Source organism: Micromonospora sp. CNZ309 (assembly GCF_002846525.1).
In genome coordinates this window covers 1101589-1216931 of the sequence record NZ_PJNG01000001.1, presented here as the reverse complement: position 1 = coordinate 1216931, position 115343 = coordinate 1101589, and the positions used below count along the sequence as shown (strand labels likewise).

Sequence of the window (115343 nt, the reverse complement as noted above, 5' to 3'; positions counted from 1 at the left end):
GGACCGGCTGTTCTTCCCGGAGTCGTACGAGGGCTGGGGCTGGAACGGTAGCAACTGGGGCTGGGGCCGCCCGTGCACGCCGATCCTGACCGGCCGCTTCGGCGAGCCCTCGGTGCGACGGCTGGCCGACGGCACCTGGGTGATGTCGTACCTCAACTGCGCCACCGGCTGCATCGTCACGCGCACGGCGGACGGGCCGGACCGGGTCTGGACGGCGGAGAAGGTCCAGGTCACCTCCTGGCAGGAGCCCGGTCTCTACGGCGGCTTCATCCACCCGTGGTCCAGCCGGCGGGCCAACGACCTGCACCTCATGGTCTCGAAGTGGACCAGGACGCCCGACAACCGCAGCACCGCCTACCACGTCAGCCAGTTCGTCGGGTCGGTGTAGCCAGGCGCCGCCCCGGCCGGCCGACGGCGCCGGAAAGATGCCGACAGCATGTTGGTACGATGCCGACATGCAGTCGGTAAAATTGCGCCCCCGGTGGTGGGCATGTTCCTAGCGGTACGCGAACTGCGGTTCGCCAAGGCCCGGTTCGGCCTGATGGGGGCGGTCGTCGCGCTCATCGCGGTGCTGGTGGTGCTGCTGTCCGGGCTCTCCACGGGCCTGGTGAACGACGGCGTGTCGGGGCTCCAGCGCATCCCGGCGACCTCCTTCGCCTTCGCCGACGGGGTGCAGCACGATTCGGCGTTCTCCCGCAGCGTCGTCGACGTCTCCGCGGTCGACTCGTGGAAGGCCCAGCCCCGGGTCGCCGACGCGGCGCCGTTCGGCAACGCGCTGATCAACGCCCGCAGCGACTCGGGCGTGGAGATCGACCTCGCGTTGTTCGGCGTGCCCACCGACTCGTTCCTCTCCCCGCCCGTGGCCGAGGGCACCCGGCTGCACGCCGCCGACGGCATCGTGGTGAGCCGGACCGCGATCGAGGCCGGGCTGCGGGTGGGCGACACGGTCACCGTCGACCGGATCGGCACCCGGCTGACGGTGGTGGGCGCCATGGCCGAGCAGCACACGTTCGGTCACGTCGACGTGGCCTACCTGCCGCTGCGGATCTGGCAGGAGATCAAGGCCGGCGTCCGCCCCGGCGAACCCGTACCGGGCGGCACCTACGACGAGATCACCGCCGTGGCGGTGCGGGCCGCCGACGGCGCCGAGGTCGACCTGGCGGCCGGTGACCGTGCCGCCGGCACCGAGAGCCTGTCCCGCACCCAGTCGTACGGCGCCTCGCCCGGATACACCGCCGAGACGTCGACCCTGCGGCTGATCGAGTGGTTCCTCTACGCCATCTCCGCGCTGGTGGTCGGCGCCTTCTTCACCGTGTGGACCATCCAACGCCGCGCGGAGATCGCCGTGCTGCGGGCCATGGGCGCTCCGACGGGATACCTGCTGCGCGACGGGCTGGCCCAGGCCTTCGCCTTGCTGCTGCTCGCCGTCGGCGCGGGCGTCGCGGTCGGCACCACGGCCGGCAGCCTGGTCGGCAGCGGCATCCCGTTCGCGCTCAGCGCGCCGGCGATCGCGGTGGCCGCCCTCCTCCTGCTCGTCCTCGGCCTGGCCGGAGCGGCCGTGGCCATCGTCCGGATCGCCGCGGTGGATCCGCTGACCGCACTGGGAGCGAACCGATGACCGACACCGGACTGGTCATGCGCGGCGTGAGCCTGCGCTTCGGCGACGGCGACGACACCGTACCGGCCCTGGACGGCGTCGACCTGACCGTCGCCCCCGGGCAGTTCGTCGCGGTCGTCGGCCCCTCGGGGGCCGGCAAGTCCAGCCTGCTCGCGGTGGCCGGCGGGCTGACCGTCCCGACCTCGGGCTCGGTCACCCTCGCCGGGCGGGACATGACCGTGCCGAGCGCGCGGGCGCGGGCTGCCCTGCGCCGGGAGTTCGTCGGCTTCGTGTTCCAGTCCAGCAACCTCATTCCCGCGCTGACCGCCGTGGACCAGCTGCGGTTGCCGGCCCGCTTCGGCGGTCACGGCTCCCGGGCCCGCGAGGCGACGGCCCTGCTCGACGAGGTCGGGATGGCCCACAAGGCGAACCGCCGCCCGCATCAGCTCTCGGGTGGCGAACGGCAACGTGTCGGCATCGCCCGTGCCCTGGTCAACCGGCCGCGACTACTCTTGGTGGACGAGCCGACCGCCGCCCTCGACCGTGCCCGCAGTCACGAGGTGGTGGAGCTGCTGGCCCGCGAGACCAAGGAGAACGACGTCGCCACCGTCATGGTCACCCACGACCACGACGTGCTGCGCCACTGCACGAAGGTGTACGAGATGATCGACGGGCGACTGATGCCCGTGCCGTGACGATGGGGGGGTTCCGTGCCGAAGATCCAGGCGCCCACGGTGGCCGAGCACCGTGCCCGGCAGCGGCGGGCGATCCTGGCGGCGGCGCGGGAGATCCTCGCGGAGAGCGGGGCGCGGGCGCCGAGCCTGGCCGAGGTGGGCAAGCGCACGGGCCTGGCACGCCCCAGCGTCTACCAGTACTTCAAGTCGCGGGAGGACCTGCTCAACGCCGTCATCGCGGACATGTTCCCGGAGTGGTCGGCGTACGTCACGCAGCAGATGGACCGGGCCACCGACCCGGGCGGGCGGGTGCTGGCCTACGTCGAGGCCAACCTGCGCCTCGTCGCCCAGGGGGAGCACGCGGTCATGCGCGGGCTCGCCGCCAGCGTGCCGGGCGCCGTCCTCGCCGAGGAGAGTCGCGTCCTGCACGACCAGCTGCGTACGCCGCTGGTGGCGGCCCTGGCCGAGCACGGCGCGAGCGATCCGGCGGCGGCGGCGGAGCTGGTCCAGGCGGTGGTCTACGCGTCCTCACAGATGATCGAGAACGGCACCCCGGAAGCCGCGGTGCTCGCCCTCACCCGGGAGCTTCTGGGCCCCTACCTACGACAGCAGGGCTGAGCGTCACCGGTGTCCGGCGGCGGCCCGGCGGACCATCCGGCGCGGCTTACCCGCCGACGGCCGGGGTAGTCGTCGCCGGAACTCCGGCTCCGGGGCCGGTGACGTCGAGGGCGTCGAGCAGACCCAGCAGTCCGGCCAGGACGACGGCCTCGTCGCGTTCCAGCGTGATGCTGCGGGTGGCATCGGGGTCCTCGCCGTCGGAGTGGACCAGCTCGCGCCGGCCGCCCGCGTGGTGGGTCACCACCCCGACGCGCACTCCGGCGGCGGTGGTGAACATGCGGCGGGTCCCGATGCCGGGCAGCGGGGTCAGTTCGACGTCCATCGGAAACTCCAGGGGATGCGGGGAGGGGCCGGGACGGTCCGGTCCCGGCGCGGTGGGGCGGCGCGGTGGGGCGGGCGCAGGTCGTGCGGCCGCCCCACCGCCTCAGCCGGTGAGCAGCAGGCGCAGGCCGGCGAGCGTGGCCAGGTGCGGATCGGCGGGCATCGTGACGACCCGGCCGGTCAGGGCCGCCAGTCGGGCGCCGAGTTCGGGGTGCACCGCCCCGCCGCCGGTGATCAGCAGCCGGCGGCGCCCCGGCCACACGGGCCGCGCGCCCAGGCGTCGTACCGCGGCGGCGATCAGCGGCACCTGGTCGAGGGCGTTGGGCACGTCGACGCGCTCGGCGGCCTCGACCGCGCGGTCGGCGATGTGGGCGATCTCGGTGCGCCCCAGTCCGATGTCGACAGCCACCACGTCGTCGCCGTCGAGGTCGGCCCGGCAGGCCAGGGCGGCGGCCAGCGGTTCCTCCACCGTGGCGACGCGCCCGCCGAACGCGTGGCGGACCGCCGCGACGAGGAGGTCCTTCTGCCGCAGCGTGGCGGTGGCCGGCACGCCGACCACGACCGGGGAGACGTCGTCGCCGGGCCGTCCGCTGGCCGCGGCCACCGACCGCAGCAGGTGTACGCAGGCGAAGAAGTCGGTCACCACGCCGTGCCGCACCGGCCACGCCAGTTTCACGTCACCGGTGTCGCGCAGCGCGATGGCGGCCCGCCCGACGGCCTGGGCGCCGGTCGAGTTCCAGGCGACGACGGCGGGTTCGGCGACGACCGTGCCGCACGTCGGCGTCCACAGCCGTACGGTCGAGGTGCCCAGGTCGAGGGCGACGGGATGGCGCAGGCCGAAGCGGGCGTACGCGCCGGGGGCCAGCATGCTCACCACCCCCGTCGTGGGGCGGGCGTGGCCCGGGCTCCGTCGCGGACGGAGCGGGGCAGGATGGATCGGTCGTGGTGCGGGGTGGGCATGGCGCTCCAAGCCACAGGCCCGCGTCGTGGGACGCGGGAAGGCGGACGGGCTTCAGACGGCGAACGTCAGCCCGGGCGGAGCGCGGTCGGCCGACCACGCGGGCACGCAGCCGGGAACGGCCCGTCGCGTACGCCGGAACACGATGCACAGCCCGACGGCCCGCGCCGCGGAGAGGACCATGACCAGCACGGTCAGCATCAGCAGCGCCGGCAGCGAGACCCGCCTGCCGGCGCGGCGGAGGCCGTGCCGATCCTGCATGCGCCCACCATAGCCGGGCGACCTGCCGGCCAGCCACGCCGTCACCCGACGGGCCGCCGTTCAGGCGGCAGGCGGGCGGCAGCAACAGCGGGGCGCCGGTGGGCGGGCGACGGGCGGGGCGGGCCCGTCGCCCCGGCGTACCGGGCCGGTCGGCCCTGCCGACGGTGCCGCGGCCACGCCGAGGATGGGACCGGACGCGCCACCCGATCCTGGAGATGATCAGCATGTGCAACTACTGCGGCTGCCGGGAGTTCCCCCTGATCGGCCGGCTCTCGGCCGAGCACGAGGCGATCGCCAACGCCGCGGGCCGGCTGCGCGACGCGGTACGGGCGGGGGGCGCGGACGCGCCGACGGCGCTCGACGCCCTGCTGGCCCTGCTGATCCCGCACACCGCCACGGAGGAGGAGGGGCTCTTCGTCGAACTGCGGGCGGAGGGCAGCCTGGCCGACGCGGTGGAGAAGCTCTGCGCCGAGCACGAGGACATCCACGGTGTGCTCGGCGCCGTCGATCGCCGCACGCCGGACTGGCCGGCGGTGCTGGCCGCCCTGGACCGGCTGCACCGGCACATCGACAACGAGGAGCACGGCCTCTTCCCGGCCGCGGTGATCGCGCTGCCCATCCCGGCGTGGGACCGGATCACCCCGACGGCCGGCGCCGCGCGGTAGGTCGCGCCGGAAGCCGACACCGGCGCGGCGGGATGCGGACCGGCACGGCGCGGAGAACCGGGACCCGGCCGGAACACCTGATGATCTCGGGACCTTCGGCCCGGTTGCCCGGGGCTGCTGATCGCGACGATGGCTCTGGGCCCCCGCCTCCGGTTGCGCGCCGGCGCATTCGCCGCAAATGTGGGGCTCACGGTGATCTACCGGAGGGATGGGTTTCATGTCACGAGCTACCGAGGGAGCCGGGCGGGCGCTGCTGGCGGTCGGCGGCTTGGTGCGCCGGGCCGAGGTGTCCGCCGACGGCCGGACGCTGCACCAGATCGGCGGCCGGGAGGCGGACGCGTTCTACCGGGACCGCTGGTCCTACGACAAGGTGGTGCGCTCCACGCACGGCGTCAACTGCACCGGCTCGTGCTCCTGGAAGGTGTACGTCAAGGACGGCATCATCACCTGGGAGCAGCAGCAGACCGACTACCCCAGCGTCGGGCCGGACCGGCCGGAGTACGAGCCGCGCGGTTGTCCCCGGGGCGCCGCCTTCTCCTGGTACACCTACTCCCCCACCCGGGTGCGCTACCCGTACGCCCGGGGTGTGCTGGTGCAGATGTACCGCGAGGCCAAGGCCCGCCTCGGTGACCCGGTCGCCGCGTGGGCGGACATCCAGGCCGACCCGGAGCGCCGCCGCCGCTACCAGAAGGCGCGCGGCAAGGGCGGCCTGGTGCGCATCGGCTGGGACGAGGCGCAGGAGATGGTCGCCGCCGCGCATGTGCACACGATCGGCGAGTACGGCCCCGACCGGGTCGCCGGCTTCTCCCCGATCCCGGCGATGTCGATGGTGTCGCACGCCGTCGGCGCCCGGTTCGTGTCGCTGCTCGGCGGGTCGATGCTGTCCTTCTACGACTGGTACGCCGACCTGCCGGTGGCCTCCCCGCAGGTCTTCGGCGACCAGACCGACGTGCCCGAGTCCGGCGACTGGTGGGACGCCTCCTACTTCGTCATGTGGGGTTCCAACGTCCCGGTGACCCGCACCCCCGACGCGCACTGGATGGCCGAGGCGCGCTACCGGGGCCAGAAGGTCGTGGTGGTCAGTCCGGACTTCGCCGACAACGTGAAGTTCGCCGACGAGTGGATGCCCGCCCAGCCGGGCACCGACGGCGCGCTGGCGATGGCGATGGGGCACGTGATCCTCAAGGAGTTCTTCGTCGACCGGCGCACCCCGCGCTTCGTCGACTACGTGCGCCGCTTCACCGACCTGCCGTTCCTGGTGACGCTGGAGCCCGGCGCGGACGGCGCGTACCGGCCGGGCAAGTTCCTGACGGCCGAGGACCTCGGCGAGGGCGGGAAGGAGGCGGCCTTCAAGACGGTGCTCTGGGACTCGGCCACCGACGCGCCCGCCGTGCCGCGCGGCAGCCTCGGGCACCGCTGGGGCGAGCGGGACGGGCAGTGGAACCTCGACCTGGGCGACCTGGAGCCGGCACTGACCTGCCTGGGCGCTGGCGACGCGGTCGAGGTGGAGCTGCCCCGCTTCGACACCGACACTCCGCAGGTGCTGCGCCGGGGCGTGCCGACCCGGCGCATCCGGGGGACGGCCGGGAGCCCCGCCGGCACGGGCGCAGAGATCATCGTGACCAGCGTGTTCGACCTGCTGCTGGCCCAGTACGGGGTGGCCCGCGACGGGCTGCCCGGGCAGTGGCCGGCGGGCTACGACGACGTCGCGTCGCCGTACACGCCGGCGTGGCAGGAGCCGGTCACCGGGGTGCCGGCGGCGCAGGTCGCCCGGATCGCGCGGGAGTTCGCCGACAACGCGGAGCGCTCCGGCGGCCGCTCGATGATCCTGCTCGGCGCCGGCACCAACCACTGGTTCCACTCCGACGCCACCTACCGGGCGATCCTGGCGCTGGTGACCCTCACCGGATGCCAGGGCGTCAACGGCGGCGGCTGGGCGCATTACGTCGGGCAGGAGAAGTGCCGCCCGGCGACCGGCTGGGCGCAGCTCGCGTTCGGCCTGGACTGGGTGCGCCCGCCGCGGCAGATGATCGGCACCGCCTTCTGGTACGTGCACACCGACCAGTGGCGCTACGACACGTACTCCGCCGACGTGGTCTCCTCCCCCGTCGGCACGGGCGCCTTCGCCGGCAAGCACACCATGGACCTGCTGGCCCAGTCGGCGCGCTCGGGCTGGATGCCGTCGATGCCGACGTTCGACCGCAGCCCGCTCGACCTGGCCGACGAGGCCCTGGCCGCCCGCCCCGACGACCCGGGCGGCTGGGTGGCCGAGCAGCTCGGCGAGGGGCGGTTGCGCTTCGCCTGCACCGACCCGGACGCGCCGGAGAACTGGCCGCGCGTGCTCACCGTGTGGCGGGCCAACCTGCTCGGCTCGTCGGCGAAGGGCAACGAGTACTTCCTGCGGCACCTGCTCGGCACGGACGCCAACCTGCGCGCCGACGAGGCCCCGGAGGAGCTGCGGCCGAAGGACGTGACCTGGCGGGAGGAGGCGCCGGAGGGCAAGCTCGACCTGCTGCTGTCACTGGACTTCCGGATGACCTCCACGACGCTCTTCTCCGACGTCGTGCTGCCGGCCGCCACCTGGTACGAGAAGCACGACCTGAGCAGCACCGACATGCATCCCTTCGTGCACGCGTTCACCCCGGCGATCAACCCGCCATGGCAGACCCGCACCGACTTCGACGCCTTCCACGGCATCGCCCGCGCGTTCTCGACGTTGGCGGAGCGGCACCTCGGCGTACGCAAGGATCTCGTCGCGGCGCCGCTGCTGCACGACACCCCGGACGCGATGGCGACCCCGCACGGCCGGGTGCGCGACTGGGCGGCCGAGGGTGAGACGCCGGTGCCCGGCCGGACGATGCCGAAGCTGCTGGTGGTGGAACGCGACTACGGCGCGGTCGCGGACAAGCTGGCGGCGCTCGGTCCGCTGATGGACACCCTCGGCACGTCCGGCAAGGGCGTGGCGGTCGACGTCACGCCGGAGGTCGCGTACCTGCGTCGCAAGAACGGCGAGGTGCGCGGCGGGGTGGCCGACGGGCGGCCGTCGCTGGCGACGGACGTGCACGCTTGCGAGGCGATCCTCGCCCTCTCCGGCACCACCAACGGCCGCGTCGCCACCGCCGGCTTCCGTGACGTGGAGAAGCGCACGGGCGTACGCCTGGCGGACCTGGCCGCCGAGCACGAGGGCAAGCAGATCACCTTCGCCGACACCCAGTCCCGCCCGGTGCCGGTGATCACGAGCCCGGAGTGGTCCGGCAGCGAGCACGGCGGTCGCCGCTACTCGCCGTTCACGATCAACACGGAGCGGCTCAAGCCGTGGCACACGCTGACCGGTCGGCAGCACTTCTTCCTCGACCACGACTGGATGCACGAGGCGGGCGAGGCACTGCCGATCTTCCGCCCGCCGCTGGACATGCACCGCCTCTTCGGCGAGCCGAGGCTCGGCCGCAACGGCGAGCTGGAGATCACCGTCCGGTACCTGACGCCGCACTCGAAGTGGTCGATCCACTCGGAGTACCAGGACAACCTGCTGATGCTGACGCTGTCGCGCGGCGGGCCGACGATGTGGATGAGCGAGGCCGACGCCGCGAAGATCGGCGTACGGGACAACGAGTGGATCGAGGCGGTCAACCGCAACGGCGTGGTGGTCTGCCGGGCCGTGGTCAGCCACAAGATGCCCGAGGGGACGGTCTACATGTACCACGCCCAGGAACGGGTGATCGACGTGCCGAAGGCCGAGGTCAACGGCCGGCGCGGCGGCATCCACAACTCGCTGACCCGGCTGCTGGTAAAGCCCACGCACCTCATCGGCGGGTACGCCCAGTTGTCGTTCGCGTTCAACTACCTCGGGCCCACCGGCAACCAGCGCGACGAGGTCACCGTGATCCGCCGCCGTTCGCAGGAGGTGCAGTACTGATGCGCGTGATGGCCCAGATGGCGATGGTGATGAACCTCGACAAGTGCATCGGCTGCCACACCTGCTCGGTGACGTGCAAGCAGGCGTGGACCAACCGGTCCGGCGTCGAGTACGTCTGGTTCAACAACGTGGAGACCCGGCCCGGCCAGGGCTACCCGCGCACGTACGAGGACCAGCAGCGGTGGCAGGGCGGCTGGGTGCGCACCCGCTCGGGGAAGCTGAAGCCCCGCTCGGGCGGCCGGTTGAAGAAGATGTTCGGCATCTTCGCCAACCCGAAGCTGCCGTCCATGCAGGACTACTACGAGCCGTGGACGTACGACTACGAGCACCTGCTCACCGCGCCGGCGGGGGACGACACCCCCGTCGCCCGGCCGAAGTCCCTGCTCACCGGCCAGGACACGAAGATCACCTGGAGCGCCAACTGGGACGACTCGCTCGCCGGCGGCAACGAGATCGCCGCCGGCGACCCGGTGCTGGCGAAGGTCTCCGACCAGGTGAAGCAGGAGTTCGAGAAGACGTTCATGTTCTTCCTGCCGCGCATCTGCGAGCACTGCCTCAACCCGTCCTGCGCGGCGTCCTGCCCCTCGGGGGCGATCTACAAGCGCGCCGAGGACGGCATCGTGCTGGTCGACCAGGACCGGTGCCGGGGGTGGCGGATGTGCGTCACGGGCTGCCCGTACAAGAAGGTGTACTTCAACCACCGCACCGGCAAGGCCGAGAAGTGCACGTTCTGCTTCCCGCGCATCGAGATCGGCCAGCCGACCATCTGCTCCGAGACCTGCGTGGGCCGCCTGCGCTACCTGGGGCTGATGCTCTACGACGTCGACCGGGTCGCCGAGGCCGCGGCCGTCAAGGACGAGGACGACCTCTACGCCGCGCAGCGTTCGGTCTTCCTCGACCCGCACGACCCGGCCGTGGCCGAGGCCGCGCGGGCCGCCGGCATCCCCGAGGACTGGATCGACGCCGCGCGACGCTCCCCGATCTGGGACCTGATCATGAAGTACGAGGTGGCGTTGCCGCTGCACCCGGAGTACCGGACCATGCCGATGGTCTGGTACATCCCGCCGCTGTCGCCGGTGGCCGACGTGCTGCGCGACACCGGTCACGACGCGGAGGACGCGGGCAACCTCTTCGGCGCGATCGACGCGCTGCGCATCCCGGTGGAGTACCTCGCCGAGCTGTTCAGCGCCGGCGACCCCGCCCCGGTGCGCGCCGTGCTCAACCGGCTCGCGGCGATGCGCTCGTACCAGCGCCGGATCAACCTGGGCGAGGCGCCCGACGAGTCGATCGCCGCCGCCGTGGGCATGACCGGGGAGCAGATGGACGAGATGTACCGGCTGCTGGCCATCGCCAAGTACGAGCAGCGCTACGTCATCCCGACGGCGCACGCCGAGGACGCGCACCGGCTGGAGAAGATCGCCACCGAGTGCAGCCTCGACTACGAGGGCGGCCCGGGCATGGGCGGCGGCGGCCCGTACGGGCAGGGTCCCTTCGGGGAGTCGTCGGGCACGCCGGTGCCGGTGCAGGTGGAGACCTTCCACATGCTGCGCGACCGGCAGACCGCGGACGGTTTCACCGATCCCGGCGACGAGCCGCGCCGGGTGAACCTGCTGAACTGGGACGGCAAGGGCACCCCGAGGGGGCTCTTCCCGCCCCGGCCGCGAGACGCCGAGCAGGACGGGGAGGGACGATGAGCGGGCCCGACTGGCGGGCGGTGGCGGCGCGGGCCGCGTCGCTGCTGCTGCGCTATCCCGACGAGGAGGTCATGGCGGCGCTGCCGGTGCTGCGCGCCGCTCTCGACGAACTTCCGGCGGCGGTCGCCGGGCCGCTGCGCGAGGTGGTCGCGTACCGCGAGGGCACCGGGGCCGGCCAGCTCCGCTCGGCGTACGTCGAGCTGTTCGACTTCCGTCGCCGCTGCTGCCTGCACCTGACGTACTACACCTGCGGGGACACCCGTAAGCGGGGCGAGGCCCTCGTCGGCTTCACCGCCGCGTACAAGCGGGCGGGCCTGGAGGTGGTCGACGGCGAGCTGCCCGACTTCCTGCCCGCGGTGCTCGACCTGTCCGCCGTGGACGACGGCGGGTGGCGGCTGCTGCGCGACAACCGGGTCGGCCTGGACCTGCTGGTGGAGGCGCTGGGCCGGGAGAGGTCGGCGTACCGGCAGGCGGTGGCCGCGGTGCGGGAGATGCTGCCGCCCGCCGGGCCGGCGGAACTCGCCGCCGCCGCCCGGCTGGCCCGCACCGGCCCGCCCGTGGAGCAGGTCGGCCTGGAGCCGTTCGGGCTCGTCGACACCACGACTCTGGGCGGTCGCCGGTGAGCGCCGAAAGCACCGCCACCACGAACGGAGGACGAGACCGATGAACACGCTGCTGTGGGTCGTGTACCCGTACCTGTCCCTGGTGGTGCTGGTCGGTGGGCTGATCTGGCGGCACCGGTACGACAAGTTCGGCTGGACCACCCGTTCCTCGCAGCTCTACGAGAGCACGATCCTGCGGTGGGGCAGCCCGCTGTTCCACTTCGGGGTGCTGATGGTCCTGATCGGACACGTCGGTGGCCTGCTGATCCCCGAGTCGTGGACCGAGGCGGTCGGCATCACCGAGCACGGCTACCACCTGATGGCCGTGTTCATCGGCACGGTGGCCGGCTTCTGCACCCTGATCGGCCTGGGCATCCTCATCGCCCGCCGGCGGCTGACCGGCCCGGTCTTCGCCGCCACCACCCGCAACGACAAGGCCATGTACGTGGTGCTCGCCGGCGTGATCGTGCTCGGCCTCTGGGCGACCGTGCGCGCCAACGTGTCGGGGCCCGGCTACAACTACCGCGAGACGATCTCCCCGTGGTTCCGGTCGCTGTTCTACCTGAGCCCGGACCCGGAGATCATGGCCGGCGTACCGGTGGCCTTCCAGATCCACATCCTGGCGGCGTTCGCCCTCTTCGCGTTCTGGCCCTTCACCCGGCTGGTGCACGCGTTCAGCGCGCCGGTGGGCTACGCCACCCGCCCGTACGTCGTCTACCGCAGCCGCGACGACCGGCCCGGGTTGCGGCCGGGTCGCCCCGGCTGGGAGGGCCCGCCGAAGCTGCCCACCTCGCGCGGGGGCCGCAGCCGCTCGGGCCGGTGACGGCCGAACCAGGACGATTCGACGGAGAGCAGCCATGAGCATCCTCCCTGACGGACAGCCGACGCAGGCGACCTCCACGCCGGGTGCAGCCTCCCCCGGCGCTGGCGGCGGACCAGCGCCGGGCAGATCGGGCGCCACCATCCAGCTCGTCCTGGCCACCCTCGGCTTCCTGGTGAACTTCTGGGGGTGGGCGCTGCTGGGGCCGCTCGGCCCGGGCATCAAGGACCGCCTCGACCTCAGCTTCGCCGCGCAGTCCCTGCTGGTGGCCGTACCGGTGGTGGTCGGGTCGCTGGGCCGCATCCCGGTCGGTGCCCTCACCGACCGCTACGGCGCCCGGGTGGTCTTCCCGCTGGTCACGCTCGCCACGATCGTGCCGGTGCTGACCCTCAGCGTGGTCTCCTCCTATCCGGCGCTGATCGTGACGGGTTTCTTCCTGGGCATCGGCGGCACCGCCTTCGCCGTCGGCGTGCCGCTGGTCTCCGGCTGGTACCCGCCCGCGCGGCGCGGGTTCGCGATCGGCGTGTTCGGCATCGGCATGGGCGGCACGGCGATCGCCAACTTCACCACCGTCCGGCTCGCCGACGCCTACGGCTCCCGGGCACCGTTCCTGCTGGTGGCCGCGATCCTCGCGGGCTACGCGGTGCTGTCGTTCCTGCTGCTGCGCGACGCGCCGGGACGCGTCCGGCCGACCGGGTCGGCGTGGGCGCGCCTCGCCAAGGTGGGTCGGCTGACCGTGACCTGGCAGTTGTGTTTCCTGTACGCGGTCGGCTTCGGCGGGTTCGTGGCCTTCAGCGTGTACCTGCCCGCCTACCTGAGCACCGCCTACGGGCTGGACGCCGCCGACGGCGCGTTGCGCACCGCCGGGTTCGTGGTCCTCGCCGTCCTCGCCCGCCCGCTGGGCGGCTGGCTCTCCGACCGGCTGCACCCGGTGCCCGTCCTGGTCTGGTGCTTCGCGGGGGTGGCCGCGTTCGCGGTGGTGCAGGCCTTCGAGCCCGCCCTGCTGCCCGTGGCGACCGTCGCGCTGCTCGGGATGGCGGTGCTGCTCGGCGCGTCCAGCGGGGCCGTCTTCGCCCTCGTCGGCAGGGTCGCCCCGGCCGATCAGGTGGGCGCGGTCACCGGCCTGGTCGGCGCCGCCGGCGGGCTGGGCGGGTTCGTCCCGCCGCTGGTGATGGGCTGGGTGTACGGCGTGCAGGGGTCGTACGCCATCGGTTTGATGCTGCTCTCCGACGTCGCGCTGGCCGCGGCGGTGTTCACGGCGGTGAAGATGGGCGGCCTGGCCAGGCGCGACGCCTGATCGCCGGTCAACGCCGGCCCGGCACTCTGCTGAGCGTTACGGAAGCACCCCGAAAAATCCGGTCGACGGACACTCGCACCGATCGCATGGAGATCGGCGCGGGTGTCCGTCGCGTTTTCCCGCGCTGCGCTGACCTGGTATCCGGATCGACTCTGCCGGATGATGACCCTCCTTAGCTATCGTTAGTTTTCCGGAAATTCTTGCTCGCCGATGTGATGCGCTGCCATACTCCACATCCACCAGGGTCGATGGTGACGGGCGCGCAGCCCTCGCGGTGCAGCCCCGCCAGCGGCCCCGGTCCGGCACACCCCCACCACCTCGGTCCGCCCACGACGGTGCGGACCGGCCCCGGAAGGAGCAGGAATGATCGAGAGGTGCCACCGGGACACCCGGCCGAGATCGCGCCCCCGCCTGCACGCGGCCCTCGCCGTCGCCGCAGTGGGACTGCTCGCGGCGGCCGGCGCCACGGTCCTGCCCGGCGCGGCGAGCGCCGGGACCACCCTCGGCGCGTCGGCGGCGGAGCGCGGCCGCTACTTCGGCGCCGCCGTCGCCGCCAACAAGCTCAGCGACAACACCTACGTCACGATCCTCAATCGCGAGTTCAACTCGGTGACGCCCGAGAACGAGATGAAGATCGACGCGACCGAGCCGCAGCAGGGGCAGTTCACCTTCGCCAACGCCGACCGGATCGTCAACCACGCCCGCAGCCGGGGGATGAAGGTGCGCGGCCACACCCTGGCCTGGCACTCCCAGCAGCCCGGCTGGATGCAGAACATGTCCGGCAGCGCCCTGCGTTCCGCGATGCTCAACCACGTCACCCAGGTCGCCACCTACTACCGCGGCAAGATCGACTCGTGGGACGTGGTGAACGAGGCGTTCGCCGACGGGTCCAGCGGCGCCCGCCGCGACTCCAACCTCCAGCGCACCGGCAACGACTGGATCGAAGCCGCCTTCCGGGCCGCGCGGGCCGCCGACCCCGGCGCGAAGCTCTGCTACAACGACTACAACACCGACAACTGGACACACGCCAAGACTCAGGCCGTCTACAACATGGTCCGCGACTTCAAGCAGCGTGGCGTGCCGATCGACTGCGTGGGCCTCCAGTCGCACTTCAACAGCGGCTCGCCCTACCCGGGCAACTACCGCACCACCCTGTCCAGCTTCGCCGCCCTCGGCGTCGACGTCCAGATCACCGAACTCGACATCGAAGGCTCCGGCACCACCCAGGCCACCACCTACCGCAACGTCGTCACCGACTGCCTCGCCGTCACCCGCTGCACCGGCATCACCGTCTGGGGCATCCGCGACACCGACTCCTGGCGAGCCAGCGGCACCCCGCTGCTCTTCGACGGCAACGGCAACAAGAAGCCGGCATACGACGCGGTCCTCGCCGCCCTCAACAACGGCACTCCCCCGCCGACCACGGCGCCGCCGACGACCGGCCCGACCACCCCGCCGCCGGGCGGCGGAAACTGCACCGCCACCCTGCGCGACGGCACCCGGTGGGGTGACCGCTTCAACAGCGAGGTGACGGTCAGCGGCGCCACCAACTGGACGGTCGTCGTCGCGGTGACGCCCCCGCAGAAGGTCTCCGCCACCTGGAACGGCACGCCGAGCTGGGACAGCAGCGGAAACGTCATGACCATGCGTTCGAACGGCAGCGGCAACGTCTTCGGGTTCACCACGATGGCCAACGGCAACTGGAGCCGCCCGCAGGTCTACTCCTGCACCGCCTCCTGAGCGCGGCCGCCGGACGGTCCCGGGGCGGCGCCCGCCGCGCCGCCCCGGGAACCGCGGGTCGACTCCGGCCCCGGGCGTCGGGCGTCGGGCGGCCATCGCGCGCGTCGCCGGTGTCGGGGGCCGGGGCGGCCGGCGCCGGAAGGGCGCTGGCGCGGATCTGGGTTACCTGACTAAAGTCAGGCTTCATGGAAGCCGAGCTCATCGCCGCCGTGCGGCGGTTCAACCGGACGGTGACCCAGCGGGTGGGGGCGCTCGACGACGAGTACATGGCGCGCGCCCGCCCCCTCGCGCAGGCCCGGCTGCTGTGGGAGATCGGCCCCGCCGGCGCCGAGGTCGCCGCGCTGCGGTCCCGGCTCGGGCTGGACTCGGGGCACCTCAGCCGCCTCCTGCGCGCCCTGGAGGGCGACGGGCTCGTCACCGTCGGGCCGGCCGAGCAGGCCGGCGGGGACGCCCGGGTGCGGGTCGCCACGCTCACCGACGTCGGCCGCGCCGAGTGGGCGGAACTCGACGCGCGCTCCGACGAGTTCGCCCGGTCGATCCTCGCACCGCTGACCGGGCGGCACCGCGAGCGACTCGTCGCGGCGATGGCCGAGGTGCAGCGGTTGCTCGTCGCGTCGATGGTGCACGTCGGGCCCTGCCCGCCGGGCGACCCGCGGGCACGCGCGTGCGTACGGGCCTACGCCCGGGAGGTGGCGCGGCGCTTCGACGGCGGGTTCGACCCGGCCCGCAGCAACCCGGTCCGCGACGAGGAACTCGTCCCCCCGGCGGGCGTGTTCCTGCTCGCCACGCTCAACGCCGAGCCGGTCGGCTGCGGCGCGGTGAAGCTGCACCCTGGCGCCCCCGCCGAGATCAAGCGGGTCTGGGTGGCGGACTCCGTACGCGGGCTCGGGCTCGGGCGGCGGCTGCTGGGCGAGCTGGAGCGGCACGCCGCCGAGCGGGGCTGGACCGCCGTCCGGCTGGACACCAACCGCAACCTCACCGAGGCGATCGCGATGTACCGGGCGGCCGGCTACCGGGAGATCGAGGCGTACAACGCCGAGCCCTACGCCCACCACTGGTTCGAGAAGCGACTGACACCGTGACGACCCGACCGGCGCTTGCGGGACCCTCGACACTCATGGAGACTTGTCGATGCTTCTGAGCCGGATGTGATCGGGTAGCCGGGCAGCCCTCGATCGGAACCCCGCCCTGTCCGCCGTCTGAGGAGAGGAACAGTTGATGAGAGCCAGACTCCGACTGCTGGGCGCCGCCCTGGCCGCCGCCGCGCTGACCGCGCTGGCGGCGGTGGCGCTCGCCCCGCCGGCGTCCGCCGCGACGCTGACCGAGGTGACGAACTTCGGCCCCAACCCGAGCAACCTGCGCATGTACCTGTACGTGCCGGACGCCGTCGCGCCCCGGCCGGGGCTGCTGGTCGCGGTGCACTACTGCACCGGCACCGGCCCCGCCATGTACTCCGGCACCCAGTACGCGGCCCTGGCCGACCGGTACGGCTACATCGTCGTCTACCCGTCGGTCACCCGCAGCAGCCAGTGCTTCGACGTCTCCTCCCCACAGGCGCTGCGCCGCGACGGCGGCAGCGACCCGGTGGGCATCAAGTCGATGGTCGACCACGTCCGGCAGCGGTACGCCGTCGACCCCGACCGGATCTTCGCCACCGGCATCTCGTCCGGGGCCATGATGACCAACGTCCTGCTCGGGCTCTATCCCGACGTGTTCAGCGCCGGCGCGGCGTTCTCCGGCGTACCCTTCGGCTGCTTCGCCACCACCAACGGCTCCGAGTGGAACAGCGAGTGTGCCAACGGCCAGGTCAGCCGGACCCCTCAGCAGTGGGGAGACCTGGTCCGCAACGCCTACCCGGGATACACCGGGCGACGGCCGCGCATGCAGACGTGGCACGGGACGAACGACGAGGTGCTGCGCTACCCCAACTTCGGCGAGCAGATCAAGCAGTGGACCAACGTGCACGGGCTGAGCCAGACGCCGACGTACACCGACAGCCCGCAGGCCGGCTACACCCGCACCCGCTACGGCGGCAGCGGCGACCGGGCGCCGGTCGAGGCGATCAGCATGCAGGGCGTGTCGCACAACCTGCCGGTCGACGCGGCGCAGGCGATCCGCTTCTTCGGCCTCGACACCACGACTCCGCCTCCCACGACGCCGCCCCCGACGACCCCGCCGCCTAGCACTCCCCCGCCCAGCACTCCCCCGCCGCTGCCGGGCGGCTGCCGGGTCGGCTACACCGTCAACGCGTGGAACGCCGGGCTGACCGCCTCCGTCACCGTCACCAACACCGGCACCGCGACGGTCGACGGCTGGTCGCTGGCCTTCCCGCTGCCCGCCGGGCAGAACATCACCAACGGCTGGAACGCGACGTACGCCCCCACCAGCGGCGCGGTCACCGCCCGCAACGTCTCCTACAACGCCACCATCGCGCCCGGCGCGTCGGTCAGCGTGGGCTTCCAGGCCACCCACACCGGCGACACGGGGCGACCCGCCTCGTTCACCCTCAACGGCGTCACCTGCACGATCGCCTGAACCGGCCGGGGCGGCGCCGACCCCGGCGCCGCCCCGACGGACAGCCGGTGCGCCACCGCAGCCGGATCCCTGTCGTTACCGTCCCGGGATGCGGTGGACGGTGGCCCGACGGAGCCTCGTCGTGCTGGCCGGCTGGTACGCGTTCGCCGTGCCCGCACCGGTTGCGGCGGCGACGGGCCGGGAGCCCGGCGCCGGTCCTGTGGGTCAGCGCAGCGTGGAGCCGGTCAGCGTCGGGTTGCGGGCGCCCAGGAAGAAGATGCCGGGGTACCCGCGCGTCTCGAAGCCGTCGCTCGGGTTGCGGCGCAGGGTGGAGTCCTCGATCCGCATGGTGCCGGTGCGGTCGTTGCTGACGAAGAAGACGGCCCCGCCGCCCTCGTTCGCCTCGTTGCCCTCGATGATCGTGCCGGCGATCCGGACGCTGAACTCGTTGCCGTCGCAGTAGATCGCCCCGCCGCTGCCGCCGCCCGGCGTGCCGGCCCTGGCCGGGTTGGCGCCGGTGCCGACCGCCCGGTTGCCGGTCAGGACGCTGTTCAGCACCACCCAACTGACGCCGATGCTGCTCAACGCGCCGCCGTTGGCGCAGACGCCGCCGTCGAACGTGCTGCCCACCACGTACACGGGTCTGTTCTCGTGCTGGCTGAGCACCCGGATGGCCGCGCCGCCCAGGTCGGGGCCGGTACGGTCGCAGCGGTTGCGCACGAACCGCGAGTTGACCACCTTGAACCGGCCGCCCCGGACGAAGATCGCCCCACCGCCGCCGCCCTCGGTCCGCTCGCCGCTGGAGTTGCCGTCGGCGAAGGTCAGGTTCTGCACGGTGAGCCGCGGGTGGTCCTGGTTGTGGCAGTGCGAGGTGGTCCAGCCCTGCGCGCCGTCGCAGGTGTTCATGTAGAGGATCCGCCGTCGCCCCTGCCCGCTGAGGGTGACCTTGCCGCCGCCGTCCAGCACCACCCTCGGCCCGGTGGCGTTGCGGACCTTGGCGGTGGCCGTCATCGTGATCGTCACCGGGTCCGGCCCGCAGTCGAAGGTGATGACGCCGCCGGCCGCCACCGCCTTCACCACCGCGGCCGAGGTGCAGCTGGCGGCGGTGCCGTCGCCGATCGTCCGCGTCGGCTTCGACGTGTCGACGGTCCGCGCCTCCGCCGGCACGTCCGCGCCGCCCCTCGGGTTGCCGGCCTTCAACGTCCCGGGCTTCCTCGCGGGCCTGGGGGTCGCGCTCGCGGAGGGACGGCCGAGGCCGGAGCGGGCTGTCGGGGCGCTGGCGGGGCTGGTCGCCCCGACGGTGCCGGACGGCGCCGGCGCGGCCACCGGGGCCGACGCCGCGTCGCCGCCGGTCGTGGAGTTTCCGCAGGCGGGCAGGCCCGCCCCGGCGACGGTCAGGGCGAGCAGGGCGACAAGTGGCTTCACACGCACGCCATGATGCTAGGAGTCACGTGGACCGATGAGCGAATCCGTCGCCCGGCTCGACACCCACGCGCACCCACCACGGGCCGCAGAGGCCCATGGTGTCGCGTCTACCGGTTCGCGGGACGAACGACCGGGGTGGGGACGCCGGAGGTCGGGGGAATGCTGACCGGAGGAGCTTCGATCACCTTGCGGTCGAGGCTGACCTGTGCGGTGCCGGTGCCGCCGACCCGGATGTCGTCGTACGCCTTGAGCTGACGGTCCGGGCCGAGATAGAGAACCGACATGGCCATCGGAGTCGGCTCGTCGCCTTCGAGGCCCCGCAGTCCTGCCCCACCGGTGGACCCCTGCACCGCCAGTCGCGTGGTCACCTCACCAGCCGGTGGCAGCACCGTCACCTCCCGGCGGTGGGTGTGCCCGGCCAGCACGACAGGAGCGAGGCCGTTGAGCGCGGGGGCGGACGCCGGGTCGTGCACCAGTGCGATATCCACGGGGGCGTCCAGGGCCCGGATCGTGGTGGCCAGGAGTTCACCGGCGCCCTCGACCGTCGTCGGCGACTCGTCCCAGGGGCCGGAGGCCTCCTCCCGCTTGTCGGGAGTGAAACGGGGATCGGCGATCCCCGCGATCCTCAGCCCCGCGACGACCGTGACGGAGTTGTCGAGCACGACCGCGTTGGGCTGGCTGGCCACGGCGGCAGCGGTGCGGGGTGAGTCGTGGTTGCCGCGGATGTAGACGTAGGGCACGTCGAGCTGACTGATCATGGAGACGTAGGTGGTCTCGGGTTCGCTGCCCCAGTCGGTGATGTCACCAGTGTCGATCACCGCGTCGATGTCGTACTGGTCGACGACGGTCTTGATCACCGGCCAGGCGGCCGGATTGAGGTGCAGGTCCGAGACGTGCAGCAGCCTGGTGGTGTCCGGGGACGCCTGGTAGATCGGCAGGCTGGACACGGTGGCGTACAGCTTGCCGACGTTGCCCACCAGCCGTTGCAGCTGCTCGGCGTAGCGGCCGTAGTCGTCGGCGATCCGCTGGGCGTCACCGATCAACGCGGGGGCGTTGGCCAGCAGTCCCTCGTAGCGCGGCTCCGCCAGCGCCTGCGGTCGCAGCGTCGCGGCGGCGGTGCCGAGGGTGCCGCCGGTGATCAGCAGGGCCAGGCCGCCGGACCAGGCGACCCGGCGGACGGACCGGAAGGTCACGGCGGCGAGCAGCATCGAGGCCAGGACCGCCACCCCGAGCGTACGCAGCCCGAGGCGCACCAGCGCGTCACGGAGGTCCTGCGGTGCGGTCTCCCCGGCACGGGCGAGAGCTGCGGGATCGTTGATCAGCGCCTCGGTCCGTCGTTGGTCCAGCGAGTCGAGGCGGACGGTCAGCTGAGCGGGCCCCTCGTGGCTGTCGAGGAAGAGCGATCCCAGGGGTGGCACGGCGACCTCGGTGCCTCCGTCCGCGGCGAGGCTCACGTGGAACGCGACCCGGAACGGGCCGACGTCACTCTCGCCTCTGCCACCCAGCAGGACACCGACCATGACGCCGACGCTGGTGACGGCCACGAGCGCGGCCACGGTCATGGCCCGCCTGGTCCAGCGGGAACGGACGAATCGGGACGCACCTGTCCTGATGCCTCGCAGGGTCGGCATCATGTCGCGGTAGCGCGACAGACGGGCACCGGGGTGTGGGGTCACGGTCGGGGTCCGATCTGTTGCTCAGGAGGGGACGGCCGGAAGCGCAGCAAGACAGCTCCGGCCGCGATCGCACCGGACGTGCGCCTTCCGACCGCCCGGACCTTCGACCCCACCGAAACCTGCATGCATGCAACAATCCCTGCGGCTGTCACGCTACCCGTCGGGACCCGGACCGGCTAGCTCCGCTGTCGGCCCCGACCGTCGGGCGGACGCCGCAGGTCCGGTTGCCTGTCCCCGGCGCGCGCAGGAGCACGGCACTCCGCCGATCCGTCACGGCCGAGGCCCCGGTGTTGCTGTCACACGGCGATCGGCGGTGACCCGGCCGCGGATCCGCCCGCCCCCGCCGGGGGCCCGGCGACGGAAGGGTCGGCGGAGATCGGCGTGCCGGAAGGGTCGCCGGGTCGGGGGCCCGGGACGGACCCGTCGCCTGGCGGCGGCGATGCCGAGGCGCTGCTCGGCGGCGGGTCGGTGCTCGGCGAGGGATCGACGGGCGGTGGCGGGTCGGTGCTCGGCGGGGGATCGACGAGCGGTGGCGGGTCGGTACTCGGCGAGGGCTCCGTGCTCGGCGAGGGATCGACGGGCGGTGGAGGCGTGGTGGGCTCCTCAGGGTCCCCGGTCGCCGACGGGCTGGCGGGCGGCTGCGGGTCATCTCCCGGGTCGGGCTCCAGCGGAAGCGGATCGCTGCCCTGCGGAGTCGTGGGCTTCCCTGGCGCGGCAGCGGGCGACGGCGTGGAGGCAGTCTCACCGGCCGACCGACCCTTTCCTGCCGAAGGGGCGGAGGCGGGTGGCGGAGCGGACCCGACGACGGGCGACGCGATCTGGCTGACCACCCGGTCACACGGCAGGCCGTTGACGGAGAACGCGACCGGAGCCTTCAGGCGTTCGGCCTCGACCGTCCCCCGCAGCGCCGCTGCCAGGGTCGCGCCGGGTGCCAGCGGTCTCGCCGGGGCGAGGGTCACGCGGCGGCGGTCCTGATCCCAGGACGTGCCGGTGGTGAGCACCCGGTGGCCGGGAGGCAGCGCGAACGCCAGTGACCAGTCACGCAGCCACTGCCCCCCGATGTTCGTGACGGCCAGGTCGGCACGGAAGCTTCCGTCCGCCATCTGGTGGGCGGTGTACCGTGCGGCGCAGCCGCCGGACTGCGGATCGGCGCTGCCGCTGCCGCTGTCCGCGGCATCGTCGAGCGCGGTGAGGCCCGGCAACTGGCCGACGAGTACCGCGGCGAGCAGGACCGCCGGCACGCCGACGGCGGCCCGGGAACGGAGGCCGCGCAGACGTGCAGGGCCTGGTACCGGCACTGTCCCGGGCCGCGTGTCCCCGGTGCGAGCCGGAGTTCTCGGACCACCGGTGAACTCACGGGTCGATCCGGTGGCCGCCGGCGGGTCGGACACCAGGTTCCCAGGCCGCACGGACACCGCCTCCACTCCGGTGGCGTCCCGGAGGGCGGCTGCCACCTGGGCGGCCTCCGGCCGGCGACCCGCCTCCGACGACAGGCAACGCCCCACCAGGTCGGCCACCTCGTCCGGCAGTCCGGGAACGGACGGGACCTCGGCAGCACCCCGGCCGCGCCGCAGCTCGGCGGGACTCTGCCCGCTGACACACTCGGCCAGCACCAGGCCCAGGGCGAAGATGTCGCCGGCTGGCGCCGCCGTGGCACCGGCCGCCTGTTCCGGAGCCAGGTATGCCGGCGTACCCCAGATGAGTTCCCCCTCGTCGGCGGAGTCCTGGCCGACACCTGCGGCGATGCCGAAGTCGACGACCTTGATCCCCCGGGAACCGAGCATCACGTTGCCGGGTTTGACGTCGCGGTGGACGAGTCCGAGGGCGTGCGCGGCGGCGAGGGCGTCCGCCACGGCGGCGCCCACCCGGGCGACCTCGCGCCAGGGCATCCGTCCCGACCGGCGCAGACAGGCGGCCAGGGTCTCTCCGTCGACGAACTCCATGACGAGGAACGGTGCCCGCCCCCTGCCCAGGCGCCGCTGCTCGCCGTAGTCGTAGACGCCGGCGACGTGTGGATGGTCGAGGCTTGCCGCAGCGAGCGCCTCACCGCGTAGCCGCCCACGCGCAGCCGGGTCGTCCAGCAACTCCGCGGAGAGCATCTTCACCGCCACCGTGCGCTGAAGCCGCAGGTCGAACCCGCGCCAGACCACCGCCATGCCGCCATGCCCGACCGGTTCGTCGAGCCGGTAACGCTGCTGCAGGAGTCGCATGTGTTCGTCTCCCCGGTCGTCGTACGGCGTCGACGCGGTCGGGCGGGGATTCCGCTCCGGTCGCGCCGTTGATTCCGTCGACGCTGGGCGGTACCCGGCGCTCGTGGCTGAAAACCCCTGCTCAGCAGTCCTCCGGACATCGGCGGAGATTGTCATGCAACCGTCATCGTCCTGCGGTCGTGCCGCCACATGCAGGGGAAGTTGTTGTCCATGCGGCACGACGGAGAGGAGGGACCACGATGGGTGGATGGCATGGCCGGGTGCGTCCGGCGCTGGCGGCCCTTCCGGCGGTGGCCCTACTCGCCGGTGGCTGCACGAGCCCACCGGCGGCCCCGCAGCCCAGTCCCGAGCCGGTGCCCACCACCCGGGCCGGCACCGTCGCCCGGGCGGAGGTGGGCGACCGGCTCACCATGACCGCCGCAGTCGACCGGATCATCACCGACACCGCGTTCGTCGTACGCGACGAGGATCTGACCGGCGGCACCCTGCTCGTGCTGACGATGGGTCCGTCGGCGCCGGCTCCGCCGCAGCTCGTGACCGTGCGGGGCACCGTCATCCGGTTCTCCCACGGCGACCTCACCGTCCGCTACCGCCTCGGACCCCCGGAACCCTACCGGGCCTTCGAAGGTGGGCGGGCGCTCGTGGCCCAGGATCTGAAGGTCTGGCAATGATCCTTCCGACGCGGCCCGGGCTCCCGCGCGGGCCGGGTTCCGACCGCCATTCCCACGGAGGAGCAGGATGACATTCGGTGCCCTTGTCAGCGCCATCGTCGTCGGTCTCGTCGCCGGCGCACTGGGTCGCCTCGCGGCCCCGGCACGCGAGGCGATACCGCGATGGTTGGCACTGGTCCTGGGCGTCACCGCCGCCCTGCTCGCCAGCGTCCTCGCCGTGCTGGGCGGCGTCGACGCCCGCAGCGTCGGCCTTCCCGGAGTCGTCGGCCAGGCGGGGTGCGCCGGCCTCACCGTCATTCTCGTCGCCACCTTCTCCGGTCGCCGTCACCCTTCCCGTTAGTACGGTGGGGACCGGCGATCGCCGGTCTGCCGGTGGGCCGTCATCGTCGCCTGACGAGCGGACAGCCCGACGTTCGCGGCACACCATCCCGCCGAAGGTGCCCGCCATGACTCCGGCGGACCACCGGCTCTTCCCTACCACGCGCATTCCGGTATCTCGCCGCCGACGGCTGCCTATGGTGGAGGCGACGCGACGGACGCGCGTGCGCCGCTCGCCACCGAGGACGATGGGCAAGCAGCATGGACCGGTTCCTGGAGGCTGTCTGGGACACCAGCAGCGTGGGCGGCCGCCTCGTGACCAGCGTCGTCCTGATCGTGCTGGCCATCGTGCTCGCCCCCCTGGCCGGCCGCCTGGCCACCCTCCGGGTGCACGACACGACCAACCGTTACTACCTGCGCAAGGCGGTGCACTACCTGACCGTCGTGGCGTTGCTGTTCGCGCTGGCACTGCTGTGGCGGCCGTTCGCCGGCCGGGTCGGTGTGGTCTTCGGCCTGCTCGCCGCCGGTCTCGCGCTGGCCATGCGGGAGGTCATCGGCGCGTTCGCCGGGTGGGTCAGCATCCTCACCGGCCGGCAGTTTCGCGTCGGTGACCGGATACAGATGTGCGGGGTCCGCGGCGACGTCCTGGACATCACCCCGCTGCGTATCCGCATCCTGGAAAGCGGCTCCTCCTCCGACCCGGAATCCTGGATCCGCGGCCGCCAGTACACGGGACGTGTGGTCTCCCTGTCGAACCGCTTCGTGTTCAGCGCACCGGTCTACAACAGCAGCACCGTGCTGGACCATCTGTGGGAGGAGTTGACCCTGCCCGTCCCCTACGAGGCGGACTGGCACCTGGCGGAGCGCATCCTGTGCGAGGAGGCGGAGAACGTCTCCTCGACGGTCGAGGCGCGCGGCGCCATCGAGCAGATGCGTCACCGCTACCCGGTCGCCGACGCGGAGGTCGATCCCCGCGTCTTCATCCGCGCCACCCCCAACTGGGTCGAGCTGTCGGCGCGGTTCGTGGTGCCGGTGCGCGCCGCACGACAGGTGAAGGACCAGGTCACCCGGCGGGTGCTGGACCGGTTCGCCGAGAACGGCATCCGGGTGGCGTCGGTGACCCAGGACATCACCGTCCACCCGCCGCAGTCCTCGGCTACCGGCGCCGCCCCGGATGGCGGTCGGTGACGGTCGCCGACCGGTGGGCGTACCAGCGACGGCCCGGCGTGGCGGTGACGCCGTGCACCACAGTGCTCGCGACCACCACCAGGCTGCCGGCCGCCCACAGCCGGGGATCCCGGGCTCCCTCCTCCTGGCTGTGGGTGAGATAGAACAGCGCCGACACGCCGATCGGCCCGAACCAGCCCAGGAACACCACGCTTCGCAGGGGCATCCCCAGTACGCGCTTCAGCGCGAGCACCACCGGCAGGCGACGCAACACCAGCACCGCGACCACGAAGGCCGCCAGGGGCCAGCCCAGGTCGACCCAGTCGCGCCACGGCACCTCGACGCCGAGCAGGAAGAACAACGGCAGCACCAGATAGCGGGTGAGCGCGTCGTCGAGCCTCTGCTCGGATGCACGCGACCGGTCGCCGATCACCGCGTTGTAGGCCAGACCGGCGGCGAACACCGCGAGGACGCCGTCCGTGCGCGCCACGCGGGCGACTCCCAGTGCCGCGATGCCCAGCATGACCGTGAAGATCAGCAGGGAGCCGTCGTCCACGTCCTCCCGACCCTCGGCCGTCATGACGGCCCGGCCGGCGGCGTAGCCGACCGCCAGGCCGACCACCACGGCTCCCACCACCCCCCACACCGCCGTGCCGAGCCGCCCGGCGAAAGATCCGGACCCCACGGCGGACAGCGCGAGCACGACGAACACGAAGGCGAGCCCGTCGTTGGCACCCGATTCGCCACTGATCACCTGACGTAGCCGAGCCGGCAGCTGCCGTTCGGCAGGCCCGCCCGAGACGATGCTGGAGGCGAGGACCGGGTCGGTCGGCGTCAGACAGGCACCCAGCAGCACGGCCAGGGCCACCGGAAGGCCGAGGACGAGCCAGGCCAGACCCGCGCCGACCACGGCCATACCCGCCATCGCGACGGCGAGGAGCACACCGATGGGGCGAATCGCCGAGCGGTAATCCGACAGCGGAAAGCGCAGCGCGACGGCCATCAGCGAGATGGCCAGCAGGACCCGGCTCGCCTCCAGGGTCAGTACGGACGCCTGGCGGTGGGGCAGGTCGATCAGCCCGAGGACCGGACCTACCAGTACGCCCAGCAGCAGCGCGAGCAGAGGCTCACTGACCGGTACCTGACGGATGGCGCTGGACCAGAAGGCCAGCAGCACACCCAGGACGCCGACCAGGGCGTAGCTGAGGTGAAGCGGGTCCATCCCGCGGCGCTACCCCCTTCGTGTCCGCCTCACACCCTTCGCGGACGGTCGCGTCGAACCGGGTCTGACAGCGACGCAGGCCGGGCAGGCGGCGGGCCCGGTCGCACGGCACTGCTCGCCCGGAAGGTACGGGTCACGGCCCCCAGCGGCGGAGCACCGGCGACTGATCCCGCCGGTTCCGGGCCGGCCAGCGCCGAGCCGACCAGCGTGTCGGAAGCACCGTGCCCGTGCCCCCGGGTCGACGGACGAGGAGCGCCACGTTCCGTCGTACGCCACGATGGGGGTGTGCCGTCGAGGAGCTGGTCATCGTGAGCCGGCCCCGCACCCTGTCCGCGCGGCTCGCCGAAGTGCGGGAGAGCTTCTGGCTGGTGCCGGGGATGTTCGCCGTGGGCGCGGTGGCAGTGGCCGTCGGCCTTTCGATGCTGGAGCTGCAGCTGGACCTTCCCGTCGAGGGGATCCTGCCCAGCAATCCCGCGGGTGCCCGATCGCTGCTGTCGTCGATCATCACGGCGATGATCTCCTTCACCGCGCTGGTCTTCTCCATCACGGTCGTGGCCCTGCAACTGGCCAGCAGTCAGTACACGCCGCGGGTCCTCCGGACGTTCCTCCAGGATCGGATCATCCAGGCGACGCTCGGTACGTTCGTCGCCACCTTCCTGTTCGCGATGGTGGTGCTCGCGGCGCTGCCGGCCCGGGACGGGGAGCGGTTCCCGGAACTGTCGCTCGCGGTGTCGATGTCGCTCGTCCTGGCCAGCACCGGCATCTTCATCTACTACCTGCACCACATCACCACGGTGATGAGGGTGTCGCACATCATCGCCTCGATCGGCGCCCAGACACGGCGATCGATCGCCCGCCTACCCGCGCCGGACGAGCCGGAGGCGATGGTGCACGGCGAGGTCACGCAGACCGTGCCGGCCCCGGCCCCCGGGATGGTCAGCAACGTCGACCTCCCCCTGCTCGCTCGCCTGGCACGCGAGTACGACTGCGCCATCACCGTCGTTCCCGCCCCGGGTGACTTCGTCGTCGAGGGGGCACCGCTGGTGCGCGTCCACCGGGTGGTCGGCGCAACGGGTCGCCCGGTACCGAACGACGAGGCCGGCCAGGGAGTGACCATCGGCATGGAGCGCACCCCGGGCCAGGACGTCGGATTCGGCTTCCGACAGTTGGCCGACATCGCCGAACGCGCGCTGTCCCCGGCCGTCAACGACGTGACCACCGCCGTGCGCGCCGTGCAGGAGGCGCACGACCTCCTGCGCCGACTCGCCACCCGCCCCGACCCCGTCCACGTCGTCCGGGACGACGACAGCACCGTGCGCGTCCGGGTGGACGGGGTCCGGTACGACCTCCTACTGGCCATGGTCGTCGACGACATCCGACTCGTGGCCGGTCAGCAGCCGCGCGTCGCGCGGCTGCTGGACGCTGTCCTGCGCGACCTGGCGACCGTCGCGCTTCCCGCGCACCGGGCGGCGATCGTGTGCCGGATGTCGCCGGCAGCCCGCAGCAGCTACTGACAGCCGATGGCGCACCGCTCGCACGAGCGTCGCGCGCGAACGTGGTCAGCGGGAGGGTTGGGACGCCTCGCCCCGCCGCTGCGGTTCGTCGCCGGCCCGTGGCGCCGGCGGGACGAGTTGCTCGCGCAGGGCCGCGATCTCGGCGCGGAGGACGGCGATGTCCTCGCTCGTCGCCGCAGCCGCCTGCCCCTTGTCGGAGACCCGCTCCACGATCCAGGTGGCCAGCGAGCCCGTGACGAAACCGATCAGGCCGATCCCTCCGACCATGAGCCCCAGAGCCACGAACCGTCCGGCGTCGGTGACCGGATAGTGGTCCCCGTAGCCGACGGTGGTGATGGTCACGGCCGCCCACCAGAGAGCGTCGTCGAACGAGACGATGTTGGCGTCCGTGGCGGACTGCTCGGCGTCGAGCACGGCCAGCGCGGAAACCAGTACGAGCAGCAAGGTGGTCACGCCGACATAGATCGCCAGCCGACCGCGGGCCCACGTCTCCGTCCTCCGGCTGAGCGTCAGCACCACGGTGACCAGTCGCAGCGCCCGCAGCGGCCGGAGGACGGGCAGCACCAGTACGGCCAGGTCGAACAGGTGGCCCCGCAGGAACCGCCGCCGGTGGTCGGTCAGCCTCAGGCGCACCAGGAAGTCGGCCCAGAACGTCAACCAGATGAGAACCGTGGCGACCTCGCAGGTCCGCTGCCAGGGCGCCCCCAGGTCGGGTCGGAGGATCGGTGCCGCGTAGACGACCAGGAAGATCACCGACAGGACTGTCAGCGGGAGCGCCGTCCGGCGCTCCCAGCTCGTCGCCCGATCAGCGGGACGCGTGTGGTTTCTCGCCTGCATGACCGGTTCCACCCCGAAGTTTTGCGTGTATACATGCAATCATTGCCGGGTGGGACTTTACGCGGAAAGCGATACCCGGTCGACTCTCGGCGGCGAGGAGCTGATCGACGGGCTCTCGGCCCTCAGTCGCGCCCTGGTGGGAATCACCGCCCGGACGCTGGCGACCCTGGATGTCGAGGTCACCCTGTCGCAGTACCGGACCCTGGTCGTCCTGGCCTCCCGAGGCCCGCTGCGCACGGTGGACCTGGCGGCCGCGCTGCACGTGCACCCGTCCACGGCGACGAGGACCTGCGACCGTCTGGTGCGCCGGGACCTGGTGGCCCGGCACCACCGGCCCACGGACCGGCGGGTCGCCCTGCTCACGCTCACGGAGGCTGGCAAGACACTGGTCGGCGATGTCATGCGGCACCGGACCGAGGAGATCCGGCGCCTGGTGCGAGCCGTCGCCACCAGTCCGCGGACGGCCGCCGAGCTCATCACCTCGTTGGTGATCGCAGCCGACGAGCCCACGGAGGAACAGTGGTGGCAGCGCTGGGAGCGTTGCGCCGTGGCGCCCTAGCGGCGGCCTCGGCGCACTCCCACCGAGCGGCCCGCCCGCTACCCGGCATGGTCGACGACGTCGGCGAGGCTGCTGCCGTCGCCCCGCTGTGACCGCGGGATGACGCTCAGACTGCCATCGGTCTCCAACACCACCGCCGCGAGGCCGTGGAGATCACCGGCGCCCTGGCTGCGAGCGGCCTGCCGGATCTCGCTCTCGGCGACCCGGACGCGGCGCATCGTGGCGTGACGCATCTGCCCGTCACGCAGCAGCATGGTCGGTCGCGCCTTGATCAGCCGCTGTGACGGCGGCCAGCGCACGCCGAGCAGCGCGACCACGTACTGCAACGCCACCAGCAACACCAGCGCGAGGATGCCCTCCACCAGGGAGACGTCACGCGACAGGAGGATCGTGGCGAGGGTGGAACCCAACGCCACGGTGACCACGAGGTCGAACGCGTTGAGCTTGGACAGGGTCCGCTTGCCGGACAGCCGCAGGAGCAACACCAGCGCCGGATAGACGATCACCGCGATGACGAGTAGACGCAGCAGGTCGGCGGGGTTCTTCAGCACCATCTCAGCGCGGTACCCGCGATGCCCGCCTCGCACGCGGCCGAACCGACGGCTCGCCTCCACGCGCGCAGGAGCCGAGGGGTACGCGGACCGGCCTGCGGGACACCGACGGCGTGGTGCCCGCCTTGCCGAACCTGCGCGACGAACTTCGGTACACCTGTCGCAGAGCCATATACCTTGAATAGGTGCAAAAGCCGCGCACCGAACGGCTCTGGAGAGCAGAGGACGCCATGCACGACTCACACCCCGGGTTCACCCGACCGGGGGTACCTGCCCGCCGCAGCCGAGCCCGGCGACGAGCCGCCGGCATCGCGCGGCTGGTCACCGCGCTCGTCCTGGCCGGGGGTACCTACGCGCTGTTCGCGCCGGCCGCCCAGGCGCAGGAGGAGCCACGGTCGAGCGCCGCGGCGGCCGAGGGCGAGGCGTTGTTCGAGGTCGGCTGCATCACCTGCCACGGTCGCAGCGCCGGAGGGGTCGAGGGACGCGGACCCAGCCTGATCAACGTCGGTGGCGCGTCGGTCGAGTTCCAGGTCGGCACCGGCCGGATGCCGCTGGCCCGCCAGGAGGCTCAGGCGCAGCGCAAACCGCCGCTGTACACCGACGAACAGGTCCGCCAGCTCGCCGCCTACATCGACTCCCTCGGGGTGGGGCCCGTGGTGCCGGACAACGTCGACGCCCTGGTCGACGAGGCCAACCTGGCCCGCGGGGGCGAGTTGTTCCGGGTCAACTGCTCGCAGTGCCACGCCTTCGGCGGCGGTGGCGGGGCGCTCTCCTCCGGCAAGTACGCCCCCAGCCTCTATCCCGCCAGCGACCGGATCATCTACGCCGCCATGCTCAGCGGCCCGCAGAACATGCCGGTCTTCGGCGACAGCACCCTGACGCCCGAGCAGAAGGCCGACCTGATCGCCTACATCCAGCAGGTGATCCAGACCGACAACGATCCCGGCGGGTTCAACCTCGGCCGCTACGGCCCGTCCACCGAAGGGCTGGCGGTCTTCCTGGTCGGGATCGTCGCGCTGGTGTTCGCGAGCCTCTGGATCGCGGGCAAGTCGTGACCGGGCACCGCGCCCAGCAGAGCCGGGAGCCGGTCGACGTCGCGGACCGGTCGTTGTCCCGCTTCGCGGTCGTACGCGAGGGCGCACGGCGTGACGACATCGAGATCGTGCACTACGAGCCCCAGGTCGCCGCCGGCTCCAAGGCCGAGCGCCGACTGGTCCGTACCGTCGCGGTGCTCTTCCTCGTCGCGGGACTCGCCGCCACCGCGTTCCTGGTCGTGTTCATCTGGTGGCCGTGGCGCTACCAGCTCCTCGGCGAGATCGAGGAGTACTACACTCCGCTGCTCGGGACGACGATGGGCGTCGCCCTGCTGGGCATCGGGTTCGGGGTCCTCGTGTGGGGCAAGAAGCTGTTGCCCAAGGAGGTGTCCATCCAGGACCGGCACGAAGGTGCGGTCTCCGCCGACGACCGCGCCGTCACCGGACAGACCATGCTCTACATGGTCGACGAGATCGGTGTGAAGCGTCGCCCGCTGTTGGGTGTCTCGCTGCTCGCGGGCCTCGTGCCCCTCGGCGCGGTCGCCGCCGCGCCCCTCGTCGGCGGGCTCATCGCCGACCCCCACAAGGACGACCAGCTGTTCCGCACCGGCTTCGCCCCCGCAGACGACCAGGGCGCCGTCACCCGCGTGCGGCTGGTCCGCGAGGACGGCCGGCCGGTACGCCCCGCCGACCTGCTCCCCGGCGGGCAGGTCACCGTCTTCCCCGGCATCCCGCACGGTGTCAGCAACCAGTACGCCGACTCGGTCACCCTGCTCATCCACCTGCGGGCCCAGGACGCCCTGCGGGCACGCGAGAACAACGAACAGGCCGGCAAGCAGGACTGGATGTGGGGCGGCTACATCGCCTATTCCAAGATCTGCACCCACGCCGGCTGCCCCGCCAGCCTCTACGAACAGCAGACCAACCGCCTGCTCTGCCCCTGCCACCAGTCGCAGTTCCTCATCACCGACAACGCCAGACCCATCTTCGGCCCCGCCAGCCGGCCCCTACCCCAGCTCCCCATCGAGGTCGACGACGAGGGCTTCTTCGTCGCCACCTCCGACTACCAGGAACCCATCGGCCCCGACTTCTGGGAACGCCCCTGACCACGCAGCGCCACCGGCCACCCGCTCCCGGAGGCCGGCGGCCGCGACGAGTGGGAATCGTGCGGCTACGGCCCGTCTCGGTGGACGTCGACCGGCATGCCACGCCACCGGTCAGGGCGCCGCGACGGCCGGGAAGCCACCGACCAGCGCGGTCACGGCGCGACGGATCAGGACGTGCGCCGTCGGGCCGGTGCCGCAGGTGAGCACGACGTGGTGCAGCACGCCGGCCACCGCCAGGCCCAGCGCCTCGGTGTCGACGCCGGCGGGCAGCCGCCCCAGTCGCAGCTCGGCGGCCAGGTAGTCGGCGCTCGCGCGTTCGATCGTCCGCAGCCCGGCGTTCCCGGTGCCCAGCACCGCTTCGACGCCCGCCGTCAGTTCCGGCCGGTGGGCCGTCAGCCGGGTCAGGGCCAGCAGCGCGCCCGCCGGCACCGCCAGGACGGCGTCGCTGAGGTTCCCGGCGACCGTGCCGGTCCCCGCGCGCCCCGCCAGGGCCGCCACCTCGCCGGCGATCTGGAAGGTCCGGTCGACCGCGTAGCCGACCAGGAAGTCGTCGAAGTTCGCGAAGTGCGCGTACAGCAGCCCGGTGGCGACCCCGGCCTGGCGGGTCACGGCACGGCCGGTGAGGCGCCCGGGCCCGTCCTGCGCGATCACCCGCTCGACGGCGGCGAAGAGCTGCTGCCGGGGCTCGGGGGTGGCGACTCCGCGTGGCATGCCCGAATTCTAGGCGCCCTGCGGGGCCGGCGTTGCGCCAGTATGAGCAAACGCTCATACTGGTTTGAGCATATGCTCATTCTCGACGCGAGGAGCCCGGATGAAGCACGCGGTGATCGTCGGCGCCGGCATCGCCGGACTGGCCACGGCCCTGCGTCTGGAGCGCGACGGATGGCGCACGGTCGTGGTGGAGCGCGCCCCGGCCCGCCGCAGCGGCGGCTACCTGGTGAACCTGCTCGGGCCGGGCTACGACGCCGCCGAGCGCCTCGGCCTGCTCCCCGCGCTGTCCGCGCGGCAACTGGGTCTGTTCACCACCGTGCTGGTCCGGGCCGACGGGCGGCCCAAGTTCACCGTGCCGTCGGCCGTCGCCGAGGCCGCCCTCGGCGAGCGGACCATGACGGTGTTCCGGGGCGACCTGGAGACGGCCCTGTACGAGGCGGTGCGCAAGCGCACCCGGTTCCGCTTCGGCACCACGGTCACGTCCGTCGACCAGGACGCCGACCGGGTACGGGTCACGCTGAGCGACGGCAGCACGCAGGACGCCGACCTGCTCGTCGGGGCCGACGGGGTCCACTCCGCGACCCGTACGGCGGCGTTCGGCCCGGGGTTCCGGGTCGACCTGCCGTACGTGGTGGCCGCGTTCCCGCTCGCCGGTCCCGTGGCGGGCGTACCGGAGTCGTCCGCCACGACGTTCATCGGCCCGGGACGCACGGCGGCGATCATCAACCTCGGCCCGCGACGGTCGTCGGCGTTCTTCACGTACCGGTGCCCGGATCCGCCCGCGCAGCTACGGCGCGGGCCGGCGGCCGCGCTCGCCGAGACGTTCGGCGACCTGGGCGCGGGCGTGCCGGACGCGCTCCGCCAGCTCGACAGGGACCCGTCCGACGCCTACTTCGACGCGGTCAGCCAGGTGGTCATGCCGCGCTGGAGCACCGGCCGGATCGTGCTGCTCGGCGACGCGGCCTGGTGCGTCACCCTCTTCGCCGGACACGGCGCGGCCCTCGCCCTCGCCGGCGCCGACCAGCTCGGCGCAGCCCTGCGCCGGCACGACGACGACGTCCCGGCGGCCCTGGCCGGGTGGGAGGCCGGCCTGCGGCCGGAGGTCACCAGGCGACAGGCGCTCGCCCGCCGGGGAATGCTCCAGTACGCGCCGCCCAGCCGGTTCCACGTGTGGATGGGCGACGTGACGATGCGAGCGATCACGCTGCCGGGCATCCGCGGTCTCGTCCGGCGCGGCATCGAACGCACGAGCCGGTGACGCCAGGCCGGACGCGCGCGACGAGCACCTAGGCCACCGGCTCGGCATCGGCCAGGTTCCGCGCGGCCGGCTACCGGGGCGGCAACACGCAGAACTCGTTGCCGTCGGGATCGGCCAGCACCGCCCAGTCGACCTCGCCCTGGCCGATGTCGACCCGGGTCGCCCCGAGGGAGAGCAGGCGGTCGACCTCCGTTTGGAGATCGCCGCCGGCGGGCGGCGCGAGGTCGAAGTGCAGCCGTTGCCTGCCGGTCCTCGGCATCAGCGGCGGGCCGCCCCAGGTGATCTTCGGACCGCCGAGCGGCGACTGGATCGCCGTCTCCTGGTCCTGGTCCCAGACCAGCGGCCACCCGAGCGCCTCGCTCCAGAAGTAGCCGACCTCCTGCGAGCCGTCGCACGCCAGCGCGCCGACGAATCCGCAGCCGGCCAGGAAGTTGTTGCCCGGCTCGATGACGCAGAACTCGTTGCCCCCGGGGTCGGCGAGCACCACGTGCCCCTCTTCCGGGCGCTGGCCGACGTCGATGTGCCGTGCGCCGAACTCCAGCGCCCTGGCCACCGTCTGCTGCTGCTCCCGTGGGGAGGCGCTCGTCAGGTCGAAGTGCATCCGGTTCTGGCCGACCTTCGGTTCCCGGGTCGGCAGGAAGCGGATCCGGAATGCCGTGTCGTCACCGGGCAGGAGCGCGACACCGTCGTACGGGTCGTCGGCCAGGTCCCGGCCCAGGACCCCCGACCAGAACCGCGCGAGTGGCAAAGGTTCGTGCGCGGCGAAGCTGATCGCGAACAGGTGACATGTCATGGCTGCCCATCTCCGATCGCCGATCGGCCTCCGCCGAGGGTGGACCCCCGGCCGGGTCGATCGGGAGCATAGGGGCACGCCGGCGCCGTCCGCAGCCGAGTATTCCGCCGCCGCACCGGCCGACAGCCCGTCGTGACGGTCCGGGCCAGCCCCTTGTGTCGGCGCCGCGCGGCAGCGGCACCGCACCACATCCCCCTGCGGCGGTACGACCTCTGCGCGGGGAGCGGCAGCCGATTAGGCTCATGAAGATCGACTTAAGGAGCTGGCCATGCCGAACCTGTCGTCCCCTTCCACGGCCGTCCGCCGCACCGCCGTCGCGGCCGCGCTGGCCGTCGGTGTCGCCGCGTCCATGCCAGCCTGCACCAGCGCCGAACCCACGGCCGGCGAGCCCACCGCCTCGCCGTCGACGTCGGCACCCTCCAGCGGGGCCGCGCCCTCGCCCACCGGCGCCGCGCCGACGTCCGACTCACGGACGCCCGCGCCCGGCGCGACCGGCGACGCGGACCCCATCCTGCGGGGCGAACGGCAGATCGTGCTGCGGCCGGTCGGGTCGTTCGAGTCGATCCTGGCCGTCGATGCCAAGGGTCGACTGGACCTGACCGACGGCGACACGGACAAGAGCCTGTTCGTGTTGCTGCCCGCCGACGGCAACCGTTACCAGATCCGGACCGCGAAGGCGCACAACGGCGCCGAACCCGACTGCATGGGTCTGCGCGACAACGGCAGCGCCCCGGCGACGGTCGTGGCCGCCGCCTGCGACACCCGCCGAGCCGGTCAACTGTTCACCATCGAGAAGACGAAGGAGAAGAGCGAGGGCCGCCCGACCTACACCATCAGCGGCGAGGGCAGGCTCCACCTGCGCGCGACGGACCGGGAGGGGCTCACCGCCCAACCGGTGGGCGAGGGCGACGCCGGCGAGGGCCTGACGTTCGACTTCGTCGACAACGGCGCCGCACCCCCCGGTCCGGGCGAGTGAGCGCCGCCGCCCTGGCAACCGACGGCATCGGCGGACCGCGATGGCGGGTTCCGCCAGGTCACGGGACCTTCGACTCTGCGCGCCGGTGCGCCCGCCGACGATCATGAAGAGGAGAGTTCCGAGGTCGGACGGAGATTGAGCCATGAACGAGCAGCGTTACGCCGGGCGGGTCGCGGTGGTCACCGGGGCCGGATCGGGTATCGGCCAGGCGGTGGCCCGCCAACTCGCGGCGGAGGGAGCCACGGTGCTCGCCTGCGACATCGACGCCGCCGGCCTCGCCTCGACCGTGGAGCTGATCGAGAAGGACGGGTACACCGCGACCACGGTCACCGCCGACATCACCCGGCAGGCCGACGTCGACGCGCTCATCGACGCGCTGCCCGAGCGGCGGGTCGACCTGCTGGCCAACGTCGCCGGCACCATGGACCACTTCCTGCCCGTCACCGAGCTCGACGACGACACCTGGGAGCACGTCCTGGCGGTCAACCTCACCGGGCCCATGCGGCTGTGCCGGGCCGTGCTGCCCCTGATGAAGGCCCAGGGCTCGGGCGCGGTCGTCAACGTCTCGTCCATCGGCGGGCTCACCGGTGCGGTCGCCGGCACCGCCTACGTCGCCTCCAAGCACGGGCTCATCGGCCTGACCCGCTCCATCGCCAACCTGTACGCCGAGGACGGCATCCGCGCCAACGCCGTCTGCCCGGCGGGCGTGGAGACCAACATCGGCCGCACCGCCGCGCCGAAGGTCCCGTGGGCGTACCAGCGGCTGGAGAAGTCGTTCGGCCGCACCACCCGGATGGCCGTGCCCGCCGAGGTCTCCACCCTGATCTGCTGGCTGGGCTCGCCGGAGGCGGTCAACGTCAACGGCGCGACCATCACCTCCGACGGAGGTTGGACCTCCTGACGCGGCCCCCGCCGGCCGGGTGTCGGCCGGCCGGCGGGGCTGCCTACGTTCGGGCGGGGCGCGGCGACGTCACCACGACGCCTTGCGCACCCCGGGCAGCTCGCCGCGCAGGGCCAGCTCGCGGAACCGCACCCGGGACAGCCCGAACCGGGACAGCACCCCGCGCGGGCGGCCGTCGATCTGGTCGCGGGAGCGCAGTCGTACGGGGCTGGAGTCCCGGGGCAGGCGACTGAGTCGGCGCGCCGCCTCGGCGCGTACGTCCGGGTCGGTGTCCGGGTGGCTGACCGTCCGCTTCAGCTCGCCCCTGGCCTCGGCGTGCCGGGCGACGAGGATCTCGCGGCGGGCCTGCCGGTGGCCGAGGCTCCGACGGGCCATCAGCGCGCCTCGCGGAACTCGACGTGCCGGCGTACGACCGGGTCGTACTTGCGCAGCACGAGGCGGTCCGGATCGTTGCGGCGGTTCTTGCGGGTGACGTACGTGTAGCCGGTGCCGGCGGTGCTGCGCAGCCGCACGATCGGGCGCAGGTCGGTCTGCCGGGCCATCAGAGCTTCACCCCTCGGGCGCGTAGCTCGGCGACCACCCGCTCGACGCCCCTGCGGTCGACGGTCCGCAGCGCCTTCGCCGTCAGGGTCAGGCTGACCCACCGCCGCTCCGACGGCAGCCAGTAGCGGTGGTTCTGCAGGTTCGGGTTCCACCGGCGGCGGGTGCGTCGGTGGGAGTGGGACACGGCGTTGCCGAAACTCGGCTGCGCGCCGGTGACGTCACAACGTCTGGACACAGTGATCGCTCCTCGCTCGGTCGTCAGACTAACGACAACGGTTTTCATTTTTACATCAGCCGTTCGGCCGGGTCCGCACCGGGGGGCGCCCGCCGACCACGGCTCGCGCTCTCGGCCTCCGCCTGCTTAGAATGACAATCGTTTTCAAGTACGTCGAGAGGAACGTGATGTCGTCGTCCCCGCAGGCCCCGGTCCACGTCGTGACAGCCGACGCCGCCACCCGCCCGTCGCTCACCGTGCTGTCCGGGTTCTGGCCGGCGGCGACCTTCGCCGTCGCCCGTACGCTGCTCGCCGCCGACGAGTCGCTGCTGCTGGTGCGGCACGACCTCACCGGGATCCGCGGCGGCGTGATCCGTCGGGTGGTCCGCACCGGCACCGGCATCGTCGAGGACGAGCAGGTGGCGCTGGCGCACGGCTGCGCCTCCTGCACGCTGCGCGAGGACGTGCTGCCCACCCTCGCCCGGCTCGCCCGGGACAACCCCGGTCACGACCTGGTGCTGATGCTGCCCGAGGTGGTGGAGCCCGAGGCCGTCGCCGCCGCCTGCGCCCACCACCTCGTCGACGGCGCACCGCTCACCGACCTGATCCGCGTCGACTCGTACGTCACCGTCCTCGACGCCGAGCACCTGCTCGACGGCCTGGCCAGCACCGACGACCTCGCCGCGCTCGGCATCCAGGCCGCCGAGGACGACCACCGCGCGCTCGCCGACGTCGTGGCCCGGCAGATCGAGTACGCCGACACCCTGCTGCTCTGGGGGCGGTCGCGGGACGGGGAGTTCGACACCAGCAGGATCGCCGTCCTGCTCCAGCGGATGGCGCCCTGGGCGACCCACTTCCGGGTCGACGACGATCTCGTCGACGCGGACGCGCTCACCCGCCAGCTACGCCACACCCACCGGCACCGCCCCGAGACCCCCGGCGTCCTCGCCCGGGGCCTGGCAGGCTTCGCGCTGGGGATGCACGAACCGGAGGCCGACTGCGGCGTGGTCTCCGCCGTGTTCCGCGCCCGCCGCCCGTTCCATCCGCAGCGCCTGCACGACGTCCTGGAGGACGTCAACGCCGAGATGATCCGCTCCCGGGGCCACCTCTGGCTGGCCAGCCAGCCCGACGCGGTCGTCGCCTGGGAGTTCGCCGGCGGCGGCCTGGCGCTGGGGTCGCTCGGGCACTGGCTGGTCAGCCTGCCCGAGGACGGGTGGGAGCACGTCTGCGACCAGCGCCGGCTCGCCGCCGCCCTGGAGTGGGACCCCTACTACGGCGACCGGCACCAGCACCTGGTCTTCATCGGCCTCGACGCCGACCCCGTCGCGTTGCACCGTACCCTCACCGGCTGCCTGCTCACCGACGCGGAACTCGCCGACGGCGAGGAGACCTGGCGGACCTACCACGACCCGTTCGCCGGCTGCTTCCCCCTCGGCACCGGGTAGGCACGCCTATCCGGCGTGCGCGTCCCTGACGAACACGATCCCGTCGGCGCTGCCCAGGTGGGCCGGGTCCAGCGGCGAGTAGCCGAACCACGGGGACACGCGAGCGGGGGGCGTCACGTCGCCGAGGACGGCGACCAGTCGCCGGGCGTCGACGACGTACCGGTCGTCCGGGAGCGCGTACAGCATCCCCTCGACGGTGTCCGGGGGTGGGGCGTCCACGCCGTGGTGGCGGATCGTGCCGAGGGCCGTGGCCAGGAAGGCGTACGCCTCCCCCAGGTGGGCGTCGACGATCGCGCCGGCGCTCCACCATTCCAGCGGCAGGCCCCCCATCCGCATCCTGCCGCGGTGCCGCTGGAGGTGGCCGTTGTGCGCGTTGACCAGCGCCGGGCCCCGCTGGGCGACGGCGAGCAGGTTGGCGGCCATCATCGAGTCCCGCACGCCGAGCAGCCGCGCCAGGCGGCTCGGCGAGGTGTCGGCCATCCAGAAGTGGTAGCGCAGCAGCCCGGTGGCGGTGCGCCCGTACAGCCGCGCCCGGTCCCAGTCGTCCCGCGAGGACGCGGCGATCAGCTGCGGCGTCTGCGCGTCGAGCAGCGCCACCAGGTCGTCGGCGAGCAGCCGCAGTTGCCTGGCCTCGGGCGTCTGCCCCACGGATTCGGCCGGGTCCATCATGGCGGCGGGACTGGTCCATCCGTCGTCGGCGCCGAGCAGGCGGTCGAGCGTGTCCGCGGTGCAGGGAAGCAGGCCGGTGTCGACCCGGGCGGCGAGGTAGGCGTGCAGCGCCGAGAGGGCGCGCCGGGGGCTCGCGGCGCCGGTGATCTCCAGCGGACCGTCGAACCCGGCGAACCGCAGCCGCTCGGCCGCGGGCCGCCCGTCGTTGTACGCGCGCATCCAGCGCACCAGCTCACGGTTGGCCGGGAAGGCGCCCCACCCGTGGCTGAAGCCGCGCGCCATGGCCTCGTCGAGGCTTCCGGCGCCCGAGGTGACGAAGTCGTCCACGACCAGGCCCGTCACGCAGTCGCTCTCGATCGCGATCGTGCGGTAGCCCTCCCGCTCGACGAGTTGCCGGAAGAGCTCGTTGCGCAGGTCGAGCAGGACGTGCTCGCCGTGGGTGGGCTCGCCCAGGGCGAGCAGCCGTGGCCGCGTCGGCAGCAGCCTCATGACGTTGGCCGCGTCGACGGCGTGGGCGGTGTCCTGGACAGCGAGAGTCATGACTTCAACCGTATCGTTGAACAACGCGGTTGAGAGTTCTGCGCGATGTCGGCGAGAGATCCGTGGGGAACCCTCAAATCCGGCATCACCGGGGCGGTGCGGCGTCAGTACACCTCCCGCGAGGAGGCGAAGCAGCGCGCCAGCGGCGGGCCGTCGTGCTGCCAGATCCAGGTCCGCAGCAGGTGGCGTACCTGGCCGGAGACCGCCTCGTCGGCGAACGCCTCGCGGGCGTGCAGGATCGTGTAGTTGTTCAGCCACATGCTCTCGCCGCGGCTCAGGCGGTAGGTCAACTGGAGCTCGGGTCGGCGGGCCACTTCTTCGAACCGGTCGAGCGCGGCCACCTGCTCGGCGGTCAACCGACCGCCCGCGCGGGCGGCGCCCTGGCGGAGCAGCACCGAGGCGTAGCGGCAGCGCAGCCGGCCCGCGTAGTAGCTGAACACCGGCGAGGACAGCGTCGGGCCGGTGCCGGGGCGTTGCTGGCCCCGCACGTCCCACTCCCACAGCCGGTAGTACTCGTGCACCAGCTCGGGCACCTCGTCCACCAGCACGTCGTGGACCGATTCGGCGCTGGCGAAGGCGTTGCTCCCACCGCTGGAACCCTGTTGCAGGCAGAGCAGCCCGGCGATGTCGGCGGCGTCGGTGTGCATCAGGAGCGCCTTGTTGGTGCGGTAGCCGCGCGCCTGGGCGTCGCCCGGATGCTCGTCGAGCACCGAGACGACCCGTTCGCCGGCCGGGTTCTGGGCCATCGGCCTGCCGAGCACCAGCGACAGCCCGTACAGCAGGTAGCGCAACTGCCCGTCGGTGAGGTCCGCCAGGCCGGCGCCGGTGACGATGGCCATGCCGCAGCCGTGGCCGACGGGGCGCTCGATCCTTGCGGCGAGCGCGCCGAGCAGCGCCGCGGCGTCCGGTCGGTGCCGGTCGGCGCCCGCCTCGTCGCGGGGGGCCTCGAACTGCTGGGGAAGCTCCTTGGCCAGGTGCGCCACCTCGTCCCGGCTCACGGTGACGAGATAGGAGCCGTCGGCCCGCAGCGACGCCCCCGTCCACCGTCGTGCGTCTCCACCGTCCACGTCGCGATCCTCTCCAGGAGCAATCGATGACTGCCGACGACCTTAGCGCAATAGGCAATCGTCGGTCATCTATGAGATGGAGGTCTGTCGGGACGTCCGGGCGTGTACGGTGGAGCCGACGGTCAATGTCCTTTGCGTGGCGACAGATCGACGATCCGAAGGGCCACCGATGAACACTCCAAGCATCACGCTCGACAGCGTGGAACGCGGAATTCCGTTGCTGGAGCGGGACGGCTACCTCCTCGTCCGCGACGTCCTCTCCGCCGAACAGGTCGAGCGGGCCCGCGCCCGCTGCGACAGCTACCTGCTCGCCGACGCCGACGCCGAGAACGAGATCGAGGCCACGGCGCTGCTGCGGATGCCCGAGATGAACTTCATCTTCGACGAACGCGTCATCGCGGCACTGACCACGTGGCTCGGCGGCAGTCTCGCCTACTATCCGAACTACGTGGCCCGGCTGAACCGCCGCACGGAATGGCACGTCGACAACGGGTTCTCCCCGAAGTTCCTCTCCGACGCGAGCCACGTGTACGACCCGCGGTTCAGGCACGTCCAGTGTGTCGTGTACCTACAGGACAACCTGCCCGGGGCGGGCGGCGGGCTCGACGTCCGACCCGGATCGCACAGGTGGGCAGCCGACGACGAGGTCCCGGACGACGACTACCTCATGCGCGCCTACCCCGACGTCGTCTCGATCGATTCCAGGGCCGGCGACCTCATCGTCTTCGACGGCAGGGTGATGCACCGCGGCACCCCGCAGGACGGCTCGGCCGCGCGCCGCAAGTACGGCGTCTTCTGGAGCGCGTCCCGCAACGACCAGCGGCAGCTCGACCGGTACATCGAGTACTTCCTGGCCCGCGTGGACTATCTGCGCACCCGCAACCTGCCGTCGGAGGAACTCCAGCGTGACATCGAACGCCACGAGCTGATGCACCGCGTCCGCTTCCCCGGCAGCTACCTCCCGCAGGCGGTCGAGGTACTCCGCCGGCACCGCGTCGTCCTCGCCGAGATGCCGCATGCCGACGCCAGGTGAGGGCGGGCCCGCGCCGTTCCGCTTCTGCGTCGCGACCGGCGGTGCCAGGAGCGTCGAGGAGTGGCGGGAGCTGGCACGCAAGGTCGAGGGCTCGGGGTACGACCTGCTGACCATGACCGATCACATCCACCAGCCGATGGCGCCGTTCACGGCGCTGGCCATGGCGGCCGCGGCCACCACCACGCTGCGGCTCGGCACCTACGTCCTGTGCCAGGACCTGCGCAACCCGGTGATCATGGCGAAGGAGTTCGCGACGCTGGACGTCCTCAGCGGTGGACGCGCCGAGATCGGGCTCGGCGCCGGCTGGCGGCAGAGCGACTACACGCAGACGGGGATCCCGTTCGGCACCCGTCCGGAGCGCTTCGAGCGGTTCGTCGAGTACGTCGAGGTCGTCTGCGCGCTGCTCGCCGGCGGCCCGGTCAGCCATGAGGGGCGCCACGTCTCGGTCGCCGACGTGACGAACCTGCCGGCGCCGGCGAAGCCGATCCCGCTGCTGATCGGCGGGTCACGGCGACGGCTGATCGAGCTGGCGGCCAGACGGGCCGACACGGTGAGCATCGCGCCGAGCAGGCGACCCGACGGCCGCCGGTCGACGTACTGGGACACCGAGATCGACGACCGGGTGCGCTGGGCGCGCGCCGCCGCAGCCGGCCGGCCGGCGCGGCCCGAGATCGACCTCGCCATCCACGAGTGCCGCGTCGTATCGGACCCCGCCGCGACGATCGCCGAGTTCAGCGCCACCTTCGGCGTACGGGAAGACCAGATCGCCGAGATCCCCAGCCTGCTCGTCGGCACGCCCGAGCAGGTCACCGAGACGCTGCTGGCCCGGCGTGAGCGGTGGGGGGCGTCGCGGGTGACGATCCCGGACACCGCGATCGACGCGATGGCCCCCGTCGTCGCCCGGCTCGCCGGCACCTGATCCCGCGCGGCGAGGGGCACCCGCGCGGGTGCCCCTCGCCGGGCCGGGTCGGAAGGCGTCAGGCCAGCCGGTGACGGGCGAGGATCGCCTGCCGGGCGGCGGCCGACGGGCGGTGGAAGTAGAGCAGCTCCCGCGGCGTCGTGACGCACTGCACCGGCCCGGCCAGCACGGCCCCCGCCGTGTCGTCGATGACGACCAGGTCCCGCTCGGCCGCCAGTTCCGGCAGCCGGGCGAGCGTCGCCGACACGGTGGCGTCGTCCACCTCGACCAGCTCGTACGCGGACGGCTCCGGCAGCCTGCCCGCCAGCGCGCGCGCCGCGAACTCCATCCGGATCATGCAGTCCAGCCAGTCGAGGCTGCGGTCGGCCGGGTCGAACGCCCGGCAGATGACCTGCTGGACCGCGACCTCGGCCACGCCACCGTGCTTGTCGACGAAATGGTCCAGGTTGCGGCGCCACTGCCCGAACATCTCCGGCGTGACCTCGCGCTTGCGTTGGTAGGCGAGAGCCCCCGGGTGGAACGCGAACGCCAGCCCCCGGCGGTGCAGCCGGTAGCCCAGCTCGGAGTCCTCCAGGCCCCACCCGAGGAACCCCTCGTCGAAGCCGCCGACCGCGAGAAGATGCTCCCGGCGCACCGACAGGTTGCAACTGAACGCGTAGTGCCAGGAGGTGGCCAGGTTGTTGAAGTTCTGCGAGAACGCCGCCAGTACGCGGTCACGACCGTCCCAGCCGACGACCGCCGGCAGCGCCTCCAGCGAGAACTCCCGGGCCAGGCGCTCGTCGTCGATCCCGCCCGGACCCAGGTCCCCCCGCGGGCCCGCCACCACCAGATCGGCGCGCAGCCGGTGGTAGCGGGCGTGCGCGGCGACGAAGCCCGGCGCCACGATCTGGTCGGCGTCGGCCAGCACCACCACGTCGCCGGTGGCCTTCCCGATCCCGGCGTTGCGGGCGGCCGCCCGGCCGGAGGCCGCGGTGCGCGGCAGGAACACGTACGTCAGCGGGTACGGCAGCTCGAGATCGGCCAGCAGCTCCCCGGTGCCGTCGGTGGAGCCGTCGTCGACCACGATGACCTCCAGCGAGTCGCCGGCGTCGAGCTGGCACAGCGCCAGGCACCGCAGCAGGCGGCGCACCTGCGGACCGGCGTCGTAGGAGGGGACGACGACGCTGAGGCGCAGGGCGGACCCGGTGTCACTGGCGGTCACTTCGGCTCGTCCTCCTTCTCCGTGCCGTCGTTCCACCGTGGCCGCATGGCGTTGCCGTCGGGGTCCCACAGCGCCCGCAGACCCGGCCAGGACTCGATCGCGCCGAAGCCGGCGCGCATCCCCGTCACGCACAGCGGGGTGATCAGCGCGGCCGTGTCGAGGATCCGCTCGCGCGGACACGTCTTGCGCAGCGCGCCGGCGGCGAACGTGCCCAGCGCGAGCCGGGCCCAGGGCGCGGCGTCGAGCTGCTTGTCGAACGTCGTCGGGCCGGCCGGTTCCAGCATGCCGCGGGCGATGACGCCCTGCGTGAAGCTCGTCAGCCAGAACTGGAACAGCATGCTCGGCCCGAATCCGGTCGTGACCGCCTCGGGGTGGTAGTCGAGGTCGCTGGCGAACGCCTCCTCCACCTCGGGCGCCGTCATCCCGGCAGGGAACAAGACCTCGTTGATGTTCATGGTGGACCGCTCCCGCCGACCGAGCGGCTCGTAGTGGCACAGCGACTCGAAGTCGCCCAGGCCCATGTGCGCCACGGCGGGCGGCTCGGCCACGGCGCCGGTGAACGGCTCGACCCCGAGGTCGTGCCCCAGCGGGAACACGGCCGAGTTGCGCACGCCGTAGAACAGGTCGTTGAGCAGGAGGCTCCCCGAGGGGCGGTGCTCGACCAGGTTGGGCACCGCGACGTACGTCCTGCGGCCGTGCTCGCTGAGGAACTCGAAGATGGCCCGGTTGTCGGGCTTGTCGACGGCGTAACGCTCGGCGTACCCCGCGAACTGCCGGGCGAGCGGGGCCGGCATGACCAGGGCCTGGGTCGGCGCCCACGAGTCGATCACCGGGGTCCAGGAGGCGCCGGTGAACGCCGCCAGCCGGACCGCCTGCGAGGTGGCCATCACCCAGTTGCCGTGCAGGGCGACCGCGCCCTCCGGCGCCACCCGCAGAGCCTGGTGGACCGCCGCGGTGAAGCCGTCGCAGAGCTGCACGTCCTCCTGGAGCACGAGGTGGTGGGTGGCGTCCTCGCGTACCGTGCTCCAGGCCAGCTTCGCCGTGCGCAGGGTGGCCGGCCGGCCGCCGGGATCCGGGTCGAGCACGATCTGGATGTCCAGGTCCGGGTGGCGGCGCCGGAGCTGCTCGGCCTGGTGTCGCCGGTCGGGATGGGCCATCACGACCGTCGACAACCTGATCTCACGCACCATGTCGCCTGCGTCCTCCTGCCCAGAGCCGTCACTTGTCGAGAATCTCATTGACTTCTTTCTCTGCCTTGGTGAGCGCGTCTTCGACGGTCTCCTCGCCGCGCACGGCCGCGAGGAGGTGGACCAGGATGGCCCCGGCCAGTTGCGGCCACGACTGGACGGTCGGCGGGTCGATGGCGTGCTCCATCTGCGCGACCGCGACGGCGGGTACGGGATTCTGCGCGTAGAAGCCCTTGAGCTCCTCGATCGTGCTCCGGCGGTTCGGCAGGTAGTTGGAGGCCCTGACGAAGTCGCCGTTCTTCGACGTGCTCAGCAGGTAGGTGATGAACCGGAACCCCGCCTCCTGCACGTTCTTCGGCGCCTTGTTGAACAGGCAGATGTTGGCCCCGCCCATCTCGGCGAAGGTCCCTGCCGGCCCGGCCGGCATCGGCGCGGCCGCCATCTCGAACTTGTCGCCCACACTCTGCCGGATGAAGGACAGCGCGGTGCTGTCCGACACGTACAGCGCGGTCTTGCCGGCGCCGAAGTTGAGCTGGCCGGCGGACGGCTCCGACGACACGCGGATGTGCTTCTTCTGCGCCAGGTCGACCCAGAACCTCAGCGCGTCGCGCCCCGCCGGGGAGTTGAACGCCGCCTTCGTCTGCCCGTCGTCGAGGACCTTGCCGCCGTACGCGTGGACCATCGAGTTCCACACCGACACCATGAACGGCGAGTTGAAGAAGTCGGCCGCCCAGGTGTCGGCCGTGTTCAGCTTCGCGGCGTACTCCGCGAACTGCGCCCACGTGGTCGGCGGCGCGGTGAGACCGGCCTGTCGCAGCAGCCCCTTGTTGTAGTACAGGAACGAGATGTTGCGGTCGAACGGCAGGGTGAGCTGCCGGCCGTCGATCTTCGTGGACTTCAGCAGCACCGGGTGGAAGTCGTCGAGGTCCTGCGCCGTCATCGCGCCGGGCGCGCCGAACATGGTGCTCACGTCCACGAGGCCGTTGGCCTTCGCGTAGGCCGCCGCCCACGACGGCTGGCACGGTGACAGCGTCGGCGGCTCGCCCGCCGAGAGCTGCACCAGGGTCTTCTGCAACAGGGTCGCCGGGTCGGGGTACTGCTGCAACTTGACGGTGATCTCGCTCTGGCTGGCGTTGAACGAGCCGACGATCTCCGTGAGCGACTTGAGCACCGCGCCCTGGTTGGCGGTGCCCACCGTCACGGTGATGCGCCCGTCGGCGGCCTCGTCCCCGCCGCCGCCACAGGCCGACGTCCCCGCCAGCACCGCTACGGCGGTGAGCGCCACCAACCGTCTGACACGCAACGACTGTCTCATCCGTGCTCTCCCATAATCGTCGTCATCGGGCAGCGGACCTCTCCTCCGGCGCGTCACCGGTCATCGCCGCCGTCACCTGGCGGCGGGCCAGCAGGTACACCGTGAGCACCGGCGCGGTCACCAGCACTCCCGCCGCCGCGAGGATCGTCGGCGACGAGCCGGCGTCGACGTTGTTGAAGTACGACAGCGCGACCTGCACCGGCCGCACCGCCTCGTCCGTGGTGAAGATCAGCGGCCACTCGAAGAGGTTCCAGCCGGCGATGAAGCTGATGAGAGCCGTCGCCGCGACCGCCGACCTGCTGCTGGGCAGGGCGATCGTGAAGAGGTACCGCAGGTGCGAACAGCCCTCCACGTAGGCGACCTCCCACAGCTCGCGCGGCAGCGAGAGGAAGCGCTGGCGCATGATGAAGATGCCCAGCGGGCTCGCCATGAACGGCACGATCAGCGCCCAGTAGGTGTTGAGCAGACCCGCCGTGCGCAGCACGGCGAAGTTGGGCACGAAGCTCAACTCGCTCGGCACGACGAACGCCGCGATGACGATGCCGAACAGGATCCGCTTCGCCGGCAGGCGTACGTTGACCAGCGCGTAGGCGGCCAGGCAGGACGTGAGCGTGGCGAGCAGCGTGATCGACAGCGCGACCACGATGGTGTTGGTGAAGTAGCGGGGCCAGTCCTGCGCCGTCAGCACCGCGTCGAAGTTGCGCCACGGTGTGGTGGGCACCAGCGGTGGCGACACCGCCGCGGCCTGGTCCGGCCGGGACATCGAGAGCACGAGCATCCAGTAGACGGGCAGGGCGAAGAGCAGGCAGGTGCCGTAGAGCAGCACGCTGCCGACCCGGTCGCGCCAGGTGCGCGGGCCCCGCAGCCAGGGCGTCACCGGTAGAAGACCCTTCGCTGGCCGAGCGCCGCGCCGACGGCGAGCACGGCCATGATGACGGCCGTCAGCGCGGTCGCCACCGCCGCACCGTAGCCACCGTCGAAGTTCACGAAGGCCTGCTGGTACTGGTAAAGGTTGACCGTCAGCCCGCTCAGCCCCGTGCCACCGGTGCCGGTGGTGAACATGAAGCTGACGACGAACACCTTGAGCGCCACCGACGTGTTGAACACGACCAGCAGGTAGGTGGTCGGGCTGACCAGCGGGAACGCGATGCTGCGCAGCATGCGCCCGGCGCCCGCGCCGTCGACCGCGGCGGCCTCGTAGACCTCGCGCGGGATGCGGCCGAAACTCGACAGGTAGAGCACGAGGCTGAAGCCGGTGCCCTGCCACACCGCGTAGACGGCCATCGCCGGCACGATCCAGCGCGGGTCGCCGAGCCAGTCGACGGGGCCGATGCCGAGGTGGCCGAGCAGCGAGTTGAGCACGCCGTAGTCGCCGTGGAAGATCCACGACCAGGTGAGCACCGTGGCGACCGGCGGCAGCACGTACGGCGAGAAGATCACCGACTCCAGGACGTGGCCGGTGCGGATGCGCCGGTAGAGCGCCCAGCCCAGCACGAAACCGAGCACCGTGGTCGTCGGCACGGTCAGCAGCGCGAAGTAGGCGGTCTGCCGCAGCGCCTGCCAGAACTTCTCGTCGCCTGCCAGCTCGCGGTAGTTGTCGATCCCGACGAAGGTCGGCGAGTCACCGAGCAGGCTCCAGTCGTAGAGCGAGATCACCGCCACGAAGAGGCTCGGCACGACGAAGAAGACGAGCAGCGGCAGCACCGCCGGCGCCGTGAGGAGCAGGCCGAGCAGCGTCTCGCCGTTGCGCCGTCGCCGCTGCCGCGAGGCCGGCCGCTCGGCACGCCGAGGTGTCGGTGGGCGCGGTCGGGCACGCGCATCCAGCTTGGTCATGACGCCCCCCGTACGCATGAACGAGCACCACAGATGCAATGGATCTAAGACTGGGCAATGTCGCTGATGAATAGCTGGTGACATGTGCCATCGGCTCCGGGCGCCGCGCGGAGAAGATCGACGCCCGGGAATCACCTGATCGGCACACTATCACCGTCCCCGCGACTCCGTAACCCGGATTCCGCTCGCCCGCGACCCGCGCGGTCGACGGGCGACAATGGTGCAGCACAGGCGACATTCAATGGCAGAAAATCGCCGATCCGGACGCGGCCCGTCACAGCGACACGGCCCGGATCGAACCGTCGCCGTCGACGCACGACCGTGCGGGTGAGGGCCGAGCGGCAGCCGCCTCGAACCGCACCGACAACCCGGCCAGAGCGGGTGCCGCTCGCCCGGCGGGCGCCCCTGGAGGGGGTGTGGCGGCCCGGCATGGCCCCGGCCCGCGCGCCGGGGCGCACGCGGGCAGGAGCTCGCGGCGCCGGCGGCCCGGGCCGCGCCGGCACCAGACGCGGCACCGGCACCGGTCGCGCCCGGCTCTTTCGTCTATGACGGCATTCGATGGCCGTTTCGAATGTCAAGGAACCGGCATTTCCGTTCCACCATTCGGCAGAGGGTCCTGCACATATAGTCACTCCTCGATGAGCACGTCCTGCGGCGGGGGCTGGACACGCTGCCGAGGTTCGGCAAGGCTAAGGCGGACGCCGGTCTGCCGACGCAGCCAGGCGGGCGCGTCGGCGCAGGCGAACCGAAGCCCGGCAACCGGATCACGGGGTGACGCCATGATTGTTCTCGGTCTCGCTGGCGGCCTGGGTCACGACGCGTCGGCGGCCCTGGTGGTCGACGGACAACTCGTGGCGCTGGCCGAGGAGGAACGCTTCATCCGCCGTCGGCACGCGCAGGAACAACTGCCGGCGGAAGCGAGCGCCTACTGTCTGGCCACGGCCGGGATCACCATGGCCGACGTCGACGTCATCGCCACGAGCTGGCTGGCGACCGACTCCGCCGACGTGCAGCTGGACATGCTGGGCGGCCTGCTCGCGCACCCCTACTTCGCCGGCGGCCGGCGCCCCCGCTGGGAGCAGGTGTCGCACCCGATCTCGCACGCCTCCGCCGCCTACCACACCTCCGGGTTCGACGAGGCGACGATCATCAGCACCGACGGCGTCGGCGACCGCATCTCGACTCTCGTGGCCCACGGTCGCGGCACGGCCATCGAGGTGAAACGCCACTGGCCGATCAGCGAGTCACTCGGCATGTTCTACCTCGGCCTGACCAACTACCTCGGCTTCCGCTTCGGCCAGGAGGGCAAGGTCATGGGCCTCGCCTCCTACGGCGCACCCGACGAGAGCTGGATGCCGTTCGTCCTGCACGACGACGGCGGCTACCACACCGGCCTGAGCCCGCTCGGCGAGGACCGGCCGAACTTCGGCCCGCCGCTGGTGCAGGCGTGGGCGGCCCGCGTGGCCGAGCGCTTCGGTCCGCCCCGCCCGCGACGGTACGCGTACAACCCCGTCAACGCGCGGCTCGAGGTGTCGGCCGAGACGGGCGAATCGCAGCGCCATGTGGCCGCGTCGGGCCAGCGCGCCCTGGAACGGGCGTTGCTGCACCTGGTCGGCAGCGCGGTACGGGAGACCGGCTGCCGCAACGTCGTACTGGCCGGCGGCGTCGGGCTCAACTGCACCGCCAACGGCGTCATCTGGCAGTCGGGCCTCGTCGACCAGCTCGCCATCTTCCCGGCCAGCGGGGACGCCGGCACCAGTGCCGGAGCCGCGCTGGCCGTCGCCGCCGCGGCGGGTGAACGCCCCCACCGGGCGCTGGGCAGCGCCGGCCTCGGACCGCAGTTCGGCGACGACGAGATCCGCACCGTGCTGCGCGACAGGAACGTGCCCTACACCGACGTCGACGACATCGCCGACACCGTCGCCGAACTCATCACCGACGGCCAGGTGGTGGGCTGGTTCCAGGGGCGCGCCGAATTCGGGCCCCGGGCGCTCGGGCAGCGCTCCATCCTCGCCTCACCGCTGCGCCGCCCGATGCACCACCGCGTCAACGCGATCAAGAACCGTGAGCAGTGGCGGCCCCTGGCACCCAGCATGTCCGTCGCCGCCGCCGAGAAGTACCTGGTCGATCCGGGTCCCTCGCGGTTCATGCTGGCCGCCTGCCAGGTGCGCGAGGACAGGCGCGACGAGATCCCGGCCGTCGTGCACGTCGACGGCTCGTGCCGCCCCCAGATCCTCGACGACGACGCCCCGGCGCCGTACCGTCGCCTGCTGGACCGCCTGGCCGCCCGGGGGCATCCCGAGATCGTCCTGAACACCTCCTTCAACCTCGCCAACGAGCCGATCGTGCACTCGCCGCAGGACGCGCTGCGCTCGTTCTTCGGCTCCGGCCTGGACGCCCTGGCCATCGGCTCGATGCTGGTCCGGAAGCCCGTCGGATGACGGCGCCGCAGGAGGGACGACAGGAACCGGGTGGGGTGTCCGGCGACCCGGCGACGCCCCCGGCGGACGGCCACGTGCACAGCGAGTGCTCCTGGGACGCGCCCTACTCGTCGATGGAGCTGGCCTGTCGCCGCGCCGTCGACATCGGGCTGCCGTCGATCGCGTTCACCGACCACGCGGACTTCACGCCGCGCCGCATCGCCGCGGCCGTCACGCCGCCCGAGTGGAAGCGCGGCCTGATCACCGACCGGGTGCTCACTCCCCCGCCGCTGGACGTGCCGCGCTACGTCCGCAGCATCGAGGCCTGCCGGCGGATGTTCCCGGAGCTGCGCATCCTGTCCGGCGTGGAACTGGGCGAACCGCACCGGCACCCGCGGACGGTCGCCGACCTGCTCGGCGGCGCCGGCTTCGAACGCGTCCTCGCCTCCGTGCACACCCTGCCGGCCGGCGCGGGAGCCAGTACGGTCGACGCGGCGCTCGACGTCAGCACGCCCCGCGAGGTCGTCCGCCGTTACCTCGGCGAGGTGCGGCAGCTCGTCGAACGCTTCGACGACTTCCACGTCCTGGCCCACATCGACTACGCCGCGCGGTTCTGGCCACGCGAGCACGCGGAGCACCGGGTGGCCGACTTCGAGGACGGCTACCGTGCCGTGCTGGCCGTACTCGCCGCCAAGGGCAAGGCGCTGGAGGTGAACACCCGCGTCCCCCTCAGCCTCGACATCCTGCGCTGGTGGCGCGACGAGGGCGGCGAGGCGATCACCTTCGGCAGCGACGCGCACCGGCCCGAGCAGGTCGCTCGCGGCTTCGCCGACGCCGCGGCGCTCGCCGCGACGGCCGGGTTCGCGCCCGGCCGATTCCCCGACGACCTGTGGCGGCGCCGCTGATGGCCCCGGTACGCGTCCTGCCCGCCACGAACGCGACCCTCGACGCCTGCGCCGCGGTCGTCGACGCCGGCGGTGTCGTCGCGCTGCCGACCCGCCGCTGGTACATGCTGTGCGCCGACTCCGGCGACGAGGCCGCGTGCCGCGCCCTGTTCGTCGCCAAGGGACGTCCGGCGGCCAAGCCGCTGGCGCTGGTCATGCCGTCGAACGCGGCGGTAGCGGCGCGGTTCGTGCTCTCCCCCGTCGCCGGGCGGCTCGCCACGCGGCTCTGGCCGGGCGACCTGGCCCTGCTCCTGCCGTGGCGGCGCGCCGAGGACGCCGAGCGGCACCCGTGGCTGGGCAGCGGCACCGCGATGGTCACCCGCGACCCGTGGCTGCTGGGCGGCCTCGCGGCCCGTACGCGCAACCCGCCCGCGACGACGGTCGTCAGCCGCAGCGACGGACGCACGCCGGCCGAGCGTGCGCCCGCCCTCGCCCCGGCGGCCGTCCTGGCTTTCGTCGAGGCCCACGACGCACCGGTGGAGTTGGTCGTCGACGGCGGGCTGTGCCCGCTCGGCGTCGGCCTGACGGTCGTGGACTGCTCGGCGGAGCCCACCGTCGTGCGCGCCGGCGCCGTGCACCCACGCGCGGTCGAGACGGCGCTGCGGGAGCCGTGAGCCCGTTCACGAACGCTTGCGGACGCTCCAGATCACGTCGATGGGCCAGCGGCTCGTCCACTCCGCCGGCCGGTCGCCGAACGTGGTCCGGGCGTCCGCCGCCGGGGGCTCCTCGACGAGCCGTTCGACGACCAGGCCGTGCACGCCGAACAGCCGCACCCACTCGCCGTAGCCGAGGACGAAGTCGACGGCGTCCGGCGCCACCCGCCGCATGTGCAGCCCGAAGTACGCCTGGCGCAGCTGCCCGGTGAGGGTGCGGCTCTCGTGGTCCCAGCACATGGCGAAGAGCGGCGAGTTGGTGCAGAAGGCGAGCTGCCCGCCGGGACGCAGGACCCGGGCGAGCTCCGGCACGGTGCGGTACGGATCGGCCCACGACATCCCGCCGTAGTCGGAGAAGGCCACGTCGAACGAGGCGGCCGCGAACGGCAACCCGTGCGCGTCGGCCTGCACGAGGGCCGGCCGGCGTACGGGGTCGCCCCGGCCGTGTCGGCCGGCGTGGCGCAGCTGGGCCAGCGAGATGTCCAGGGCGACCACCCGGGCACCGCGCCGGGCCAGGGACCGCGCCCAGTGCGCGGCCCCGCAGCCCAGCTCCAGCACGTCTCGACCCGCGACGGGATCCAGCACCCGCAGCTCGTCCTCCGGGCGGCGCCACAGGCCCCACGCCTCGGCGGCCGAGCGCAGCAGTTCGCCGTGCTTCTGCTGGTAGCCGTCGCTCCACGTGTCCCACGTACGCCGGTTGCCGCGGGCGATGTCGCCGCTCGGAGGCCGGGCGCTCACCCGGCGCCGCCGCCCGCCGCCGGTTCGTAGACGACCGGGAAGTCGGGGTGGTCGAGAACCTCGAACGGCTTGATGCCGCGCTCCGCGATGGTCGGCGACGGCACGCCCATGTAGACCGCGTCGGCGGGGAGGAAGGACGGCCGGTACACCCACCGGGCCTGGGTGCCGACGTTGGCGTCGGTGCCGTGCACCACCCAGCTGCAGTGCGCCATCACGTCACCGGGCTCGAACGACATCTCCTCGGACATCCGGCAGGACCGCAGCCGCGGCGCGAGGCGGTAGGCCTCGTCGAGGTCGACGCAGGCGCCGCCGCGCCACAGCGGCCCGAGCTTGTGCGAGCCGGTCAGGTACCGCACCGCACCCTGCTCCGGCGACACGTGGTCCAGCGGGATCCAGAAGTAGATCCACGACCGGTCGGTGGGATTCTTGTCCTGGTGCCAGCCCAGCGCCTGGCCCCGGTCCTGCCGCTGGCTCAACGGAAGCTTGACGAGCAGGATGTCGTCGAAGAAGCGCTGCGCGTGGTCGCGGCCGAGCAGCAGGGCGGCATTGCGGCCGAGCTGCCTGGACAGCACCACGCGCTCGTAGAGGTCGTCGACCTCCGACGGGCTGCGGAAGGACTGCGACGCGGGCGAGGTCTCGAAGTCGAAGCCGAGGCGTTCCTCGTTGGCGTCCCCGTTCGGCCCCATGAGCTGCTGCGCCCGCCGCAGCAGCGAGCCGACGAGGGCCGGGTCGATCAGCCTCGGCAGGCGGACCCAGCCGTCCTCCCAGAACCGTTCGATCTCCGCTCGGGTGACCTCCCTGATGCCCGGAACGTCGGTGCCGGCCGACCGTGGCGCCGTGCCGGTACCCTCGGCGTGCTGAATGCTCATAGCGTTCCCCTGCGATGTCGTCGTCTCTGGCGTCGGGCGGCCCCGGGCTCAGAACTCCCGGTGCGGTCCCTGCAAAGCCTTGTACTCGGGGTGGGCGCCGAACAGCCGGCGCAGACCGAAGCGGGTCTCCTCCAGGGTCCAGAACCCCGGCTTCTCGATCGACTCCGCCAGGTCCCACGGGCGGTAGCGGCCGATCAGCCCGCCCATGACCCGGAACACCTGCCCGGTGATCCAGCCGGCGTCGGCGGAGGCGAGGTACGTCGACAGCATCGCGGCGTGCCTCGGCGAGCTGGCGTCGCCCGCGTCGTGCGACTCGGTGGTGCTGGCGCCGACGTGCCGCGCCATCCGGCCCCGCACGTTCGCCGCGTTGACCGCGTTGACGGTGACGCCGTACGGGTACATCTCGTGCGCGAGCTCCAGCGTCATGCCGGCGATGGCGCCCTTGGCGGCGGCGTGGGTGACGCCCAGGTCGGGGCGGCCGACGAGGCCCGTGGCGGCGGTGAAGGTGATCAGCGCGGAGGGGGAACCGGCCCGTTGCGCGCAGTTCGCCCGCCACCGCCGGCAGGCCGCCGCCCCGACGAGGTACGTGTGGGTGGCGTGCGACTCCAGCACGTTGCGCCAGTCGTCGATCGTGGTGTCCCACACCGGGCTGGTACGCAGCGTGCCGGCGGCCGCGACGACCGCGTCGACGTTGCCGTGCGTGGCGAACAGGTCGTCGACCAGCTCCTCCACCTGCTCGGCGTCGGTGACGTCGCAGAACCGGCCCTCGATGCTGCCCCGGTCGCCGGACTCGGCCGCGAGCCGTTTGGCCACGTCCGTGGCGACGGCCGTGTCCTGGCCGACGCCGTCGACGCTCGTGCCGTTGTCGGCGATGACGACGGTCGCGCCGAAGCGGGCCGCCTGCACGGCGACGGCGCTGCCGATGTCGCCGGCGCCTCCGGTGACCAGGACCACCCTTCCCGCGAGATCGATCGGTACGGACAGCGGCGTCAACTTCATGCGTCTTCACCTGTGCCTTTCGTGGAGGGGGTCACACAGCGGGCGGGACTGCCCCGGCTACGCCGGGTCCTGCACGGTGCCGTCGGCGCGGTACCAGGTCTGTGCGCGGTAGGCGCCGAAGCTGAGGCTGCGCGCGGCGAGGCGCCGCCCCTCGGTCACGATCCCCGCGTGGTGGGCGATGTCGCTGTCGAAGAGGATGAGCGTCCCGGCGTCGCCCAGCACCGCGACGCGGTGCTCGTGCAGCTCGGCGGGCAGCACCCGCGCGTCGTCGTCGCTCGGCACGACGTGGCGCTCGCGGTTGTCGCGCTGGAGTTCCCGCGTCAACAGGTGCGAGCCGGGCACGCAGTGGAACGGGCCGTTGTCCGGCCCCACGTCGGTCAGGTAGACGAACGACTTGAGGTGGCGCATCTTGTCGTAGTGCAGTTCCTGCACCCGGGTGCTGCTGCCGACCACGTCGAGGATCGCGTAGACGGTGCGGCTGAAGATGTACCCCTCGCCGAAGAAGCCGCTGACCACCGCCTCCAGTTCGGGGCGGGCGAAGGCGGCGGTGAGCGTCGGGAACTGCGCGGCGTCCATGTCGGCGCGTTCCATGCGGACGGACTGGCCGAGGGAGTACTCCTCGTGGTGCGCCCAGGGCGGGGTCCGCTCGAACAGCTCATGGCACTCCCGGGCGGCCGCGGCGGTCTCCCGGGCGTCGAGGTAGCCGGGCACGAGCACCACGCCGTCCTTCTCCAGCACGTCCAGGACCGCCGGGACGTCGTGGACGGCGGCGCGCTGGATCGTCTGGTCCTGCTGCGTCGTCATGTTCAGCCTCCGTTGTGAGATCGTTGCCGGCGCTCAGCTGCCGGCCAGCCGTTCGATCACCGGGCGGACGAGGTCCAGATGCGCGTCGCGGAACACGTGGTAGCTGATGCCGGTACGCGCGCGGCGCTCCCACAGCAGGTCCGCCAGCTCCTGCGGGTCGCGGCCCAGCAGGTGCTCCGGGGTCTGCCGGGCGGTCGTGTCGCTCACCCCGGTGGCACCGACGTGCTCGTCCAGTTGCCGCTGCGCCTCGGCGCCGGTACCGGCCCGTACGACGAGGACGTGCAGCTCGACGTCGGCGGCGCGCGCGCCGAGGTGCTCGCGCAGGACGGCGGCCTTGCGCTCGATGGACTCCAGCGACGCGTCGTCGGCGATCTGCCGTGGCGTGGAGCCGGCCGACATGCTGCGGGAGAAGCTGACGATGTCGGCCGTACGCGCCGCGAGCCGCAGCATCCGGTCGCCGCCCGCGCCCACCAGCAGCGGCACCCGGGGACCGTCGAGGCCCCGCAGTCCCTGCACCGTGTAGTGCTTGCCGTCAAACGTGAACGGCTCGGCCGCCCAGCTCCTGCGCAGGATCTCGATCGCCTCGGTGAGGCGGTCGACGCGCAGCCGCCCGGGGTCCATCGGGATGCCGAGCTGCTGGTAGTCACGCTCCATCCAGCCGGCGCCGACGCCCAGCTCGAACCGGCCGTCCGACAGCAGCGCGAGCGTCGTCGCGTCGCGGGCGAGGAGCGCCGGGTGCTGGAGGTCGTTGTTGTGCACCAGGGTCGTGACGGTCAGCGACGTACGCGCCGCCGCGTCCGCCAGCGCCACGAACGGGGCGAACTGCGGGGTCGTGTGCAGCGGGACGTGCAGCGCGGTGAAGCCGCCGTCCACCACCCGCGCCAGCAGGTCGTGCCACGCCGCGCGGGTCGGGGCGCCCTTGGTCAGCACCCCGAACCGGAACGGGCGTACCGGTGTGTTCATAGCCGCCTCACCTCGTAGGACAGGTCGGTCGGAAGCAGGGGCCCGGGGTCGGCCCCCGGCGGCTTCAGCAGCGTCGCCGGCAGCGCACAGCCGGCGGCGCGCAGTTCGCTCAGCAGCGACCACCGGGTGAGCCCGTTGGCCGCCAACGTGTCCCACGGCGTCGCTCCCCAGCGCTCGCGGTAGCCCAGCCACGCCGTGGGCGCCGGGCGTACGGCGCAGTAGACCGCCGCGAGGTGGTGTGCCGCCACCCAGGACACGCACACGGCGGGCCTGGGCGGTGCGAGGGCCTCCCGCACCGCGGCCAGCGTCGCGCCGTCGAGGCGGCCGGGTTCCACCAGCGCCACCACGCCGATCCGTACGCCGTGCGGCGCGGCCAGCCGCATCGCGGCGAGTGCCTCGGTCACGGCCACGTCGCCCACCGCCAGGATCGTCGCGTCGTCGGCGCCGGCGCCACGCAGCCGCATCCCGACCGCCGGGCCGCCCGGGTCGGGCGGGTCGAGCAGCGGCTGCTTCGAGCACACCACCGTGGCGACGACGTCGCGGTCGTCGAGCAGGTCGTCGAGCCGGGTCGCGGCGGACCGCGCGCCGGTCGGGAAGACCACCCGCACCGGGCAGTCGCCGCCGCGGGCCAGCAGCGCGCCCGCGAGGTCGGTGTTCTGGTGCGTCGGCGCGTTGCCCCAGCCGAGGCTGGTCAGCACCACGGCGAGCGGCGGGCGGCCGGCGGGCGGCCGGGCCGTGAGCAGCTTCAGGTACTGGGCGAGCTGGGTGGCCAGCAGCGGCGCGAACGCCTCGTAGGAGACCACCGCCGCGGGCGTGCCGGCCTCGGTGAACCCCCACGCCCAGGCGGAGCAGAGTTCCTCGGCGAGGACCTCGGTGACCAGGCCGGCGGCGAGGCAGCGGTCGAGGCGGTTCGACGCGCCCTCGTCGGGTGACAGCACCCGTACCGCCCGCCGCGCCAGCACCCGGTCGACCTCGCGCATCGGCGCGGTGCCGGCCGGCGGTGGCGTACGGGCCCCGGCGCGGGCCGGGGGGTCGGTGCCGATCTCGGTGCGGATCCGGTTCGCCAGGCGCCGGACGTGGGCGGCGACGCCGCCGTCGGCACCGATCACCGGCGGGTCGTTGAGCGCGCCGAGCCACGTGCGCACGTCGTCGCGCAGCGCCGCGTCGGCGAGGTCCAGCCCGGCCGGCTTGTGCGCGTGGTGGCCGCGGAACGGTTTCCCGCCCAGTTCGGCGGGGGCCGGCCAGCCCTTCTCCGTGACGCTCAGCCACACGACCGGCTCCCCGGTCCCGGCCAGTTCCCAGGCACGTCGCGCGGCCCGCGCGGCGTCGTCGCCGCGCGGGCCGCTGCCGAGCACGGTGTAGCCCATGCCCCCGAGCAGCCCGCGCAGACGCTCCGGCGAGAACCGGGCGGCCGAGCCCATCCGGGCGCCGTTGACGTTGACGACCGGCAGCCAGCAGGCCCCGTCCGCCGGGCGGAGCACGTCGTGGTGCGCGAACGCGGCCAGCGCCGCCGGGGTCTCGCACTCCCCGTCGCCGACCACGACCGCGACGCGCAGCCCCGGCCGTGCCGCGGCGAGACCCTGGGCCACCCCGAGCGCCGGGCCCAACTCCCCGCCGACGTACGGCACATCCGGCTCGCCCAGCAGCTCCGACGGGTCGCCGCCCGGTGCGCCGTAGCGCCGGATGGCGGCGCTGACCTCGGCCGCGGTGCCGCCCCGACGCAGGACCTGGTGCGCGAACGTGAAGCTGCCGGCGTGCCCGGTGCCGACGACGAGGAGGAACCCGTCGTCGTCGCACTCCTGGGCCAGGTGCGCTGTCACCCAGGCGATGCCGGGGTTGCAGCCCCAGTGCCCCACCGCGCGGGACCGCTGCGGCTCGCCCGGCGGCGGCCAGCTGAGCCCGGTGGCGTGGCTGAAGGCCAGCAGGCAGGCGGCGCGCCAGTAGTCGGCCGCCGCGCCGCCGGCGGGCGCGTCGACGTCTCGGAGCTCCTGCCCGGCGGCGACGCCGTCGATCGCGGTCACCCCGTGCCGCCTCCCCCACCACCGCGGCGCGCGACGATCACGTCGGTGTGCTCCACGGTGGGGAACCCCTCGTCCGGCACGATGTCCCGCAGCCGCCGCGCGAGTTCCCGCCGGAACTCGGGCAGCCGTTCACCGAGCTGCACCGGGGACGCGTACGACGTCGACAGCTGCTGCCCGATCACCTCGTCGACCGACAGCAGCCGGTGCGTGGTGAAGCGACGCTGCTCGACGACGTGGAACGCGGAGTCCGCCAGTACCTGCTGGTGGGTGCGTTGCGGATGGCTGTAGGTGCCGCTGCCGGCCCTGCGGCGCGGCCCGAGGAACTGCGTGACCACCTCGCGGGTCACCTCGACCCAGGGCCCCTGCAACGTGCCGTCGCGCGACCAGATGCTCGCCGAGCCCGACACCAGGGCCACCCCGCCGTCGGGCTCCACGACCCCGTCGAGGAAGGCCAACACGCCGTCGCGGTCCATCCAGTGGAACGAGGCGCCCATCGTGCACAGCCGCATCGTCGGCAGGTCGCTCGCGCGCAGGTCCTCGGCCCGCGCCACGAGCCAACGGATCTCGCCGGCGAGGTCGCCGGGGACCCCCCGGGCCCCCTCGTCGACCATCTCCGGGTCGGGGTCCACGGCCCAGACCCGGCAACCGGCCACCGCGAGCGGTACGGCCAGCTGCCCGGTGCCGCAGCCGAGGTCGAGCACCGGCGAGCCGGCGCCGAGCCGGAAGACGTCCACCAGGTGGTCGATGGCCGCCGCCGGGTACGGCGGCCGGTACCTGGCGTAGTACGCCGCCGTGCCGGCGAACAGGTCCTGGTCGTAGGTCGCGCTCTCGTGCCGGTTCATCCGACTCCGCCTTTCCCGCGATCTCTGAGGAAGAGCACCAAATCGGCCATTCTCTCGGACACCGCCGTGCTGGAGCGGGCTTCCCGGATCATCGCCAGCGCGTGTCGGCGATCCGAGGCGGAGAGCACGTCCAGGCTCAGTCCCTCCGCGTCGAGCAGCGCCCTGAGCTCGGCGGGCGCCTGGTAGGGCCGCCGGTCCCGGGGCAGGTGCAGCCAGGCCAGGTCGGGCAGCGCACCCGAGGCCGCCACGACCGCCGGCGGCAGGGCCCGGCGGCGTACGACCACGGCGGCGGTGCCCGCCGCGCCGGCGGCGAGGCGTACCCGGGCGCGGGTGACCCGTACGACCAGCGGGGCCAGGTGCGGGGCGACGATCATGTCGCGGCCGGCGAAGTGCTCGCGCCGGCCGGCGACCACCGCCGCGGCCTCCTGCGGCCGGGCACCGGCGGCGCGGAGCTGGGCGGTGAGTGCCGCCGTCGCCGTGCCGTCGCCACCCACCAGTCGGGTCTGCAACCCGGCCGCCTCCGGTGCCCGCTGGTCGGCCGCGAGGTCGTCCCCGACGACCAGGGCGGCGCGGGCGTCGACCTTCTCCTCCTCCCGCAGCCTGGCCCAGAAGCGCGGGTCGTCCTTGACCATGCCGTAGCCGCGCGACTCGACGACGGTGTCGATGTGGCGGGCGAGCGGCTCCGGCAGCGGCGGGGTGCCCGGGCCGGCGTTCGTCGCGACGATCACCCGCCAGCCCAGCCGGGCGGCCGTGTCGAGCAGTTCCTCGGCGCCGGGCAGGATGACGGCGTCGCCGGGGTCGTCGGTCAGCTCCGCGAGCACCGCCGCGCGGGCCCGCGGGTCGAGCGGGCCGAGACGCCGCAGGCACGCGTCGGGGTCGGGCGCCGTCAACACCGCGGCCCGCACCTCGGCCTCGGGTCGGTCGTCGCCGGCGGCGCGTACCGCCCGCACGACCCGTCCGGCCAGGCCGGGGCGGGTCCGGGTGACGAGGGTCCCGCCCGCGTCCACGATGAGCACCGGCTGCCGGTCAGACATCCGTCAGGTCCAATCCGAGGTCCGTACGCAGGTCGCCGCCCCATCCCGGGGCGGTCGGCACCGGCAGGGCGCCGGCGGGTCCGGGGACGGGCGCCCGCGCGAGGTGGTGGCAGCGCCGTGGTTCGAGCAGCAGGTGCAGCTCGATCACGTCGATCGGCACGCCGATCGCGGCCAGGTGCAGGGCCGGTAGCAACCCGCCGCCGTGCGGCGCGCAACGCGCACCCGCCCGCGCCGCGGCCCGGACGATCGCGAGCAGGCTCATGAGGCCGCCGCAGAAGACGGCGTCCGGCTGCCAGACGTCCACCCGGGCGGCCCGCAACTGCGCCGCGTCGGCCGCGCCGTAGCAGTGCTCGCCCGCGGCGTGCGCCACGCCGAACTCGCCGGGTCGCGCCCGGTCCACCTCGTCGGGGTGGTACGGCTCCTCCACCCAGGCGAGGCCGCCGGCCAGGGGCGCGCAGGCGGCGCGGACCCGTTCCGGGCGCCACCTGCCGTGGAAGTCGACCGCGAGGCGCCCGGGGCCGTGGCGGCGTACGAAGTCGGTGGTGACGTCGATCAGGTCCGGCCCGAGCACGACCGGATCCCACTTCTGCACGGCGTACGTCTCGGCCACCGCGTCCATGACGGCCGCGACCCGGGCCGCGTCGCCGCGTACCCCGAAGCACGTCGCGTAGGCGGGCACCCGGTCGACGACGGCCGTCGGCGCCAGCAGCCGCCAGACCGGTTGCCCGGCCCGCTTGGCCGCCAGGTCCCACAGCGCCAGCTCGATCGCGCCGACGGCGACGGCGAGCAGCCCGGTGTGCGCGTGCCGGGTCGCCCGGCGCAGCAGCCTGCCGAAGCCGACGGGGTCCGCCTCGGCGGGCAGCCGGGGCAGCGCCGCCGCCACCAGGCCGGGCACCTGCCGGGCGGCCGCGTCGTCGATCGGCCCCCACCAGCCCCAACGGTCGCCGTCGCTGACGCCGACCAGCCAGCCGCGTACCGCGTCGGTGCGCACGTCCGGGCGCACCGCGGCGTGGTGGGCCCGCGGCGCCGGGGCCGGCAGGCCCAGCTCGCGCAGCGCGACCCTGACGACCGGGACGGCAGGCGTGTCCGGCGCGTCCCGGCCGGTGTCGGCGGCGACGAGGTCGGGCGTGGGGCTCACACCCGCGGCCCCGCCACGGGCCGGCCGGCGAACCGCGAGTACCACAGCGGCCGGTAGTTCTCCCACGAGCGCGGCGCCAGGCCGGTCGGCTCGAACACGGTCTCCAGTTCGCCGCGCAGCCTGAGGTAGTAGCGCAGGTCCTCGGCCTCGCGGTGCCGCGCCCGCCGCATGTAGTCGTTGTGCGCCTGGTACACCTGGATCCGCGGGAACGTGCCGACGTGCGGCGCGAGGTAGGACAGCCCGCTCAGGGCCCTGTCGTAGGAGTCGAGCCCCGCGACGTAGGTGAAGTCGCACAGGATGTCGAGGTCGCGGCAGTCGTCCATGATCTCGGCGGAGCGCTCCAGGGTCAGCGACGCCTTGGTGTCCTTCAGCAACAGCGTCCGCCGTTCGAAGCACTCCAGCGTCAGCGTCAGGTGGAACGGGCCGCACTCCTCGCGCAGCCGTACCAGGTCGTCGTGGTCGCGCAGCACCGACGAGAGCAGGTGCAGCCGGCCCTTGAAGCCGTACCGGTCGGCGGCCCGGCGCAGCGCCGACATGTGCTCGATGGCCATCCCCGGGTAGTGGAAGCACCCGCTGCACACGGTGATGACCTCGGCGTGGCTGAGGTCCGGCCAGCCGTTGTCGGCCTGTAGCCACTCCAGCAGCTCGGTGAGCTGGCTCTCCGACGTCAGCGTGTCGTCCGAGGCGTCCTCGATGACGTTGGGGCAGAACATGCAGCCGGTGCACCGCGACCGCGAGTGGGTGTTGAGGGTGATCGACCGCCCGCCGGCGCGCAGGTAGGTCAGCACCACGTCGTCGTTCTCGAGCGCGACGACGTCGGCGACCGGCTCGCCCTCGAACAGCAGCGCGCCGTCGAGGACCTCGAACCGGGACTGCTCGTTGTCGAACGGCAGGATGATCTGCCAGACCTCGTCCGAGCCGACGGGCCTGAGCTGCATGCGGGCCCGCGGGTAGTCGCGCAGCGGGCGGGCGCCCTCCGCATTGGCGGCGATCAGCGCGACGTCCACGAACGGCACGTCGAACTCCTCGGACAGGGCTCGCAGCTGTTCCACCGCGGAGCTCATCGCCATGCTGGTCACCATCCGCCTCCGATCTTGGTCGGGTGTTCGATGCCGTTCTGGCCGGGCGCCTCACCGAGGGACACGGTCCCCAGGTCGGCCACGGCCCCTTCCAGGTGGGCGCCCGCGAGCCGGGCGCCTTCCTTCATGGAGAACAACCGCGCGTCGACGGCCGACACGAGGATGCGGTAGGCGCTGCGGGCGTGCTGCGGTTCGAGGGTGCAGCGCTCCAGGGTGGCCAGCGCGAAGCTGCACGGCCGTGGGGAGGACACCTTCAGGTCGTGGCACAGGCTGTGGATCTTCTGGAGGAACGCGTCGTGACTGAGCCCGGCCGCGGCGACGATGACCTCGTCGCCGCCGAACGTGCCGCAGATGTGGAAGTCGACGTCCTTGAGTTCCAGCGCCGCCCACTCGCTGGTCAGTGCGCCGATCGTACGCATGCAGGCGTTGCCCGCGAGGTGTCCGAAGCTGTACGGGTCGACGGCCCGCCGCTCCATCACGTACTCGCGCAGCCCGTCCACGTCGCCGATCGCGATGTGCATCTCGTCGGCGGCCAGGGTCGGCAGCATCTGGATCAGGTACTGCTCGAAGGAGGGGTAGGCGACGAGTGAGGTGAGCGGGTCGCAGTAGAGCACGCCGCGCTCCGTGCCGGCAGGGGTCTCCCCGACGCGGAGGTAACTGGTCTGATAGGCCGGGTTCGTCACGCCATCTCTCCTGACCGTCCGTCCGGCGGGTGATTGGTTGCCCGCACGCCGAGAAGCTCCAGCGAGTCGAGGAGCGGGGCCGCGGCGTCGACGCGCTGCCGCGGGTCCGGGACGTCCACCGGCAGCATCCCGAGGCGCTCCACGAGCTTCTCGGCCCAGAGGTTCTCCTTGACGGACAGTCCCGGGACGAGAGGGGTGTGGTAGTCCGTCTGCCACAGCAGCAGCACGGCCCGGTCGTTGCGCAGACGCACCTCGTCGAGCGTCCGCCGGTGCAGCTTGCGGGCGGTCGTGTGGTCCATGCCCGCGTGGGTCCAGCCGGAGTCCGGATCCTCGAAGTCGTCGACGTGGATGCCGAGACGCTCGGCGTCCTGCCAGACCGGCATCGTCTCGTCCGTCATGGAGAAGACCGAGAGCATGAAGTGGCCGGTGTACTCGCCGGCGAGGAACTCGTGCGTGAGTTCGTAGTCCTCGGGAGCCTCGCCCGGGTAGCCGACCATGAACGAGCACCGGTACTTCACCGGCCCGTCGGAGAGCGCCTCGTGCGCCCGCCGGTTGTGCTCGGCGCGTACCTGCTTGTGCATCAGGTCCAGCGACTTGGGGCTCATCGACTCGAAGCCGATCGACAGGGTGGCGCAGTGCGCCTCGGCGAGACGGTCGACGGTCTCGCGCCCGGTGATCACGTTCGCCCGGGTGTACGCCTCCCACGTCACGTCGACGGCCGGCAGCAGGTCCAGCAGTTGCCGCATCCGCCGCGGCGGGACGGTGAAGGTGGAGTCCATGGCCCGGATGTGGCCGGCGCCGTTGAGATCGTGGTACCGCGCCCAGTCGGCGGCGATCTTCTCGGCCGACTTGTACCGCCACCGTGGGGACGCCATCGGAAACGAGCAGAACCGGCAGGAGAAGGGGCAGCCCCGCATCGACTCGTAGGGCACGACCGGGCGTTGCAGCCTGCCGAAGCCCGGCGACGGGTACGCCTCCAGGTCGATGTAGCGGAACGACGTCTGCCGGTGGGTCCCGGGGCCGGTGCGCACCACCAGGTTCGGCACCTCGTCGAGCTCGCCGCGCCCGTCGAGCGCCGCGAGCAGCAGCGGGATCGCCTCCTCGCCGTCGCCGCGGACGATGATGTCGACCTCGGGGTGCACCCGCATGATGCGGTCGTACTTCAGGTTGCTGTACTGCCCGCCGAGCACCACCAGGGCGCCGCCGCAGCGTTGCCGGATCCAGTCGAGCGCCCGGGTCAGGGTGCGGCGGTCGCAGATGAACGTGGTCGACAGGAACACGACGTCGTGGTGCGCGGCCGGTTCGCGGTTGAGGTCCCAGACGTCCAGCAGGTCGAGGATCTCGAACGGCCGCTCCGCGGCGAGCAGGATCGACTCCAACGTGTACGACGTCAGGTGTGGCACCGCGCCGCGCTTGGGCCGCAGCAGCGGGCTCCAGCGCGCGCCGTCGCGGTAGCGCAGGTCGGTCAGGCGCAGGCCGCCGAGGGGGTGCCGGGGGTACTCGGGCGCCAGCGGGTGCGTGCCGCCGCGGTCGAACATCGTGCCGTGGTAGTAGGAGCTGTTCTTGAAGTACGGCCCTTCGCCGGCGAGGACCAGGACGGACTTCTTGGTCGTCGCGCGCTGCGTGGGTGTCGTCAAAGCTCACCACCTCGTCGGTCTTCGCCTCGCCCGTCCGCGTCGGTCGGGCACGCACGGTGCACTCGTCGTTGTGAACACCGCCGTGGCGCGGGCCGGGCCTTCCATGAGACCGCGCCGGCCACAATTCGTCCTCGTTACGGCCTGACCAGAGCGTCCCGACGCATTTCCCGCCATCGGCGTGAGCGCCACACGGCGCCGACGATCACAACGCGTCTGTCGGACGTTCGAATGGGAGCGCCCAGGGCACGCCACGCCCGCGACCGCAATTTCGTTCACTCCCCGTTTGTGATCCTGCCGGTGCTTTCTTCGGGCGGCGGCTCCACCAACAGCAAACCCGCTGACGCGGACGACTGTCAAGACCGTCGAGTGAAGAACGTCTATGGTCATGGGAATCGCCACCAAGTGAAAAGCGATCTTCTCACCTTGCGAGAAGCCGCGCGTCGCCGTGGACGACCGGCGCCAGCGCCTCGTCTCGAAGGTGCTCGCGCCGGGCGGCGGCCGCCTCGCCGGCCAGGACGCACCGCTCCGTACGCACCCGGATCGCCAGCGACCGCCGGGGCTGCGCGGACCGGTTCGGCCCGCTGGCGTGCAGCGTGTCGCGCTGGTGCAGGGCGAGGCCGCCCGCGGCCACCTCGGCCGTCACCTCGCTCCAGCGGAAGCCGTCCGGCAGCGGGAGGCCGGTACGGGCGGGGTCCAGATCGGTCCGGAACAGGTCCGCGCGACCGAGCGGGCCGAGCCGCTGCGAGCCGGGTACGTACCGCAGCGGCGACGCGTCGGCCGAGACGGCGGAGAGCGCCAGCCAGACCGTGAAGATGTCGCCGTGCCAGTACGGCGCGAAGGGGCCGTCCTGGTGCCAGCCGATGTTGCCCACCGGCGCCTCGTCCGTCGGGCGCTTGATGAACAGGTCCACCGCCCAGACCTGCAACGCCCGGGCACCGGTCACCGCGGCCGCGAGCCGCCAGATCCCGGGATGCGCCACCAGGCGGCGCAGCACGTGGCTGCAGTTGTGCGGTTCGGCGATCTTGACCAACCGCTGCGGTCCGTCGCCGCGCTCGCGCTCGCGCAGCTTCGGCGCCAGGCCCGTGTCGCTCTCCCCCGCGGCGACGGCCTCCGCGGCGACGGTCGCCTCGTCGAGGACGTCCTGCGCGACGACGGGCGGCGCCACGCAGAACCCGTCGTCACGGTACCGCCGGCGGAGCATTTCCACGTCGAGGACGTCACGCATGCGGATTCCTTTGCGGGATGGATCGTCACACCGCCGAGCGCGTCATTGTGATCGCGTGGTCCGCGGGTGCGGTGGCGGCGACCGGGCACAGGACCGACAGGTGCCACGAATGCATGGCGAGCACTCCTCGCCACAGGGGCACAGCGACATCCTAAAGACAGGAATGATCGACAGGAAGCGCTCTCACGTATCGAGAATGATCAGTTGAAGTTCGAATGGGGAACGCCTAGGGTTGCGTACCGTGCCGCCCGCCGGGATCGTCCGAGGAGCGCTATGACAACATCCACCGACGGCACCACGACGCTACGTCTGGTGCAGATCTCGGACACGCACCTGTCCCGCTGGGACGGCCCGTTGCGCCGCAACTTCCGTACGCTCGCCCGGTTCGTCAACGAGACCCTGCGACCGGATCTCGTCGTCCACGCCGGCGACTCGGTGCTGTCCAACCCGGACTCCGAGGAGGACTACCGCGCGGCCAGGGAACTGCTCGGCCTGATCGACGCGCCCATGCTCCTCATCCCCGGCAACCACGACGTGGGCGAGCCGTACGAGCGCACCTGGTGGACCGCCACGGCCGAGCGCCTGGCCCGGTACCGTCGCCACTTCGGCCCGGCGCCGTGGCTGCACTGGTTCGGCGACGTGGCGCTGATCGGGCTCAACAGCCAGATCTTCGGCACCGGCCTGCCGGAGGAGGACCAGCAGTGGCGGTGGTTGGCCGATGTCGCGCCCTCGGTCGAGGACCGCGCCGCCGTGTTGTTCCTGCACAAGTCCTTCTGGACCGGCTACTGCGGCAGCGACGGCCGGCAGGGCGCGATCGACCCGGTCGACCGGGACCGCGTCCTCGACACGCTGCGCGCGGCGCGACTGCTCGGCGTCTCCAACGGCGACGTCCACCGCTACCGCAAGACCTGGCACGGCGCACAGTTCGAGCTCTGGGGGCCCTCGACCGCGTTCCTCGTGCACCGCGAGGAGACCGAGAAGCTACCCGCCGGGCTGGAGCAGCTCGGCGTCGTGCTGTTCGAGTTCACCGGGGAACGGGTCAAGGCCACGTTCCAGACCACGCCCGGGCTCGAGGAGGTCGAGGTCGGCGGGTTCGAGGAGTCCCGGCTCATCCGCAGCGAGATCGCGGCGGCGATGCGACAGGCGCAAGGCGCGGCCACGCCGTGACGTGACGCCCCGCGGCCGCGGCGTCGACCTGGCCGCCCCGGGGCGGCGGTCAGGTCACCGCGCCGCCGCCCGGGAGGCAGGACCGGCGACGATCGGGCGATCAGTCCAGCGGCTTGCGCCAGTACCAGATCTCCGTGTCCGGCAACTGCTCGGCGAACACGCCGTCGGGCGAGACCTCGCGCAGCAGCGCGCGCAGGTCGCGCTCGAACTCGTCGAGGCGCTCGCCGTACAGGTGGGGCGCGGAGTCCGACCGGGAGAACACCCACGCCACGACGTCGTCCGCGCTCCGCTCGACCACCGCGCCCGAGGGCACGACCAGCCGCTGGTAGCCCGCGAACCCGGCCCCCTCGATGATCGCGCGTTCCCCGCTCTGCGTGCCGTGCCGCAGCACGCCCTGCCCGGCGCGGCGCACCTCACCGAGGTACGTGCGCACGAGCGCCGCGATCCCCTCGAACGGCGGCGCCGGGTGCGGCAGCGCAACCGGGTGCGCCGGCGGTTCCTTCAGGTCGCTCATGTGCACGAAGTAGCCACCCGGCTCGATCATCTCGAACGCGGTGGCGGCGACGCGCTCGCGGTCGGTCCAGTGGAACGACTGGGCGAAGAGCACCACCCGGAAGACCCCGAGGCCGGCCGGAAGGTCCTCGGCGCGCGCCTCCGTCCAGCTCGCGTTCCGTACACCGAGACCCTCCGCGCGACGGCGCGCCTCGGCGAGCATGTCCGGATCCGGGTCGACGCCGACGGCCTCGGCGAAGTAGGGTGCCAGCGCCAACGTCACCGTGCCCGGCCCACACCCGACGTCCAGCAGCCGGCCCTGACCGTGCTGGCCGAGGTCACCGGCGAGCCGCGCCGCGTATCCGGGCGCGTAGGGCAACCGGCCCCGGTCGTAGTAGGCGGCACTACCGCGGAACAGGGTCTGATCCCACTGCCAGCCTTCGGGCATCTGCGCTCCTAGAAGTGATATGGGCCGATTGTCCGCTCCTCGGGCACCCTACCGCATCCACGCGCAGCCGGCCGATCGCCCGCTGTGTCCGGCCTTGGCGGCGGCCACCGGGATCGTCGACCACGATGGACGGTCCCTTTGCGACGGACGCCGAGACGCTTCGGGAACGGTCGAGAAGCCCTCTGGACCGTCGATGCGACCGGGCGTTAGGGTGACGTGGCGTACGCCGGCGCACACGGACCGCGCCGACCGGGGGTCGCGTCGCGCTCCCCACGCATGGTCGACGCGCCGCAGACCGCCCGCCGCAGGCGCCCCGATCCGACCGAGCCGGCGTTGCGCGCCAGGAGGCGGCGGCATCCCGACGGGTGGCGGCTCCGCTGAGCGTGTCCGGTCCGCCCTGGTCGGACCGGACGCCGACAGATGGGAAGGCGACCATGGGCGACGACGAGACCGAGACGGACGACGCGATCGAGGTGACCGTTCCCGCCTCGGATCAGCAACGGGACTGGTACGGGCGGGAGGGCGTCCACCGCAACCCGGATCTGATCATCTCCTTCCGGATGTCGCTGACCGTCGGCCTCACCCCCGAGGTGTGCCGGAACGTGGCGGACAAGCTGATCCGGCGCCACGGCGCCCTCCGGACGAGCTTCGCGGTGAGCGACGGCGTGGTGTACCAGCGGGTGCACCGGGACCTGCCGGACACGTACTTCTGGCACGAGGACCTCCGCCGAGCATCCGGGGACGAGCGGGCCGGGCGGTACGCGGATCTGGTCCGGCGCGAGCGCGGCACCGGGTTCGACCTGGAACGCGTACCGCTCGTCCGCGTCGGCCTGATCCGCATGTCGGACGACCACGCGGTCGTCTCGATGACGATGCACCACATCGTCGCCGACGGGTGGGCGGTCGACATCCTCCGGCGGGAGTTCGTCGAGCTGCTCGCCGCGGAGCTGGCCGGGGAACCGGACCAGCTGCCACCCGCGATGCAGTGCCATGAGTGGTCGGAGGCGGAGCGGCGCTGGGCCGCCGGCGCCGAGGCGGCCGGGCAGCTGGAACACTGGGGGCGGACCCTGGCCCCGGTACGACCGCTGGCCGTGCCGGTCACCCGCAAGACCGACCAGGTCGGATGGTTCGACCACGCGGAGATCCGTGTGCCTACCGGCCCGCTGGTCGACGAGAAACTGCGTGCGGCGGCCCGCACCCTGCGCGCGACCGCCCCGATGCTGACGCTGAGCGCGTACCTCAAGCTGCTGTCGACCGTGACCGGCCTCGACACCGTGGCGACCTTGACCATGGTGACCGGCCGGTCGATGCCCGGCTACGACACCGTGGTCGGCTCGCTGACGAACGTGCTCACGGTGCACGTGGAGGGTGCCCTCGGGCGCACGGCGGCCGAGCTCGTCCCGCAGCTACGCGACCGGTTGGTCGCCGCCTACGCACACCAGCGGATCTTCGTCTCCCGGGTCTGGGACCGGTCCCACCTCGACCCGGGCGACGTGGACAGCCTGTTCATCTTCGACGCGGTACGGCAGGAGCCGAGCCGTCCCGGTCCGCTCCGGCTGGCCGTCGCCCCGCAGGAGCCACCTCGTTCCTTCCGACGGCAGGGCAGTTGGTGGGAGAACTTCAAGTTCCGCTACATCGCCGCCGGGGACGAGTCGGCCGTGACGGTCGAATACAACGCCAACATGTTCGACGAGGACTTCATCCGGTCGATCGTGGCGGACTATCTCGAGTGCCTTGGCACCCTCTGACCGCACCGACGCGCCGGACCTGACGGGTCCCGCGCCACCCCCCGTGACCGACCCGGCAGCACCGCCGGCACCGCCTCGGCGGGCGGCGCCCCGGTTCGCCGCGCGGCAGCTCCGCCGGCACCCGGCCGCCCTCGCGGTCCTGGCGCTGACTCTGATCGGCGGCGTCGGGCTCGACCTGCTGGCGCCGCTGCTGATCCGCTGGTACATCGAACAGGAGGTGACCCGCTCCACCGCCGCCATCGCCTCAGCCTCGTTGCTGGTCGCCGGCTACCTGGTGGTGAGCCTGCTGGCCCGGTTGGTCGGCGTCGCCGAGGCCGCGGTGGCCGAACGCCTCGCCTGGACCGTGATGGATCAGGTCCGGGTCGACGTCACCCGCCACTGCCTGGCGCTGGGCATGGACTTCCACAGCACCACCCGCCCGGGCGACCTGGTCGAGCGGGTCGAGGGCGACGTCAGCCTGCTGGCCAACTTCCTGTCCCGCTTCGTGCTGACGGTGGTGGGGCAGTCACTGCTGCTGGCGGGGCTGATCGCGGCGCTCCTGGTGGTGGACTGGCGGATCGGCCTCTGCGTCGGCGTCCTGGCTGTGGTCGCCACGGTGGCGCTGCGTCGGCTCGCCCGCAGGGGGCAGGCCTCGTTCGACGACCTGCGCCAGGCGTCCAGCGACCTGAGCGGCCTCCTCGGTGAGGCGTTGAGCGCCACGCCGGACATCAGCGGCAGCGGCGGCGGGCCGTACGTGCGGCGGAGGCTGCTCCAGGCCAGCCGGGCCGTCTTCCGCACCGAGCAGGGGGCCGCCCTCTGGGGCATGATCGCGCTCTGGTCGGCCGCGTCCTTCACGGCCTGGCTGGGCACGGCCGTGGCGTTGTCGTGGTCCGCCTGGCTGTACTCCATCGGCGCGATGACCCTCGGCACGGTGTACCTGGTCTTCGTCTACACGCAGCAGATGATGCAGCCGCTGGACCAGATGGCGCTCCAGATCCAGGACTACCAGGCCGCCGCGGCCTGCGTGGGGCGGCTCCAGGGCCTCCTGGACCTGCCGGCGCCCGGCCCCGGTGCCGGTGGGCGCCCGTTCCCGTCGGGGCCGGTGCGCGTCGAGTTCCGCCGGACGAGCTTCCGGTACGCGCCGGAGCGTCCCGACGTGCTCCGGAACATCGACGTCGTGGTGCCGGCCGGTGAGACCGTCGGCGTCGTCGGCCGCACCGGCAGCGGCAAGAGCACCCTGGTGCGCCTGCTGACCGGTCTCTACGCGCCCACCGGGGGCGCCGTCCTGGTCAACGGCGTGGACATCACCGCCGTGCGTCCCGGCAGCGCCCGCGAGCGGCTGGCGGTCATCTCGCAGGAGGTGCAGCTGTTCAAGGCGACGTTGCGCGACAACGTCACGGTCTTCGATCCGGACCGCTCCGACGAGCAGGTGCGTCGCGCGTTCGACACGCTCGGCATGACCGAGTGGCTGGCCCGGCTGCCTGACGGGCTCGAGACGGTGCTGGGTCCCGGTGGCCACGGCCTCTCCGCCGGCGAGGAGCAACTGGTCTGCTTCATCCGGGTGGTCCTGGCCGACCCGAGCGTGGTCGTGCTCGACGAGGCGTCGTCACGCCTCGACGCCGCCACCGAGCAGTTGTTCAAGCACGCCATGACCATTCTGCTGGCCGGCCGGACCGGCCTCGTGGTCGCGCACCGGCTGTCGACCCTCAGCACGGTGGACCGGATCCTCTACCTCGAGGACGGGCGGATGGTCGAGTACGGCCGGCGGGAGGACCTCGCCGGCGATCCGCGGTCACGGTTCAGCCGACTACTGGCGCAGGGCGTGAACGACCTGGACACGGACGAGGTGGGCGACCGGCGATGCTGACCCGCAGACGCGCCGATCGGTTGCTCCTCGTGCTGTTGTCGCGACGTCGCCTGTCGTTCCTCGCGGACGCGGCCATCGGGGCGGCGTTCTTCCTCGTCGGCATGGTGCCCGGCCTCATCACCAAGTGGGTCCTCGACGCCCTTGCCTCCCCCGCCAACGACTCCCCCGTCTTCTGGCTGATCGCGGCCCTGGTGCTGGTCAAGATCGTGCACGTCACGCTGGGGATCGGCTGGATGGTCGCCGACACCGCGCTCCGTGGCGTCCTGCTCGCGCTGCTGCGGCACAACCTCTTCGATCGGATCATGGCGCTGCCCGCCGCGCGGGCGCTGCCCATGCCGGTCGGCGACGCGCTCAGCCGGTTCATGGAGGACGTGCGGGAGGTCGTGGACGCGCTGTGCAAGCGCAGCGGCCTCATGAACCTCACCTCGTCGCTCTCGTTCGCCTCGGTGGCGGTCGCGGTCATGCTGCACATCGACGCCCGGATCACCGTCCTGGTCCTGCTGCCGGCACTCAGCGTCGTCCTGATCAGCTACGGCGCCGGCCGGCGGGTCACCAGGTTCCGCGCCCGCAGCCGGCAGGCGGCCGGCGACGTGTCGGCCTTCCTCAACGAGGTCTTCTCCCACGTCCAACTGATCAAGCTCAGCGGGGCCGAGGAGCGGGTGATCGGCCGGCTCGCCGAGCGCAACAGGATCCGCCGACAGGCCGCCGTCCGCGACAACGTCTTCTTCGCGATCCTGCACTCGTCGTCCCGCTACGTCCTGGCGCTGGGCACCGGCCTGATCCTGCTCGTCGCCGCCGACGCGATGCGCCGCGGCGACTTCACCGTGGGCGACTTCGCCCTGTTCACCTACCTGTTGGAGGAGGTCGGCATCGGGGTGGCGGTGCTCGGCGACTTCCTGCGGCGGTGGCGGCAGGCCAAGGTCTCCGCCGAGCGGTTGGCGCCACTGTTGCAGGGACGACCCACGACCGAGCTGGCCCTGCCGCAGCCGCTGCGCCTGCGTGCCCGGACCCCCGCCGCCGCACCGGACGCGCCGCCGCCGTCCGTCGCCGCCGCCGACCGGCTGCGGCGACTCGACGTGCGGGGCTTGTCCTACCGGTACGGCACGGACGGTTTCGCGCTGCGGAACGTCGATCTCACCCTCGCGCGGGGATCTACGACGGTGATCACCGGCCGGGTGGGTTCGGGCAAGAGCACGCTCGTGCGGTGTCTGCTGGGGATGCTTCCGCCCGAGGCCGGCACCGTGCGCTGGAACGACCAGCCGGTCGCCGATCCGGCCGCCTTCCTCGTACCGCCGCGCTGCGCGTACCTGCCGCAGGCCCCGCAGCTCTTCAGCGACACGGTGCGGGAGAACATCCTGTTCGGCCTACCGAGCGACGGTCGGGTGGAGCGCGATGCCGCGTACGTCGCGGCGTTCGACGAGGACCTGGCGGCCATGCCGGAGGGATTCGAGACCGTGGTCGGGCCACGCGGCCACCGGCTCTCCGGCGGACAGCGGCACCGGCTGGCCGCGGCGCGCGTGATCGCTCGCGGAGCAGACCTGCTGATCGTGGACGACGTCTCCAGCGCGTTGGACCTACAGACCGAGAAGGTGCTGTGGGACCGGCTGTTCGCCAGGGCCCTGGCGGCGGGATGGACCCTGCTGATCGTGTCGAACAGGATCCCCGCGCTGACGCGGGCCGACCTCGTGGTGGTGATGGACGCGGGGCGGGTGGTGGGCACGGGGACCTTCCGGCGGTTGCTCGTCGACTGCCCGCAACTGCGCGCGTTGCATCCCGATCTGCCCGCCGAGCCGGCGGCGGTGCCGGTCACCGAGTAGGTGCGAGCGGACGCCACCCGGGGCGACGACGGGTGAGGTGGTCGTGACCGCCCGGCCGCCGACGACTCCACATCGAGCCCCTCGACCCGCCCCGTCACACGGGTAGCATGGCCGCATGACTGGGGCGGCAGAGGGAGCCGAGGACAACCATCAACGCATACTTGTCGCTCTGGTGCGGGCCCGCGGGTTCCCGCAGGCGGAAGCGGACGACGACCTGCTGGCGCTGGGCCTCACCTCATTGGACCTCCTACAACTCGGCGCGGACATCGAGAAGGAGTTCGGAGTACCCGTCGATCTCGGGGTGCTCCTGGCCGCCCCGAGCATCGACTCGCTGGCGGGAATCCTGCGCAGTGGTGCGCAGGACGAGGCAGCCGCGACGTGACCTGCCCGGCGTGGCGGGACGGCTATTCCTGGCCTGCGTCTGCGGTCCGCTCACGTCCGTCGCCCCGGGAGAGCACCGGCAGGCGTGACCACGCCTCGTCGTCGCACGGATCGGCCGGCGGCTCCGCCACGATGACGTACGTCGACGGCGCGACGGCCGGCTGCGCGGCCGGCAGGGCCGCCATCACGGCGACGTGCGCCTCGCGCGGCGTGCCGACCAGTCGCGGGCCGGCCAGGTAGCACAGGGTCCCGGTGCCGTCCGGGTCGTGGCGGCGGACGCGAACGGCCCGCGCGCCGGTCGCCTCCGCCACCACCCGTTCACAGCCGGACAGCGACAGTTCGAGATTGTCGCCACGGTCGGTCCCACAGCGCACGCCGTGGCCGCGCAGGTAGGCCCGCACGTCGGCGACACCGACGTCGCCAGCCACGCTGGACACGATCGCCCACTCCATCGTCCGCAACCACGCCTCCGCCTCACCGGGCGCCATCAGGCTCGTGTCCACCCGCGCGCCCAGGACGAACTCGGTCGCGGTCTGCTGCGCGTCGAGGTACAACCCGAGATTCTCGGCGTTGGTCGTCCCGGTCCAGGTGAAGGTGGTCGGAACGGGCGTGACGGTCGCTCCGGGGACACCGGGCTCGTCGGCCAGGAGGTTCAGCACGATCGCGGAGCCCACGGCGTCGAAGCAGACCCCTCGACGCCACTGCGCGGCTCGGCGGGTCGCCTCCATCGCCTCGGGCGCGTAAGCCGCACTCTGCAGGGAACGCATCGTCAGCGCCATGGCCGAGCGCATCGTCTCGGTCACGTCGTCGCGTACGGGCAGGTGCAGGATCGCCTCCTGCGAGAGAGGGCCCGGGTAGCCGCGCCAGGCCGCGTCGAACCGGTTGCTCGAGATGGTGAACAGCAGCGCCGCAGGCAGACCGGCGACCGTCGCCGACACGGTGGCGAGTGCACCGGTGAGGATGCCGATCCGACGCAGGCGTCGCTGCCGGGTCAGGGCCTCCATGGCCGCGAGCAGGTCGAAGGAGCGCAACTGGCCGTACCAGAAGCGCTCGGGCTCGGGTCGCCGTCGGGGACGCGGCCACATGGTCGGCGACGCTTCGGCGTAGATCCGTGCGGCGACGTCGACGGCTCTGCGCTGGACCTCGACACCGTCGGGACCGTTCTCGAAACGGGCCCTGTCCACTGGCGACGGCGTTTCCACGGGCCCGTCGACCCCCTGCCGACCAACGAACGACGCGGCGAGGTCGTCGGTGAGCAGCCGCAGCCCCCCGGCGTCGGTGGCGAGGTGGCTGATGCGCATGGCGACCCGGACGACCCTGTCCCGATCGAGTGCGAACAACGGGCGGCACAGCTGCGCCTCCGTCGTGCCGGGCACCAGGTCACGCTGGCGCTCGAAGTCCGCCTCGACGCCGTGCGCCAACGGGACACGCACCCTTGCCGACGCCCGGACGCTCTGCACCGGAGTCCCCTGCCCGGTCCGTGAGATCGACGTACGCAATACGGGATGGCGGCGCAGGAAGTCACGTACCACGCCGAGCGCCTCGTCAGGGGTGACGGGAACGGCGAGGTCGTGGACGAGAAGCAGGTCGAACGCCTCCGGTGCGACTCCGGCGGCGGCGATGACGTCCCACATGAAGCGTTGCGCCCAGGTCAACGGCGCGGGCCCGGAAGCGCTGGCGTCGTCGTAGGCGCACTCCACGGCGTTCGCGTCGTCGACATCCACGGCGGGAGCGTCGACGACGTAGCGCTCGGTTCCCATGGGCCACCCCTCCCGTCACCACCGATCACGACTGCGTCCGTGGTCGGACCGCTCCACCGGCCGACGGGCCGACGTCGGACACCCGGCCACACACGGGGGCGACCCCGCCGTCCCGTACCGCCACGGCCACCGCCGGCATCGACGACGGGCTGCCGTGGTCACGGTCGCCCTGCCCGCGGGAGGCGGCCAGCCGGACGCCGCCCGCGACGGCGTCGTTTGATGGCGTCGGGCCGACCAGACGACGCCCAGCAACACTATCGACAGACGTCGACAGATGTCGAGTACGCCGCGATCGCCTCCCGGGCACCCTGGCGTCCTGAGCCGACAGCAGCGGTCGGCGGGACGGGCTCAGTGCGGGCTGGGCCGTGGTGCGCTGATGGGCGGCAGGCCCACCCGCCCGCGGCGCGCGTTGACGGCCGCCTCGATCGTCGCGAAGGCGTGCACCTTCGCGTCGTGGTACCCCGTCCTGACGATGGTCTGACCGGGCCAGCGCCGGTAGAGCACGGTCACGGCGGGCAGCGTCAGGCCCGGCCCGGCGGCGGCCACGTTGAGGCAGAATCCGACGTCCTCGTTGACTCCGAGGCCGGGCCAGCCGAAGGTGGCGAGGGCCACCGACCGGCGGACCATGATGTTGTTGGGGTGGAAGGGAAACGGCGAGACCCACTCCTCCTCCAACTGGTACCGGCGCCAGCGGCGCGGCTGATCGATCCATCGCGGCGTACGCGACAGGTCGTCGAGCCAGCGGCGGTTCGTCGCCACCCAGGCGGTCCCGTCCGGATACGGAGTCGCCACCACCTCCTCGAAGCCGTCGACGTCGAGCACGTCGTCGGCGTCCAGCGGGAAGACCCACTCGCCGGTGCTGGCCGCCAGGGCGTGGTTGCGCGCCGCCGACACGCCCTGCGCGATGGGCAGGCTCAGCACCCGGTCGGGGCCGGCCTTGTCGACCGTGGCGCCGTCGGCCCCGGGGCCGTCGACGACCAGGCACCACTCGATCCCGATGCCGTGCGGCAGCAGGCGCGACCGCAGGGCGGCGACGCTCTCCGCCGTCTCGTGCAGGAAGTCCGTCCGACGCGGATGGGCGGCGGTCAGGAAGGACACCCGGGGCAGCCCCGCCGCCGTCACCGCGGCCTCGCCCGGACGGGCGCGGGCAGCGGGGATCCGCGCCAGGACTCGCAGCGCAGGGCACCGTCGACACGAACGGCATCGACCTGCTCGGTGTTGTCGATGCCGGGGTCGGCGAGGACGAACTCCGCGGAGAGGTTGGCGCACAGGTGCGGCAGGACGATCCGGAAGAGGGTGCCGTGACCGACGAGGACGAAGGTCTGCTCCGCGCCGCCCGGGCCGTCGAGCCGCTCGACGAGGCGCCGCACCCGGCTCACCGCCGCGCGGGCGCACTCCCCCGTCGGCGAGAAGGGATGGTCGAGGTCACCGAGGCGCAGCCAGCGGTGCCACGTCTCGTCGATCTGCGCGGCGATGTCGTCGTGCAGACGCCCCTCCATCTCGCCGGCGTCGCACTCGGCGAGTTCCTCGGCGACCCGTACCGGCGTGCCCACCGCCGCCGCCACGATGTCGGCGGTCTCGACGGCCCGCCGCAGCGGGCTCGTCAGCACACCCGCCACGCCGGGCAGCGCGGCCAGTCGCCGGCCGGCCTGCGCGGCCTGCCGGCGACCGGTCGCGTCCAGCGGCGGGCCGGGACGTCGGGTCGATATCCGTCGCACGGTGTTCTCCGCCGTCTGCCCGTGCCGCAGGAAGACAAGACGCACGTCACGACCCTTCGTCTCGGCGGGATTCACACCCGGGCGGTCTGTCGCTTCGGCCGGTACGCCACCGCGGCCTTCGGGTTGCGGCGGAACAGCTGGTCGATCTGGGTGGCGTCCAGGCCGATGGAGAGCATGTTCGCCCGCTGGAGTTCGTACCCGGACGAGCCGGCCGCTACGGCGCCGTCGTCGCGCAGCCGCAGCCGGCTGTAGGCGTCCTGGGTCAACACCTCGCCGGCCATCGTGTCGATCTCGGTGTGGTCGGTCAGCGCGATGAGCCGGTCGCAGCCGAGGAAGTCCACGGTGCGGCGGCAGATGGCCAGGTCGACGTGGCGCCCGTCGAAGTTGAGGCAGGGCATGAGCCGGCCGTCGAGCGCCGCGGTGAGCACGGCAGCCGGAACCGGCCCGAGCAGCTCGGCGATGTTCTGCCGCGTCCAGGTCGGGCCGATGACCGCGGCGAGCTGCTCCGGCTTGCGCGCCAGGGCCACCTCCGTCCGCCAGGCGTGGGCGAACCTGCGGGGCATGTCGTTGTAGAGGTGATCGGTCAGCACGAGGTACGGCGACGACTCGTAGCGGGAGTGCAGGTAGTCGAGCACCTCGCCGACGCGCCGGGCGCTGCGGTCGGGATCGTCGCGGTGGAAGTGCCCGACGGCGATACGCACCTCGTTGTCGTAGCAGCGGTCGAGCAGGTCGGCGAACGTCATCCCGGCGTCGAGCGGCTCGTCCAGCCCGGCGCCGTCCGGGGCCATCACCACGTACCGCAGCCCGTGCGGGCCGAGATCGGCGAGCTGGCGCCACTCGTCCGCCGTCGGGTGCCACTTGCCCTTCCTGGGGATGCCGCCGTCCGGACCGAGCAGCGGACCCTCGATCGCGAAGCCCGCGATGTTGGGCAGGGCGCCCTCGGCGGACAGGACGCCGTAGCGCTCGACGAGGGCGCGCAGGGCCGGAAGCTTCTCCCGCCGGAGGTAGATGGTCGGGACGATCTCCACGTCGCGCTCGGCGGCGAGCTGCTGGAGCGGGGCCAGGTCGTCGGGGGACATGGCGGAGAAGTCGTACGGACCGAGGCCGTGGAAGTGGTAGAGGAAGGCGGTCATCTGTATCTCCCCAGGAGGTGCGGCGGGCGGTCGGACTGGACGGCCCGGGTGGGTGCGATGGTCGGCTGCCGGGTCGGTACGCCGTCATCGCGTGCCGACCTCATTCGTCGTCGGCCTCACCTCCCCCTTTCGGCGTCGTCCCCGCAGCCGTCGCGCCGGCGGCGAGCGCGAGCGCCACCCCGGCGAGCGCCACCGTCAGGAACGCCACCCGCAGTGAGGCGAACTCCGCCACCTGGCCCACCAGAACGGGCGCGACCAGCCAGCCGGCGTGCCCCATCGCGCTCACGGTGGCGATGGCCGAGCCGGAGTCGCGGGCGCCGCCGTGCCGGCCCGCCGCGCTGAAGATCAGCGGCACCAGAACGGACAGACCCGCGCCGAGCAGGACGAAACCCGCCACGGCCATCGGGGCGGCCACGGCGGCCACCACGACCGCCGACCCCACGACGGACACGGCCGCCGCGACCCGGGCGGTCGTCACCGGACCCACGACGCGTACGACGGCGTCGCCGACCAGCCGGCCCGCCACCATCGCCGCCGCGAAGCCCACGTAGCCCACGGCGGCCGGTCCCGCGGCCACCCCGGTGACGTCGTGGACGTACACCCCGCTCCAGTCCGCTCCGGCGCCCTCTGCGTACATGGCGAGGGCGGCCAGGGCGCCGAGGCCGAGCAGCGGCGCGAGCGGCGGTCGCCGTCGCGTCGGCGGCCCGGGGACCTCGGCCAGCGCCACGACACCGACCAGGGCGGGAACGGCGACGGCGAGCAGCAGCACCGCCGCGCCGACGAGCAGGGGCGAGGGGCCGAGGCCGGCGGTCGCGCCGGCCACCGCGAGCGCGGCCGCGGCGAGTGACCCGGCGCTCCAGGCACCGTGCAGGCCGGACATGACGGGCCGGTCGAGTTCGCGTTCGACCGCGACGGCGTAGGCGTTCATCGCCACGTCGCTCACGGCTCCCGTGGCGCCGAACAGCACCATCACCCCGAGCAGGACGGCGAACGAGGGTGTCAGCGCGATGGCGAGCAGCACCAGGACGTAGCTCACCAGTCCCACCCGGATGGCCGCCGGAGCGCCGTGGCGGCGCACCAGTCGACCCGCGAACGCCAACGCCGCCAGTCCTCCGACGACCTGGAGCAGCAGCGCGAAGCCCAGGTCGCCGGCGGACAGGTGCAGGCTCTCCCGGACCGCCGGGATCTGGGCGGCCCAGACCCCCTGCACCGCGCCGTGGAGCAGGAAGGTGACCCTGATCGGCGCGACACCGACGGCGGGTACGGGACGCAGGCGTACCACGTCAGGCCGTCGTCGGGCGGTGCGGCCCCGCAGCCACGACCGGAATGCGGACGACGTGAGACATGAGCACTGCGAACCAACCCCCCGTTGTCGCTTCGTGGTCGTTCGTAACACTGACAGCGACATCTGTCAATGCGCACGCGTGCCCTGACACCGCGTGCGACCGCCCCGCTTCAGAGCGCGTCATGCCGCACCACCGCCAGTTCCCGAGCCGTGAACGGCGGTTCGGACGGCGGCGCCGCGCGCGGGCCCCGAAGCGTCGCCAGCGCCACCCGCGGGCTGCGCAGCCGGCTCGACGGCGCCGAGAGGCTGAAGACCCTGATCAGTTCCTCGGCGATCGGCCGTCGGTCCAGCGCGGTGCGGAACAGGCGGTCCTGGTACCGCCACCGGATGCGGTCGATGGTCGACGGCGCGGCTCCCCGGACGTCCGGGAAGCGGATGTCGGAACCCGCCGCGTGCTGCCAGCCCTCGTCGGCGACGGCGGCGACGGCCCGCTGCACGGAGCCGGCCAGCCCCGGGGCCAGCCCGAGCCGGTCGAGTTCCGCCCTCAGGATCGCGGCCTCCTTCGCGGCGACGGACATGCCGTGGCCGTACACCGGGTTGAAGCTGGCCACGGCGTCACCGAGCACGACGAACCCCGCCGGCCACCGGTCCATCTTGTCGAAGCGCCGGCGGCGGTTGGCGGTGCTGTTGGTCACCCGGACCGGTCCCAACGGCTCCGCGTCCGCGATGAGGTCGCCCACGACCGGATGGCGCATGCCGCGCGCGAAGGCGACGAAGCGTCGTTCGTCGGCCGGCGGTTCGCCGCCACGGGTGCCGGAGAGCGTGACCAGCCACCGGCCGCCCTCGATCGGCACGAGGGCGGCGGTCTGCCCGGGCCGGCGCCGCGTCGGATCCGCCTGGACGTTGACGACGGGGAACCCCCGGGCCGCCGGCTGCGGGGCGCGGAAGATCCGCGTGGCGTAGCGCAGACCACTGTCGACCAGGTCCTCCGTCACCGGTCCGGCGCCGAGCTCGGCGAGCCAGCGCGGGGACCGGGAGGCCCGACCGGACGCGTCGACGACCAGGGCGGCGGGCAGTTCCTCGTCGACGCCCTCCCGGCGGACGCGGACGCCGGTGACCCGGCCGGCGTCACCCAGCAGGCCGGTCACCCGGCTGCGGTCCAGGACGCGCACGCCCGCCCGGCGGCGGACCCGCTGGCGCACCACGTGGTCGAGGAGCGCCCGGCTGCAACTCACCACGAACTCCTCGGTCTCCCAGCGCGGCAGCCAGCCCTGGGGCAGCAGCATGACGTAGCCGTGGGGCAGGCCGAGACGGTGCGCGCCCGCGTCGAGCCAGGCTCGCGTGACACCGGGCAGCAGGCCCTCGATGATCCGCGCCCCGCTGGACATCAGCACGTGGGCGTGGTGGCCCTGGGGCAGGCCACGGCGTTCGGTCGCGTCGTCGGGCAGCTCGTCGCGTTCGACGACGGTGACCGTGCCCACCGTCGGATGCCCGGCGAGCACGGTCGCGGCGAGCATGCCCGCCAGTCCTCCGCCGACGACGACGGCATGGGTGGGGCCGTACATGGCTGCTCCTCGACCAGGTGGGACAGTCACAGGGGTTCGATCTTCTCGGCCAGCTCGGCCGTGCTCCGCAGCAGCTCACGCAGGGCCTCGTCGCGGTGGCCGTCCATCCAGGACGTCGGGCCGGTGACGCACACGGCCCCGGCGAGGTGGCCGTACCTGCGCAACGGCGCGGTGACCGTCTGCCATCCGGCGACCGGCGAGGGCCCGAAGGAGTAGCCGTTGGCGCGGATGGCGGCGATGCCCGGGTCAGCGGCGCGCGCGTCGGCGAGCCCGGCGAGCATGACGCGGCCCGGCGCGTCCACCGACAGCGGTGCGCAGAACAGGATGTCGGAGGTCAGTTGCCGCTCGGCGTCGCCGAGCAACTCGTCGCGGCGGGGCGCGAAGTAGGCGAGGCAGTACCGCATCGGTGTGTCCAGCATCAGCGGCACGTACAGCAGCACCGTCTGGCCGGTGGCCTTCTGCAGGGCCGCGAGCAGCAGCCGGGTACGCCGGGAGAGGGCGAGCATGGAGCCGGTGCCGTTCTGCACCGACGGGCCGGGCGACGGCTCCGGCGCCACCTCGCAGTCGGCTCCGCCGGCGCGGCTGGTCAGCAGGTACCGACCGCGCTCCGTCTTCGACACGGTGCCCACGCGGATGGCGGACTGGAGGATCCGGTGTGCCGTGGACGGCTCCAGCCCCGCCTGTGCGGCGAGGTCCCGCAGCCGGTGGGGGCCGGGCCCGAGTGCGGCCATCGCGTCGAGCAGCAGGAAGGCGCGATCATTGGCGGTTCGGTTGGAATTGGCGGCGATCGTCACGCTCGTCTCCCCGTTGTCGAAGAATCGATGTGGCCCGCCCGGCACGCCCTTCGTGGTGTCGCCGGCCTGCCGGGCGGCATCAGCTGATGAACTGATCGGGCCCCCTCGCCGCAGGCGTCGCCCCCGCCCACCGGCGGTACGGTCGCCTGCGCGGGTGCGATCTCAGAACATTCCGTTGGGGACCCTCGCCCGGTCGGGCACGGGCTGCTCCACGTCCCAGTGCTCGACGATCCTCCCGTCCTTCAGCCGCCACAGGTCCACCACCGCGAGGCCCGCGCCGTCGTCGCCGGGAAGGGTCATGTGATGGTGTACGGCGACGAGGTCGCCGTCGGCGAGGACGTGCTTGACGGAGCAGGTTCCGCCGGCGAACGCCGCCTCCGCCAGGTGCTCCAGGTAGGCCTCGCGCCCCGAGGGCGCGTCCGGGCTGTGCTGGACGAAGTCCTCGTCGATGACCTCGGCCAGGAAGGTCAGGTCCCGCCGGGTGAAGTAGGAGTCGTAGCTGTCCTGGATGATCTGCCTGTTGCGGCTCGCGAGATCGCGTACGGGGTCGGTCATGTCGTTCCCTTCGCTCACCAGGTCACCGGAAACGTCCGGAGCCCGTGGAAATCCATCGATTCCTTGAAGTGCCGCCCGGTCACGGGTACGGCCGGACGCAGCCCGGGCAGCCGCCGCAGCAGCCTCGGCAGCGCCGACGCCAACGTCTCGCGTGCCAGGAGGTGGCCGACGCAGTGGTGCGCGCCGAAGCCGAAGGCGACGTGCTGGTGGGCGTTGTCGCGGCGCAGGTCGAGCGCGTCCGGCCCGGCGAACCGGGCGGGGTCGTGGTTGGCGGCCGGCAGGCTGAGCACCACCCCCTCGCCGCGGCGGATGACCTGCCCGCCGACGGCGACGTCGGCCGTCGCCACCCGGGCCACCCCGAGCTGGATGATGCTGTGGAAGCGCAGCAACTCGTCGACGGCGGTGCGGTCCAGCTCGCCGCCGGCCGCCAACCGGCCCCGTTCCCGCTCGTCACCGAGCAGGCTGAGCGCGCCGAGGGCCAGCATGCTCGCCGAGGTGTCGTGCCCGGCGCCGAGCAGCAGGGCGACGTTGTCCACGGCCTCCCGCTCGGTCAGCCCGCCGGTCGCCACGTGCTCCGCCATCAGTCTGCTGACGAGGTCGTCGCGCGGGTTCGTGGCGCGGTCGCGGACCAGGTCGCGCAGCAGGTCGGTGATGGCGACGCCAGCCCGCCGCTTCTCCTCGTCGTCCCGCCTGCCGTCGGTGAGCACCTCGGTCAGGTGCTCGAACTGTTCGTGCAGGTCGTACGGCACCCCGAGCACGTGGCAGATCACCCGCGACGAGACCGGCAGGGCGTACGCGCCGACCATGTCGGCGGGCCGGGGACCCCGCCCCATCCGGTCGGCGCACCCATCGGCGATCGCGTCGATCGTCGGACGCGTGCGGCGCACGGCGGCGACCGAGAACTCGGCGGCGATCATCCGGCGCAGACGCGCGTGCGCCGGGCCGTCCAACCCGATGAACGTACGGTTCAGCGGCTCGGTCTCGACGGCGGCGCCGAAGCGCGGATAGCCCTCGCGGGCGGAGTCCGAGCTCAGCCTCGGGTCACGCAGCAGCCGCCGCACGTCCTCGTACCGGGTGACCAGCCAGGCGGTCGCGCCGCTGGGCAGCACGACGGGGGTGAGCGGCCCCTCCGCGCGCCATCTCGCGTACTGCGGGGGCGGTCGCAGCGGCTCGGTGCGCGGCGCCGGGTACGGCCTCAGCATGCCGGCACCGCCGGGAGGACCGGCAGGGCGGGCACCGCGTCGCGCACCCGCTCGACGTCACGGCCGGCGCGCAGCAGGGCGACGTCGGTGTACGGGGCGCCGATGAGTTGCAGGCCCACCGCGTCGCCGGCCGCGGTCCGGCCGCAGGGCACCGTCAGCGCCGGGCAGCCGGCCATCGTGGCGAGCGTCGTCAGCGGCCACTGGCCGGCGACGGCCGCCAGTTCCTCCCCCGCCGGCAGCGGGTCGAGGCCCTCCCCGACCGGCCACGGTGGCCGGCCGAACGTCGCGGTGACCAGCACGTCGTACCGGGCGAACAAAGCCCGGACGCGGCCGGCGAAGTCGGTACGCGCCCGGCCGGCGTCCGCCACCTGCCGGGGTGTGCGGTCGCGTCCGGCCGCCACCTCGGCGCGCAGGGCCGCCCCCAGCCGGTCACCGTGCCGGTCGACCCGTGCCCCGTGCAGGACGGCGGCGCGGTGGGCCAGCAGCGTCAGGCACGCCTCGTGCACCCCGTCGACCGGCGGCGCGTACGCCTCCACCCGGTAGCCGAGCCCCTCCAGCGCCGCGACCGTACGGGTGCAGCTGGCGGCGATCTCCGGGGTGACGGGGACGCGCCCGCCGAGGTCGACGGTGAAGGCGACCCGGCGCAGCGGGCCCGGCGCGACGTGCGGCACCGCCCCGTCCGGCACCATCGCCCGCAGGAACAGCGCCGCGTCGGCGACGTCCCGGGCGATCGGCCCGTGCACGGTGAACCCGGGCACGGGGTCGCCGGTCCCGGCGGCGGTGACCAGCCCGGGTGTCGGGCGCAGTCCCACCACGCCGCAGAGGGCCGCCGGGATCCTGATCGAGCCGGCGGTGTCCTCGCCGTGGGCGCACCAGGAGGTGCCGGTGGCGACCGAGACGGCCGCGCCGCCGCTGGACGCGCCGCAGGACAGCGTCCCGTTCCACGGGTTGCGGGTGCGCCCGAACAGGGCGTTGACGGTGTCGGCGCCGGCGAGGAACTCCGGCACGTTGGTCTTGCCGACCACCACGGCGCCGCGCTCCTCAAGGCGCCGGACCAGGGGATCCGAGTGTCGGGCCACGGCGTCGCGGCGAAGCGGCGAGCCGTAGGTGGTGGGCAGCCCGGCGACGTCGACGACGTCCTTGACCGTGATCGGCAGCGCGGCGAGCGGTCCGAACGGTCGCCGCCGGTCCCGGCGTGCCCGCTGCACCGCCACGGTGGGCACGGCGTTGACGAGCGGTTCGACGCGGCGCAGCCGGTCCGCCACCGCGTCGAGCACGCTCGACCGGTCGATCTCGCCGCGGCCGAGGGCACGGACGACCTCGCGGGCGGGCAGCCGGATCAGATCGTTCATGGCGTGCCCACGGTCGACCAGGTCGCCCGGGCGGCCACCCTGTCGAACTGGCGGACCTCGGTGTGCAGACCGTCCGGCCCGGGCCGCACGGAAACGTCGGCCGGGGCGTCGAGTTCGACGAAACGGAGGAACTGGACGGACAACGCGAGCGGCGTGTAGTGCGGGTCGCCGGACGCGACCACCGCCGCCTGGCGCATCGCCTCCGTGAGCAGCATGCCGGGCGTGTGGTCGGTCGGATTGTCGAAGAAGTTGGGGTGTTCGGGATCGACGCGCAGGTGGAAGTGGCCGGCGTCGGTGCCCGGTGAGATCACCACGTCCCGCTCCAGGAGTCGGCCGGCCCTCCTCGGTTCCACGCTCGGCCCCGTCCCGGCCCGCGACGGCACGACCTCGCCCGGGTCGCGGCCACGGACCCGCAGGTACCGGTCGTCGGGCGGCACGACCGCCCGTCCCGAGCCGCGCGCGATCAGCGCGCCGCCGCGGTAGAGCCGCAGGCTGATGCCGGTCTGCAGGATGCTCTGCCGGTCGCGGCCCTGCCGTTCGGTGGTCAGCACCGCGGTCACCTCGGTGGGTTCCGCGGTGACGGCCAGCCCGGATCGTGTCGTGCTGAACTCGACCGACCGCATGATCTGCATGGTGGCGAGCGGGACGTCGTCCACCACGTGCGCGATGAGCAGGGCCGCCTGGCGGAAGGTCTCCAACACCAGCAGCGGATCGTGAATGTCGTCGTCGAGCAGGGTGTAGTAGCCGCCGAGCCGGGACCAGACCGCCCCGGCGGTCAGCTGGTCGCCGTCGGCGTGCCAGTCGGTGATCAGGACGGTGGTGGTGTCCCCGCGATCGACGAGGGCCCGCGGCACGAGCCGGTCGAACCTGATGTCGGGGGCCTTCATCGGGGCCAGGTCCATGGCGTCTCCTCGGAGAGGACGGACAAGGCGATGGCCGCGCTTGTCGGGGGGAAGGGCGGGAAGTCGACCTCGCTCGTGTCGGTGACGACCTCGAAGGTCTCGTTGACAGGGCACAGGTACGCGGCGCCGGAGCGCGGCAGCTCCACCGACACCGGCCGGCCGCGCACGGTGCGGCGCACGGTCACGGTGCGGTCGGTGACGTTGAAGGCGAAGATCCCCACCGGCGCGCCAGCGTCGTCCTCGTGCACGAACACCACGCCCGGATCGCTGCCCGGGTGGGCGTAGCGGGGCGCCGGCAGCAGCCGGGGCAGCGTCTCGTACGCGACGGCCATCGGCACCAGCACGTCGCCGATCTCCGGCCACCCGGGCCGGGCCCGTTCGGCGAGCACGACGACCGTGCCGCCGTCGTCGCGGTGCCGGCGCAGCAGGGCGAGCAGTTCGTCGTCGGGCCCCTGCGCGCCGAGCGGCACCAGCCACAGGTCGGTCGGGTGGCTCAGGCCGGCGGTCTGCTCGGTGATGACGTCGACGCGGTACTGGTGGTCGGTCATGAGGGTGAAGGCCGCGTCGACGGCTCCCCGCAGGATCGCGCCGGCCGGCCCATCGGCCTCCTCCCAGGCGGCGGCGCGGGCGAGCACCCCGGGCACCAGCAGGCGTACGTCGGCGCCGAACCTGCCGCCGTGCGGCGTGCCGGGGCGGCGGAGCAGGTCCCGCAGGGTGTGCAGGGCCGCGAGGTTGGCCCCGGTGCGGCCGTCCTCGTGCAGCGGCGCGCCGGGACAGTACGGCGGCCCGTAGTCGACCGGGTCCAGGCCCTCCGATCGCAGCCCGGCGGGGTCGAGGTCGATCTCGGGACCCCAGTGGGCGGTGCCGCAGGCGGTGTAGACGCTGCACGACGCGGAGCCCAGTCCGAGTGCCAGCAGGGCGTGGAACAGGGTGGTGACGGGACGGGCGAAGGACTCGTCCGTCCAGGTGAAGCCCCAGTTGTCCTCCACGTTGCTCGAGCGGCGGGCGCGCACACCGAACCAGTGCGCCGCGAAGGCCGACCTCGACCGGGCGGCGTTGCCCACCCAGCTGGTGTAGCCCTCGCGCAGCCCCAACCGGGCGATCTCCGCGGTGCGCAGCAACCACGAGGCGGCGCTGCCCGGGGTGTCGAGGCTCGGCAACGGCAGGTTGACCGTCGCGACCGCCCGGACGGGCGCGGAGAGCCCGGCGGCCAGCTCCTCGTACTGTTCCCGCAGCACCGCGCCGGCCTGCCCCGCCCAGGCCAGGCGCACCGCGGCCGGCCAGCGCCGCGGCGGCAGCAGTGCGGCCTCGGCGAGCGCCGGGTCGCCGTCGCGCAGCCGCTCGGCGAACGCGCGTACGGCCGGTGGTGCGAAGTCGTGGGCGTCGGCGGGCCGGGCCGCGTCGCTGTAGATCCCCTCGTTGCCCAGTTGCACGGCCACGACCGGCCCGTGTGGGGCGAGGTGCGGCGTGAGGACCTGCTGGTCGACCGCGCGCAGCCAGCGCCGCACCTGTGCGCGGTATTCGGGGCCGAAGGTGCTGGGCAACGCGCGTCCCTGCGACGTGACCGGCTCGCCGGCCGCGTCGCGTACGGGAGGATGGCCGGGGTCGACGCTGGGACTGACCCGGTCGGGCAGGCCGCCCAGTTGCACCTCGCCGTGCACGAACGGGCCGGGCTTGAGGACGGCACGCAGCCCGTGCGCGGCGATCAGCCGCAGCAGGCGCAGCAGGTCGCGCTGGGCACCGGTGGCGCCCGTGAAGTCGTAGCCGCCCGGCGTCTCGTGGAACCGCCACGGCACGTAGCAGGTGACGACGTCGAAGCCGGCGTACGCGAGCGCGGCCAGGTTGGCGTCCCAGTGCTCCGGCAGGGCCCGGTAGTACGGGTACTCCCCGTACAGCACGGGCCGGTCCATGCCGTACGGGAAGGGGGTGTCGCTCATGCCCCGCCTCCCGGCGTCAGGACGACCTTCATCCCGGCGTACCCGGCACCGGCTCCGATACCGAGCGCGGCCAGCGCCGCGTCGACCTGGTCGAAGCCGAAGTGGTGGGTGACGATTCCCTCCAGCGGCAGGTACCGCGCCGTATCGACGGCGCGGGCGAACAGCAGGCTGTTGTAGTCGCCGGCGCCGATGACCGTCAGGCCCCGTTGCAGCAGTTCGAGCGGGCGGACCGTGGCGGTGGCCCGTGCGTCGAAGCCCATCACGACGATCCGGCCCAGGTCGGCGGCGATCGCGCAGGCCTCGGCGAGCAGGGAGCCGACGGTGTCGACGACGACGTCGGCGCCTGCCTGCGGGACACCGCCGGGCTCCTCGACGCAGACCGCACGGCAGGGCAGGTCGCGGAAGAACGCCTCCGCGGCGCGTCGCCGGAACGGGTCCTGCTCCAGCAGCCGCACGGTGGCGCCGTACCGGTCGGCCAGCAGGGCCGCCACCGTGCCGATCGGCCCGGCACCGAGCACCGCGACCCGGTCGCCGGGACGCGTCCCGGCCGCCTCCAGGTTGTTCATCACGCAGGCCAGCGGCTCCACGAGGACGGCCCGGTCGTACGGCATGTCGGGCGGGATCGCGTACAGGAAGCGTTCCTCGAGGCGCAGGTACTCGGCGAACGCGCCGTCGCGGTCGATGCCGAGCTCGGTGCCCGCCTTGTTGACGCAGAAGTTCAGCAGGCCGCGCCGGCAGCGGTCGCAGAGACCGCAGTAGAGGGTCGGGTTGACCACGACCCGGTCGCCGGGCCGGACCGTGCTGACGCCGGCGCCGACCTCGCACACCTCCCCCACCGCCTCGTGTCCCATGACGACGCCGGGTACGGCGGGGAACCTGCCCAGCAGCACCCCGCGGTCGGTGCCGCAGAAGCCGGTCTGTTCCACCCGGAGCACCACGTCGTCGGGGGCGCGGCACGCGGGGTCGGGCCGGTCGACCAGTTCGAGGGTGCGGTCGCGGCCGAGTGCCAGGGCCTTCATCGGTGACCTCCTGTGCTCGCCGGGTCCGGCAGGTCCCAGCGGATGGTGTCGAGCAGGGCGCGGTGCAGTTCGGGCGTCGACGCGGCGACGCAGGAGCGCTGGCTGGCGGGATCGATCGTCAGCAGGGGCATCGGGTCGAGGGAGTCGCCGTACGCGTCGGTGACCACCGCCCCGGCCCGCTTGGCGAGATAGGCGCTCGCCGCGATGTCGTACGGGAAGAGGTGCAGGATGCCGCCCCGACCGACGCGCCGGAACTCCGCCTCGGTCCCCGGATGGTCCCGCAGGATCCGGTTGCCGATGTCGACGTACGCGTCGAGTTGCCCGGTGACGATCCGCGTCAGCGAGAAGGACGCGCTGTTGAAGACGAAGACGCCGCCGGTGTTGGCGGAGGCGTCGACGAGGTGTTCGTACGCGTCGGTCATCAGTCGCATCGGGTGCCCGTTGAACTCGATGGACCAGAACATCCGGGTCAGGTCGCGGGTGCCGCTCAGCCGTGGCAGCGGCCAGTCGTAGCCGTCGTGCCGCAGGGGTTCGGGCAGGGTGTCGTCGGCGTACATCCAGGCGCCGCTGCGCAGTTCGAGCACGTGCGCGGCCGTCACGTCGCCGAGCGTGGGCGCCCCTGCGGTGAGGGGGGCGACCGCGATCGACACCGTGCCCATCTCCAGGCCCGCCGACGTGGGCCGGGTGCCGTCGACGGGGTCGACCACCAGCAGGATGGCGGGGTCCGGGCCGGTGCGGCGCAGCCCGTGGTGTTCGGTGTAGACGGCCAGGGGTTCACGGGCGTGGCCGGTGAGGTGCTCCCACACCGCCCGTTCGGCCACCTCGTCGACGTCGAACTGGGCGTCCCCGCCCGGGGAGTCGCCGTGCACGCGCCGCTGCCGCCCCTGTCGGCCGTGCCGGGCCACCGCCGCCCGTACGGCCTGCGCGCAGCCCAGCACCAGCTCCCGGATCGCCGGCCCGCCCGTCACCGGGTCACCGCCGCGAACAGGGCGTCGAGCCGGTCGACGATCTCGTCGGCCTGCTGCGGGGTCAGGATCAGTGGCGGCCGGATCTTGACCACGTTGCCGTGGCCGTAGCGGGAGGTGCGCAGGATGAGGCCGTGCTCCATCGCGCGTCGGGCGATCTCCCCCGTGAGGGCCACGGCCGGGGAGCCGTCGGGTTCCACGATCTCCAGGCCGATCATGAGCCCGACGCCGCGGACGTCGCCGACGCAGCGGTACCGGGACTGCATCTCGCCCAGCCGGTCGAGCAGGCGCCGCCCGGTCGCCCGTACGTTCGCCAGGAACGCCGGCTGGCCGACGATCTCCAGGGTGGTGTTGGCGGCCGCCGCGGCGAGCACGTTGGCGCCGTACGTGAAGGAGTGGTGGTGCGACGGCAGTCCCGCGAGCCGGTCGTTGGTGAGGATCGCCGCGACCTGCGCGCCGCTGCCGCCGAGACCCTTGCCGAGGGTGATGGCGTCCGGCTCGACGCCGAAGTGCTGGGCGGCGAACATGTGGCCGGTACGGCCGACGCCGGTCTGGATCTCGTCGAGGACGAGCACGATTCCGTGCCGATCGCAGAATTCCCTGAGCTTCGGCAGATAGCCGTCCGGAGCGACGATGTTGCCGCCGTTTCCGGAGATCGGCTCCAGGATCACCGCCGCCACCTGGCCGCCGCTCGCGTACTCCAGGAAGTCGTCCAGCCGGTCGACGCACATCAGCCCGCAGGTGCTGCGCCGCTGGCCGTAGAAACACCGGTAGCAATACGGGTCGGGCACCTGCACCGAGCCCGGATACAGCAGCGGGAAAGGCGCCTTGCGGAATGCGTTTCCCGACATCGACGTCATCATCATGGTCTGTCCGAGATGGCTGCGGAACAGCGTCACCACCTCCCGCCGGCCGGTCGCGACCTGCGCCATCTTGATCGCGCCCTCGTTCGCCTCCGACCCGCCTCCGACCTTGAGGTGGACCTTGGAGAGACCCTCCGGGGAACAGGCCACGAGCCTGCGGACGAGACCCTCCACCGGCTCGTTGCGGAACGACGACGTGAGGTGGATCAGGGATTCGGCCTGCTTCTGGATCGCCCCGACGACCGCCGGGTGCGAATAGCCCAGACTCAGATTGAAGGTGGCCGACGCGCAGTCGATGTAGCTCCCACCCGCGTCGTCGTACAGATATATGCCCTCACCTCGCACCATCCGCTGGTCGGTCAACTCGTAATAGAACATGTCCGCGACAGAGGATTGCATCAACACCCTTATTGACGTCGTTCGGTTGACGCCACCGATGATTGGCCGCCCGCACACATGAGTCAACATTTCCTGCGGGCCGCAACGGCGCGTCCCGCAGGGACGAAAATCCGCACCTGTTTCCAGGTTACGGAAGATCGTCAAGATCGATGGGGCCTGCTATTTCCGGGCCGGCCCGGACAGCCCTACCGGTAGGTCGACGCCTGGAGGCCGAACATCTCGGCGTAGATGCCCCCGCGGGCCATCAGCTCCTGGTGGCCGCCGGCCTCGGCGATGCGACCGTCGGCGACGACGAGGATCAGGTCCGCCATGCGTACCGTGGAGAAACGGTGCGAGACGAGCACGGTGATGCCGCCGGTGCGGTGGCGCACCTTGCCGGCCAGGGTGGCGTAGCGCTCGAACAGGGCGTGCTCGGTCAGCGGGTCGAGGGCCGCCGTCGGCTCGTCCAGCAGGAGCAGCAACGGCTCCCGGCGCATCATCGCCCGGCTCAGCGCGATCCGCTGCCACTGACCGCCGGACAGCTCCTCGCCGTTCTCGTACGACTTGCCGAGGTGCGAGTCGAGGCCCTCCGGAAGTCGGTCGACCACCGCCTGCGCGTCCGCCCGCTCCACCGCCGCCGGCACCGCCGCGGGGTCGTCGAGACGGGTCAGGTCACCGACGCCGACGCTCTCGCGCGCGGGTGCCTCGAGGCGCACGAAGTCCTGGAAGCCCGCGGTGATACGCCCCCGCCACGCGGACGGGTCGAGGCGGCGCAGATCCACCCCGTCGACGGTGATCCTGCCGGTGGTCGGCCGGTAGAACCGGGCCAACAACTTCACCAACGTGGACTTTCCGGCCCCGTTGTCGCCGACGATGGCCACGGTCGAGCCGGCCGGCAGGTGCACGGACACGTCGCGCAGCACGTCGCGATCCGTGCCGGGATAGCGGAACGCCACCTGCTCGAAGCGGATGCCCTCGGTGAGCGTCGGCGGGACGGGCCGGTCGGCGACGACCGGGTCCGCCGCCCGCGTGGACTCGCGCCGCAGCCAGCGGACCCAGCCCATCGTGCGGGCGTTGCGCTGTAGCTGGCCCGCCACCGCCACCGCCCCAGCCGCCTGCGCGTTGATCTGCACGGCCAGCGTGATCACCAGGACCACGTCGCCGACCGTACGCTCCCCCGCGATGGCCGAGCGCACCACGACGACGACCGCCGCCACGTACCCGACGGCGAAGACGAGCTGGCCGAGCAGCCGCAGGCCGAGCCCGAACACCTCGGCCCGACGCAGCGCCGCGTCCTCGTGGGAGCGGGTGGCGGCCTGCCGCTCCCGCAGCACCCGGCGCAGCCCGAAGAGCCGGATCTCCTTGGCCGCCGCCGCGCTGACCGCCAGCTCCAGCAGATGCCAGCCGAGCCGCCGCGACTCCGCCGTGGCCAGCTCGGCCCGCTCGAGGCGCGCCTCGGCGAGGCGACCCGCGATCAGCGGGGGTACGGCGAAGAGCGGCAGCACCAGCAGCCACGGCTCCAGCCGGGCCAGCAGGACGGCGGTGAGCGCGATCTGGACGGAGAGGGTGATCGCCGTGAGCACCCGCTGCACCCCGGCGCCCAGCTCCCAGGTCTCCTTGCGCAGCAACTCCATCCGGTCGACGTAGTCCTGCCGCTCGAGCTGCTCCAGCCCGGGTACGCCCTGGGCGAGCTCACCGAGTTCGCGTTCGACCCGCAGGTGGTGCAGGTCGGCCAGCTCGAAGAAGAAGATGTGGGCGAAGTGCTCCATGGTGAGGCTGAGCAGCGCCGCCAGCGCCACCGCCGCCGCCGTCCGGGCCGCGAGGGTGGTGTCGCCCCGCAGCGCCGCGTCTGCCGTGACGGCGAGGAACACCGCGATCAGCGGGGCGCTCACGTTGCCCAGCAGCATGAGCAGCGCCGAGACGAGCAGCCGCCCCGGGCTGACCCGCCAGGAGGACGCGAGCACTCCGGTGACTCCCCGCCACAGGTCACGCATCCGCGGTCTCCTCCTCGGGGGCGTCGTCGGTGAAGCGCGCGGCTTGCAGGGTGAACAGCTGGGCGTACCGGCCGCCCAGGGCCAGCAGTTCGGCGTGGGTGCCGCTCTCGACGACCCGGCCGTGTTCGAGTACGGCGATGCGGTCCGCGCGGCGCACGGTCGAGAACCGGTGCGAGATGACCAGGCTCGTGACGCCCCGGGTGAGGTCGAGGAAACGCTCGAAGAAGGCGACCTCGGCGCGGGCGTCGAGGGCCGCGGTCGGCTCGTCGAGCACCAGCACGCGGGCGCGGTCGTGCACGGCGATCAGGGCGCGGGCGATCGCGATCCGCTGCCACTGCCCGCCGGACAGCTCGGTGCCGTCGGCGTACTGGCGGGAGAGGCGGGTGTCGAGGCCGGCGGGCAGCGCGGCGACGAGGTCGAGGGCGCCGGCCCGACGCAGGGCGTCCTCGACGACCGCGTCGTCCGGCCGGCCCGCCGCGCCGAAGCCGACGTTGTCGCGGACGGACAACTCGAAGTGGACGAAGTCCTGGAAGATCGCGGCGACCTTGCGCTGCCAGGCTGCGGCGTCGAAGGTGCGGATGTCGACGCCGTCGGCGGTGATGCGCCCCGACTCGGGCTCGTAGAGCCGGGCGAGCAGCTTCACCAGGGTGGTCTTGCCGGCGCCGTTGAGGCCGACGACGGCCAGGGAGGCGCCGGCCGGGATGGTCAGGTCGAGCCGGTCCAGCACGGGTGGCGAGTCCGGGGCGTACCGGAAGGTGACCTGCTCGAAGCGGATCTCCCGGGTCGGCAGGTCGTCGGGCACGGCGGCGCCGCCGCGCTCGACGGCGGCGGCCTCGGCCGTGAGCTGCCCGAATCGACGCAGGGCGGTCTCGGCGTTCATGCCGTACTCGGTTTGCACGTCGGAGTCGGCGATGAACCCCCCGATCCGGATCGACGAGAGCGCCGCCTGCATGACGATCATGAAGCTGCCGAGGGTGATCGTGCCCCTCGCCGTCGCCCCGGCGGCCGCGGCGAGGCTGCCGCCGAGCAGCAGCAGGGCGGCGGCGGTGTAGAGCACGTACGGGCCGTAGAAGATCCGTCGCCGTTGCCGCCAGACCGGCACCGAGCTCTGCATGAACGCATCCGCGTAGCGCGAGCCGATCCAGTCGAGCAGCCCGAAGACGCGGATCTCCTTCGCCGCGCCGGCGGTGAACAGCAGGTCGCGGAAGTAGAAGCGGCGTCGCCGCACCCGCTGGTGCGACATGAAGATTCGGCCGAACACCGACAGGCCCAGTCGGTAGCCGAAGCGGATGGTCAGGCCCGCGGCCAGGACGGCGGCGCCGGCCCACCACGCGTACACGACGCCGATGACCACGGCGGCGGCAACGGTCTGCAGGTAGCGCGACAGCAGGGCGACGAAGCCGGCGCAGGCCGCACCGGGCGACCAGTTGTCGGTACGCAGCATGGTGAGGCCGTCGGCGGCCTGGTCGAGGATCTCCGGATCCTCCAGGGCGGCGATGCCGGAACCCCGGAAGGAGTCCGACATCAACCGATCGCGGATCCGGTCGTCGATGCGCCGCCGCAGCAGCACGCCGAGGAAGGCCTGGACCGGCAGCAGGAGCTGGATGGCGAAGAACAGCGCCGCGGCGGCGACCAGATGGTCGCGTAGCCGCCGCCACTCGGCCGAGTCGATGCCGGCCGCGACGGCGCTCGGCACGTCGGCGATGACCCAGGAGGTGGCCAGCACGAAGCCCACCGGCAGCAGCCCGGCGACGAGCTGCACCCCCACCGCGCACCCGAGGACGACCGCGCCGGCGCTCGGCAACAGCCGCAGCATGTCCCGGCGCTGCCGCCAGCGGCCCCGCATGCCCCGCGTGAACTCGGTCCAGACGGAACGACCGACCGCGTCGTCCTGATCGATCATGCCCGCCCCCGTGACGTCATGGTCGGCCCGCCGGCCCCGCCGGTCGGCAGCCGATGGTGGGCCCCGAGCCCCTCGGACCGCACCCCGTCGGTGTCGTCAGTAGACGTAGACGCTCTGCGACGCGAAGGTGATGGAGGAGTAGGAAGCCGCCGGCATGATCGCGTACGAGGTGCCGGTGCAGTCCTGGTTGGAGTAGAGGTGAGCGGGCATGCTGGCGGTGTTGCGTGCCGACTTCACCCGCCCGTCGCCCCAGCCGTGCGCGGCCAGGTTCACGCAGGTGCCCACCGTCGGGTTGGCGGCCTGGGCCGTGAACCGGGTGCCCTGGTACGACTGCTGGTCCCAGGCGCACAGGGTACGGGCGAAGGAGCACGAGGAATCGGCGGTGGGGGCCGCCGCTGCGGCGCTCGCGCCGACGGTGGCCACGAGAGCCGCGGCCGACAGTACGCTGACTGCGATTGACCTGCCCAGGATCACGGTGATCTCCATCCTTCACGTGGTTGGCGGTCGACGCGCGGCCGGTGTCCCCGACGAGCGGGCGTACGCGCGCGGAGCCCCGGCGGGACGGGCGGGCACACCGGACGCGGCGAGGCCCCGGGGCGATCGGCAGATCGGGAAACCAGACGCCGGGTCCGCCACGTCGATACCGGGCACAAAGATTGATCGTAGTTCATGCCTATGTCGGCGACAAGGCAGTCGTTTCCGCGCTTTCGGGCGCGCGCCTGATCGGCGCGCAGGAGCAGCCGGGCGGCGCAGGTCAGACCGCGCGCGCCACGCAGATCCTGGCGTCGAGGCGGGGCCCGGCCTCGTACAGCAGGTATTCCACGCCGCCGTCGGTGCCGAACGTCGGCGACGCCACCCGACCGTTGTCCGAGGCGATCGGCCGGTGGAACACACCGAGGTGGACCTCGCGGTCGAAGTTGTTGCCGACCTCGGTCAGGTACATGTTGCCGCTGCTGCCGTGATAGGCGAGGTACGCGGTGCCGTTGCGCTTCAGCAGGTGCGGCGCGGAGATGTCGGTGAGCCCGTCGCCCGACGGTGACACCAACGGGTTCGGGGCGAACTGCCAGCCGTTCCAGCCGTTCGGCGACCAACCCCAGAAGATCTTCCGGGTGCCGGGCCGCACCGTGTGGGCACCCATGAACACCATCACGTAGCGGTTTCCCTTGCCGGCCACCGGGTGCTCGAAGACCCGCGCGTACGAGGTCTCCGTCGTGTTGGGCACCAGATTCGTCGACAGGATCGGCGTCTCGTTGGTGAAATGGATGCCGTCGGTCGAACGGGCGACCCGGGTCGTGTGGTTCTCGCCGTGGAAGTACAGGTAGAACTGTCGCGTCGGCGCGTCCCACACGACGTGCGGCGACGACACGTGGCTCACCGTCGTGGTCGGCAGCACCCGGTCGACGACGGGGTTGCCGGCGTACTCGGTGTAGGGGCCCTCGAGCCGGTCGGCGTAGGCGAGGCAGATTCCGCCGGGCGCGTCGTGCGGCGCGTAGTAGAGGTAGTAGCGGCCGAGATAGCCGCTGATCTTGTCGTAGACGCCGCGCACGCACGGGAAGATGAACTCGCCGGTGGGGTTGTAGCGCAACGGTCGGTCGAACGCGTCGCGCACGTACCGGTAGGTGGGAAAGCCGGCCGGGCCGGCCAACGCCGGCGTGGGCGTCGCGGCGAGACCGGCGCCGGCGGTCGCGGTCGCCATCCCGGCGGCCGCCGCGCCACGCAGCAGCGCGCGTCGGGAGAAGGATCCTTCAGGGGTACGCGTCATCGCGTTCCCTCCGTTCGTGGGCCGAGCCGACGGGGGGCAGGGGAAGCGGAGCGGCCGCGACGGGTCGGGTGACACCCCACCTCGCCGAGCGGCCGAACGGTGTGCACGCCCGTCGCGATCGGGCTCGTTGATCGATGAGTCTGCGCGCGCCCGCTCCGCCGCGTCAAGGTGCTAATACGAATTAGCACGGCAATCCGGCCGACCTCGACCACGCCGGCGGGTGCGCCCACGCGTGCGGAGGCATCGACGACAAAGCGGAACGCCGACGCCCGCCCAGGGGTTCGAGCGGGCGCCGGCGTGGTCGGCGTCGGCGCGTCAGCCGAGGGCGGGCGAGGTCCAGGAGGACCGGATCAACTCCCGTTCGGCGGCGGCGAGGTGGACGGTCGCCGCGAGCCAGGCCCAGGCGTACCGGTTTGGGTCCGGATCGGTGAGCCGACCGAACGCGTCCCGGCCGCGCCGGTCGGACTCGTCGGCGAGCGCGGCGGCCAGCGCGGCGGCGGTGGTGAAGCCGGCGCGGCGCAGGGGACCGGCCGGGCCGGCGCCGTCGGCGCGGGCCGCCTCGGCGACGGCGCGGCGGCCGCCCGCGACGGCCAGCTCCACCAGCCGGCGGACCCGCCACAGCGGCGACTCCGCGACCGCGTCGGCGCCGACGGCGAGCACCGGCCCGGTCGTCGCAACCGGGTCGCGCGGCGGCAGGTGCCCGCCCTGGATCTCGTCGTAGCCGAGGTCCGCCCGGCCGTGCCAGTCCGCCGGCAGCCGCAACGTGGCGGCGGCACCGGGCACCGGGCCGACCGCGAGCGGTCGCAGCGTGCTGGCCCGGTCCGGGTCCAGCCGGCCGACCACCCGGACCCGCAGGCCGGGCCGGGAGGCGAGCCGCCGCAGGTTGGCCACGTGGGCCAGCGCCGGGTGTGCGTCGACGGGCACCAGCCGGATCAGCGGCCCGTCCGGCACCGGCGCGCGCTCCGCTGCGGCGTCGGTGGCGGGGGCCAGCTCACGGGCCAGCACCTGGTCGCCGACGGCACCCACCACCACCAGGTCGCCGCCGACGAGCGCGGTGCCCGCCCGGCCGGGGTCCTCCGGGTCCTCGGTGGCGAGCTGGGCGGTCACCACCTCGGCGAGCGGTCGCGCGAACAGTTCCGCCGGCGCCCCGGTGGCCCAGTCGGTGCCGGCGAGCGGGGTGGCCCGCACGCCCTTGCCGGCGCCGAGCCGGCCGTCCGGGGACACGGTGGTGCCGGTGATCCGCAGGCCACCGCGGGACAGCACCGCGTGGTTGACCGAGACCGCGCCCATCTCGGTGACCGCCCGGGCGCAGTCCCGGGCCCGGTCCGGCCCGCCCGGTTTCACGTCGCCGAAGGAGAGCTGACGGCCGTCGGCGGCGAGCAGGTGGGTGACCACCCCGGCGTACCCGGTCGCGCTGATCACCGGCTCCCGGCAGACCCCGTGCACCTCCAGCGAGCCGTCCGGCTGGTAGGCCCGCCGCAGGACGCCGACCAGTGCCGGGTCGGGGTCGCCGGCGGCCAGCCGGCCCGCGACGTACAGCAGGTCGTGCAGCACCTCGACGAGTTCGGCCAGCCGATGGCCGTTCTGTCGTTCCCGCTGCGCGCGCAGGCCACGCACCGTGCGCAGCGCGGCGCTCTCGGCCCGCGGCAGGCCGGCGAGCCGGGCGCCGTGGGCGGCCCGAAGCAGTTCGGCCTGCGGCACCGCCCCGGCGGCCGGCACGCCGGCCGAGAGCACCGCCGCGCCCGCCCGCCACAGCGCGTCGGCGGCGGCCCGTTGCGCCTTCGTCGGTGCCGCGCCAGCCGGTTTCCTGGTACGCCCGGTGCGGCCGGACGCCGCCTCGGCGCGCTCCGGCGTCGGGGACGCGGCGGCGGTGGCCGCCGGACCGGGGTGGCTGCCCGGATCGGCGACCGGGCAGGCCAGCAGGACGGCGGTGCGGTGCAGGCAGCGGGGCGACAGCAGGCAGCTGCACCGTGCCTGGTCCGGGTCGGTGACCGCGCCTGCCGGTCCGGGCGTCAGGGTGACCAGCGCCTCCGGTCCGCAGTCGACCGACACGCCCCCGTCGAGGGGGCCGACCGGTGCGCCGGCCAGCCGCTCGACGGCGGCGTCCAGCCGCTTGTGCAGCCGGGACGGCAGGGCCGCCACCGCCGCGGCGGCGACGGCCGGCAGCACCGCCGGCAACCGGTCGGTGTCCACGGCGGTGGCGGTGCGCTGCGTCAACGTGATCCTCCGCGGATGCGGTCGCCCACCCAGCGGGCGAGTTCGAGCGGACTGAGGGCGGCGACCGGCATTCCGGCCGCGACGAGCTGCTGGGCGACCGGCACCGAGTAGCAGGGCGCTCCCCGGTCGTTCAGCGCGGCGCAGCCGAGCACGTGCACGCCGGAACTGACCAGCGTGCGGACCTCGCCGAGCAGCCCGGCCAGCGGGTAGCCCTCCTCGAAGTCGCTGACCACGGCGACGATGGTGCGGCTCGGCACGGTCACCAGCGAGCGGGCGGCGGCCAGGCCGGCGGCGATGTGCGTACCACCGCCGACGCGCACCTCCAGCAGCAGCGACAGCGGGTCGTCGACCCGGTCGGTCAGGTCGACCACCTCGGTGGAGAAGGCGAGGAAGTGGGTGGACAGGGCAGGCACCCCGGCCAGCACGGCGGCGGTCAACGCCGACCACACCACCGACGCCTCCATCGAGCCGGACACGTCGACCACCAGCACCAGCCGCCAGTCGGCCTCCTTGCGGGTGCGACTGTTGAAGACGGGTCGCTGCGGCACCACGACCGTCCGGCCGTCGCCGAGGCGCTGGGTGTGCGCGAGGTTGGCCCGCAGCGTACGGGCGAGGTTGATCCGGCCGCCGGGGCGGCGGGACGGACGCGGGTTGGTCAGCCCCGTCAGCGCGGGGCGGACCTGGGTGGCCAACTGCTTCGTCAGCTCCTCGACCAGCCGCCGCACCAGCGGACGCAGCTTGGCCAGCTGCCCCTCGGGCAGCCCGCCGGCCAGCGACAGCACCGAGGTCAGCAGCTCCATCGACGGACGTACGGCGGCGGGGTCGAGCTCGGTGAGCACGTCGCTACGGCCGTCCTCGGCCGCCCGGGCGATGACCTCCTCGCGGACGGCGGTGCCGAACAGCGCCTCGAGTTCGTCGGCCCACTCGCGGGCGGTCGGGAAGGACGCCTCCTGGCCGCCGCCGGCCGCCTGCCCGAGGTCGGTGGCGCCCTCGCCCTGGCCCGCCCCGTACAGCTCGTCCAGGGCGCGGGCGTAGCGACGGGCGTCGGCCGGCAGCCGGTCGGGTTGGCGGCCGAGCAGCAGCCGCCACCGGTCGGTGGGGGTGAGCCCGGCCTCGGGGGTGTCCGGCCCGGGCGCGGCCCCGACCTCGGCGTCGGTGCAGCCGCTCGGTGCGCCGGGGACGGGGATGTGGCGGGCGAGCAGGGCGGCCCGGCCGGCCGCGTCGGCGGCGGCCCACCGGGCCAGCAGCTCGGGCGGGGCGGAGAGGCTCAGGTCGAGCCGGTCGCCGAGCCGGTCGGTGACGGTGTGCAGCAGCCGGTCCCGGGCCGCCGGGGTCAGCACGTCGAATCCGCCGCGCAGCGCCGGCAGCCGGTCCAGGAAGTCGGCGTCGGGGAGCCGCTCGACGCGCTCCAGCAGCGGGTCCAGCGCGGCCGGGGCGGACTGCAGCAGCGGGTGCGCCGCCGTGAGCAGACCGCCGAGCAGCCGGTGCAGGTGCCGGCGGGTGTCCGGTCCGGTCGCCGCGTCGACCCAGCCGGCCACCCGGGTGCCCAGGGTCTCCAGGTCGGTCAGTTCGAGCAGCACCCGGGCGGCCAGGGCGGCCCCCTGGATCAACGGCGAGCCGGCGCGGGCCAGGTGGTCGAGCGCCTCGTCCAGGCGCAGGCCGATCCGGTCCTCGCCGGCGCGGACCGCGAGGTCGACCAGCGCGGCGGCGTCAGCCGGGGCGTCGCTGCCGGCCAGGCCGGGCAATACGCGTACCGCCGCGTCCAGCAGCACGACGGCCAGCTCGGCCGCCCGGGCCCGGCCCTCGGCGGTGGTGCCGGGCAGGTGTTCGCGGCGCAGCGCCTCCAGCAGGTCCAGCGCGGCCAGCAGCTCGGGCAGCGTGCCGGTGCCCGGCAGCACGGAGGCCGCCAGGTCGAGCCGGTCGGTGACGAGGTCCGGCAGGTCGCACCGGGCGGCGTCGCGCAGGCCCACGAGCAGCTGCGCGGCGGTGGGGCCACCGTCGGCGGCCTCCCGGCGGAACCGTTCCCGCAGGGTGCCGGCCGCGGCCAGCGCCGCGGTCACCCCGCGTACGCCCACCAGGTCCAGTCGGGCCGCCACGGACGGCGTCCAGGCCAGTTGCCAGCGGGTGGTCAGGGCGGCACCGTCGCCGGTGCCGGCCACCGCGATCGCCTCGCCGTAGCCGACGCCGCAGACCTGGAGGCGTTGCAGCAGGATCTCCCGCCGCCCGTCCAGCTCGGTACGCAGCGGGTCCAGCCGCACCTCGCGGGCCTTGGGGTTGTCCGGGCTGGGCAGCCGCAGTGCGGCGAGTTCCGCCTCGACCGCCGGGCCGAGTCCGGAGCGCGGCGTACCGGGTGCGACGCGGCCCCGCTCGGCGCCGACCAGCACGGTCTCCAGCGCCCGGGCCAGCGCCCGGCCCCGGCCGAGCAGTTCGCCCTGGCCGAGCACGGTGGTCACCGCCTCCAGCACCTCGCCCCGGCCCGGGGCGGGCAGGTCCCGCAGCCGGGCCAGGTCGTCGGCGAGCCGTACCGTCTCGGTGGCCTCACCGGTGCCGGCGGTGTGGCCGGCCGCGCGCAGTTCCCGGCACAGGTCGGTGACCGCGCGGGCGGCGGCGGCGCGGATCCGTTCCGGGTCGCCGGCGGCGGTGAAGACGGACTGCTGCCAGCGCGGGTCGCGGATCCCGGCCGGGTAGCCGGACCGGGAGTCGAGCAGGTCGAAGGCGTACGGCACCAGCGAGGTGACCGCCGTCGCGCCGCCGTCGGTGGCGGCGGGTCCGGGCGGCGTCGTCACGGACCGGACCGGATCGGTCGCGGCGGTGCCGGGCCGGCCGGGCGCCACGCTGGCGTCGGCGGCCGGCGCGGCGGCGAGCAGGGCCGGCGCGTGGAAGGCGCCGACGACGGCGGCGACCCGCCGGCCGTCGGCGCCGGCCTCGGCCAGCACCCGGCGCATGTGCCGCTCGCGGGCCAGGTCCCGGGCCGGTACGCCGCCGTGGCTGGCGCTGTCGGTGCGCATCGCCCAGCCGACGCCGAGCGCGGCCCGGCGCAGCGCTTCGGGCGCGCTGCCCGGGGCGCGCACCTCGACCACCCGGTCCCACAGGTCGTCGCCGTCGCGGCCGGTGCCGCTGGCGCTGAGCGCGGCGGCGTAGGAGCGACGCAGGCCGGGCACCGGCTCACCGCCGTCCGGCTCGGGCCCGCCACCGGCGCCCGGGTCGGCGCCGGTGGCCGGCTCGGTGCCGTCGGCCGTCCAGCCGCGGTCGGCCAGCGGCAGGTCGCAGCAGAGCACCTCGACGCCGCGCTGCCGGGCCCAGCGCAGCGCGGCCAGCTCCGGGGAGAAGTCGGCGAACGGGTAGAAGCCCATCGGGCCGTCCGTGCCGTGGCTGCCGACGAGGGCCAGCGGGGCCCGCGCGGCCGGGTCGGACAGGTACGGCAGCCAGCGCTGGAAGTCGGCCGGCAGCTCGACGCAGACCACCTCGGCCCCGGCGGCGTCCAGCAGCGCCGGGACCGCCGCCGCCAGCGCCGGGCTGTGGTGCCGCACCCCGATGAGGTACGGGCGGAGCGAACCGGCGAGCGCGTCGACCACGGCGCGCGGGTCGGCCGCCGTCGGGTCGACGGCCACCGGTCCGGCGGTCGGCGGCGCGCCGGGGGTACGGGAGAGGGTCGTCACCGCAGGCTCTCCCGCAGGTCCCAGAGCCGGCGCCACATCGCCGAGCCGTCCTCGGCGCGGCGGCGGACCGGGCCGTCCCAGTAGCCGAGCAGCCGGGCGTGGTCGTTCTGGTCGTCCTTGCGCACCACGCCGAGCAGGTGCCCGGGCACCAGGTCGAGCGCGTCCCCGCCGGGCAGGTACGCGGCCGACAGGCCGAGCGACACCGCCACCTGCACCGCCTCGGCGGTGGACATGACCGTGCCGGGCCGCTCCACGTCCCAGCCCTCGCCCGACCGGCCGGAACGCAGGTCGCGGAACACGGTGACCAGGGCGTCCAGCACCGCGTCGTCCACGGTGTAGGCCGCACCGGCGCGCCGCACGGCGGCGGTGGCCTGCTGGCGGACCAGGTCGGTCTCGACGTCGGCGTCGGCGATCGGGTGGATGGTCTCGAAGTTGAACCGGCGCTTGAGCGCCGAGGACATCTCCGACACGCCCCGGTCGCGCAGGTTGGCGGTGGCGATCACGGTGAACCCGGGCAGGGCGCGGATCAGGCCGTCCTCGGTGCCGGACAGCTCCGGCACGTTCATCCGCCGGTCGGACAGGATGGACACCAGCGCGTCCTGCACCTCGGGCAGGCAGCGGGTGACCTCCTCGATGCGCACCACCCGGCCGGTACGCATCGCGGTCAGCACCGGCGAGTCGACCAGCGCCTGCGGGGTCGGGCCCTGCGCGAGCAGCAGGGCGTAGTTCCAGCCGTAGCGGAAGGCGTCCTCGGTGGTGCCGGCGGTGCCCTGCACGGTCAGCGCGCTGGTGCCGCAGACCGCGGCGGCCAGCAGCTCGGACAGCATGGACTTCGCGGTGCCGGGCTCGCCGACCAGCAGCAGGCCCCGCTCGCCGGCCAGGGTGACCACGCACCGCTCGACCAGGCTCCGCTCGCCGACGAACTTCGCCGCAATGGTCATGCTGGCCGGCAGCTCGGTGCCGTCGGGGCCGGTACGCCGCTCGGCGGGCAGCTTCAGCGCCTCACCGTCGCTGCCCTGGATGAAGGTGACCACGGCGCGCGGGGTCAGCGCCCAGCCCGGCGGCCGGGCCCCGTCGTCGTACGCGGCCAGGAAGGCCAGCTCGTCGGCGTACCGCTGCTCGGCGGAGAGGACCTGGGCGGCGGTCTCCGGCGCCTCGGAGGGGCGGACGTGTTCCGTCACGGTCACGGGTGTTCCTCGATCTTCCTCTTGGGGGGTGTTTCGGGACAGGGGTCGGCGGCGCCGCGACGTCCGGGCAGGTCGTCGCGGACACCACCGCCCTTTCGGGTACGGGTCAGCGGGGGGCGCCGCGGCCGGGCAGGTCGGCGAAGCGGGGCCGGTCGCCGTCGCGGAGGCGTTGCCAGGCCCGCCGGTAGAGCGTGGCGGCCGGTTCGAACGGCACGGTCACCCCGAGCGCGGCCGTGCCGTCGGGGGCGAGGTCGAACAGGGCCACCTTCCAGCCCTCGATCGGCACCTGCCCGGCGCCGCGCTCCAGCCACGGGCCGGGCAGGAACAGCGACCGTCCGGCCCTGGACCGGCTGGCCTCGACGACCAGGTCAGTGCCGGCCAGTTCGGCGCGGGCCGCCTTCAGCCGGGCCGGCTTCCAGCCCGTCCACCTCGCCGTGTGGCGGTCGGTCGGGTCGGGCATGGCCAGCAGCATCAGGTACGCCGCCGCCGCGTCGGCGCCCAGGGCGTGCTCCCCGGCGACCTCGGCGACCAGGTCGGGCACCGACCGCGTCGGGTCCTGCGGCCACCAGGTCCCGTCCGCCGCCCGCTCGCCACCGTCGGGCTCCCCCGCGTCGGCGAGCAGCGCGACGAAGCGCGGATCGCGCACCAGCCGCAGCGCCACCTCCACCGGGTACGGCTTGGCCGCGTCCCCGCGCAGCGCCGGCAGGTACGGGTCCGTGCCGTCGGCGTCGAGCAGGTTCGGCCGCAGCGCGGGCGACGGCTGGCTGTCGTGGGTGGACAGCACGATGGCGCCGTAGCGTTCCCAGCCCGGGCCCGTCTCGGACGGGGTGCCCGCCACCTGGCGGAACCCGGGCAGGGAGACGTACTGCTCGAGGTCGAGCAGGAGGTCGGGGTTGGCCAGCCGGTCCCGGATCGCGGCGAGCGCGGCCGGCAGCGCGGCCCGGCACGGGTCGCCGGCCGGCGTGTGGTGGGCGACCCAGGCCGCCAGGGCGACCGTGGAGCGCAGCACGTGGCCGGTGAAGCCCGCCGTCCGGTTGTCGACCGGCCGGACCCGGTCGCCCCTGACCTCGAAGGCCAGGTCGGTGCTCAGCTCGGCCGAGCGGGCCGGGTCGAGCAGCGCCGGCAACGCCTTCGCGGGCGCCCAGCCGGTGCGGATCGCGCGGGTCGCCTCGGCGAGCAACTGTTCGGGCACGACCACCCGGCGACCCAGGGCGGCGTTCCACACCGCCGCGGCGGCGGCCACGTCCGGCCCGTCGGTCCACAGCCGGGCCGGGTCGGCCGGCAGCAGCGCCGAGACCACGGCCCGCCGCAGTGCCGGCCTGGCCTCCCGCAGCACCCCGAAGGCCAGCTTGACCTCGCCGACCTGCCTGATCCCGAGCGCCTTGCGCAGCTCGGTCGGGACGGTGCCGGCCGAGTCCGCGTACGGCAGGCCGGCCAGCACGAGCTTCGCGGCGGTGGGGGTGACGCCGGTCAGCTCGGCGAACCGCTCGGCCGCCTCCGGCCGCCAGGGCAGCGGGCCGCGTGCGGCCCACTCGGTGCGGAAGCCGGCCAGCCAGCCGGCCGGCCGTTCGTCGCCGACCGGCTCCGAGGAGTGCGCCGTGTACGGCTCGGGCACGGCGAAGACGCCGGCCGGATCGTGGTGCAGCGCGTCGAAGAAGTAGCCGGTGGCCGTGCCGCTGGAGTTGAGCACGGCGAGGAACGCCCCGTCGGGCAGCGGCAGGATGCCCGGCCGGGGGTAGCGGCGCGAGCCGTCGGGGTTCTTCAGGTCGTCGTCCAGCAGGTGCAGCCTGCACCGGCGCCACCGCCCCGGCTCGGCCGCCGCGCTCAGGTCGAGCCCGTCCAGCTCCGTGAGCAGGGCGGCCAGCGTCTCCCGGTGCTCGTCGGGGGTGACCGCCGCGACGGCCCGGTAGGCGACGGCGGCGACGCCGCCGAGCAGCGACCACCAGTTCAGGGTGGACGGCAGCGACGGCCCGTCCAGGTGCAGCCGTACGGCGGGATCGACCCCGCCGGTGGCGGAGCACTGGATGGCGAACGCCTGGAACTGGGTGAAGGTCGAGGTCGCGGTGCCCGCCCCGTGGGTTGAGCCGCGCAGGCCGTCCAGCGCCGCGCTGAGCTGCCTGTCGGTGGGTCCGGCCGCGGCGGCCGGCGGTGTCACGGCGACGGGCGCGGCCAACGACCTGGTGAGACGCTCGGTCACCGCGTCCAGGTCGGTACGCACCCGGGCGGCCAGCCGCAGCGCCCCGGCCACCCCGGCGAGCAGGGCGTCGTGGCCGATCGTCGGCAGCGTCGAGCGGACCAGCTCCACCAGCGCGTCGGTGTCGTCCCCGTCGGCGGCCGGTGCGGCGCCGCCGCCGACCATGGACGCCGGGACGGCGACGGGCAGACCGGTGATCGCCTGCGTGGCGGCGGTCGACCCGGATCGCGTCGCCGCGCGGGCCGCGGCCCGCGCGGCCTCTTCCGCCAGGGTGGCGCGCCGCTCGTCGACCGCGACCTTGAGCAGTGCGGCGGTGGTCTCCCGGTCCACCCGGCGCAGGGTGGTGGAGCCGGCCGGGTCTCGGGGCAGCAGGTGGCCGAGGAACGCCTGCGGCGGCAGCGGCACGGCGTCGGGGTGGTAGTCGCGGCTGGCCGGCGGTCCGGGGACAGCCGACGCCACCCCGTCCGGGTCGAGCAGGACGAACCCCTTGAGTACGGCCCGCGGCCGGTCGTCGCCGGGCAGTACCAGCGCCGCGATCGGCTCCTGCCCCACGGCCACGGTAACCGTACGGCCGGCGAGGTCGTCGCCGCGTACCGAGCCGTCCGGCAGGGTGACCACCCGCCAGCCGAGCAGACCGTCCACCGGGACCGCGGCCGGGGTGGCCCGGTCGGACAGGGCCGGGCGCAGCCAGCTGGCCGGCTCCCGCAGCTGGCTGCCGTCGACCGGGAGGTCCGCCAGGAACCGGGGCAGGCCGCGGCGGCCGTGCGTGTTGCCGACCGGGTCGTACTCGCGCCAGCCGTACGTGTCGTCGTCCTCGCTGTGCCGGTAGACCCAGTGGTCGGTGCCGTCGGTGATGACCGGCAGCTCGGACGGCACGGCGGTGTCCCCGGCGTGCAGTACGCCGTCGCCGGTGGTCCGTCCGCCGCCCGCCAGCGGCAGGGTGATCCCCTTCCCGCGTGGCTGGCTGCCGTGGTGGCGGCCCTGGAGGGGCTGCAGTTCACCGGGCGCCGAGTGCCAGTAGCCGCGCAGGTCGTAGTCGAGCGCCTGGGAACGCCAGTAGACCAGCAGGTGACCGTCGACGTAGTGGTAGCCGGGCTGGCCCCACATGTCGTTGGCGGGGATGCGCAGGTCGTGGCGGAGCACGATGCCCTCGGCGCCGATCACGCGCACCGTGGTCGGCCCGGCCAGGATCACGTACGGCCAGGCCTCCTGCCGGGTGACCTCGATCCGGCGGTCGCCGCCGGTCACCTCCTGCCACGCCAGCTCCCAGTCCGGCCAGCCCAGCTCGTCGACGATGCCGCCGCGCAGGGCGCGGGCGACGTGCTCGGCGAGGTCGACGCCCAGGGCCTGCCCGAGGTCGCCGCCCGCGCCGGGCTCGCCGACGACGTCGGGGACGAGCCGCAGCGCCTCGACCGGGATCCTGCCCAGCCAGTCCACCGACGCCGGCAGGTACGGCAGCCCGGCGGTGAACCGGGCGCGGATCCGCGCCCGCAGCCAGTCGGTCAGCAGCGGCCGGACGCCCGGCGTGTCGACCATCCGGCGCAGCGCCGGTTGCTGGTCGTCGAGCTGGTCGAGGCCCCGGCGCAGGGCGGCGGTGAACCGGTCGTCGCCGGCCACGGCGAGCAGGTCCCGCTCTCCCCCACGCTTGACCCAGTTCACCAGGTCGAGCACGTCGCGCTTCTTCGGCGGGGTCACCGGCAGGCCGAGGGCGAGCATCAGGTCGAGCAGTTCCACGTCGCCGTCGACGTCGAGGCTCTCGCCGCTGTCGGCCAGTTCGACGCGCAGCCGGTCGGCCATCCGCTCAACGAGCGGGTACAGCTGCGGCAGCCGGCGGTGGCGGTGGTGGTGCCCGGAGTTGGCCCGGCTCACGAAGCGGCGCAGCCAGCCGACGGAGCCGTCGCGCGGGCGGGCCGCCTCCGGCACGTCCGGGTCGCACAGGCCGGTGAGCGCGCCGGTGTCGGTGAGCAGGGCCAGCCAGGTGACCAGGTCGTCGCGGTCGGCGGGCATCAGGTCGAGCAGGCTGCCGCGGACCGCCGGGTCGCGCCCGGCCAGGGCCGTCACGGCCGGCAGGTGCGCCTTCCACCAGCCGGCCGGTGCCTCGGCGGCCACCGGCAGCCGGAGCAGCTCGGTCAGGTAGGCGTCCGCCCGGTCGGCGACGGCGGCAGCGGCCTTGCCGGCGGCTCTGGTGGCCGTGCGGACCAGGCGGTTCACCGCGGTGGCCGACTGGGTGGACGGGACCACCCCGGCGGCCGCGGCCCGCAGCGCCAGCCGGCAGAAGCGGTCCAGCGCCTCGTCGGCCGGCAACTGGGCGGACAACTCCTTCGCGTAGCCGGCCAGCGCGGTCGCGGACACCACCTTGGCCGACGCGAACTCCACATAGACCTCGTCGAGGCGGTGCAGGTCGACCGGCAGACCGTGCTGCGCCTCCGCCTTGCGCGCCTTGTTGAACAACTGCGTGGCGTACGCGTCCTGCCCGGCGGCCAGGAACACCCGCGCCGCCTGCTCGAAGAAGGTCGGCAGGAAGTGCGGCAGGGTACGGGCGAAGCGGTCGGCGATGCCCTGGTGGGCGTCCAGGGCGGCCTTGGGACGCGAGCGCACCTGCTTGGCCAGCTTCTGCAACTCCGGCACCACCGCCAACGCGTGCCGGCCGTCCGCCGGGTGGTGCACCAGCACCCATTCCGGGAAGGCCAACGGGCGGCGGGGACCCAGCCCGACGACGACCGGCTCGGCGCCCGGCGCCAGGCCGAGGAACTCGAGGGCGATGTCCTCGCCCTCGCCGAGGGCGGCGTCGACCAGGCGGACCACCGGCCGGTCGTCCAGGGCCGGGTGCCGGTAGGTGCGGGCGGTCAGGGGCACCGCCCGCTCCCCCGCCCCGGCGGTGTCGGTCGGCAGCACCGCGCCGGCGGTCAGCAGGCTCTCGGCCGGGTGCTCGCCCGCGGTCGTGGTCATCGCGCTCACGCCTTCTTCCCCGTTCCGGTCACGGCGCCGGACAGGGCCGTCGCCATCCGCATTCCTTCCGACCAGGCCACCGGCCCGACCTCGGTCAACCGCAGCGTCGGGCCGTCCACGACCGCCCAGGAGAGGGTGCCCAGGGTCGCCTCGGAGTCCCAGTAGTCCTCGTCGAACCCCAGGGCGGCCTCGACGGTGCGGCCGGCCTCCCAGACGCGGCACCTGATCTGCGAGCCGGAAACCCGGAAGCCGAGCGTGGCGGCCCGGACGGCCAGCCGGTTGGGGACCTTGGTGCCGCGGAATTCGGCGACCGTGGTGTCCCGCGCCCTGAGGTCGTCGGGCCTGTCCCAGGTGCCCCGGTGCAACTGCTCGATGCGCTGGGTCACGTCCAGTTCGTCGGCGAACTCGCGCAGGTCGGGCAGGTCGGGCAGGCGCACCGGGTGGGGCAGCGTGGCGGTCGCCGGCGAGAGCCGGACGGTGTCGCCGTCGAGGTTGACCACGCGCAGGGCGCCGCCGTCGGTGACGTCGCGCAGGAAGCCCGCCTCGGCCGGGTCGTCCCCGAGCACCACGAGGTCGCGCAGCGCGTGCTGCCAGGCCGGGTCCGGCCAGACGCGGGCCAGCAACGCGGTCGGCACCGGCAGCGAGGACACCACCCAGGCGTCGACCCGGGCCAGGCACTCGGCGCCGTGCCGGTCCAGCCACTGGGCGAGCTGGCGCAGCCGGTCCACCTCGGGGGCGTCACGCAGCACCTTCGGCAGAGTCTTCAGTGGACGGCCGCCGGCGCGCGGGCCGGTGGACCGGGCCGCCACCTTTCCGTCCACGAGAGAGATCTCGTACGAGTCCCCCACCGGTAGCCAGGCCATCAGGAACACCCTCCGCAGTGGCAGAACAGCCAGATTTCGTGAGGAATCGGCCGTGATCGACAACGAGGGCACGCTAACAGTAGTGACCGACACGACAGCGACCCATCGGCCGAGCAGCCGAGGCCGGTTCGGCGGCACGAGGGCGGCGCGGCTCACGGAAGTCGCAGGTCCGGCGGGCTGGCGCGGGCGGCGCGGGGCCGGCGGCGACCCCGGTGGGAACCCAGGGTGATGACCTAGGTCACACGGCGACCGGAGGAACCTCGCTTCCGCCGCTGCGGCGCTGGTGGCGGTCCTCTCCAGCCGGGGCGCGGCACCCCGGGCCGCGTCGGGGTCGACGCCCCGTCATGGTGCGGTGCCGGCCGGAAAAGGGGGACGGCGCCCCGCCGTGGTGATCGAGCAGCTTGCCGAGCAACGCGACCAGGGCCTGTCGTTCGGTGGCCGACAGTGGGGCGAGCAGCGGCGTGCCCGCGGCGGTAGGTCGACAGCCGCGACGCGAGCGGTGGTCTGGCGCAACGTGCGCCGGGACGGCAGCGGTCGCCCGCGCCGTCCCGGCGGAACCGTCGGCTCAGCAGGTGGTGTTGCCGGCCGGCACCCAGCCGTCCACGGACGGGTGCTCGGCGCCGTGACCGTAGATCCAGACGTCGTCGTCGACGGCCCAGACCTGACCGTGCCAGCGGAACCCGCGCCCGGCGGTCAGGGTGAGCAGCACGTGGCTGTGCGGCGCGGCGCGCAGCCAGGTGTTCTGGCGGAGGTTGCAGACGATGCCCCACGCGTCGCTCGCCGAGGCCGGCGCGGCGGCCACAGCCGAACCGGAAAGAACGACGGTCACGACCGTCAGTACGTGCAGGAGTCGGCGTTTCACTCGTGTCCCCTCGACAATGGACGATGACGGACTCCGATTGTGGTCGATGCCCGGTCCCGACGCCACGAGTCCTCCACGGGTGAACGGCCCGTGGTCGAAGCGACGGCGGCGGTCAGCCGGCGGGACGTCGCGCATCGGGGTGCCGACCGGCGAACGCCTGCAGCAGGGTCGTGACCGCGACGGTGAGGTCCGCACGGTTCGCGGCCGTACCGGGTGGCGGCGCGGTGCGGGCGCCCGCACCGGCCAGCCGGTCGAAGAGCAGACCGTCGATGCAGGCGACGAGATGGTCACCGGCCTGCGCGGGGTGCCGGGCGCCGGCGGCCGCCAGCATCGCCCTCGACTGCGCGCGCGACGCGTCGCCGTACGCGAGGATCGTCCGAAGTTCCGGGCGGTGCGTGGCCTCCAGCAGGCAGGCGTAGCGGGCGAGCGTGCGGTTGCGGGCGGTGCTCATCCACTGGTCGAGCAGGGCGGCGATACCGCCGGCCACCGCGACGACGTCGTCCGGCGCGAGTTCCGGGGGGCCTTCCCCGGCCGGCACCCCGGCGGCTTCCAGGTCGGCCCGGTCGAGGTCGGCGAGTCGGCGCACCACCGCTTCGATGAGCGCTCCCCGGGTGCGCAAGTACGCGGACGTGGTGCCCTGCGGCAGCCCGGCCCGCGCGTCGACGGCGCGGTGGGTGAGCCCGCGCATGCCGAGTTCGGCGAGTACGTCGATCGCGGCGTCGGTCAGGGCCGCGAACCGGTCGGTGGGCATGGCGTCGCCACCTCCTTCCACGGCGCTAGTATCTCTTTCTACACCTGTAGAAGGAGCGGCGATGACGCGGACGGCAGTGGTGGTCGGAGCCGGCATCGGCGGGCTGGGCGCGGCCATCGGCCTGCACCGCGCGGGCTGGCGGGTGACGGTGCTCGAACGTGCCGCCGCCTTCCGCCCGGTCGGGGCGGGACTGGTCCTGCAAGCGAACGGGCTGCGCTGCCTGGACGCGCTGGGCCTCGGCGCGGCCGTACGACAGCGGGGCCGCGCCGACGTCTCCGGCGGCACCCGCAGAGCCGACGGCCGGTGGCTGGCCCGCATCGGGCCGGGCGAGCTTGCCCACGCGCTCGGCACACCCGCCGTCGGCATCCACCGCGCCGCCCTGCACGAGATCCTGCTCGGCGCGCTGCCGGACGGCGTCGTGCTGACCGGCGCCGAGGTCCGCGCCGTCACCACGGACGGCGAGGTGACCTACCAGTGCCGGGACGCAGCGGCCCGGACGAGCGCCGATCTCGTGATCGGCGCGGACGGCATCCACAGCACGGTGCGCGGGCTGCTCTGGCCGGAGGCCGCCGCCCCCGCCCCCATCGGCGTGACCGCCTGGCGCGGGGTCACCCCGACCTGGGACGGCGAGCTCGTCGTCGCGGTCAGCTGGGACCGGGGCGCCGAGTTCGGCATGGTGCCGCTCACCGATGGTCGCGTCTACTGGTTCGCCTCCGTCAACGCCGCGCCCGGCGCGCCGGCCGGCGACGAGCTGGCCCGGGTGCGCGAGCGGTTCGGCCGCTGGCACGATCCGATCCCCGCCCTCATCGCCGCGACCGGCACCGTCCTGCGGGACGACCTCGCCTGCCTGGACGAACCCCTGACGACGTACGTCAAGGGCCGCGTCGTCCTGATCGGCGACGCGGCGCACGCGATGACACCCAACCTCGGCCAGGGGGCCAACCAGGCGCTGGAGGACGCCGTCGTGCTCGCCTGCGTCGCCGGCCGCCCGGACGGGCCCCTCGCCTACGACCGGCAGCGCCGCCCGCGCAGCCAGCGGGTGGCGAGGGCGTCCCGCGCCGTCGGCCGCTTCGGTCAGCAACTGGAGAACCCCGTCGCCGTGGCGGCCCGCGACGCCGTCCTGCGCCTCACCCCGCCCCGGCTGGCGCTGCGCTCGATGGCCCGCTACGCCGACTGGCGTCCGCCGTCGCCCGACTGAGAGCGCGCGCCCGCGGGCCGCCCGGCGCGCTGGCACCGCACCCGCGCCGTGCCCGGACGTCGCGCCGCCGACGGGCTCGCCGGCTCCGCCGAGGTGCGGCCCCGGTACCGCCGGGCGGCGCCCGGCAGCCACCGCCTACTGGAAGGAGCCGTAGAAGTCGTTCAGTGCGTCGTGCACGTTGTCCCGGTCGAACTTCTCGATGCTGAGGATGAGGGCGAACAGTTCCGCGCTGTCCTTGGGGATCCGGCAGTTCACCTCGGTGACGAGTTCGTCGAGCATCCAGTGCAGCAGCTGGGCCATGGGCGTCCGGGCGGCGAGGTCGGAGTTGATGGTGAACCGGATGGTGCCGTCCGCGTTGACCACCGTGGAGTGGTTGAGCATGTTCGGCTCGGCCCGCACCACCAGCCGCTCCTCCGCCCGCATCAGCGACAGCATCGCCGCGTGCAGCGCCTCCATGTACGCCTTGGTCAACGGCGCGTACGCCCGGCCCTGCGGCAGGTCGGTGAGCACGGAGGCCACCGACTTGGGCAGGTCGGTCCTGCTGAAGTCGAGGCAGGCGAAGTCGTAGCTGCGCACCCACGCGCGGGTGATGCGCGACGCGAGAACGGTGTGCAGCGAGTCCGTCCGGGGCGCGGCACGGCCCCGCATCGCGGCCACCTGGACGTCGGCGGGGAACGGCCCGCCCTGGCCCAGCGCCTCGTAGACGGTCTGCTCGAAGTTGGCGGCGTTCCGCAGGGCGATCTGGCCCTGGAGGTAGTAGGGGGCGTTGCGGTGGCGGTAGACGATGTCGACCGTCGGGTTCTCCGCCAGGGTGTGCGTCCCCTCGTGCAGGAGCGTGGCGGCGAGTTCCCACACGTGCATCGTCCCGTCGAGTGCGGAGCGACCCACGTTGATGATCGCGGTGTCGCCCTGTCCGCTGGCGAGTGCACCCATCCCGTCGGGCAACGTCAGGTTGCACACGAATCCCGACCGCTGGCCGTCGGTGCGCGTGAGCATGGCCCGCAGCGCCGTGACCGTCTGCGCGAAGCGGGCCTTGGCCACCGACGAGGTGGACCCGAACAGACGCGCGAAGGCGTTGTTGACGGCCGTGTGCCGGGGGCTCCCGACGTCGTTCATGACGTCGACGATCTTGTTCTGCAGCTCGTCCAGGGCGGCGCCGAGATAGGGATTGCCGGCGGCGGAGGGCACGACCCCGTCCAGGGAGTCCTGCACCTCCTTGAACAGGGTGGCCGCCTGGTGCACCGTCGCGCCGCGTAGCGAGATCTGCTGCAACCAGGGCCCGTCGATCAGGCCGGCCACCGTGTCGAGTCGCGCGGTCGACCGGTCGCGGCGCAGCCCCGCCCGCAGCGCGGCGACCAGGGGACGCAACCGTTGCAGCTCGCAGGCCATCAGCACCCGGTACGTCTGGAACACCTCACGCCGGCCGAGATCGAGCGCATTCCTGGTCGCTTCGTCGGGAAACGGGAACATGTGGCGGCTCCTTCGCGCGCTGCCGGCCCGGCCCGGTCAGCCGAACGCTGGCGAAGAGGTAGCACCCGGCCGACCGTCGCGGTCAGTGACCCGTCGACCATCGGACAGCGACTGCGCCCAATGCCCCGGGTTGTCGGCCCCGATCGGACCGCGCCGGCCGGGCCGACGCACGGGGCGGGCGGGGCGACGGGCGGACGAGCGGCGGGGCGGGCGGGGCGGCCAGGCCGACGGACGGCCGCGCCGAGGGCCGTTGCGCGGCTTTCGCCAGGTTGATGCGAACCCCCGCCATCTGACATCGGCCGACAACGGCAGACGTATTTATTTTCATCGATCGCGCTCCGTATGGATGTCCACCGCCCGCGCCGCCATGCCGGGGCGCGCGGCGA

97 protein-coding genes (1 of these 97 running past the window's edge) are annotated in these 115343 nt (G+C 73.3%); 35 read left to right on the top strand and 62 right to left on the bottom strand.

Annotation, left to right across the window (positions count from 1 at the left end; translation table 11 throughout):
* The 4 genes from CLT72_RS04740 to CLT72_RS04725 form a co-directional block, all read left to right on the top strand.
* Positions 1-388, top strand: the final stretch of a protein-coding gene (locus CLT72_RS04740; RefSeq protein ID WP_101414936.1) for a glycoside hydrolase family 183 protein. It extends 725 nt beyond the left edge of the window; only the last 388 of its 1113 coding nucleotides appear in the window; its start codon lies off the left edge, out of view; the stop codon is at positions 386-388.
* 102 nt (positions 389-490) lie between these two features.
* Positions 491-1618 (top strand): ABC transporter permease, encoded by a 1128-nt coding sequence (locus tag CLT72_RS04735; RefSeq protein WP_101409690.1) that lies wholly within the window; start codon positions 491-493, stop codon positions 1616-1618.
* Positions 1615-2292: an ABC transporter ATP-binding protein gene (locus CLT72_RS04730; RefSeq protein WP_101409689.1), complete on the top strand. Its 678-nt coding sequence runs from the start codon at positions 1615-1617 to the stop codon at positions 2290-2292. Before CLT72_RS04735 ends, CLT72_RS04730 begins: the two co-directional genes overlap by 4 nt.
* Before the next feature lie 15 nt (positions 2293-2307).
* Positions 2308-2889: a TetR/AcrR family transcriptional regulator gene (locus CLT72_RS04725; RefSeq protein ID WP_101409688.1), complete on the top strand. Its 582-nt coding sequence runs from the start codon at positions 2308-2310 to the stop codon at positions 2887-2889.
* Positions 2890-2935: 46 nt separating this feature from the next.
* On the opposite strand, the gene CLT72_RS04720 is transcribed toward CLT72_RS04725, so the two are convergent.
* The 3 genes from CLT72_RS04720 to CLT72_RS04710 all read right to left on the bottom strand — a co-directional run bounded on the left by CLT72_RS04720 (position 2936) and on the right by CLT72_RS04710 (position 4429).
* Positions 2936-3211 carry a cation:proton antiporter regulatory subunit gene (locus CLT72_RS04720; RefSeq protein WP_101409687.1) on the bottom strand — a complete coding sequence of 92 codons (276 nt, stop codon included), beginning with the start codon at positions 3209-3211 and terminating at the stop codon, positions 2936-2938.
* Positions 3212-3313: 102 nt separating this feature from the next.
* Entirely contained in the window at positions 3314-4078 is a 765-nt protein-coding gene (locus CLT72_RS04715; RefSeq protein ID WP_144082188.1) for a rod shape-determining protein, read from the bottom strand.
* 144 nt (positions 4079-4222) lie between these two features.
* Positions 4223-4429, bottom strand: a complete 207-nt coding sequence (locus tag CLT72_RS04710) for a hypothetical protein (protein WP_089000551.1) — start codon at positions 4427-4429, stop codon at positions 4223-4225.
* 224 nt (positions 4430-4653) lie between these two features.
* Here CLT72_RS04710 and CLT72_RS04705 point away from each other — a divergent pair, with 224 nt between their 5' ends.
* The 9 genes from CLT72_RS04705 (at position 4654) to CLT72_RS04665 (ending at position 17698) form a co-directional block, all read left to right on the top strand.
* Entirely contained in the window at positions 4654-5094 is a 441-nt protein-coding gene (locus CLT72_RS04705; protein WP_101414935.1) for a hemerythrin domain-containing protein, read from the top strand.
* Between the two features lie 217 nt (positions 5095-5311).
* Positions 5312-9010 carry a nitrate reductase subunit alpha gene (locus CLT72_RS04700; RefSeq protein WP_101409685.1) on the top strand — a complete coding sequence of 1233 codons (3699 nt, stop codon included), beginning with the start codon at positions 5312-5314 and terminating at the stop codon, positions 9008-9010.
* Positions 9010-10704 carry a nitrate reductase subunit beta gene (narH, locus tag CLT72_RS04695; protein ID WP_101409684.1) on the top strand — a complete coding sequence of 565 codons (1695 nt, stop codon included), beginning with the start codon at positions 9010-9012 and terminating at the stop codon, positions 10702-10704. Before CLT72_RS04700 ends, narH begins: the two co-directional genes overlap by 1 nt.
* Positions 10701-11327, top strand: a complete 627-nt coding sequence (gene narJ, locus CLT72_RS04690) for a nitrate reductase molybdenum cofactor assembly chaperone (RefSeq protein ID WP_101409683.1) — start codon at positions 10701-10703, stop codon at positions 11325-11327. The genes narH and narJ overlap by 4 nt, the downstream gene beginning before the upstream one ends.
* 40 nt (positions 11328-11367) lie before the next feature.
* Positions 11368-12129, top strand: a complete 762-nt coding sequence (gene narI / locus CLT72_RS04685) for a respiratory nitrate reductase subunit gamma (RefSeq protein ID WP_101409682.1) — start codon at positions 11368-11370, stop codon at positions 12127-12129.
* Between the two features lie 34 nt (positions 12130-12163).
* A complete protein-coding gene (locus CLT72_RS04680) occupies positions 12164-13423 on the top strand; it encodes an MFS transporter (protein ID WP_101409681.1) in 1260 nt (419 codons plus the stop codon).
* A 363-nt stretch (positions 13424-13786) separates the two neighbouring features.
* Positions 13787-15163 carry a glycoside hydrolase family 10 protein gene (locus CLT72_RS04675; protein WP_101409680.1) on the top strand — a complete coding sequence of 459 codons (1377 nt, stop codon included), beginning with the start codon at positions 13787-13789 and terminating at the stop codon, positions 15161-15163.
* Positions 15164-15348: 185 nt separating this feature from the next.
* On the top strand, positions 15349-16245 hold the full coding sequence (locus CLT72_RS04670) for a GNAT family N-acetyltransferase (protein WP_101409679.1): 897 nt from the start codon (positions 15349-15351) through the stop codon (positions 16243-16245).
* Between the two features lie 136 nt (positions 16246-16381).
* Positions 16382-17698 carry an extracellular catalytic domain type 1 short-chain-length polyhydroxyalkanoate depolymerase gene (locus tag CLT72_RS04665; RefSeq protein ID WP_101409678.1) on the top strand — a complete coding sequence of 439 codons (1317 nt, stop codon included), beginning with the start codon at positions 16382-16384 and terminating at the stop codon, positions 17696-17698.
* 204 nt (positions 17699-17902) lie between these two features.
* Here the strand turns inward: CLT72_RS04665 and CLT72_RS04660 are convergent, their stop codons facing one another.
* The 3 genes from CLT72_RS04660 to CLT72_RS04650 form a co-directional block, all read right to left on the bottom strand.
* Positions 17903-19102: a hypothetical protein gene (locus tag CLT72_RS04660; protein ID WP_434089826.1), complete on the bottom strand. Its 1200-nt coding sequence runs from the start codon at positions 19100-19102 to the stop codon at positions 17903-17905.
* A 107-nt stretch (positions 19103-19209) separates the two neighbouring features.
* A complete protein-coding gene (locus CLT72_RS04655) occupies positions 19210-20733 on the bottom strand; it encodes a metallophosphoesterase family protein (RefSeq protein WP_374208807.1) in 1524 nt (507 codons plus the stop codon).
* Between the two features lie 341 nt (positions 20734-21074).
* Positions 21075-23144: a serine/threonine-protein kinase gene (locus tag CLT72_RS04650; RefSeq protein ID WP_101409675.1), complete on the bottom strand. Its 2070-nt coding sequence runs from the start codon at positions 23142-23144 to the stop codon at positions 21075-21077.
* 83 nt (positions 23145-23227) lie between these two features.
* On the opposite strand from CLT72_RS04650, the gene CLT72_RS04645 reads away from it, so the two are divergent.
* The 3 genes from CLT72_RS04645 to CLT72_RS04635 all read left to right on the top strand — a co-directional run bounded on the left by CLT72_RS04645 (position 23228) and on the right by CLT72_RS04635 (position 25165).
* Positions 23228-23659: a hypothetical protein gene (locus CLT72_RS04645; RefSeq protein WP_144082187.1), complete on the top strand. Its 432-nt coding sequence runs from the start codon at positions 23228-23230 to the stop codon at positions 23657-23659.
* Positions 23660-23726: 67 nt separating this feature from the next.
* On the top strand, positions 23727-23999 hold the full coding sequence (locus CLT72_RS04640; RefSeq protein ID WP_101409673.1) for a GlsB/YeaQ/YmgE family stress response membrane protein: 273 nt from the start codon (positions 23727-23729) through the stop codon (positions 23997-23999).
* A 239-nt stretch (positions 24000-24238) separates the two neighbouring features.
* Positions 24239-25165 (top strand): mechanosensitive ion channel family protein, encoded by a 927-nt coding sequence (locus tag CLT72_RS04635; protein ID WP_101409672.1) that lies wholly within the window; start codon positions 24239-24241, stop codon positions 25163-25165.
* On the opposite strand, the gene CLT72_RS04630 is transcribed toward CLT72_RS04635, so the two are convergent.
* Positions 25134-26366: a cation:proton antiporter domain-containing protein gene (locus CLT72_RS04630; protein ID WP_101409671.1), complete on the bottom strand. Its 1233-nt coding sequence runs from the start codon at positions 26364-26366 to the stop codon at positions 25134-25136. The two genes, CLT72_RS04635 and CLT72_RS04630, sit on opposite strands and share 32 nt — an antisense overlap.
* Positions 26367-26674: 308 nt before the next feature.
* Here CLT72_RS04630 and CLT72_RS04625 point away from each other — a divergent pair, with 308 nt between their 5' ends.
* Complete coding sequence (locus CLT72_RS04625) at positions 26675-27880, top strand: DUF2254 domain-containing protein (protein WP_101409670.1); 1206 nt, start codon at positions 26675-26677, stop codon at positions 27878-27880.
* 45 nt (positions 27881-27925) lie between these two features.
* On the opposite strand, the gene CLT72_RS04620 is transcribed toward CLT72_RS04625, so the two are convergent.
* Entirely contained in the window at positions 27926-28717 is a 792-nt protein-coding gene (locus CLT72_RS04620; RefSeq protein WP_101409669.1) for a potassium channel family protein, read from the bottom strand.
* Positions 28718-28766: 49 nt separating this feature from the next.
* On the opposite strand from CLT72_RS04620, the gene CLT72_RS04615 reads away from it, so the two are divergent.
* Positions 28767-29276: a MarR family winged helix-turn-helix transcriptional regulator gene (locus tag CLT72_RS04615; protein WP_350823842.1), complete on the top strand. Its 510-nt coding sequence runs from the start codon at positions 28767-28769 to the stop codon at positions 29274-29276.
* Positions 29277-29314: 38 nt separating this feature from the next.
* Here the strand turns inward: CLT72_RS04615 and CLT72_RS04610 are convergent, their stop codons facing one another.
* A complete protein-coding gene (locus CLT72_RS04610) occupies positions 29315-29830 on the bottom strand; it encodes a DUF421 domain-containing protein (protein WP_101409667.1) in 516 nt (171 codons plus the stop codon).
* Positions 29831-30057: 227 nt separating this feature from the next.
* Here CLT72_RS04610 and qcrC point away from each other — a divergent pair, with 227 nt between their 5' ends.
* A complete protein-coding gene (gene qcrC, locus CLT72_RS04605; protein ID WP_101409666.1) occupies positions 30058-30882 on the top strand; it encodes a cytochrome bc1 complex diheme cytochrome c subunit in 825 nt (274 codons plus the stop codon).
* Positions 30879-31967 (top strand): cytochrome bc1 complex Rieske iron-sulfur subunit, encoded by a 1089-nt coding sequence (gene qcrA / locus CLT72_RS04600; protein ID WP_101409665.1) that lies wholly within the window; start codon positions 30879-30881, stop codon positions 31965-31967. Before qcrC ends, qcrA begins: the two co-directional genes overlap by 4 nt.
* A 111-nt stretch (positions 31968-32078) precedes the next feature.
* Here qcrA and CLT72_RS04595 read toward each other — a convergent pair whose 3' ends face one another.
* A complete protein-coding gene (locus CLT72_RS04595; protein ID WP_101409664.1) occupies positions 32079-32678 on the bottom strand; it encodes a TetR/AcrR family transcriptional regulator in 600 nt (199 codons plus the stop codon).
* Between the two features lie 100 nt (positions 32679-32778).
* Between CLT72_RS04595 and CLT72_RS04590 the strand changes: the two genes are divergently transcribed.
* Positions 32779-33936 (top strand): FAD-dependent oxidoreductase, encoded by a 1158-nt coding sequence (locus CLT72_RS04590; RefSeq protein WP_101409663.1) that lies wholly within the window; start codon positions 32779-32781, stop codon positions 33934-33936.
* A 70-nt stretch (positions 33937-34006) separates the two neighbouring features.
* On the opposite strand, the gene CLT72_RS04585 is transcribed toward CLT72_RS04590, so the two are convergent.
* Entirely contained in the window at positions 34007-34729 is a 723-nt protein-coding gene (locus CLT72_RS04585) for a VOC family protein (protein WP_101409662.1), read from the bottom strand.
* Positions 34730-34997: 268 nt separating this feature from the next.
* Here CLT72_RS04585 and CLT72_RS04580 point away from each other — a divergent pair, with 268 nt between their 5' ends.
* Entirely contained in the window at positions 34998-35705 is a 708-nt protein-coding gene (locus CLT72_RS04580; RefSeq protein ID WP_101409661.1) for a hypothetical protein, read from the top strand.
* Positions 35706-35847: 142 nt separating this feature from the next.
* Positions 35848-36606 (top strand): SDR family NAD(P)-dependent oxidoreductase, encoded by a 759-nt coding sequence (locus CLT72_RS04575; RefSeq protein WP_101409660.1) that lies wholly within the window; start codon positions 35848-35850, stop codon positions 36604-36606.
* 69 nt (positions 36607-36675) lie between these two features.
* Here CLT72_RS04575 and rpsN read toward each other — a convergent pair whose 3' ends face one another.
* From rpsN to rpmB, 3 genes are read right to left on the bottom strand one after another with little or no spacing between them, the layout of a single operon-like run.
* A complete protein-coding gene (rpsN, locus tag CLT72_RS04570; RefSeq protein ID WP_101409659.1) occupies positions 36676-36981 on the bottom strand; it encodes a 30S ribosomal protein S14 in 306 nt (101 codons plus the stop codon).
* On the bottom strand, positions 36981-37148 hold the full coding sequence (rpmG, locus tag CLT72_RS04565; protein WP_101409658.1) for a 50S ribosomal protein L33: 168 nt from the start codon (positions 37146-37148) through the stop codon (positions 36981-36983). Before rpmG ends, rpsN begins: the two co-directional genes overlap by 1 nt.
* The gene (gene rpmB / locus CLT72_RS04560; protein ID WP_101409657.1) at positions 37148-37384 is read right to left on the bottom strand and encodes a 50S ribosomal protein L28; all 237 of its coding nucleotides are present in this window, start codon (positions 37382-37384) and stop codon (positions 37148-37150) included. The genes rpmG and rpmB overlap by 1 nt, the downstream gene beginning before the upstream one ends.
* Positions 37385-37551: 167 nt before the next feature.
* On the opposite strand from rpmB, the gene CLT72_RS04555 reads away from it, so the two are divergent.
* Entirely contained in the window at positions 37552-38808 is a 1257-nt protein-coding gene (locus CLT72_RS04555) for a CobW family GTP-binding protein (protein ID WP_101409656.1), read from the top strand.
* A 6-nt stretch (positions 38809-38814) separates the two neighbouring features.
* Here the strand turns inward: CLT72_RS04555 and CLT72_RS04550 are convergent, their stop codons facing one another.
* Positions 38815-40017 carry an erythromycin esterase family protein gene (locus CLT72_RS04550; RefSeq protein ID WP_101409655.1) on the bottom strand — a complete coding sequence of 401 codons (1203 nt, stop codon included), beginning with the start codon at positions 40015-40017 and terminating at the stop codon, positions 38815-38817.
* A gap of 104 nt (positions 40018-40121) precedes the next feature.
* The gene (locus tag CLT72_RS04545; RefSeq protein WP_158241966.1) at positions 40122-41084 is read right to left on the bottom strand and encodes a TauD/TfdA family dioxygenase; all 963 of its coding nucleotides are present in this window, start codon (positions 41082-41084) and stop codon (positions 40122-40124) included.
* 169 nt (positions 41085-41253) lie between these two features.
* Between CLT72_RS04545 and CLT72_RS04540 the strand changes: the two genes are divergently transcribed.
* Both CLT72_RS04540 and CLT72_RS04535 read left to right on the top strand, forming a co-directional pair.
* Positions 41254-42117, top strand: coding sequence for a phytanoyl-CoA dioxygenase family protein (locus CLT72_RS04540; protein ID WP_144082186.1), 864 nt, complete (start codon positions 41254-41256; stop codon positions 42115-42117).
* Complete coding sequence (locus tag CLT72_RS04535; RefSeq protein ID WP_101409652.1) at positions 42101-43036, top strand: TIGR03621 family F420-dependent LLM class oxidoreductase; 936 nt, start codon at positions 42101-42103, stop codon at positions 43034-43036. Before CLT72_RS04540 ends, CLT72_RS04535 begins: the two co-directional genes overlap by 17 nt.
* A gap of 58 nt (positions 43037-43094) precedes the next feature.
* Here the strand turns inward: CLT72_RS04535 and CLT72_RS04530 are convergent, their stop codons facing one another.
* From CLT72_RS04530 to CLT72_RS04505, 5 genes are read right to left on the bottom strand one after another with little or no spacing between them, the layout of a single operon-like run.
* Positions 43095-44237, bottom strand: a complete 1143-nt coding sequence (locus tag CLT72_RS04530; RefSeq protein ID WP_144082185.1) for a glycosyltransferase family 2 protein — start codon at positions 44235-44237, stop codon at positions 43095-43097.
* Positions 44234-45427 (bottom strand): hypothetical protein, encoded by a 1194-nt coding sequence (locus tag CLT72_RS04520; protein ID WP_101409650.1) that lies wholly within the window; start codon positions 45425-45427, stop codon positions 44234-44236. The genes CLT72_RS04530 and CLT72_RS04520 overlap by 4 nt, the downstream gene beginning before the upstream one ends.
* 28 nt (positions 45428-45455) lie before the next feature.
* On the bottom strand, positions 45456-46727 hold the full coding sequence (locus CLT72_RS04515; protein WP_158241965.1) for an ABC transporter substrate-binding protein: 1272 nt from the start codon (positions 46725-46727) through the stop codon (positions 45456-45458).
* A gap of 34 nt (positions 46728-46761) precedes the next feature.
* Positions 46762-47616, bottom strand: coding sequence for a carbohydrate ABC transporter permease (locus CLT72_RS04510; protein WP_101409648.1), 855 nt, complete (start codon positions 47614-47616; stop codon positions 46762-46764).
* Complete coding sequence (locus CLT72_RS04505) at positions 47613-48572, bottom strand: carbohydrate ABC transporter permease (RefSeq protein ID WP_158241964.1); 960 nt, start codon at positions 48570-48572, stop codon at positions 47613-47615. Before CLT72_RS04505 ends, CLT72_RS04510 begins: the two co-directional genes overlap by 4 nt.
* Before the next feature lie 779 nt (positions 48573-49351).
* On the opposite strand from CLT72_RS04505, the gene CLT72_RS04500 reads away from it, so the two are divergent.
* From CLT72_RS04500 to CLT72_RS04490, 3 genes are read left to right on the top strand one after another with little or no spacing between them, the layout of a single operon-like run.
* Positions 49352-51013 carry a carbamoyltransferase C-terminal domain-containing protein gene (locus CLT72_RS04500; RefSeq protein WP_158241963.1) on the top strand — a complete coding sequence of 554 codons (1662 nt, stop codon included), beginning with the start codon at positions 49352-49354 and terminating at the stop codon, positions 51011-51013.
* Positions 51010-51897 carry a PHP domain-containing protein gene (locus CLT72_RS04495; RefSeq protein WP_101409645.1) on the top strand — a complete coding sequence of 296 codons (888 nt, stop codon included), beginning with the start codon at positions 51010-51012 and terminating at the stop codon, positions 51895-51897. Before CLT72_RS04500 ends, CLT72_RS04495 begins: the two co-directional genes overlap by 4 nt.
* Complete coding sequence (locus tag CLT72_RS04490; RefSeq protein WP_144082184.1) at positions 51897-52550, top strand: L-threonylcarbamoyladenylate synthase; 654 nt, start codon at positions 51897-51899, stop codon at positions 52548-52550. The genes CLT72_RS04495 and CLT72_RS04490 overlap by 1 nt, the downstream gene beginning before the upstream one ends.
* 6 nt (positions 52551-52556) lie before the next feature.
* On the opposite strand, the gene CLT72_RS04485 is transcribed toward CLT72_RS04490, so the two are convergent.
* The 13 genes from CLT72_RS04485 to CLT72_RS04425 all read right to left on the bottom strand — a co-directional run bounded on the left by CLT72_RS04485 (position 52557) and on the right by CLT72_RS04425 (position 66621).
* Positions 52557-53327, bottom strand: coding sequence for a class I SAM-dependent methyltransferase (locus CLT72_RS04485; RefSeq protein ID WP_158241962.1), 771 nt, complete (start codon positions 53325-53327; stop codon positions 52557-52559).
* Positions 53324-54196: a phytanoyl-CoA dioxygenase family protein gene (locus CLT72_RS04480; protein WP_101409642.1), complete on the bottom strand. Its 873-nt coding sequence runs from the start codon at positions 54194-54196 to the stop codon at positions 53324-53326. The genes CLT72_RS04485 and CLT72_RS04480 overlap by 4 nt, the downstream gene beginning before the upstream one ends.
* A gap of 48 nt (positions 54197-54244) precedes the next feature.
* Entirely contained in the window at positions 54245-55195 is a 951-nt protein-coding gene (locus tag CLT72_RS04475) for an SDR family oxidoreductase (protein WP_101409641.1), read from the bottom strand.
* A gap of 57 nt (positions 55196-55252) precedes the next feature.
* The gene (locus CLT72_RS04470) at positions 55253-55999 is read right to left on the bottom strand and encodes a phytanoyl-CoA dioxygenase family protein (RefSeq protein ID WP_101409640.1); all 747 of its coding nucleotides are present in this window, start codon (positions 55997-55999) and stop codon (positions 55253-55255) included.
* A gap of 33 nt (positions 56000-56032) precedes the next feature.
* Positions 56033-56962 (bottom strand): TIGR03621 family F420-dependent LLM class oxidoreductase, encoded by a 930-nt coding sequence (locus tag CLT72_RS04465; RefSeq protein WP_101409639.1) that lies wholly within the window; start codon positions 56960-56962, stop codon positions 56033-56035.
* The gene (locus tag CLT72_RS04460) at positions 56959-58983 is read right to left on the bottom strand and encodes a phosphoketolase family protein (RefSeq protein ID WP_101409638.1); all 2025 of its coding nucleotides are present in this window, start codon (positions 58981-58983) and stop codon (positions 56959-56961) included. The genes CLT72_RS04465 and CLT72_RS04460 overlap by 4 nt, the downstream gene beginning before the upstream one ends.
* On the bottom strand, positions 58980-59825 hold the full coding sequence (locus CLT72_RS04455; RefSeq protein ID WP_101409637.1) for a class I SAM-dependent methyltransferase: 846 nt from the start codon (positions 59823-59825) through the stop codon (positions 58980-58982). Before CLT72_RS04455 ends, CLT72_RS04460 begins: the two co-directional genes overlap by 4 nt.
* Entirely contained in the window at positions 59822-60859 is a 1038-nt protein-coding gene (locus CLT72_RS04450) for an HAD family hydrolase (protein ID WP_144082183.1), read from the bottom strand. The genes CLT72_RS04455 and CLT72_RS04450 overlap by 4 nt, the downstream gene beginning before the upstream one ends.
* Positions 60852-61997 carry an enolase C-terminal domain-like protein gene (locus CLT72_RS04445; protein WP_144082182.1) on the bottom strand — a complete coding sequence of 382 codons (1146 nt, stop codon included), beginning with the start codon at positions 61995-61997 and terminating at the stop codon, positions 60852-60854. The genes CLT72_RS04450 and CLT72_RS04445 overlap by 8 nt, the downstream gene beginning before the upstream one ends.
* On the bottom strand, positions 61994-63067 hold the full coding sequence (locus CLT72_RS04440) for a radical SAM protein (protein WP_144082181.1): 1074 nt from the start codon (positions 63065-63067) through the stop codon (positions 61994-61996). The genes CLT72_RS04445 and CLT72_RS04440 overlap by 4 nt, the downstream gene beginning before the upstream one ends.
* A 5-nt stretch (positions 63068-63072) precedes the next feature.
* Positions 63073-63759 carry a nucleotidyl cyclase domain-containing protein gene (locus tag CLT72_RS04435; RefSeq protein ID WP_101409633.1) on the bottom strand — a complete coding sequence of 229 codons (687 nt, stop codon included), beginning with the start codon at positions 63757-63759 and terminating at the stop codon, positions 63073-63075.
* Positions 63756-65396 (bottom strand): B12-binding domain-containing radical SAM protein, encoded by a 1641-nt coding sequence (locus CLT72_RS04430; protein WP_101409632.1) that lies wholly within the window; start codon positions 65394-65396, stop codon positions 63756-63758. The genes CLT72_RS04435 and CLT72_RS04430 overlap by 4 nt, the downstream gene beginning before the upstream one ends.
* A gap of 418 nt (positions 65397-65814) precedes the next feature.
* Positions 65815-66621 carry a phytanoyl-CoA dioxygenase family protein gene (locus CLT72_RS04425; protein ID WP_101409631.1) on the bottom strand — a complete coding sequence of 269 codons (807 nt, stop codon included), beginning with the start codon at positions 66619-66621 and terminating at the stop codon, positions 65815-65817.
* Positions 66622-66894: 273 nt separating this feature from the next.
* Between CLT72_RS04425 and CLT72_RS04420 the strand changes: the two genes are divergently transcribed.
* On the top strand, positions 66895-67788 hold the full coding sequence (locus tag CLT72_RS04420; protein WP_101409630.1) for a metallophosphoesterase: 894 nt from the start codon (positions 66895-66897) through the stop codon (positions 67786-67788).
* A 100-nt stretch (positions 67789-67888) separates the two neighbouring features.
* Here CLT72_RS04420 and CLT72_RS04415 read toward each other — a convergent pair whose 3' ends face one another.
* Positions 67889-68728, bottom strand: a complete 840-nt coding sequence (locus tag CLT72_RS04415) for a class I SAM-dependent methyltransferase (RefSeq protein ID WP_101409629.1) — start codon at positions 68726-68728, stop codon at positions 67889-67891.
* Positions 68729-69162: 434 nt separating this feature from the next.
* Here CLT72_RS04415 and CLT72_RS04410 point away from each other — a divergent pair, with 434 nt between their 5' ends.
* The 4 genes from CLT72_RS04410 to CLT72_RS04395 all read left to right on the top strand — a co-directional run bounded on the left by CLT72_RS04410 (position 69163) and on the right by CLT72_RS04395 (position 74521).
* Positions 69163-70476 carry a condensation domain-containing protein gene (locus tag CLT72_RS04410; protein WP_101409628.1) on the top strand — a complete coding sequence of 438 codons (1314 nt, stop codon included), beginning with the start codon at positions 69163-69165 and terminating at the stop codon, positions 70474-70476.
* Positions 70463-72322, top strand: a complete 1860-nt coding sequence (locus CLT72_RS04405; protein WP_101409627.1) for an ABC transporter ATP-binding protein — start codon at positions 70463-70465, stop codon at positions 72320-72322. The genes CLT72_RS04410 and CLT72_RS04405 overlap by 14 nt, the downstream gene beginning before the upstream one ends.
* Positions 72316-74139 (top strand): ABC transporter ATP-binding protein, encoded by a 1824-nt coding sequence (locus tag CLT72_RS04400; RefSeq protein WP_101409626.1) that lies wholly within the window; start codon positions 72316-72318, stop codon positions 74137-74139. Before CLT72_RS04405 ends, CLT72_RS04400 begins: the two co-directional genes overlap by 7 nt.
* Positions 74140-74254: 115 nt before the next feature.
* Positions 74255-74521: an acyl carrier protein gene (locus CLT72_RS04395; protein ID WP_101409625.1), complete on the top strand. Its 267-nt coding sequence runs from the start codon at positions 74255-74257 to the stop codon at positions 74519-74521.
* 22 nt (positions 74522-74543) lie between these two features.
* Here CLT72_RS04395 and CLT72_RS04390 read toward each other — a convergent pair whose 3' ends face one another.
* From CLT72_RS04390 to CLT72_RS04270, 26 genes are all read right to left on the bottom strand, one after another.
* Positions 74544-76280: a condensation domain-containing protein gene (locus tag CLT72_RS04390; RefSeq protein WP_101409624.1), complete on the bottom strand. Its 1737-nt coding sequence runs from the start codon at positions 76278-76280 to the stop codon at positions 74544-74546.
* A 348-nt stretch (positions 76281-76628) separates the two neighbouring features.
* A complete protein-coding gene (locus CLT72_RS04385) occupies positions 76629-77402 on the bottom strand; it encodes a glycosyltransferase (protein ID WP_158241961.1) in 774 nt (257 codons plus the stop codon).
* Positions 77399-78043 (bottom strand): histidine phosphatase family protein, encoded by a 645-nt coding sequence (locus CLT72_RS31485; protein WP_158241960.1) that lies wholly within the window; start codon positions 78041-78043, stop codon positions 77399-77401. The genes CLT72_RS04385 and CLT72_RS31485 overlap by 4 nt, the downstream gene beginning before the upstream one ends.
* A gap of 26 nt (positions 78044-78069) precedes the next feature.
* Positions 78070-79131, bottom strand: a complete 1062-nt coding sequence (locus CLT72_RS31480; RefSeq protein WP_144082179.1) for a hypothetical protein — start codon at positions 79129-79131, stop codon at positions 78070-78072.
* A gap of 100 nt (positions 79132-79231) precedes the next feature.
* Positions 79232-80413, bottom strand: coding sequence for an MFS transporter (locus CLT72_RS04375; RefSeq protein WP_158241959.1), 1182 nt, complete (start codon positions 80411-80413; stop codon positions 79232-79234).
* Between the two features lie 173 nt (positions 80414-80586).
* Positions 80587-81981, bottom strand: a complete 1395-nt coding sequence (locus CLT72_RS04370; protein WP_101409621.1) for an NAD(P)/FAD-dependent oxidoreductase — start codon at positions 81979-81981, stop codon at positions 80587-80589.
* A gap of 26 nt (positions 81982-82007) precedes the next feature.
* Positions 82008-82775 carry a helix-turn-helix domain-containing protein gene (locus tag CLT72_RS04365; RefSeq protein WP_101409620.1) on the bottom strand — a complete coding sequence of 256 codons (768 nt, stop codon included), beginning with the start codon at positions 82773-82775 and terminating at the stop codon, positions 82008-82010.
* A gap of 162 nt (positions 82776-82937) precedes the next feature.
* Complete coding sequence (locus CLT72_RS04360) at positions 82938-83348, bottom strand: nuclear transport factor 2 family protein (protein WP_144082178.1); 411 nt, start codon at positions 83346-83348, stop codon at positions 82938-82940.
* Positions 83345-84532, bottom strand: coding sequence for a cytochrome P450 (locus CLT72_RS04355; RefSeq protein WP_101409618.1), 1188 nt, complete (start codon positions 84530-84532; stop codon positions 83345-83347). Before CLT72_RS04355 ends, CLT72_RS04360 begins: the two co-directional genes overlap by 4 nt.
* On the bottom strand, positions 84526-85884 hold the full coding sequence (locus CLT72_RS04350) for an amidase (protein ID WP_101409617.1): 1359 nt from the start codon (positions 85882-85884) through the stop codon (positions 84526-84528). Before CLT72_RS04350 ends, CLT72_RS04355 begins: the two co-directional genes overlap by 7 nt.
* Positions 85881-86786: a ScbA/BarX family gamma-butyrolactone biosynthesis protein gene (locus CLT72_RS04345; RefSeq protein WP_101409616.1), complete on the bottom strand. Its 906-nt coding sequence runs from the start codon at positions 86784-86786 to the stop codon at positions 85881-85883. Before CLT72_RS04345 ends, CLT72_RS04350 begins: the two co-directional genes overlap by 4 nt.
* The gene (locus CLT72_RS04340) at positions 86768-88723 is read right to left on the bottom strand and encodes a beta-galactosidase (protein WP_101409615.1); all 1956 of its coding nucleotides are present in this window, start codon (positions 88721-88723) and stop codon (positions 86768-86770) included. The genes CLT72_RS04345 and CLT72_RS04340 overlap by 19 nt, the downstream gene beginning before the upstream one ends.
* Positions 88720-89742 carry a zinc-dependent alcohol dehydrogenase gene (locus CLT72_RS04335; RefSeq protein ID WP_101409614.1) on the bottom strand — a complete coding sequence of 341 codons (1023 nt, stop codon included), beginning with the start codon at positions 89740-89742 and terminating at the stop codon, positions 88720-88722. The genes CLT72_RS04340 and CLT72_RS04335 overlap by 4 nt, the downstream gene beginning before the upstream one ends.
* A complete protein-coding gene (locus tag CLT72_RS04330; protein ID WP_199184478.1) occupies positions 89739-90710 on the bottom strand; it encodes an inositol monophosphatase family protein in 972 nt (323 codons plus the stop codon). Before CLT72_RS04330 ends, CLT72_RS04335 begins: the two co-directional genes overlap by 4 nt.
* Positions 90707-91948: an aspartate aminotransferase family protein gene (locus CLT72_RS04325; RefSeq protein WP_199184477.1), complete on the bottom strand. Its 1242-nt coding sequence runs from the start codon at positions 91946-91948 to the stop codon at positions 90707-90709. The genes CLT72_RS04330 and CLT72_RS04325 overlap by 4 nt, the downstream gene beginning before the upstream one ends.
* Positions 91949-92154: 206 nt before the next feature.
* Positions 92155-93942 (bottom strand): ABC transporter ATP-binding protein, encoded by a 1788-nt coding sequence (locus tag CLT72_RS04320; RefSeq protein ID WP_101409613.1) that lies wholly within the window; start codon positions 93940-93942, stop codon positions 92155-92157.
* Positions 93935-95845, bottom strand: a complete 1911-nt coding sequence (locus CLT72_RS04315) for an ABC transporter ATP-binding protein (protein WP_101409612.1) — start codon at positions 95843-95845, stop codon at positions 93935-93937. Before CLT72_RS04315 ends, CLT72_RS04320 begins: the two co-directional genes overlap by 8 nt.
* 96 nt (positions 95846-95941) lie before the next feature.
* Entirely contained in the window at positions 95942-96331 is a 390-nt protein-coding gene (locus CLT72_RS04310) for a peptidase inhibitor family I36 protein (RefSeq protein ID WP_101409611.1), read from the bottom strand.
* 268 nt (positions 96332-96599) lie between these two features.
* The gene (locus tag CLT72_RS04305) at positions 96600-97607 is read right to left on the bottom strand and encodes a glycoside hydrolase family protein (RefSeq protein WP_101409610.1); all 1008 of its coding nucleotides are present in this window, start codon (positions 97605-97607) and stop codon (positions 96600-96602) included.
* Positions 97608-97922: 315 nt separating this feature from the next.
* Complete coding sequence (locus CLT72_RS04300; protein ID WP_199184476.1) at positions 97923-99824, bottom strand: SWIM zinc finger family protein; 1902 nt, start codon at positions 99822-99824, stop codon at positions 97923-97925.
* Positions 99821-103483 (bottom strand): vWA domain-containing protein, encoded by a 3663-nt coding sequence (locus CLT72_RS32515; protein ID WP_358168532.1) that lies wholly within the window; start codon positions 103481-103483, stop codon positions 99821-99823. The genes CLT72_RS04300 and CLT72_RS32515 overlap by 4 nt, the downstream gene beginning before the upstream one ends.
* A complete protein-coding gene (locus CLT72_RS04290; RefSeq protein ID WP_101409609.1) occupies positions 103480-104670 on the bottom strand; it encodes an ATP-binding protein in 1191 nt (396 codons plus the stop codon). The genes CLT72_RS32515 and CLT72_RS04290 overlap by 4 nt, the downstream gene beginning before the upstream one ends.
* Positions 104671-104776: 106 nt before the next feature.
* Positions 104777-109813, bottom strand: a complete 5037-nt coding sequence (locus CLT72_RS04285; RefSeq protein WP_101414928.1) for a DNA-binding protein — start codon at positions 109811-109813, stop codon at positions 104777-104779.
* A gap of 5 nt (positions 109814-109818) precedes the next feature.
* Entirely contained in the window at positions 109819-110676 is an 858-nt protein-coding gene (locus CLT72_RS04280; RefSeq protein WP_101414927.1) for a DUF4132 domain-containing protein, read from the bottom strand.
* Positions 110677-111241: 565 nt separating this feature from the next.
* Positions 111242-111538: a hypothetical protein gene (locus CLT72_RS04275; protein WP_144082177.1), complete on the bottom strand. Its 297-nt coding sequence runs from the start codon at positions 111536-111538 to the stop codon at positions 111242-111244.
* Positions 111539-111650: 112 nt separating this feature from the next.
* Positions 111651-112289 carry a TetR/AcrR family transcriptional regulator gene (locus CLT72_RS04270; RefSeq protein WP_101409607.1) on the bottom strand — a complete coding sequence of 213 codons (639 nt, stop codon included), beginning with the start codon at positions 112287-112289 and terminating at the stop codon, positions 111651-111653.
* 61 nt (positions 112290-112350) lie between these two features.
* Here CLT72_RS04270 and CLT72_RS04265 point away from each other — a divergent pair, with 61 nt between their 5' ends.
* On the top strand, positions 112351-113487 hold the full coding sequence (locus CLT72_RS04265; protein WP_101409606.1) for an FAD-dependent monooxygenase: 1137 nt from the start codon (positions 112351-112353) through the stop codon (positions 113485-113487).
* Positions 113488-113622: 135 nt separating this feature from the next.
* Here CLT72_RS04265 and CLT72_RS04260 read toward each other — a convergent pair whose 3' ends face one another.
* The gene (locus CLT72_RS04260) at positions 113623-114957 is read right to left on the bottom strand and encodes a hypothetical protein (RefSeq protein ID WP_101409605.1); all 1335 of its coding nucleotides are present in this window, start codon (positions 114955-114957) and stop codon (positions 113623-113625) included.
* Between the last annotated feature and the right edge of the window lie 386 nt (positions 114958-115343).

Coding starts and splice junctions, on each gene's coding strand:
- CLT72_RS04735 (WP_101409690.1), top strand. CDS start 491: ATGTTCCTAGCGGTACGCGAACTGCGGTTCGCCAAGGCCCGGTTCGGC.
- CLT72_RS04730 (WP_101409689.1), top strand. CDS start 1,615: ATGACCGACACCGGACTGGTCATGCGCGGCGTGAGCCTGCGCTTCGGC.
- CLT72_RS04720 (WP_101409687.1), bottom strand. CDS start 3,211: ATGGACGTCGAACTGACCCCGCTGCCCGGCATCGGGACCCGCCGCATG.
- CLT72_RS04715 (WP_144082188.1), bottom strand. CDS start 4,078: ATGCTGGCCCCCGGCGCGTACGCCCGCTTCGGCCTGCGCCATCCCGTC.
- CLT72_RS04710 (WP_089000551.1), bottom strand. CDS start 4,429: ATGCAGGATCGGCACGGCCTCCGCCGCGCCGGCAGGCGGGTCTCGCTG.
- CLT72_RS04705 (WP_101414935.1), top strand. CDS start 4,654: ATGTGCAACTACTGCGGCTGCCGGGAGTTCCCCCTGATCGGCCGGCTC.
- CLT72_RS04700 (WP_101409685.1), top strand. CDS start 5,312: ATGTCACGAGCTACCGAGGGAGCCGGGCGGGCGCTGCTGGCGGTCGGC.
- narH (WP_101409684.1), top strand. CDS start 9,010: ATGCGCGTGATGGCCCAGATGGCGATGGTGATGAACCTCGACAAGTGC.
- narJ (WP_101409683.1), top strand. CDS start 10,701: ATGAGCGGGCCCGACTGGCGGGCGGTGGCGGCGCGGGCCGCGTCGCTG.
- narI (WP_101409682.1), top strand. CDS start 11,368: ATGAACACGCTGCTGTGGGTCGTGTACCCGTACCTGTCCCTGGTGGTG.
- CLT72_RS04680 (WP_101409681.1), top strand. CDS start 12,164: ATGAGCATCCTCCCTGACGGACAGCCGACGCAGGCGACCTCCACGCCG.
- CLT72_RS04675 (WP_101409680.1), top strand. CDS start 13,787: ATGATCGAGAGGTGCCACCGGGACACCCGGCCGAGATCGCGCCCCCGC.
- CLT72_RS04670 (WP_101409679.1), top strand. CDS start 15,349: ATGGAAGCCGAGCTCATCGCCGCCGTGCGGCGGTTCAACCGGACGGTG.
- CLT72_RS04665 (WP_101409678.1), top strand. CDS start 16,382: ATGAGAGCCAGACTCCGACTGCTGGGCGCCGCCCTGGCCGCCGCCGCG.
- CLT72_RS04655 (WP_374208807.1), bottom strand. CDS start 20,733: ATGCCGACCCTGCGAGGCATCAGGACAGGTGCGTCCCGATTCGTCCGT.
- CLT72_RS04650 (WP_101409675.1), bottom strand. CDS start 23,144: ATGACAATCTCCGCCGATGTCCGGAGGACTGCTGAGCAGGGGTTTTCA.
- CLT72_RS04645 (WP_144082187.1), top strand. CDS start 23,228: ATGGGTGGATGGCATGGCCGGGTGCGTCCGGCGCTGGCGGCCCTTCCG.
- CLT72_RS04640 (WP_101409673.1), top strand. CDS start 23,727: ATGACATTCGGTGCCCTTGTCAGCGCCATCGTCGTCGGTCTCGTCGCC.
- CLT72_RS04635 (WP_101409672.1), top strand. CDS start 24,239: ATGGACCGGTTCCTGGAGGCTGTCTGGGACACCAGCAGCGTGGGCGGC.
- CLT72_RS04630 (WP_101409671.1), bottom strand. CDS start 26,366: ATGGACCCGCTTCACCTCAGCTACGCCCTGGTCGGCGTCCTGGGTGTG.
- CLT72_RS04620 (WP_101409669.1), bottom strand. CDS start 28,717: ATGCAGGCGAGAAACCACACGCGTCCCGCTGATCGGGCGACGAGCTGG.
- CLT72_RS04610 (WP_101409667.1), bottom strand. CDS start 29,830: ATGGTGCTGAAGAACCCCGCCGACCTGCTGCGTCTACTCGTCATCGCG.
- qcrC (WP_101409666.1), top strand. CDS start 30,058: ATGCACGACTCACACCCCGGGTTCACCCGACCGGGGGTACCTGCCCGC.
- CLT72_RS04595 (WP_101409664.1), bottom strand. CDS start 32,678: ATGCCACGCGGAGTCGCCACCCCCGAGCCCCGGCAGCAGCTCTTCGCC.
- CLT72_RS04590 (WP_101409663.1), top strand. CDS start 32,779: ATGAAGCACGCGGTGATCGTCGGCGCCGGCATCGCCGGACTGGCCACG.
- CLT72_RS04585 (WP_101409662.1), bottom strand. CDS start 34,729: ATGACATGTCACCTGTTCGCGATCAGCTTCGCCGCGCACGAACCTTTG.
- CLT72_RS04580 (WP_101409661.1), top strand. CDS start 34,998: ATGCCGAACCTGTCGTCCCCTTCCACGGCCGTCCGCCGCACCGCCGTC.
- CLT72_RS04575 (WP_101409660.1), top strand. CDS start 35,848: ATGAACGAGCAGCGTTACGCCGGGCGGGTCGCGGTGGTCACCGGGGCC.
- rpsN (WP_101409659.1), bottom strand. CDS start 36,981: ATGGCCCGTCGGAGCCTCGGCCACCGGCAGGCCCGCCGCGAGATCCTC.
- rpmG (WP_101409658.1), bottom strand. CDS start 37,148: ATGGCCCGGCAGACCGACCTGCGCCCGATCGTGCGGCTGCGCAGCACC.
- CLT72_RS04555 (WP_101409656.1), top strand. CDS start 37,552: ATGTCGTCGTCCCCGCAGGCCCCGGTCCACGTCGTGACAGCCGACGCC.
- CLT72_RS04550 (WP_101409655.1), bottom strand. CDS start 40,017: ATGACTCTCGCTGTCCAGGACACCGCCCACGCCGTCGACGCGGCCAAC.
- CLT72_RS04540 (WP_144082186.1), top strand. CDS start 41,254: ATGAACACTCCAAGCATCACGCTCGACAGCGTGGAACGCGGAATTCCG.
- CLT72_RS04535 (WP_101409652.1), top strand. CDS start 42,101: ATGCCGACGCCAGGTGAGGGCGGGCCCGCGCCGTTCCGCTTCTGCGTC.
- CLT72_RS04520 (WP_101409650.1), bottom strand. CDS start 45,427: ATGGTGCGTGAGATCAGGTTGTCGACGGTCGTGATGGCCCATCCCGAC.
- CLT72_RS04505 (WP_158241964.1), bottom strand. CDS start 48,572: ATGACCAAGCTGGATGCGCGTGCCCGACCGCGCCCACCGACACCTCGG.
- CLT72_RS04500 (WP_158241963.1), top strand. CDS start 49,352: ATGATTGTTCTCGGTCTCGCTGGCGGCCTGGGTCACGACGCGTCGGCG.
- CLT72_RS04495 (WP_101409645.1), top strand. CDS start 51,010: ATGACGGCGCCGCAGGAGGGACGACAGGAACCGGGTGGGGTGTCCGGC.
- CLT72_RS04490 (WP_144082184.1), top strand. CDS start 51,897: ATGGCCCCGGTACGCGTCCTGCCCGCCACGAACGCGACCCTCGACGCC.
- CLT72_RS04480 (WP_101409642.1), bottom strand. CDS start 54,196: ATGAGCATTCAGCACGCCGAGGGTACCGGCACGGCGCCACGGTCGGCC.
- CLT72_RS04475 (WP_101409641.1), bottom strand. CDS start 55,195: ATGAAGTTGACGCCGCTGTCCGTACCGATCGATCTCGCGGGAAGGGTG.
- CLT72_RS04470 (WP_101409640.1), bottom strand. CDS start 55,999: ATGACGACGCAGCAGGACCAGACGATCCAGCGCGCCGCCGTCCACGAC.
- CLT72_RS04465 (WP_101409639.1), bottom strand. CDS start 56,962: ATGAACACACCGGTACGCCCGTTCCGGTTCGGGGTGCTGACCAAGGGC.
- CLT72_RS04455 (WP_101409637.1), bottom strand. CDS start 59,825: ATGAACCGGCACGAGAGCGCGACCTACGACCAGGACCTGTTCGCCGGC.
- CLT72_RS04450 (WP_144082183.1), bottom strand. CDS start 60,859: ATGTCTGACCGGCAGCCGGTGCTCATCGTGGACGCGGGCGGGACCCTC.
- CLT72_RS04440 (WP_144082181.1), bottom strand. CDS start 63,067: ATGGCGATGAGCTCCGCGGTGGAACAGCTGCGAGCCCTGTCCGAGGAG.
- CLT72_RS04425 (WP_101409631.1), bottom strand. CDS start 66,621: ATGCGTGACGTCCTCGACGTGGAAATGCTCCGCCGGCGGTACCGTGAC.
- CLT72_RS04420 (WP_101409630.1), top strand. CDS start 66,895: ATGACAACATCCACCGACGGCACCACGACGCTACGTCTGGTGCAGATC.
- CLT72_RS04415 (WP_101409629.1), bottom strand. CDS start 68,728: ATGCCCGAAGGCTGGCAGTGGGATCAGACCCTGTTCCGCGGTAGTGCC.
- CLT72_RS04410 (WP_101409628.1), top strand. CDS start 69,163: ATGGGCGACGACGAGACCGAGACGGACGACGCGATCGAGGTGACCGTT.
- CLT72_RS04400 (WP_101409626.1), top strand. CDS start 72,316: ATGCTGACCCGCAGACGCGCCGATCGGTTGCTCCTCGTGCTGTTGTCG.
- CLT72_RS04395 (WP_101409625.1), top strand. CDS start 74,255: ATGACTGGGGCGGCAGAGGGAGCCGAGGACAACCATCAACGCATACTT.
- CLT72_RS04390 (WP_101409624.1), bottom strand. CDS start 76,280: ATGGGAACCGAGCGCTACGTCGTCGACGCTCCCGCCGTGGATGTCGAC.
- CLT72_RS31480 (WP_144082179.1), bottom strand. CDS start 79,131: ATGACCGCCTTCCTCTACCACTTCCACGGCCTCGGTCCGTACGACTTC.
- CLT72_RS04370 (WP_101409621.1), bottom strand. CDS start 81,981: ATGTACGGCCCCACCCATGCCGTCGTCGTCGGCGGAGGACTGGCGGGC.
- CLT72_RS04355 (WP_101409618.1), bottom strand. CDS start 84,532: ATGCTGAGGCCGTACCCGGCGCCGCGCACCGAGCCGCTGCGACCGCCC.
- CLT72_RS04350 (WP_101409617.1), bottom strand. CDS start 85,884: ATGAACGATCTGATCCGGCTGCCCGCCCGCGAGGTCGTCCGTGCCCTC.
- CLT72_RS04345 (WP_101409616.1), bottom strand. CDS start 86,786: ATGGACCTGGCCCCGATGAAGGCCCCCGACATCAGGTTCGACCGGCTC.
- CLT72_RS04340 (WP_101409615.1), bottom strand. CDS start 88,723: ATGAGCGACACCCCCTTCCCGTACGGCATGGACCGGCCCGTGCTGTAC.
- CLT72_RS04335 (WP_101409614.1), bottom strand. CDS start 89,742: ATGAAGGCCCTGGCACTCGGCCGCGACCGCACCCTCGAACTGGTCGAC.
- CLT72_RS04325 (WP_199184477.1), bottom strand. CDS start 91,948: ATGTTCTATTACGAGTTGACCGACCAGCGGATGGTGCGAGGTGAGGGC.
- CLT72_RS04320 (WP_101409613.1), bottom strand. CDS start 93,942: ATGCGTGACCTGTGGCGGGGAGTCACCGGAGTGCTCGCGTCCTCCTGG.
- CLT72_RS04315 (WP_101409612.1), bottom strand. CDS start 95,845: ATGATCGATCAGGACGACGCGGTCGGTCGTTCCGTCTGGACCGAGTTC.
- CLT72_RS04310 (WP_101409611.1), bottom strand. CDS start 96,331: ATGGAGATCACCGTGATCCTGGGCAGGTCAATCGCAGTCAGCGTACTG.
- CLT72_RS04305 (WP_101409610.1), bottom strand. CDS start 97,607: ATGACGCGTACCCCTGAAGGATCCTTCTCCCGACGCGCGCTGCTGCGT.
- CLT72_RS04285 (WP_101414928.1), bottom strand. CDS start 109,813: ATGACCACGACCGCGGGCGAGCACCCGGCCGAGAGCCTGCTGACCGCC.
- CLT72_RS04280 (WP_101414927.1), bottom strand. CDS start 110,676: ATGGCCTGGCTACCGGTGGGGGACTCGTACGAGATCTCTCTCGTGGAC.
- CLT72_RS04270 (WP_101409607.1), bottom strand. CDS start 112,289: ATGCCCACCGACCGGTTCGCGGCCCTGACCGACGCCGCGATCGACGTA.
- CLT72_RS04265 (WP_101409606.1), top strand. CDS start 112,351: ATGACGCGGACGGCAGTGGTGGTCGGAGCCGGCATCGGCGGGCTGGGC.
- CLT72_RS04260 (WP_101409605.1), bottom strand. CDS start 114,957: ATGTTCCCGTTTCCCGACGAAGCGACCAGGAATGCGCTCGATCTCGGC.